This window comes from Micromonospora sp. WMMD998, assembly GCF_029581235.1.
In the GTDB taxonomy this organism is placed as follows: Bacteria; Actinomycetota; Actinomycetes; order Mycobacteriales; family Micromonosporaceae; genus Micromonospora.
Map to the genome: position 1 here is coordinate 4,403,702 of NZ_CP120740.1, position 114,620 is coordinate 4,518,321.

At 73.7% G+C, this 114,620-nt stretch carries 106 protein-coding genes and 1 riboswitch (1 of these 107 cut by a window edge); of the genes, 40 read left to right on the forward strand and 66 right to left on the reverse strand.

The window, feature by feature from the left end; genetic code table 11:
• The first annotated feature begins 538 nt into the window (after positions 1–538).
• The 10 genes from O7619_RS20175 to O7619_RS20220 are packed head-to-tail and all read left to right on the forward strand — an operon-like array spanning position 539 to position 9,547.
• Positions 539–928 (forward strand): hypothetical protein, encoded by a 390-nt coding sequence (locus O7619_RS20175; RefSeq protein WP_282282702.1) that lies wholly within the window; start codon positions 539–541, stop codon positions 926–928.
• Positions 928–1,677: a hypothetical protein gene (locus O7619_RS20180; RefSeq protein WP_282282703.1), complete on the forward strand. Its 750-nt coding sequence runs from the start codon at positions 928–930 to the stop codon at positions 1,675–1,677. Before O7619_RS20175 ends, O7619_RS20180 begins: the two co-directional genes overlap by 1 nt.
• Entirely contained in the window at positions 1,674–3,245 is a 1,572-nt protein-coding gene (locus O7619_RS20185; RefSeq protein WP_282282704.1) for a phage baseplate assembly protein V, read from the forward strand. Before O7619_RS20180 ends, O7619_RS20185 begins: the two co-directional genes overlap by 4 nt.
• Positions 3,245–3,583 (forward strand): hypothetical protein, encoded by a 339-nt coding sequence (locus O7619_RS20190; RefSeq protein ID WP_282282705.1) that lies wholly within the window; start codon positions 3,245–3,247, stop codon positions 3,581–3,583. The genes O7619_RS20185 and O7619_RS20190 overlap by 1 nt, the downstream gene beginning before the upstream one ends.
• On the forward strand, positions 3,580–4,041 hold the full coding sequence (locus O7619_RS20195; protein ID WP_282282706.1) for a GPW/gp25 family protein: 462 nt from the start codon (positions 3,580–3,582) through the stop codon (positions 4,039–4,041). The genes O7619_RS20190 and O7619_RS20195 overlap by 4 nt, the downstream gene beginning before the upstream one ends.
• Positions 4,038–6,710 (forward strand): putative baseplate assembly protein, encoded by a 2,673-nt coding sequence (locus O7619_RS20200; RefSeq protein ID WP_282282707.1) that lies wholly within the window; start codon positions 4,038–4,040, stop codon positions 6,708–6,710. The genes O7619_RS20195 and O7619_RS20200 overlap by 4 nt, the downstream gene beginning before the upstream one ends.
• Positions 6,691–7,365 (forward strand): phage tail protein, encoded by a 675-nt coding sequence (locus O7619_RS20205; RefSeq protein ID WP_282282708.1) that lies wholly within the window; start codon positions 6,691–6,693, stop codon positions 7,363–7,365. The genes O7619_RS20200 and O7619_RS20205 overlap by 20 nt, the downstream gene beginning before the upstream one ends.
• A complete protein-coding gene (locus O7619_RS20210) occupies positions 7,362–8,282 on the forward strand; it encodes a hypothetical protein (protein WP_282282710.1) in 921 nt (306 codons plus the stop codon). Before O7619_RS20205 ends, O7619_RS20210 begins: the two co-directional genes overlap by 4 nt.
• A complete protein-coding gene (locus O7619_RS20215) occupies positions 8,279–8,755 on the forward strand; it encodes a hypothetical protein (protein WP_282282712.1) in 477 nt (158 codons plus the stop codon). The genes O7619_RS20210 and O7619_RS20215 overlap by 4 nt, the downstream gene beginning before the upstream one ends.
• 27 nt (positions 8,756–8,782) lie before the next feature.
• On the forward strand, positions 8,783–9,547 hold the full coding sequence (locus O7619_RS20220) for a hypothetical protein (protein WP_282282713.1): 765 nt from the start codon (positions 8,783–8,785) through the stop codon (positions 9,545–9,547).
• Here O7619_RS20220 and O7619_RS20225 read toward each other — a convergent pair.
• The 8 genes from O7619_RS20225 to O7619_RS20260 form a co-directional block, all read right to left on the reverse strand.
• Complete coding sequence (locus O7619_RS20225) at positions 9,540–10,154, reverse strand: bifunctional 4-hydroxy-2-oxoglutarate aldolase/2-dehydro-3-deoxy-phosphogluconate aldolase (RefSeq protein WP_282282715.1); 615 nt, start codon at positions 10,152–10,154, stop codon at positions 9,540–9,542. The two genes, O7619_RS20220 and O7619_RS20225, sit on opposite strands and share 8 nt — an antisense overlap.
• Positions 10,151–11,134, reverse strand: coding sequence for a sugar kinase (locus tag O7619_RS20230; RefSeq protein WP_282282717.1), 984 nt, complete (start codon positions 11,132–11,134; stop codon positions 10,151–10,153). Before O7619_RS20230 ends, O7619_RS20225 begins: the two co-directional genes overlap by 4 nt.
• Positions 11,131–12,057: a PmoA family protein gene (locus O7619_RS20235; protein WP_282282719.1), complete on the reverse strand. Its 927-nt coding sequence runs from the start codon at positions 12,055–12,057 to the stop codon at positions 11,131–11,133. The genes O7619_RS20230 and O7619_RS20235 overlap by 4 nt, the downstream gene beginning before the upstream one ends.
• A complete protein-coding gene (locus O7619_RS20240) occupies positions 12,054–12,737 on the reverse strand; it encodes a hypothetical protein (RefSeq protein WP_282282721.1) in 684 nt (227 codons plus the stop codon). The genes O7619_RS20235 and O7619_RS20240 overlap by 4 nt, the downstream gene beginning before the upstream one ends.
• On the reverse strand, positions 12,734–13,606 hold the full coding sequence (locus O7619_RS20245) for a carbohydrate ABC transporter permease (protein WP_282282724.1): 873 nt from the start codon (positions 13,604–13,606) through the stop codon (positions 12,734–12,736). The genes O7619_RS20240 and O7619_RS20245 overlap by 4 nt, the downstream gene beginning before the upstream one ends.
• Positions 13,603–14,586, reverse strand: coding sequence for a sugar ABC transporter permease (locus O7619_RS20250; protein ID WP_282282727.1), 984 nt, complete (start codon positions 14,584–14,586; stop codon positions 13,603–13,605). Before O7619_RS20250 ends, O7619_RS20245 begins: the two co-directional genes overlap by 4 nt.
• A 25-nt stretch (positions 14,587–14,611) precedes the next feature.
• Positions 14,612–15,955: an extracellular solute-binding protein gene (locus O7619_RS20255; protein ID WP_282282729.1), complete on the reverse strand. Its 1,344-nt coding sequence runs from the start codon at positions 15,953–15,955 to the stop codon at positions 14,612–14,614.
• Positions 15,956–16,052: 97 nt separating this feature from the next.
• Positions 16,053–17,099 carry a LacI family DNA-binding transcriptional regulator gene (locus O7619_RS20260; protein ID WP_282282731.1) on the reverse strand — a complete coding sequence of 349 codons (1,047 nt, stop codon included), beginning with the start codon at positions 17,097–17,099 and terminating at the stop codon, positions 16,053–16,055.
• Between the two features lie 235 nt (positions 17,100–17,334).
• Here O7619_RS20260 and O7619_RS20265 point away from each other — a divergent pair, with 235 nt between their 5' ends.
• The 8 genes from O7619_RS20265 to O7619_RS20300 all read left to right on the forward strand — a co-directional run bounded on the left by O7619_RS20265 (position 17,335) and on the right by O7619_RS20300 (position 26,897).
• Positions 17,335–18,663, forward strand: a complete 1,329-nt coding sequence (locus tag O7619_RS20265; protein WP_282282733.1) for a Gfo/Idh/MocA family oxidoreductase — start codon at positions 17,335–17,337, stop codon at positions 18,661–18,663.
• A gap of 16 nt (positions 18,664–18,679) precedes the next feature.
• Positions 18,680–20,113, forward strand: coding sequence for a glucuronate isomerase (gene uxaC, locus O7619_RS20270; protein WP_282282735.1), 1,434 nt, complete (start codon positions 18,680–18,682; stop codon positions 20,111–20,113).
• Positions 20,110–21,411: an enolase C-terminal domain-like protein gene (locus tag O7619_RS20275; protein ID WP_282282738.1), complete on the forward strand. Its 1,302-nt coding sequence runs from the start codon at positions 20,110–20,112 to the stop codon at positions 21,409–21,411. Before uxaC ends, O7619_RS20275 begins: the two co-directional genes overlap by 4 nt.
• Entirely contained in the window at positions 21,402–22,892 is a 1,491-nt protein-coding gene (locus O7619_RS20280; protein ID WP_282282739.1) for a mannitol dehydrogenase family protein, read from the forward strand. The genes O7619_RS20275 and O7619_RS20280 overlap by 10 nt, the downstream gene beginning before the upstream one ends.
• Before the next feature lie 34 nt (positions 22,893–22,926).
• On the forward strand, positions 22,927–24,099 hold the full coding sequence (locus O7619_RS20285) for a Gfo/Idh/MocA family oxidoreductase (RefSeq protein WP_282282741.1): 1,173 nt from the start codon (positions 22,927–22,929) through the stop codon (positions 24,097–24,099).
• Between the two features lie 18 nt (positions 24,100–24,117).
• Positions 24,118–25,467: a polysaccharide lyase family 1 protein gene (locus tag O7619_RS20290; RefSeq protein WP_282282743.1), complete on the forward strand. Its 1,350-nt coding sequence runs from the start codon at positions 24,118–24,120 to the stop codon at positions 25,465–25,467.
• A gap of 247 nt (positions 25,468–25,714) precedes the next feature.
• Positions 25,715–26,164, forward strand: a complete 450-nt coding sequence (locus O7619_RS20295; RefSeq protein ID WP_282282745.1) for an ATP-binding protein — start codon at positions 25,715–25,717, stop codon at positions 26,162–26,164.
• 7 nt (positions 26,165–26,171) lie between these two features.
• Positions 26,172–26,897 (forward strand): HD domain-containing protein, encoded by a 726-nt coding sequence (locus O7619_RS20300; RefSeq protein WP_282282747.1) that lies wholly within the window; start codon positions 26,172–26,174, stop codon positions 26,895–26,897.
• Between the two features lie 147 nt (positions 26,898–27,044).
• Here O7619_RS20300 and O7619_RS20305 read toward each other — a convergent pair whose 3' ends face one another.
• The 6 genes from O7619_RS20305 to O7619_RS20330 all read right to left on the reverse strand — a co-directional run bounded on the left by O7619_RS20305 (position 27,045) and on the right by O7619_RS20330 (position 33,859).
• Complete coding sequence (locus O7619_RS20305; protein ID WP_282282749.1) at positions 27,045–27,482, reverse strand: barstar family protein; 438 nt, start codon at positions 27,480–27,482, stop codon at positions 27,045–27,047.
• A gap of 56 nt (positions 27,483–27,538) precedes the next feature.
• Positions 27,539–27,979 carry a ribonuclease domain-containing protein gene (locus tag O7619_RS20310; protein ID WP_282282751.1) on the reverse strand — a complete coding sequence of 147 codons (441 nt, stop codon included), beginning with the start codon at positions 27,977–27,979 and terminating at the stop codon, positions 27,539–27,541.
• 193 nt (positions 27,980–28,172) lie between these two features.
• Positions 28,173–28,577, reverse strand: coding sequence for a hypothetical protein (locus O7619_RS20315; RefSeq protein WP_282282753.1), 405 nt, complete (start codon positions 28,575–28,577; stop codon positions 28,173–28,175).
• The gene (fxsT, locus tag O7619_RS20320; protein WP_282282754.1) at positions 28,577–31,948 is read right to left on the reverse strand and encodes an FxSxx-COOH system tetratricopeptide repeat protein; all 3,372 of its coding nucleotides are present in this window, start codon (positions 31,946–31,948) and stop codon (positions 28,577–28,579) included. The genes O7619_RS20315 and fxsT overlap by 1 nt, the downstream gene beginning before the upstream one ends.
• A complete protein-coding gene (locus tag O7619_RS20325; protein ID WP_282282755.1) occupies positions 31,948–33,219 on the reverse strand; it encodes a TIR-like protein FxsC in 1,272 nt (423 codons plus the stop codon). Before O7619_RS20325 ends, fxsT begins: the two co-directional genes overlap by 1 nt.
• A gap of 97 nt (positions 33,220–33,316) precedes the next feature.
• Positions 33,317–33,859: a hypothetical protein gene (locus O7619_RS20330; protein ID WP_282282756.1), complete on the reverse strand. Its 543-nt coding sequence runs from the start codon at positions 33,857–33,859 to the stop codon at positions 33,317–33,319.
• A 187-nt stretch (positions 33,860–34,046) separates the two neighbouring features.
• On the opposite strand from O7619_RS20330, the gene O7619_RS20335 reads away from it, so the two are divergent.
• Entirely contained in the window at positions 34,047–34,817 is a 771-nt protein-coding gene (locus tag O7619_RS20335) for a phosphotransferase (protein ID WP_282282757.1), read from the forward strand.
• Between the two features lie 6 nt (positions 34,818–34,823).
• On the opposite strand, the gene O7619_RS20340 is transcribed toward O7619_RS20335, so the two are convergent.
• Entirely contained in the window at positions 34,824–35,063 is a 240-nt protein-coding gene (locus tag O7619_RS20340) for a winged helix-turn-helix domain-containing protein (RefSeq protein ID WP_282282758.1), read from the reverse strand.
• Between the two features lie 266 nt (positions 35,064–35,329).
• Between O7619_RS20340 and O7619_RS20345 the strand changes: the two genes are divergently transcribed.
• Both O7619_RS20345 and O7619_RS20350 read left to right on the forward strand, forming a co-directional pair.
• Complete coding sequence (locus tag O7619_RS20345) at positions 35,330–35,608, forward strand: cell division protein DivIVA (RefSeq protein WP_282282759.1); 279 nt, start codon at positions 35,330–35,332, stop codon at positions 35,606–35,608.
• Positions 35,605–35,925 carry a hypothetical protein gene (locus tag O7619_RS20350; protein ID WP_282282761.1) on the forward strand — a complete coding sequence of 107 codons (321 nt, stop codon included), beginning with the start codon at positions 35,605–35,607 and terminating at the stop codon, positions 35,923–35,925. Before O7619_RS20345 ends, O7619_RS20350 begins: the two co-directional genes overlap by 4 nt.
• On the opposite strand, the gene O7619_RS20355 is transcribed toward O7619_RS20350, so the two are convergent.
• The 4 genes from O7619_RS20355 to O7619_RS20370 form a co-directional block, all read right to left on the reverse strand.
• A complete protein-coding gene (locus O7619_RS20355) occupies positions 35,853–36,398 on the reverse strand; it encodes a hypothetical protein (protein WP_282282762.1) in 546 nt (181 codons plus the stop codon). The genes O7619_RS20350 and O7619_RS20355 overlap by 73 nt on opposite strands.
• 4 nt (positions 36,399–36,402) lie before the next feature.
• A complete protein-coding gene (locus tag O7619_RS20360) occupies positions 36,403–37,077 on the reverse strand; it encodes a hypothetical protein (protein WP_282282763.1) in 675 nt (224 codons plus the stop codon).
• Between the two features lie 610 nt (positions 37,078–37,687).
• Positions 37,688–38,833, reverse strand: a complete 1,146-nt coding sequence (locus tag O7619_RS20365) for an IS110 family transposase (RefSeq protein WP_282282765.1) — start codon at positions 38,831–38,833, stop codon at positions 37,688–37,690.
• 274 nt (positions 38,834–39,107) lie between these two features.
• A complete protein-coding gene (locus O7619_RS20370) occupies positions 39,108–40,898 on the reverse strand; it encodes an ABC transporter ATP-binding protein (RefSeq protein ID WP_282282766.1) in 1,791 nt (596 codons plus the stop codon).
• A 78-nt stretch (positions 40,899–40,976) separates the two neighbouring features.
• Here O7619_RS20370 and O7619_RS20375 point away from each other — a divergent pair, with 78 nt between their 5' ends.
• The gene (locus O7619_RS20375) at positions 40,977–41,396 is read left to right on the forward strand and encodes a MarR family transcriptional regulator (protein ID WP_282282768.1); all 420 of its coding nucleotides are present in this window, start codon (positions 40,977–40,979) and stop codon (positions 41,394–41,396) included.
• Positions 41,397–41,400: 4 nt separating this feature from the next.
• On the opposite strand, the gene O7619_RS20380 is transcribed toward O7619_RS20375, so the two are convergent.
• Genes O7619_RS20380 through O7619_RS20390 form a run of 3 tightly spaced genes read right to left on the reverse strand, consistent with a single transcriptional unit; the run spans position 41,401 to position 43,792 of the window.
• Positions 41,401–42,237 carry an SMP-30/gluconolactonase/LRE family protein gene (locus O7619_RS20380; protein WP_282282769.1) on the reverse strand — a complete coding sequence of 279 codons (837 nt, stop codon included), beginning with the start codon at positions 42,235–42,237 and terminating at the stop codon, positions 41,401–41,403.
• The gene (locus O7619_RS20385) at positions 42,234–43,445 is read right to left on the reverse strand and encodes a sigma-70 family RNA polymerase sigma factor (RefSeq protein ID WP_282282771.1); all 1,212 of its coding nucleotides are present in this window, start codon (positions 43,443–43,445) and stop codon (positions 42,234–42,236) included. The genes O7619_RS20380 and O7619_RS20385 overlap by 4 nt, the downstream gene beginning before the upstream one ends.
• Positions 43,442–43,792, reverse strand: coding sequence for a YciI family protein (locus O7619_RS20390; RefSeq protein ID WP_282282773.1), 351 nt, complete (start codon positions 43,790–43,792; stop codon positions 43,442–43,444). The genes O7619_RS20385 and O7619_RS20390 overlap by 4 nt, the downstream gene beginning before the upstream one ends.
• 261 nt (positions 43,793–44,053) lie before the next feature.
• Here O7619_RS20390 and O7619_RS20395 point away from each other — a divergent pair, with 261 nt between their 5' ends.
• Both O7619_RS20395 and O7619_RS20400 read left to right on the forward strand, forming a co-directional pair.
• Entirely contained in the window at positions 44,054–44,800 is a 747-nt protein-coding gene (locus tag O7619_RS20395; protein WP_282282774.1) for a lysozyme, read from the forward strand.
• A 68-nt stretch (positions 44,801–44,868) separates the two neighbouring features.
• Entirely contained in the window at positions 44,869–45,525 is a 657-nt protein-coding gene (locus O7619_RS20400; protein WP_282282776.1) for a peptidoglycan recognition family protein, read from the forward strand.
• Positions 45,526–45,621: 96 nt separating this feature from the next.
• Here the strand turns inward: O7619_RS20400 and O7619_RS20405 are convergent, their stop codons facing one another.
• From O7619_RS20405 to O7619_RS20420, 4 genes are read right to left on the reverse strand one after another with little or no spacing between them, the layout of a single operon-like run.
• Positions 45,622–47,913 carry an MMPL family transporter gene (locus tag O7619_RS20405; RefSeq protein WP_282282778.1) on the reverse strand — a complete coding sequence of 764 codons (2,292 nt, stop codon included), beginning with the start codon at positions 47,911–47,913 and terminating at the stop codon, positions 45,622–45,624.
• A complete protein-coding gene (locus tag O7619_RS20410; protein ID WP_282282779.1) occupies positions 47,913–48,626 on the reverse strand; it encodes a DUF2993 domain-containing protein in 714 nt (237 codons plus the stop codon). The genes O7619_RS20405 and O7619_RS20410 overlap by 1 nt, the downstream gene beginning before the upstream one ends.
• Before the next feature lie 55 nt (positions 48,627–48,681).
• A complete protein-coding gene (locus tag O7619_RS20415) occupies positions 48,682–50,040 on the reverse strand; it encodes a HAMP domain-containing sensor histidine kinase (protein WP_282282781.1) in 1,359 nt (452 codons plus the stop codon).
• On the reverse strand, positions 50,037–50,723 hold the full coding sequence (locus tag O7619_RS20420; RefSeq protein ID WP_282282783.1) for a response regulator transcription factor: 687 nt from the start codon (positions 50,721–50,723) through the stop codon (positions 50,037–50,039). Before O7619_RS20420 ends, O7619_RS20415 begins: the two co-directional genes overlap by 4 nt.
• A 240-nt stretch (positions 50,724–50,963) precedes the next feature.
• Here O7619_RS20420 and O7619_RS20425 point away from each other — a divergent pair, with 240 nt between their 5' ends.
• Together O7619_RS20425 and O7619_RS20430 are read left to right on the forward strand one after the other, a co-directional pair.
• Positions 50,964–51,524 carry an NADAR family protein gene (locus tag O7619_RS20425; protein ID WP_282282785.1) on the forward strand — a complete coding sequence of 187 codons (561 nt, stop codon included), beginning with the start codon at positions 50,964–50,966 and terminating at the stop codon, positions 51,522–51,524.
• 11 nt (positions 51,525–51,535) lie between these two features.
• Positions 51,536–52,045: an NUDIX domain-containing protein gene (locus tag O7619_RS20430; RefSeq protein WP_282282787.1), complete on the forward strand. Its 510-nt coding sequence runs from the start codon at positions 51,536–51,538 to the stop codon at positions 52,043–52,045.
• A gap of 130 nt (positions 52,046–52,175) precedes the next feature.
• Here O7619_RS20430 and O7619_RS20435 read toward each other — a convergent pair whose 3' ends face one another.
• From O7619_RS20435 to O7619_RS20445, 3 genes are all read right to left on the reverse strand, one after another.
• Positions 52,176–52,724 (reverse strand): RNA 2'-phosphotransferase, encoded by a 549-nt coding sequence (locus O7619_RS20435; RefSeq protein ID WP_282282789.1) that lies wholly within the window; start codon positions 52,722–52,724, stop codon positions 52,176–52,178.
• Positions 52,725–53,003: 279 nt separating this feature from the next.
• Positions 53,004–53,447, reverse strand: a complete 444-nt coding sequence (locus O7619_RS20440) for an ATP-binding cassette domain-containing protein (RefSeq protein ID WP_282282790.1) — start codon at positions 53,445–53,447, stop codon at positions 53,004–53,006.
• Complete coding sequence (locus O7619_RS20445) at positions 53,408–54,985, reverse strand: ABC transporter ATP-binding protein/permease (RefSeq protein ID WP_282282791.1); 1,578 nt, start codon at positions 54,983–54,985, stop codon at positions 53,408–53,410. Before O7619_RS20445 ends, O7619_RS20440 begins: the two co-directional genes overlap by 40 nt.
• 190 nt (positions 54,986–55,175) lie before the next feature.
• Between O7619_RS20445 and pgi the strand changes: the two genes are divergently transcribed.
• On the forward strand, positions 55,176–56,810 hold the full coding sequence (gene pgi, locus O7619_RS20450; RefSeq protein WP_282282792.1) for a glucose-6-phosphate isomerase: 1,635 nt from the start codon (positions 55,176–55,178) through the stop codon (positions 56,808–56,810).
• 46 nt (positions 56,811–56,856) lie between these two features.
• Here the strand turns inward: pgi and O7619_RS20455 are convergent, their stop codons facing one another.
• The 27 genes from O7619_RS20455 to O7619_RS20585 all read right to left on the reverse strand — a co-directional run bounded on the left by O7619_RS20455 (position 56,857) and on the right by O7619_RS20585 (position 85,142).
• A complete protein-coding gene (locus tag O7619_RS20455) occupies positions 56,857–57,267 on the reverse strand; it encodes a type II toxin-antitoxin system Phd/YefM family antitoxin (RefSeq protein WP_282282793.1) in 411 nt (136 codons plus the stop codon).
• 38 nt (positions 57,268–57,305) lie between these two features.
• The gene (locus O7619_RS20460) at positions 57,306–57,848 is read right to left on the reverse strand and encodes a GNAT family protein (RefSeq protein ID WP_282282794.1); all 543 of its coding nucleotides are present in this window, start codon (positions 57,846–57,848) and stop codon (positions 57,306–57,308) included.
• 56 nt (positions 57,849–57,904) lie between these two features.
• On the reverse strand, positions 57,905–58,825 hold the full coding sequence (locus O7619_RS20465; protein WP_282282795.1) for a carbohydrate ABC transporter permease: 921 nt from the start codon (positions 58,823–58,825) through the stop codon (positions 57,905–57,907).
• A complete protein-coding gene (locus O7619_RS20470) occupies positions 58,822–59,835 on the reverse strand; it encodes an ABC transporter permease subunit (RefSeq protein WP_282282797.1) in 1,014 nt (337 codons plus the stop codon). Before O7619_RS20470 ends, O7619_RS20465 begins: the two co-directional genes overlap by 4 nt.
• Positions 59,832–61,511 (reverse strand): extracellular solute-binding protein, encoded by a 1,680-nt coding sequence (locus tag O7619_RS20475; RefSeq protein WP_282282799.1) that lies wholly within the window; start codon positions 61,509–61,511, stop codon positions 59,832–59,834. Before O7619_RS20475 ends, O7619_RS20470 begins: the two co-directional genes overlap by 4 nt.
• A 104-nt stretch (positions 61,512–61,615) precedes the next feature.
• The gene (locus tag O7619_RS20480; protein WP_282282801.1) at positions 61,616–62,305 is read right to left on the reverse strand and encodes a RibD family protein; all 690 of its coding nucleotides are present in this window, start codon (positions 62,303–62,305) and stop codon (positions 61,616–61,618) included.
• Complete coding sequence (gene ribA, locus O7619_RS20485) at positions 62,302–62,931, reverse strand: GTP cyclohydrolase II (RefSeq protein WP_282282802.1); 630 nt, start codon at positions 62,929–62,931, stop codon at positions 62,302–62,304. Before ribA ends, O7619_RS20480 begins: the two co-directional genes overlap by 4 nt.
• Positions 62,932–62,999: 68 nt before the next feature.
• On the reverse strand, positions 63,000–63,887 hold the full coding sequence (locus tag O7619_RS20490) for a lysylphosphatidylglycerol synthase transmembrane domain-containing protein (RefSeq protein ID WP_282288884.1): 888 nt from the start codon (positions 63,885–63,887) through the stop codon (positions 63,000–63,002).
• Positions 63,888–64,055: 168 nt separating this feature from the next.
• Positions 64,056–64,862, reverse strand: a complete 807-nt coding sequence (locus O7619_RS20495; protein ID WP_282282803.1) for an SAM-dependent methyltransferase — start codon at positions 64,860–64,862, stop codon at positions 64,056–64,058.
• Positions 64,859–65,893, reverse strand: coding sequence for a glycosyltransferase family 4 protein (locus tag O7619_RS20500; RefSeq protein ID WP_282282804.1), 1,035 nt, complete (start codon positions 65,891–65,893; stop codon positions 64,859–64,861). The genes O7619_RS20495 and O7619_RS20500 overlap by 4 nt, the downstream gene beginning before the upstream one ends.
• Positions 65,894–65,897: 4 nt before the next feature.
• The gene (locus tag O7619_RS20505; RefSeq protein ID WP_282282805.1) at positions 65,898–66,296 is read right to left on the reverse strand and encodes a 6-carboxytetrahydropterin synthase; all 399 of its coding nucleotides are present in this window, start codon (positions 66,294–66,296) and stop codon (positions 65,898–65,900) included.
• Between the two features lie 2 nt (positions 66,297–66,298).
• A complete protein-coding gene (locus tag O7619_RS20510; RefSeq protein ID WP_282282807.1) occupies positions 66,299–67,276 on the reverse strand; it encodes a zinc-binding alcohol dehydrogenase in 978 nt (325 codons plus the stop codon).
• 94 nt (positions 67,277–67,370) lie between these two features.
• The gene (locus tag O7619_RS20515; protein ID WP_282282809.1) at positions 67,371–67,649 is read right to left on the reverse strand and encodes a hypothetical protein; all 279 of its coding nucleotides are present in this window, start codon (positions 67,647–67,649) and stop codon (positions 67,371–67,373) included.
• A 97-nt stretch (positions 67,650–67,746) separates the two neighbouring features.
• Entirely contained in the window at positions 67,747–68,124 is a 378-nt protein-coding gene (locus tag O7619_RS20520) for a DUF1622 domain-containing protein (protein ID WP_282282810.1), read from the reverse strand.
• A gap of 140 nt (positions 68,125–68,264) precedes the next feature.
• Complete coding sequence (locus tag O7619_RS20525; protein WP_282288885.1) at positions 68,265–69,617, reverse strand: pectinesterase family protein; 1,353 nt, start codon at positions 69,615–69,617, stop codon at positions 68,265–68,267.
• Positions 69,499–70,596, reverse strand: a complete 1,098-nt coding sequence (locus tag O7619_RS20530) for a sigma-70 family RNA polymerase sigma factor (protein WP_282282811.1) — start codon at positions 70,594–70,596, stop codon at positions 69,499–69,501. The genes O7619_RS20525 and O7619_RS20530 overlap by 119 nt, the downstream gene beginning before the upstream one ends.
• Before the next feature lie 104 nt (positions 70,597–70,700).
• The gene (locus tag O7619_RS20535) at positions 70,701–71,366 is read right to left on the reverse strand and encodes a TcmI family type II polyketide cyclase (protein ID WP_282282812.1); all 666 of its coding nucleotides are present in this window, start codon (positions 71,364–71,366) and stop codon (positions 70,701–70,703) included.
• Entirely contained in the window at positions 71,348–72,613 is a 1,266-nt protein-coding gene (locus O7619_RS20540; protein ID WP_282282813.1) for a cytochrome P450, read from the reverse strand. Before O7619_RS20540 ends, O7619_RS20535 begins: the two co-directional genes overlap by 19 nt.
• Complete coding sequence (locus O7619_RS20545; protein WP_282282814.1) at positions 72,610–72,906, reverse strand: antibiotic biosynthesis monooxygenase family protein; 297 nt, start codon at positions 72,904–72,906, stop codon at positions 72,610–72,612. Before O7619_RS20545 ends, O7619_RS20540 begins: the two co-directional genes overlap by 4 nt.
• 23 nt (positions 72,907–72,929) lie before the next feature.
• Positions 72,930–75,206: an FAD-dependent monooxygenase gene (locus O7619_RS20550; RefSeq protein ID WP_282282815.1), complete on the reverse strand. Its 2,277-nt coding sequence runs from the start codon at positions 75,204–75,206 to the stop codon at positions 72,930–72,932.
• A 122-nt stretch (positions 75,207–75,328) separates the two neighbouring features.
• The gene (locus tag O7619_RS20555) at positions 75,329–76,489 is read right to left on the reverse strand and encodes a glycosyl hydrolase (protein WP_282282816.1); all 1,161 of its coding nucleotides are present in this window, start codon (positions 76,487–76,489) and stop codon (positions 75,329–75,331) included.
• Entirely contained in the window at positions 76,483–78,351 is a 1,869-nt protein-coding gene (locus tag O7619_RS20560) for a glycosyltransferase family 2 protein (RefSeq protein WP_282282817.1), read from the reverse strand. The genes O7619_RS20555 and O7619_RS20560 overlap by 7 nt, the downstream gene beginning before the upstream one ends.
• A gap of 93 nt (positions 78,352–78,444) precedes the next feature.
• Positions 78,445–79,509 (reverse strand): glycosyltransferase family 39 protein, encoded by a 1,065-nt coding sequence (locus O7619_RS20565; protein ID WP_282282818.1) that lies wholly within the window; start codon positions 79,507–79,509, stop codon positions 78,445–78,447.
• A 143-nt stretch (positions 79,510–79,652) separates the two neighbouring features.
• On the reverse strand, positions 79,653–81,977 hold the full coding sequence (locus tag O7619_RS20570) for a glycoside hydrolase family 3 N-terminal domain-containing protein (protein WP_282282819.1): 2,325 nt from the start codon (positions 81,975–81,977) through the stop codon (positions 79,653–79,655).
• Positions 81,978–82,016: 39 nt separating this feature from the next.
• Positions 82,017–82,877, reverse strand: coding sequence for a carbohydrate ABC transporter permease (locus O7619_RS20575; protein ID WP_282282820.1), 861 nt, complete (start codon positions 82,875–82,877; stop codon positions 82,017–82,019).
• Between the two features lies 1 nt (position 82,878).
• Complete coding sequence (locus O7619_RS20580) at positions 82,879–83,877, reverse strand: sugar ABC transporter permease (RefSeq protein ID WP_282282821.1); 999 nt, start codon at positions 83,875–83,877, stop codon at positions 82,879–82,881.
• The gene (locus O7619_RS20585; RefSeq protein WP_282282822.1) at positions 83,874–85,142 is read right to left on the reverse strand and encodes an extracellular solute-binding protein; all 1,269 of its coding nucleotides are present in this window, start codon (positions 85,140–85,142) and stop codon (positions 83,874–83,876) included. The genes O7619_RS20580 and O7619_RS20585 overlap by 4 nt, the downstream gene beginning before the upstream one ends.
• A 177-nt stretch (positions 85,143–85,319) precedes the next feature.
• On the opposite strand from O7619_RS20585, the gene O7619_RS20590 reads away from it, so the two are divergent.
• Positions 85,320–86,324 carry a LacI family DNA-binding transcriptional regulator gene (locus tag O7619_RS20590; RefSeq protein WP_282282823.1) on the forward strand — a complete coding sequence of 335 codons (1,005 nt, stop codon included), beginning with the start codon at positions 85,320–85,322 and terminating at the stop codon, positions 86,322–86,324.
• Here the strand turns inward: O7619_RS20590 and O7619_RS20595 are convergent.
• Positions 86,321–87,805: an RICIN domain-containing protein gene (locus O7619_RS20595; RefSeq protein ID WP_282282824.1), complete on the reverse strand. Its 1,485-nt coding sequence runs from the start codon at positions 87,803–87,805 to the stop codon at positions 86,321–86,323. The two genes, O7619_RS20590 and O7619_RS20595, sit on opposite strands and share 4 nt — an antisense overlap.
• A gap of 178 nt (positions 87,806–87,983) precedes the next feature.
• Here O7619_RS20595 and O7619_RS20600 point away from each other — a divergent pair, with 178 nt between their 5' ends.
• Complete coding sequence (locus O7619_RS20600) at positions 87,984–89,177, forward strand: endo-1,4-beta-xylanase (protein WP_282282825.1); 1,194 nt, start codon at positions 87,984–87,986, stop codon at positions 89,175–89,177.
• A gap of 7 nt (positions 89,178–89,184) precedes the next feature.
• Here O7619_RS20600 and O7619_RS20605 read toward each other — a convergent pair whose 3' ends face one another.
• From O7619_RS20605 to O7619_RS20620, 4 genes are all read right to left on the reverse strand, one after another.
• Positions 89,185–89,745 carry a hypothetical protein gene (locus tag O7619_RS20605; RefSeq protein WP_282282826.1) on the reverse strand — a complete coding sequence of 187 codons (561 nt, stop codon included), beginning with the start codon at positions 89,743–89,745 and terminating at the stop codon, positions 89,185–89,187.
• A 40-nt stretch (positions 89,746–89,785) separates the two neighbouring features.
• Positions 89,786–90,313 carry a hypothetical protein gene (locus tag O7619_RS20610; protein WP_282282827.1) on the reverse strand — a complete coding sequence of 176 codons (528 nt, stop codon included), beginning with the start codon at positions 90,311–90,313 and terminating at the stop codon, positions 89,786–89,788.
• A gap of 69 nt (positions 90,314–90,382) precedes the next feature.
• Positions 90,383–91,108, reverse strand: coding sequence for a hypothetical protein (locus O7619_RS20615; protein WP_282282828.1), 726 nt, complete (start codon positions 91,106–91,108; stop codon positions 90,383–90,385).
• The gene (locus O7619_RS20620) at positions 91,101–91,682 is read right to left on the reverse strand and encodes an RNA polymerase sigma factor (RefSeq protein ID WP_282282829.1); all 582 of its coding nucleotides are present in this window, start codon (positions 91,680–91,682) and stop codon (positions 91,101–91,103) included. Before O7619_RS20620 ends, O7619_RS20615 begins: the two co-directional genes overlap by 8 nt.
• A gap of 62 nt (positions 91,683–91,744) precedes the next feature.
• Here O7619_RS20620 and O7619_RS20625 point away from each other — a divergent pair, with 62 nt between their 5' ends.
• Positions 91,745–93,319 carry an FMN-binding glutamate synthase family protein gene (locus O7619_RS20625; protein ID WP_282282830.1) on the forward strand — a complete coding sequence of 525 codons (1,575 nt, stop codon included), beginning with the start codon at positions 91,745–91,747 and terminating at the stop codon, positions 93,317–93,319.
• Positions 93,320–93,443: 124 nt separating this feature from the next.
• A complete protein-coding gene (locus O7619_RS20630) occupies positions 93,444–94,667 on the forward strand; it encodes a sugar efflux transporter (RefSeq protein WP_282282831.1) in 1,224 nt (407 codons plus the stop codon).
• 85 nt (positions 94,668–94,752) lie between these two features.
• Here O7619_RS20630 and O7619_RS20635 read toward each other — a convergent pair whose 3' ends face one another.
• A complete protein-coding gene (locus O7619_RS20635) occupies positions 94,753–95,403 on the reverse strand; it encodes a class I SAM-dependent methyltransferase (protein WP_282282832.1) in 651 nt (216 codons plus the stop codon).
• Between the two features lie 209 nt (positions 95,404–95,612).
• Positions 95,613–96,482, reverse strand: a complete 870-nt coding sequence (locus O7619_RS20640; RefSeq protein ID WP_282282833.1) for an LLM class F420-dependent oxidoreductase — start codon at positions 96,480–96,482, stop codon at positions 95,613–95,615.
• 94 nt (positions 96,483–96,576) lie between these two features.
• On the opposite strand from O7619_RS20640, the gene O7619_RS20645 reads away from it, so the two are divergent.
• From O7619_RS20645 to O7619_RS20685, 9 genes are all read left to right on the forward strand, one after another.
• On the forward strand, positions 96,577–96,807 hold the full coding sequence (locus O7619_RS20645) for a DUF2188 domain-containing protein (protein WP_282282834.1): 231 nt from the start codon (positions 96,577–96,579) through the stop codon (positions 96,805–96,807).
• A 218-nt stretch (positions 96,808–97,025) separates the two neighbouring features.
• Positions 97,026–102,491, forward strand: coding sequence for a carboxyl transferase domain-containing protein (locus tag O7619_RS20650; protein ID WP_282282835.1), 5,466 nt, complete (start codon positions 97,026–97,028; stop codon positions 102,489–102,491).
• Positions 102,492–102,635: 144 nt separating this feature from the next.
• On the forward strand, positions 102,636–103,028 hold the full coding sequence (locus O7619_RS20655; RefSeq protein WP_282282836.1) for an SCO5389 family protein: 393 nt from the start codon (positions 102,636–102,638) through the stop codon (positions 103,026–103,028).
• A gap of 173 nt (positions 103,029–103,201) precedes the next feature.
• Positions 103,202–103,780: a copper chaperone PCu(A)C gene (locus tag O7619_RS20660; protein ID WP_282282837.1), complete on the forward strand. Its 579-nt coding sequence runs from the start codon at positions 103,202–103,204 to the stop codon at positions 103,778–103,780.
• A complete protein-coding gene (locus tag O7619_RS20665) occupies positions 103,777–105,009 on the forward strand; it encodes a Dyp-type peroxidase (protein ID WP_282282838.1) in 1,233 nt (410 codons plus the stop codon). The genes O7619_RS20660 and O7619_RS20665 overlap by 4 nt, the downstream gene beginning before the upstream one ends.
• A 26-nt stretch (positions 105,010–105,035) precedes the next feature.
• Positions 105,036–105,662, forward strand: coding sequence for a copper resistance CopC family protein (locus O7619_RS20670; RefSeq protein ID WP_282288886.1), 627 nt, complete (start codon positions 105,036–105,038; stop codon positions 105,660–105,662).
• 346 nt (positions 105,663–106,008) lie between these two features.
• Positions 106,009–108,027, forward strand: coding sequence for a bifunctional copper resistance protein CopD/cytochrome c oxidase assembly protein (locus tag O7619_RS20675; RefSeq protein ID WP_282282840.1), 2,019 nt, complete (start codon positions 106,009–106,011; stop codon positions 108,025–108,027).
• Between the two features lie 216 nt (positions 108,028–108,243).
• Positions 108,244–108,456: riboswitch (cobalamin riboswitch) on the forward strand.
• A 122-nt stretch (positions 108,457–108,578) separates the two neighbouring features.
• The gene (locus O7619_RS20680) at positions 108,579–110,924 is read left to right on the forward strand and encodes a ribonucleoside-diphosphate reductase subunit alpha (protein ID WP_282282842.1); all 2,346 of its coding nucleotides are present in this window, start codon (positions 108,579–108,581) and stop codon (positions 110,922–110,924) included.
• Between the two features lie 20 nt (positions 110,925–110,944).
• A complete protein-coding gene (locus tag O7619_RS20685) occupies positions 110,945–111,940 on the forward strand; it encodes a ribonucleotide-diphosphate reductase subunit beta (RefSeq protein WP_282288887.1) in 996 nt (331 codons plus the stop codon).
• A gap of 59 nt (positions 111,941–111,999) precedes the next feature.
• Here the strand turns inward: O7619_RS20685 and O7619_RS20690 are convergent, their stop codons facing one another.
• The 3 genes from O7619_RS20690 to O7619_RS20700 form a co-directional block, all read right to left on the reverse strand.
• On the reverse strand, positions 112,000–113,034 hold the full coding sequence (locus tag O7619_RS20690; protein WP_282282844.1) for a hypothetical protein: 1,035 nt from the start codon (positions 113,032–113,034) through the stop codon (positions 112,000–112,002).
• Between the two features lie 260 nt (positions 113,035–113,294).
• On the reverse strand, positions 113,295–114,215 hold the full coding sequence (locus O7619_RS20695; RefSeq protein ID WP_282282845.1) for an ROK family protein: 921 nt from the start codon (positions 114,213–114,215) through the stop codon (positions 113,295–113,297).
• A protein-coding gene (locus O7619_RS20700; protein ID WP_282282846.1) for a lyase family protein crosses the window boundary here: on the reverse strand, positions 114,212–114,620 show its final stretch. The gene runs 1,043 nt beyond the window's last position; 409 of the gene's 1,452 nt are visible here — the last part of the coding sequence; the start codon falls outside the window, past its right edge; it ends in the stop codon at positions 114,212–114,214. Before O7619_RS20700 ends, O7619_RS20695 begins: the two co-directional genes overlap by 4 nt.

Consider the following 114,620-nt stretch of genomic DNA (forward strand, 5'->3'; position numbering starts at 1 on the left):
CGCCGGACAAACGGGCGCGGGCACGCCATGGCCCGCGCCAGGAACAGCCGGTTCCGGGGCGGCATGGCACGGCCCGGGACCGGCGGGCACGCCATGGCACGGCCCAGGACCAGCCGGTTCCGGGGCGGCATGGCACGGCCCAGGACCAGCCGGTTCCGGCGCGGCATGGCACGGCCCAGGACCAGCGGGCACGCCATGGCACAGCCCAGGGCCGGTGACGACCGGCGCGGCAACCCGACCGGGTGTCGCCGGGGCGTACTCCTCGCCCGCCACCGTCGCGGGAGCACACCCGGACGGTCGGGCCGGCGCACCGGATCCGACCGGCGCACGGTCCGGGACCGCGGGATCAACCGCTCCGTCGAACCCGACCGGGTCGGGCGCGAACGGGTTGAGCGCGAACGGGACGGGCACGACCGGGACGCACACGAACGCGACGAGGTCCGGACGGAGCGCGGCTGACGCGGGCCGAGCCGTCGACCGGGAGCGCGCCGGCCGAGGTCGGGGCGGGACCGGCGGCAGCGCTGGATCGGCGGCAGGCATGGCCGCCGGGACGTCGGCGGGCGGCGCGTACCCGGCGACGGATCCCGGGCCGCTGTGGTTCGCGCCCGATCATCCGCTCACCCCGGCGCACCGGGGCACGCGGGCCGCCCACACCGGGTCCGGGTCGGCCGACGCGCCGGGGCACGACCGGGTTTGGGTGCGTCTGTCGTCGTCAGGACGACAAGAAACGCACCCGAACCCGACGACGGGCGGTGGGGAGCGGGACGTACGCCCGGGGCCGTGGCCGGCGCTGCCGGACCAGTCCGTGGTGACGCCCGCCCGGGATCCGTGGCCGGCGCTGCCCGACGACCCGGCGGCGCGGGCGGCGGCGCGGTCGGCCCCGTGGGGTGACGCGGCCCGGCTGGACCGGGAACAGGCGGGTGGCTGATGGAGCGCGTCGCCTTCCTCGTGGACGAGTCCGGCACCCGGGTCGACTGCCTGCTCAACCCGGAGACCGTGCGGGTCACCCGGCTGGCCGGGGTACGCCCGCGGGGCGGCCCGGACGGGCCGCTGACCGGTGCCGGCCTGGCCGACGACCCGCTGGTGTTCACCGGCGGCGGGCGTACCGAGCTGGTGCTGGACCTGCTCTTCGACGTCGACTTCGTGGAGTCCCCGGCCCGCCCCGAGGACGTCCGCGCGCTGACCCGCCCGCTGTGGATGCTGGCCGAGAACTCGGCGGTCGAGCACGGCTGGCCCCGTCCGCCGCTGGTGCGGCTGGTGTGGGGCAAGACCTGGAACGTGCCGGGCGTGATCGCGGCGATCGCGGAGCGCTTCGACGCGTTCACGCTCACCGGCACGCCACGCCGCTCCTGGCTGCGCCTGCGGTTGGTCCGGGTGGCGGAGACCGCCGAGGCGGCCCGCGCCGGATTCGAGGAGGAGTTGGCCGCGGCGAGCACGCCCAGCGTGGCGCCCGGTTCCGCGGTGGTCGCCGCCGCGGACGGCGCGGCCGAGCCGGGCTGGTCCGGGGTGCGGTTCGACCTGCTCGCCCACGACGCGTTGGGTTCGCCGCTGCGCTGGCGGCTGCTGGCCGAGCACAACCGGATCACCGACCCGCTGGCGGTGCCGTCCGGCACCGCCCTCGCCGTCCCCCCGGCCGCGCCACCGCCGGACGCCACGATCACCGGAGGTACGCCGTGAACCGGGCCGCGACGGTGACCGTGGACGGTCGGCCGCCGGCCGACCCGGCCCGGCTGCGCGGGATCCGGGTGGCCGCCCGGCTGGACGTGCCGACGCAGTGCGAGGTGACCCTGGCCGCCGCGCCCGGCGCCGGCGCCCTGGACCCGCCGGTACGCCCCGGCGCCGCCCTCGACGTACGCCTGGACGGCGCAGCGGAGGCCCTGTTCACCGGCGAGGTGACCGCCGTGGAGGTGGAGTACGCGGGCGACGGCGCCGCGCTGCTGCGGATCCGGGCGTACGACCCGCTGCACCGGCTGCGCAAGCGTCAGGAGCTGCGGGTGTTCGAGTCGGTGACGGCCGCCGAGCTGGCCGGGGAGCTGTGCGCCGGGCTGGGTCTGCGGGTGGCCGCCGAGGCCGACGGGCCGCGCCTGGACCGGCTGCTCCAGCACCGGCACACCGATCTGGAGCTGCTGTGCGAGGTGGCCGGCCGGGCCGGGCTGCACCTGAGCGTGGACGGCGACCGGCTGCGGCTGCTCACCCTGGACGGTCACGGCGAGCCGGTGCCGTTGACGCTCGGTGAGACCGTGCACGCGCTGCGGGTCAGCGAGAACCTGGACCGGGCCGGCGGGGAGTGCGCCGCGCTGGGCTGGCATCCGCAGCGCGCCGAGCCGCTGGGCCAGCGGGCCGGCGAGGCGCGCAGCGGGCGACGGATCGCGTTGCGCCCGGCGCCGGGCGACGTCGGCGCGGACGGGGTGCGTACCGCCGTGGACCAGCCCGGGCGCAGCGACGACGAGCTGGCGGCGTTGGCCCAGGCCGGGTTGGACGCCCGGGTCGCGTCACTTGTCACCGTCGAGGGCACGGCCGAGGGCGATCCGGCGTTGCGGCCGGGCCGGCGGATCGCGCTGGCCGGGGTCCCGGATCCGGTGGCCGGCGTGTACGTGCTCACCGACGTGGTGCACACGGTGGACGCCGAGGGCCACCTGACCCGGTTCCGCACCGCCCCGCCGGAGCCGCCCCCGGTGGCCGCGCCCCCGGCGGCCACGGTCACCCTCGGCACGGTCACCGACGTCGACGACCCGGACGGGCTGGGCCGGGCCCGGGTGACGCTGCCCGCGTACGGCGATCTGGACGCCGGCTGGCTCGCCGTGGCCTGCCCGGGCGCGGGCCGGGGCAAGGGGATCGTCGCGTTGCCCGACCCGGACGACACCGTGCTGGTGGCGCTGCCCGGCGGCGAGCCGGCGTCGGGCGTGGTGCTCGGTTCGCTGTTCGGCGCGGTCGAGCCGTACGACGCGGGGATCGTCTCCGGGCGGTCCCGGCGGTGGTCGGTGCGGACCGGCACCGGCCAGTCGATCGTGATCGACGACGACGGGCGCACGCTGCGGCTGGCCACCGACGCGGGCAGTTTCGTCGAGCTGCGGCCCGAGCTGACCACCGTGCACGCGGCCGGTGACCTGGTGCTGTCCGCGCCGGGTCGGGCCGTGGTGGTGCGCGCGAAGACCGTCGACTTCCTGCACGCCCCGGCGGCCGAGGACACCGGGACCGCCGCCGCCCAGGCCCGTACCCTCGCCCGCTCCGCCGGAGGTGGCTGATGCGTTGGATCCATCGCGACTCGCTGATCACCTGCGGACACGACGGGCGGGTGGCGAACCGCCCGTCGCAGCGGTGGGTGCGCGTGCGGGGCGTACCGGTGCTGGTGCGGCCCGACCCGGAGGAGCGCGACATCACCGCCTGCCCGAACTACGGCCCGACGATCAAACCCTGCCTGCACACCAGGACCGTGACCGTCGGCTACAGCGCCTGGGTGCGGGTGGACCGGCAACCGGTGGTGCTGTCGCACCTGGACGGCCTGACCGACGGAACCCCGCCGGGAACGGTGCACCACCAGGTCCGCGACCCGCGGCAGAGCTTCCTGGGGGCGGACGGATGAGGGCCTTCCGGTTCGTGGGCGCCGGCTTCGACGCGGGCCGCGCCGGTGGTCTCGCGCTGACCGCCGCCGGCGGGCTCGCCATGACCGACGGGGACGAGACGGTACGCCAGGCGTTGTGCCTGCTGCTGTCCACCACCCCGGGCGAGCGGCTGATGCGTCCGGGGTACGGGTCGCGGCTGCACCGGCTGATCTTCGCGCCGAACGACGACACCACCGCCGGCCTGGCCATCCACTATGTCCGGCAGGCGATCCGGCGGTGGGAGCCGCGGGTCGAGGTGCTGGACGTGGACGCCGGGCCGGACCCGGACGACCCGTGGCGCCTGGTGATCCGGCTGGACTACCGGGTGCGGGCCAGCCTCTCCCCCGGCCAGTTGGTGTTCTCCGTCGACCTGCTGCCGCCCGACGCCGACCTCGACGACGACCCGGCCGACCGGACCGGAGAGGGGGCCATCTCATGACGCTGCCGGTGCCGCACCTGGACGACCGCGCCTTCCTCGACCTGGTCACCGAGGCCCGGGAGCGGATCCGCCGCTCCTGCCCGGACTGGACGGACCTGTCCGCGCACGACCCGGGAATGGCGTTGCTGGAGGCGTTCGCCTACCTGACCGAGGTGATGATCTACCGGCTGAACCAGTTGCCGGAGAAGGCGTACGTCGCGTTCCTGAACCTGCTCGGCGCGACCCGGCACCCGCCGGCGGCGGCCTGGGCGGACGTGCGCCTCACCCGCACCGGCGCCGATCGCGGCCCGGTCCGGGTGCCGGCCGGCACCCGGGTCGCCGCCGCCCGTGGCGCCGATCCCCGGCCGGTCGTCTTCGTGACCACCGAGCCGGCCCTGCTGCCCGCCGGCGAGACCGAGGTGACGGTACGGGTGCACCACTGCGAGCCGGTCGAGGCGGAGCTGCTGGGCACCGGCACCGGTCAGCCCGGGCAGACGTTCCGGGCCGCCCGCGCGCCGCTGACCCGCACCACCGAGGCGCTGGACCTGCTGCTCGGGGTGGAGGTGCCGACCGGTTCGGTGGAGTTGGGCGCCGCGGCCCGGGAGCACGAGGGCCGCACGTACGAGATCTGGCGGCCGGTGGACAGCTTCGCCGGTCTCGGCCCGCAGGCCAAGGTCTACCTGGTCGACCGGGCCTCCGGGGTGGTCACGTTCGCCCCGGCGCTGGACCTGCGCCCGGTCCCGCCCGCCCAGACCGGGCCGGACGCCGGGACCGGGACGGACGCCGGGACCGGGCCCGGGAGCGTCCCGGCCGCCGAGGGGACGGCCGGGGTGACGACGGTGGCGGCGGTCCCGCCGGCCGGGCGGCAGGTGCGGCTCTGGTACCGGTGCGGCGGCGGGCCGGCCGGGAACGTGGCCGCCGGGGTGCTGACCAGCCTGCGGGACCCGCTGCCGGGGCTGCGGGTGGACAACCCGGCGCCGGCCACCGGCGGGCGGGAACTGGAGTCGCTGGAGTCGGTGCTGGCCCGCGGGCCGTACGAGTTCTTCGCCCAGCAGCGCGCGGTGACCGCGCGGGACTTCGAGATCCTCGCCACCGGCTCCGGCGCGGTGGCGCGGGCCCGCGCGTTCACCCGGGCCGCCGTCTACAGCTTCGCCCGCCCCGGCGAGGTGGAGGTGGTGCTGGTGCCGTACGTGCCGGAGGCGGCCCGCCCCGGCGGCCGGCTGCCGGTGGCGGTGCTGCGCGAGCACGAGGTCGAGGAGGCCCGCCGCCGGGTCGAGGCCGACCTGGAGCGACGCCGGGCGCTCGGTACGGCGGTGCGCGCCGGCTGGGCACGCTACAAGGCGGTCTCGGTCCGGGCCCGGGTGGTGGTGCGTCGCGAGGAGGACGTCGACGCGGTCCGCCGCCGCATCCACGACCGGCTGCACCAGACGCTCAGCCCGCTGCCCACGCCGCTCAACCCGGCCGGCTGGGCGTTCGGCGAGCCGCTGCGGGCCTCGAACGTCTACCGGATGCTCGAGCACGCCGAGCCGGGCGTGCGCTACGTCGAGTCGGTGCGGTTCGTGGTGGACGAGGCGCCGGACGCGCAGGTCCGCACCGTCGCGGTGGACCAGTACCAGCCGGGCACCTGGTACGCCGGGCGGGGGCCGGTGCTGTTCCGGTCGACCGACGCGGGCGCGGGCTGGGAGCCGGCCGGCCGGTTCGACGACGAGACGGTGGTGCGGGTGGCCCCCGCGCCCGCCCCGGTCCGCCCCGGCGTGGTGCCCCGGGCCGGCTCGGTGGCGGTGGTGACCGCCCGCGACGCCGGCGGGTCCCGGGTGCGGCTGAGCACCGACCTGGGTGAGAGCTGGACGCTGCTGACCGACCTGGAGGCCGGGGTGCGCGACCTGGCCTGGATCGACCGGGACGGCAGCGGCGCGCTGCTGCTGGCCACCGACGCGGGTCTCTACGAGGTGCCGCTGCTGCCCGGCGCGGTGCCGTTGCAGATCCTGGTCGACCCGGCCGACGCCGACCGGGGCTTCTACGCGGTGCGGTCGTTCGTCTCCGAACGCGGCGCGCCCGGGGTGGCGGTCGCCGCGCAGGCCGGGTACGGGGTCTACCTGTCCACCGCCGCCGGCCGCCCCGGCACGTTCACCCACGTGGGCCTGGCCAACGTGGACAACCGGGTCCTCGCGGTGCAGTACGACGGCCCGGCCACGCTGCTGTGGTGCGGCGCAGGCGAGCCGGACCCGAAGAAACCCGGCCAGGGCGCCCACCGCACCCGGTTGTTCGAGTCCGACGTGCAGTGGCAGTCGATGTCCGCCGGTTGGATCGGCGGCACCTGCCGGGACCTCGCGTTCAGCGGCCCACTGGCGCTGGCCGCCACGCAGAGCGGCGGGGTGGTCCGGCTGGACACCCTCGCCGGGCAGCCGCAGTGGCGGTCGGTGATGGTCAACTGCGGTCTGCCGCTGCGGGACCGGACCCGGTTCTCCCCGGTGGACGCGATCGCCGCCACCGCGCCGGCCGGCGGCGTCGGGCGGCTGGTGCTGGCCGGCGGCGAACGCGGCGTGTACCGCAGCGGCGACGGCGAGGACTGGGCGGCCAGCGCCAACCAGGCCACCGCCGACGTGGTCACCGTGCCCGGCACCTGGCTGCTCTGCTCCGGCGAGCACGACATCGAGGTGGTGCGGCAGGATGCGTCGAGCGGCGATTGAGCGGCTGCTGCCGGCCGCGTACCAGCGGGCCACCGGCCCGGGCAGCGTGCTGGGCGCGCTGCTGGACGTGATGGAGGCGCTGCACGCCCCGGACGAGGCGGTGCTCGCCGACGTCGACGCGCTGTTCGGGCCGTACCGGACGGCGGACGGGTTCGTGGCGTACCTGAGCCGGTGGGTGGCGATGGACCACGTGGTCGCCGCGCCGCGCGCGGACGCGCCGCTGCCGCTGCCGGTGGGCCGGCTGCGCGACCTGGTGGCGCACGGCGCGCTGCTGGCCCGCTGGCGGGGCACCCCGTACGGGATGCGCACCGCGTTGGAGCTGGCCACCGGGGTGACCGGGTTCGTCCTGGACGAGCCGGCGGAGCGGCCGTTCCACCTGGTGGTGCGCGTGCCGCCGGCCGCCGCGGACCGGCTGGCGCTCGTCACCCGGATCGTCGAGGCGGAGAAGCCGGCCGCGGTCACCGTCGAGGTGGTCGCCGCGCCGGCCGACGCGGCCGGTCCGCCCGCCGGCCCGCCGTCGCCCGCGGCTCCGGCGCCGCCCGCGCATCCGGCCGGCCCGCCCGCCGGCCCACCCCCGCCCGACCCGGTACGCGCGGTCGGCCGGGCGCACGTGCCCTCCCCCCCGCCCCACGACCCGCCCGAGGAGTCGTCATGACCACCGAATGGACCGTCGCCGCCGCCGCCGAACAGTTCACCCTGGACGCCCGCAACGCCGGTGAGCTGACCTTCACCGTGTCGAACCCGGGGGCGGCGCCGGACACCGTGGTGTTCGACGTCGCCCCCGGGGAGGGCAGCCAGCGCGCCTGGTTCACGGTGACCGAGCCGCAGCGCGTGGTGCCCGGGCAGGGGTCGGTGTCGGTCCTGGTCCGGCTCGCCGTGCCGCCCGGCACCCCACCCCGGCGCTACGACATGGCCGGGTTCGCGTACTCGGCGAACACCGCGCCGGAGGAGAGTTCCCGGTCCAGCGGCCGGGTGACGTACGACGTGCGGGCGGTCGAGCGGCCGAAGCCCTCGCCGTGGCCGTGGGTGGCCGCCGCGGCGGCGCTGCTGCTGGTGGTGGCCGGCGTGGTGGGGTGGCTGGTGACCCGCGGCCCGGACACGCCCCCCGCGCCGGCGGTGCAGCCGGTGGCGGTGGAGGCGGAGACGCTCGTCGCCGGCGCCGAGGTGACGTCGAAGAGCGCCACGAAGGCGGCGGTGGTGGCGCAGGACAACTGCTGCGACGTGGTCTTCTCCGGTGACAAGCAGCTCTTCTTCCTGGGCCGGGCCGTCGGCGACCGGGTGACCGTGTCGGTGGACCTGCCGGCGGACGGCACCTGGCGGTTCTCCACCGTGCGCGTCACGTCGTACGACTACGCCAACACCATCTGGCTGGTGGACGGGCGGCAGGTCGGCGACACGTTCTTCGGCTTCACCCCGACCGTGGTGCGCACCGACGAGTTGGACGTGGACACGGTGGAGCTGGCCCGGGGGCCGCACACGCTGACGCTCGTGGCGGTGAGCAAGACCCAGGGCACCGACGGCTACTTCGCCGGGGTGGACCTGATCCGGTTCACCCCGGTCTCCCGGCCATGACCGGGCGGCAGAAGGTGCTGCTCGTCACGCTGGCCGGGCTGCTGGTGGCGCTCTGGCTGGTGGCGGTGGCCGGGCGGCGGGACGGTCCGGGCGACCCGGCCGCCGGGCCGGGCCCGCTGGGCCGGCTCGGGCGCGGCGCCGGCGCGGTGGACCCGGCGACGGTGACCGTGGCGTGTGTGCCGCCGGCCGCCGCGCCGACCACCACCGCCGACGGGGTGGTGGTCCGCTTCGACGCCGCCTGCCGGCTGCGGGTCGCCGATCCGGGTGGCCTGCGCACGCTCGTGCTGCGCGGCGGGCCGCCGTTCGAGGTGACGGCCCGCGCGCCCGGTGACGCGGACGTCACCGTCACCGACCAGGTCACGCTCGGGCCGGACGGCGTGCCGGTGGCGAAGGTGGCGGTGGACCGGGAAACCGAGGTGGTCCTGCGGTGCCCGGGAGGTGGCGGGTGCGCGGTCACGGTCGCCCGGTCCTGACCGGGCCCGCCCGGGAGGGGGCGCGACATGGGTGAGCTACGCAAGCCGTTCCTGCTGCTGGCGTTGCTGGCGGTGGCGCTCGTGGTCGGGGTGGAGTGGGGCGCGGCGGCGCTGACCGGCGGTGGGGACGCGGGTGCCGCGCTGCGGGACAGCGCCGGTCAGCTCGGCGTGGAGCTGGGCGACGTGGGCGGGGTCGCCGAGCCGTCCGGCCGGGGCACCGGTTATCTCGCGCTCATCGACGTGGTGGCGCTCTGGACCACCGGGCTGTTCGCGGTGAGCCTGGTGCTGCCGGACCGGGTCCAGGGTCGGGTGCAGGGCGTCGCCACGCTCGTCTTCTCGATCGTGCTGCTGCTGGTGTCGCTGGTCCTGCTGATCGTCGCGTTCGTGGAGCTGACGGTGATGGTCTCGCTGTTCCTGGCGCCTCCGTTCGGCACGCTCGCGTACCTGGCGGTGTGGGGGTTCTTCCCGGTCGGTGACGCGGCCGTGCTGCTCGGGCTGGTGCTGCTGCTCAAGCTGGTCTGGGCCGGGCTGCTGCTGGCCGCCCAGCCGCGTTTCCTGCGCAACAAGGGGCTGGTGCTGCTGGCGCTGACCACGCTGCTGTGCACGGTGGTGTTGCAGTTCCTGCACGGCCTGCTGCCGGTGATCCTGGTCAGCATCCTCGACGACCTGGGCGCGGTGGTGTTCGCCGTGGTGGCGCTGATCTGGGCGCTGGTGCTGCTGATCGGCTCGACCCCGGCGATCGTGAAGGCGATCCGCACCACCGCCACCACGTCCGGCCGCACGGTCAGGTGACCGGGTCGCCGGTGGCGAGCGCGGCGAGGCGCGGGAGTTGGGCCGGGTCGGTGAGCGCCGAGCCGACCGCCACCACGCGCACCCCGGCGGCCAGGAAGTCGCCCGCGTTGCCGGCGTCGATGCCGCCGGTGGCCACGAACCGGGCCTCCGGCAGCGGCCCGGCGACCGCCCGGAACCAGGCCGGGCCCAGGCTGACCGCCGGGAACGCCTTGAGCCAGAACAGGCCGTGGTCGAGCGCCCGCTGCGCCTCGGTGGGGGTGGCCACGCCGGGCAGGTGCGGGATGCCGTAGCCGCGGGCCGTGTCCGCGACGGTCAGGTCGAGGCCCGGGGCGACGGTGAACGCCGCCCCGGCGCTCATCGCCTGGCGGACCTGGGCAGGGCTGCGGACCGTGCCGGCGCCGACGATCCGGTCCCGGCGCCGCCCGGCGGTGACGGCGGCGCGCAGCGCGGGCACCGCCCCCGGGGTGCGGATCGGCACCTCCACCACGTCGATGCCGAGGTCCCAGGCCAGCTCGGCGAGGCGGACCGTCTCCTCCGGCGGCAGGTCGCGCAGGATCACCATCACCCGCGCGTCGCCGAACAGTGGTGCGAAGTCGTGTGCGCTCATGTGCCGCTCCCTCCGTCGCGTCGCCGTGCCGGCGTCGCCCAGTCCCGATCGGTCAGCGCCAGCGCCCGGGCGATCCGCGCCGGGTCCGGCGGTGGCGCGGTGTCGCCCGGCGCGGCCAGCACCGGCGCCGCGGTGAGGTGACCCAACCGCAGGCACGATCTCAGGTCAACCTCGCGCAGCAGTCCGGCGAGGAAACCGGCGGCGAAGGCGTCCCCGGCGCCGACCGGCTCCACCACGTCCACCTGCGGCGCCGGCACGAAGACCGCCGGCCCGGTACGCGGCAGCGCGGTCGCGCCGACCGGCCCGTCCTTGACCACCACCAGTTCGGGTCCGGGCAGCAGGTCGCGGACGGCGGCCGGGTCGGCGCTGCCCCAGAGCGTCGCCGCCTCGTCCAGCCCGACGAGCACCACGTCGGCGCGGTCGGCCAGGTCGCGCAGGATCGGGGCGGCCCGGTCGGCGGGCCAGAGCGCGGGCCGGTGGTTCACGTCGAAGACGACCCGGGCGTCGGGCAGCGCCCGCCCGGTCAGCGCGTGCGCGAGCAGCCCGTGGCAGGAGTCGGAGAGCGCGGCGGTGATCCCGGACAGGTGCAGCAGCCGGACGCCGGCCAGCCGGGGGTCGGTGAGGTCCGCCGCGCCGAGGCAGCTCGCCGCGGACCCGGCCCGGTGGTAGTGGACCCGGGTGCCGGCCGGGCCGGGGTCCTTGAGGTAGACGCCCGTCGGCGCGGCCGGGTCGACCGTGACCAGGGAGACATCCACCCCGGCCGCGGCGATCTCGGCGAGCACCCGGCGGCCGAACGGGTCGTCGCCGACCCGGCTGAGCCAGGCCGCGCGGTGGCCGAGCCGGGCCAGCCCCATCGCCACGTTGGACTCCGCGCCGCCCACGCCGACGGTGAGCCGGGCGGCGTGTTCCAGCGGACCGCCGTCGTCGGGGGTCAGCACCACCATGGTCTCGCCCACGCAGGCGACCTCCGGCCCGGTCACGGGGCGGGCTTCGCGGCGAGCCGGGCCGGGACGTCCACCGGATCGAGGTGACCGTCGACGACGAGCACGCGGTGCCGGTTGTGGCGGGGGCGGCCGGCGGCGACCACCGCCGGCCGGTCGAAGGCGTACGCGACGCAGACGCCCGGGTACATCGCGGTCCGCACGAACCACCTGTCGCCGGGCCCGAGGCCGGTGAACACGAGCGTGTACGCGCCGCCGGTCCCGCCGCCGTGCAGCGCCAGCCAGGGCGCGGCCGAGCCGTTGACCGCCTCCTCGCCGGCGGCGTCCACGGTGCGCACCCGGGGTTCCGGCCCGGCCGCGACCCGCCAGAAGAAGCCGCCGTAGCCGGCCCCGCCGGGTCGGCCGTTCGTGGCCGGGCTGCCCAGGTGGACGTCGCCGCCGGTGGCGGACGTGAGGGTGGCGCTCAGGTCGAGCCACCAGGCGTCGTCGCCGGCCGGGACGGCGGTCAGCCGGCGGTGCTCGCGCAGCAACGGCCGCCCGCCCGCGTCCCGCCATTGCAGGTCGTGGTCGAGGCGGTCGGCGGCCCGCTCCCGCCAGCCGGTGTGGGCGATGACGCCGTGGTCGTCGCGCCACGTGTAGCCGGTGCCGCGCACGTACGTCCGGCCGCCCCACAGGTTGGCGCCGGCCACGTCCTGCACGGCGAGGGACGCGCCGAGGTGCCACACGTGGTCGGCGGGGAGCGCGTCGGTGACCGGGACGCCGGCCCGGGTCCGCACCGGGTGCAGGTAGGGGCGGGGCCCGTGCCGGGGGTCCAGGTCGGGGTGGACCACGTAGCGGGCCACCTCCACCCCGGCCACGACCAGCCGCTCCGCACCACTCGCGGCGGCGTCCGGCACGCCGGCCCGGGCCGCGTCCGGAACGGCGGCGGGCGCGGCGGCGGCAGCGCGGGGATCGGCGGTCACGACGCCTCCGGTCGGACCGCCGGGTGGTGGGCCGCCGCCGGCTCCGGCGCGCCGGCCGGACGGCCGAGGGCACCGGCGGGGGTCGCTGGACGGTCGGCGAGGCGGGCGTCGATGGCGTGCAGCGCGGCGAGGGTGTAGCCGCCGAGGATCGGCACCGCTACCGGGGTGACGAGCGCGGCGAGCAGCGCGGCCAGGCCGCAGGTCCCGGCGGCGGCGGCCCACGCGCCGGGCCGCTGCGGGCAGGTGCGGGCCACGTGCCGGGCGGCGGCCCGCCAGCCCCGGCCGCCGGTGCGCCCGACCGCGACGGCGACCAGGCCGGCGTACCCGAGCAGGGCCGCGGCCACGACGGCGGTGACCGCCAGGGCGGGCCCGCCGCCGGGTGCCCGGCCGGTGGCGAGCGCGAGCAGGTCGGCGCCGAGCGCGACGGCGACGGTGAGCGCGACGGCGCTGGCGGCGAGGCCGGCGGGCAGCGCGCGGCCGAACCGGGTGAGGGTGGTCCGCGTCGCCGGCCAGTTCCCGGTGACGGCGCGGTCGTGCAGCGCGGCGGCGGCCGTGGCGACGGCCGGGGCGAGCGTGAGCACCGGCAGCGCGGCCACCGCCACGGCGAAGCCGAGCAGCGCCAGGTCGGTCGCCTCGGCGAGGGTGTCCCGCCAGTCCCGGCGGGGACGGTCGGCGCTCATCCCTTCAACCCGCTGGTGTTGATGCCCTCGACGAGCATCCGCTGGAACGCGAGGAAGAACAGGAACACCGGCAGCAGGGACAGCACGGACATGGCGAACATCGGGCCGACCGCGCTCTGGCTCGTCGAGTCGATGAACAGGGTCAGCGCCACCGGGACGGTGTAGTCCTCCAGGGTGGACAGGAAGACCAGTTGGCGGAAGAAGTCGTTCCAGGTCCAGATGAACGAGAAGATCGCGGTGGTGACCAGCGCGGGTCGGCTCAGCGGCAGGATCACGTGCCGGAACACGCCGTACGCCGTGGCGCCGTCGATCTTGGCGGCCTCGTCCAGCTCGCGCGGGATGCCGCGCATGAACTGCACCATGAGGAAGACGAAGAACGCCTCGGTGGCCAGGAAGTGCGGGATGAGCAGCGGCAGGTACGGCCAGTCGCCGCCGACCAGGCCGAGGCTGCGGAACAGGATGTACTGCGGGACGATCAGCACGTGCCCGGGCAGCAGCAGGGTGCCGATCATGACGGCGAACCACATCTTGCGCAGCCGGAACCGCAACCGCCCGAGGGCGTACGCGGCGAGCAGGCAGGACAGCGCGTTGCCGAGCACGGTGAGCAGGCTGACCATGGCGCTGTTGAGGAAGAACCGGCCGAAGCTGACGTCGAAGTTGGTCCAGCCGTCGACGTAGTTGCCGGGGGTGAACGTCTCCGGCAGCAGGCCGATGTTGTTGACGATCTCGGCCTGCGACTTGACCGAGGTGCCGAGCATCCAGATCAGCGGGTAGAGCACCACCGCCACGATCGCCACGAGCACCAGCAGGCGCAGCGCCTGCCGGTTGCGCGGGCGACGGCGGCCGGCGACGGCGGTCACCGCGGTCATGAGTCGTCCCCTCCGTCCGAGTAGTGCACCCAGAACCGGCCGGTGCTGAAGAACACGGCGGTGATGAGCGCGATGGCCAGCAGGAACACCCAGGCCATCGCCGAGGCGTAGCCCATCTCCAGGTCGGTGAAGCCGGAGATGTAGAGCTTCAGCGTGTACATCAGGGTGGAGTCGACCGGGCCGCCGGTGCCGTTGCTGAGCACGAACGCGGCGGTGAAGCCCTGGAAGCCGTGGATGGTCTCCAGCACCAGGTTGAAGAAGATCACCGGGGAGAGCATCGGCAGGGTGACCGCGCGGAAGCGCCGCCACACCCCGGCGCCGTCCACGGCCGCCGCCTCGTACAGCTCAGTGGGGACCTGCTTGAGCCCGGCCAGGAAGATCACCATGGGCGCGCCGAACTGCCAGATGGCCAGCACCATGAGCGTTTGCAGGGCCCAGTCCGGGTCGGCGACCCAGGGCAGCCCCTCGATGCCGAACAGCGCGAGGAACGAGTTGAACGCGCCGTCCCGGTTGAACATGTTGACCCAGACGATGGCGAGCGCCACGCTGCCGCCGAGCAGCGACGGCAGGTAGAACAGGCCGCGGAACAGCCCGACGCCGCGCCAGGCGCGGTTGAGCAGCAGCGCGACGCCGAGCGCGGCGGCGAGCTTCAGCGGCACGGCGACCAGCGCGAACGTCAGCGTGACCCGCACCGCGTGCCAGTACGACGGGTCGGCGGTGAACATCCGCTCGTAGTTGGCCAGCCCGACCCAGCGCACCTCGGACAGCGGGGTGAGGATGTCGTAGTCGGTGAAGCTCAGCCAGAGCGAGAGCAGCATCGGGATCGCCGTGATGCCCATCAGTCCGATGAGCCAGGGCGAGAGGAAGACGTACCCTGCCAGGCCCTCACCGAGCCGGGCCCGGCCGGCCCCGCGCCGTGGGGGGCGGGGGCCGGCCGGTCCGGTTCGTGGGGTCCGGCCGGGCGCCGTGGTGAGGGCCACGGGCCGGTTCCTTTCCGTCGAGGGGTCAGGCGATTGCGGCTGTGCAGGCGGTGACGAACTGCTCCGCCGCCTGGGCCGGGGTGGCCCGGCCGTACTGGGCGTTCTCGGCGGCCTTGGTCAGCTCGGACTTGACCTTGCTGTGTCCCTTGATCGGGACCTGCGGGGACGGGCCGAACTTCTGCGCCAGCTCGGACTCGACCTGGATGGACTGCTTCATGGCCGGGTCGGTGGCGGTCTCGCTGACCTTGGCCCGCAGGTCCATGTTGGACGGCAGGCCCCGGTCGGTGCCGAGCAGCGCGACCGCCTCCGGGTCGTTGGCCAGGAAGTTGATCACATCGACCGCGACGTCGCGGTGCTTGCTGCCCTTGAACACCGACCAGTACATCGAGGCCCGCGCCCACTGGCCGCTCGGGTCACCCGGGTACGCCACCACACCCAGCTCGTCCTTGGTGTTCTTCTTCAGGTCCGGCATCTGGTTGACCCAGGCCCAGGAGGTGGCCGCCTTGCCGGTCACCACGAGCTGCTTGGTGACGTCGCTGGCGTTGCCCTCGTGGATGACGTCCGCGGGCGGGGTGGCGCCGGCCTCCCGCGCGCCCTTCCACAGCTCGAACCACCTCGTCACGTCCTCGACCGTGAAGCCGAGTTCCTTGCCCTGGTAGAGGTCCTTGCCCTGCTGACGCAACCAGACCCAGAGCGCCTTGTAGTCGGCGCTGGGGTCCTGGGTGCCCGGGACCTTCGTCTTCTTGGTCACCTGCTCGGCCCAGGCGATGTGCTCCTCCCAGCTCATCCCGGTGGTCGGCTCCGGCAGCCCGTTCTTGGTCAGCAGCGTCTTGTTGTAGACCAGGCCCTGGGTGTTCTCCCCGGCGGCCACCCCGGCGAGCTTGCCGTCGACCACGCCGTACTCCAGCAGGCTCTTGGGGAACGTCGACACGTCGAGCTTGCCGGAGTCGCGGTAGCTGCCCAGGTCGAGCGTGGTGCTGCGGCCGGCGTACTCGGCCAGGTAGTTGTCGTCGATCTGGAACAGGTCGGGCGGGTTGCCGCCGGCGGTGAGCGTGGCGAGCTTGTCGAAGTAGCCCTGGTTGGCCTGCCAGGTCTTCTCGAAGGTCACCTCGGGGTGCTTCCTGGTGTAGAGGGCCAGGGCGTCCTCGGTGAGTTTGGCCCGGGCCTCGCCGCCCCACCAGAAGATGGAGAGCTTGACCTGGCCGCCGTCACCGCCGCCGGAGTCGTCGCCGCAGCCGGCCGCGCCCAGGGCGAGCGGCGCGGCCAACGCGACGGCGGCGAGGCCGCGGACGAATCGGCGTCGGGACAGGGGGGTACGGTGATTCCGCCCGGCGGACACGCCGGCGGTGGGGGACGTTGCGGGGTGCATCTGCGCTCACTCCTCGGCTGTGGGAGGCGACGACGTCACCGGTGGCCGTCCACGGGCCGCCCGGGTCCGCACCGCTATGCGGGCCCGGGCCACCCGGTCAGGTCCCGGCGCCGTCCCGACCGGGCTCGGGCACGGGCCCGGTCGAGTCGCGGACGACAAGTACGGTCTGGAGCATTACCTGTGCGGTGGTGCGACGGTCGCCGGCCGCCGCGCCCCGGCCCCGGGCGCCGCGCGGCGCGTCGGAGTCGAGTTGCAGCAGCATGTCGACGGCCGTCCGGCCGGCAGCCGCGGTCGGCGTGGCCACCGTCGTCAACTTGGGGCGGGTGAGTCGGCTCAGCGCGATGTCGTCGACGCCGACCACGCTGACGTCCTGCGGCACCCGCAGCCCCAGCGCGTCGAGCCCTTCGATCAGGCCGAGCGCCATCAGGTCGTTGTAGGCGAGCACGGCGGTGACGCCGCTGCGGCGCACCGGTTCGGCGAGCGCGCCGCCGCCGGTCTCGGTGGGTTGGTTGGGCCCGAGCAGGGTCAACTCGCCACCGCCGCTGCGGGCGGCGGCCGAGGCGGCCCGGCGCATCTCCCGCGCGGTCCACGAGCCGCGCGGGCCGCCGAGCAGCGCGATCCGCCGGTGGCCGAGGCCGAGCAGGTGCTCGATCGCGGACCGCGCGCCCTGCCCGACGTCCATCATCACGCAGGGCAGGCCGGCGACCTGGCGGTTGATCACCACCACCGGGACCTCGCGGCTGACCTGCTCGATCAGGCTGTTGCTCATCCGGGGGCTGCACAGCAGCACGCCGTCGACCTGCTTGGCCAGCGCGTGGACCAGGTCCTCCTCGGCGTTCACGTCCTCGTTGGTGTCGGCCACGAACACGTGGTAGTCGCGGTGCCGGGCCTGCCCCTCCGCCGCCTTGATCAGCGGCGGGAAGAACGGGTTGGCGATGTCGGCCACGATCAGGCCGATGTTGTGGGTCCGACCGGTGATCAGGGCCCGGGCGGCCCGGTTGGGGCGGTAGCCGAGGTCCTCCGCGCAGGCCAGCACCCGGCCCCGGGTCTCCGGGTTGACCAGGTGCGGGGCCGAGAACGTGCGGGAGACGGTGGAGATGTGCACACCGGAGGCCCGGGCGACGTCCCGGATGGTGGCTGGCACGGCGGCTCCCTGGTCCGATGTGGTGGGGGTCACGGTGCCGCCAATTAATGCAAACGGTTGCTCCGGTGTCAACGCCCCATTGTTACGGATCAATTTCAACCGGAGGCCCGGTGGGCGTATATAACCCCACCAATCCGGATTCATGGTACGGGAAATCCATCGACCATTGACGACGTGTCGCCCGGCATGGTTTCTTCGGCTGCAAACCTTTGCAGCACCGTGGGAGGCCGACGTCATGTCACCACCGGCCCGGAAACGGGTCCGCCACGCCCTGGTCGGCGCCGGAGCGCGCGCCGAGATGTTCGTCCGCGCGCTCGCGCTCGACCACGCCGACACCGCCGAACTGGTCGCCCTGGCCGACGTCAACCAGACCCGGATGGACGCGCACAACCGCTGGCTCACCGAACTCGGCCAGCCGCCGGTGCCCACGTACGCCGCCGCCGACTTCACCGCCATGCTGACGACCGAGCGCGTCGACGTGGTGCTCGTGACAAGCGTCGACGTCACCCACGACGAGTACGTGGTGGCGGCGCTGCGGGCCGGCTGCGACGTCGTCACCGAGAAGCCGATGACCGTCGACGCGCCCCGCTGCCGGCGCATCCTGGACGCGGTCGCGGAGACCGACCGGAAAGTCACCGTCGCGTTCAACTACCGCTACAACCCGTTGCACGAGCAACTCCGGCGGCTGCTCGCCGACGGCGCGGTGGGCGAGATCGGATCGGTGCACTTCGAGTGGCTGCTCGACGTGCGGCACGGCGCCGACTACTTCCGCCGCTGGCACCGCGACAAGGCCACCTCCGGCGGCCTGCTCGTGCACAAGGCCAGCCACCACTTCGACCTGGTCAACTGGTGGCTGGACGCCCGCCCGGTCGAGGTGCACGCGGCCGGGCGGCTGTTCTTCTACGGCGAGGACGGCCGCCGGCACGGCTACGCCCGCGACTACGACCGGGCGCACGACGCGCCCGCCGCCGCCGACGACCCGTTCGCGCTGAAGCTGGCCGAGCACCCCCGGCTGCGCGAGCTGTATCTCGACGCCGAGGCCGAGGACGGCTACCACCGCGACCGCAACGTCTTCGCCCCCGGCGTGACCATCGAGGACGACCTCGCCGTGCTGGCCCACTACTCCACCGGCGCCACCATGACCTACCACCTCACCGCGTACGCGCCCTGGGAGGGCTACCGGGTGATGGTCAACGGTAGCCGGGGCCGCCTCGAACTGGAGGTGACCGAGAGCGACCACGTCAGTCCCGGCGGCGCGTCCGCGCTCAAGGGCGCGGCGCTGCACGGCGACGAGGCCGCCGTGGAGCGCGGCGAGGCCCGGCTCACCCTGCGGCCGTTCTGGCAACCGCCGGTCCGGATCCCGGTGGACGGCTGGACCCGGCGCGGGCACGGCGGCGCGGACGCCCGGATGACCCGGGTGCTGCTCGGCGGCGAGGCCGACCCGCTCGGCCGGGCCGCCACCGCGTACGACGGCGCGCTCGCCCTGCTCACCGGCCTGGCCGCCAACCGCTCGCTGGAGACCGGCGCGCCCGTCCGGGTCGCCGACCTGCTCACCCTGCCCTGACCGAGGAGCCCCCGCTGTGTCGATCGTCTCCCCCAGCGATCTGCTGCTGCCCGCCGAGCCCGGCCAGCGCGCCCTGGCGCGCGAGCTGTACGCCCTGGCCGCCGCGCAGCCGATCATCTCCCCGCACGGGCACGTCGACCCGGCGCTGCTGGCCGAGGACCGCCCGTTCCCCGACCCGGCCCGGCTGCTGATCGTGCCCGACCACTACCTGACCCGGATGCTGCTCAGCCAGGGCGTGCCGCCGGGCGACCTGGGCGTGCCGAGCGTCGACGGCAGCCCGGTCGAGACCGACGGGCGCGCCATCTGGCGGCGCTTCGCCGCGCACTGGCACCTGTTCCGCGGCACCCCGTCGCGGCTGTGGCTGGAACAGACGTTCCGGAACGTGTTCGACGTGGACACCCCGCTGGGCCCGGCCACCGCCGACGCCGTCTACGACGCGCTCGCCGCCCGCCTGGCCGAGCCGGCGTTCCGGCCCCGGGAGCTGTTCACCCGCTTCGGCATCGAGGTGCTCGCCACCACCGAGTCGCCCCTGGACGACCTGGGCCGGCACGCCAAGCTCGCCGCCGACGGCTGGGGCGGGCCGGGCGGCCGGGTGGTCACCACGTTCCGCCCGGACGACGTGGTGGACATGGAGTTCGACGGCTGGGCGGCGAACGTGGACCGGCTCGCCGACGTCTCCGGCGAGGACACCGGCACGTACGCCGGCTACCTGGCCGCGCTGCGGCAGCGCCGGGCCGCGTTCGCCGCCGCCGGGGCCACCTCCTCCGACCACGGGCACCCCACCGCCCGTACCCTCGATCTCGACCCGGCGCAGGCCGCGGCGCTCTACGACAAGGGGCGGCGCGGCCTGGCCGACCCGGGCGACGCGGAGGCGTTCCGGGCGCACATGCTGCTGGAGTTCGCCCGGATGTCGCTCGACGACGGCCTGGTGATGCAACTGCACCCGGGCGCGGTGCGCAACCACAACCGCTGGCTGTACGCCCGGCACGGCCGCGACGTCGGCGGGGACGTGCCGCAGGCCACCGACTACGTGCACGGCCTGGCCCCGCTGCTGGACGCGCACGGCAACGACCCGCGGCTGACCGTGGTGCTCTACACGCTCGACGAGGACACCTTCACCCGGGAGCTGGCGCCCCTGGCCGGCGGCTACGCCGCGTTGCGCCTCGGCGCGCCCTGGTGGTTCCTCGACTCGCCGGAGGTGCTGCGCCGGTTCCGGGAGGCGGTCACCGAGACCGCCGGCTTCTACAACACCGCCGGGTTCGTCGACGACACCCGCGCGTTCTGCTCCATCCCGGTACGCCACGACGTGGCCCGCCGGGTCGACGCCGGTTTCCTGGCCCGCCTGGTCGCCGAGCACCGGCTCACCGGGGACGAGGCCGCCGAGACGATCGTCGACCTGGCCTACCGGCTGCCCAAGCAGGTCTTCAAGTTCGGAGGTGACCGCGCGTGACCAGGATCGTCGACGTCACGGTGCACGACGTGCGCTTCCCGACCGCCGCCAGCGGCGACGGCTCGGACGCCATCAACCGGGGCGACTACTCGGCCACCTACGTGGAGCTGACCACCGACGGCGGGCCGACCGGCGCCGGGTTCACCTTCACCAACGGCCGGGGCAACGAGATCACCTGCGCGGCGGTGCGGGCCCTCGCCCACCACGTGCGCGGACGCACCGTCGCCGAGATCGCCGGCGAGCCGGTGGCGTTCTGGCGCTCGCTCACCGCCGACGTGCAGCTCCGCTGGCTCGGCCCGGAGAAGGGCGTCATCCACATGGCCACCGGCGCGCTCGTCAACGCGGTCTGGGACCTGCGCGCCAAGCTCGCCGGCACGCCGATGTGGCGGTACCTCGCCGAGATGCCCACCGACGAGCTGGTGGCCACCGTCGACTTCCACCACATCACCGACGCGCTCACCCCGGACGAGGCCGCCGCGATCCTCGACAAGGGACGCGACGGCCTCACCGACCGGCTGGCCGGGCTGGACCGCGACGGCTTCCCCTCCTACACCACGTCGGTGGGCTGGCTCGGCTACCCGGACGAGCGGGTGCGGGCGCTGACCCGCGACGCGTACGCCCAGGGGTGGCGCGCGGTGAAGATGAAGGTCGGCGGGCGGCTCGACGACGACCTGCGACGGGCCCGGATCATCCGGGCCGAGATCGGCCCGGACGCGCTGCTGATGATGGACGCCAACCAGGTCTGGGACGTCGACGAGGCGATCGCCGCGATGGCGGTGCTGGTCGAGGTCGACCCGTACTGGATCGAGGAGCCCACGCACGCCGACGACGTGCTCGGCCACGCCCGGATCGCCCGCGCGGTGACCGAGCTGTCCGGCGGCCGGTGCCGGGTCGCCACCGGCGAGGTCGCCGCCAACCGGGTCGTCTTCAAACAGTTGCTCCAGGCCGAGGCGATCGGCGTGATGCAGGTCGACGCGTGCCGGGTCGGCGGCGTCGACGAGGTGCTCGCCGAGCTGCTGCTGGCGGCGAAGTTCGGGGTGCCGGTCTGCCCGCACGCCGGCGGCGTCGGGCTGTGCGAGTACGTGCAGCACCTCGCCGTCTTCGACCACCTGCGGGTGAGCACCGGCCTGGACGGTCGGATGGTCGAGTACGTGGACCACCTGCACGAACACTTCGTCGACCCGGTCCGCACCCGGGGCGGGCGCTACCTGCTGCCCACCGCGCCCGGCTACAGCGCCACCATGCGACCGGAGTCGATCGCGCAGTTCCGCTTTCCGGACGGCCCGGCATGGCGGTGACCGTGGGCACGGACCGGCTCGGCCTGGCCACGCTGCGCCGGCTGCCCGAGGCGAGCCGGCCGCTGGTGCGCCCCGGCACCGTGCCGGCCGGCATCGTGCACCTGGGGCTCGGCGCGTTCCACCGTGCCCACCAGGCCGTGCACACCGAGGCGGCGGTCGGCGCGGCCGGCGGCGACTGGGGCATCATCGGCGTCGCGCCGCGCAGCACCGACGTGGTGGAGGCGCTGGCCGCCCAGGACGCGCTGTTCAGCGTCACCACGCTCGCCCCCGAGGGCGCGTCGACCCGGGTGATCGGCGCGCTGGCCGGGGTACGCCACGCCGCCAGTGACCCGGACGCGGTGGTGCGGCTGCTCGCCGACCCGGCGATCCGGGTGGTCACGCTCACCGTGACGGAGAAGGCGTACCAGCTCGATCCGGTGACCGGCGCGCTCGCCGCCGACGCGGAGCTGACCGCCGACCTCACCACCGACCGGCCGCCGCGCACCGTGCCCGGGCTGCTGGTGCGCGGGCTGCTCGCCCGCGCCGCCGCCGACGCCGGCCCGATCGCGCTCGTCAGTTGCGACAACCTGCCCGCCAACGGCCGCCGGCTGCGCTCGCTCGTCGACCAGTGCCTGGCCCTGGCCCGGGTGCCCGACGCCACGCTCGACCGGGTGGCCGCGCAGCTCACCTGCCCCGGCACCATGGTCGACCGGATCGTGCCGGCCAGCACCGACGAGACCCGGGACACCGCGCGCCGGGCGCTCGGCGTGACCGACCTGGCGGCGGTGGCCGCCGAGCCGTGGTCGCAGTGGGTGATCGAGGACGACTTCCCCGGCGGCCGACCCGCCTGGGAACGGGCCGGCGCGGTCCTCACCGACGACGCCGGCCCGTGGGAACGGCTGAAGCTGCGCGCGCTCAACGGGGTGCACTCGGCCACCGCGTACCTCGGCGCGCTGGCCGGCGCGGAGACGGTGGTCGACGCGCTGGCGCTGCCGCACCTGGACGCGGTGCTGCGCCGGCTGGTCGCCGAGGAGATCGCGCCGAGCTTCACCCCGCCGCCCGGCGTCTCCGTGTCCGACTACGGGGAGCAGGTGCTCGCCCGGTTCGGCAACCCGGCGATCCGCTACCGCACCGCGCAGGTCGCCTCGGACGGCTCGCAGAAGCTGCCGCAGCGGGTGCTGCACACGGCGGCCGACCTGCGGGCCGCCGGCCGGTCCGCGCGGTGGAGCGCGCTCGTGGTCGCGGCCTGGCTGCGGTTCCTGCTCGGCCACACCGACGACGGCCGCCCGCTGCCGCTCGACGACCCGCTCGCCGACCGGTTGCGCGCGGCGCTCGCCGCCGGCCGGCACACCCCGGCCGGGGTGGTGGACGCGATCTTCGCGGTCCGCGAGGTCATCCCCGCCGACCTGGCCGCCGACGACGAGTTCCGCGCGGCCGTGACCGGCTGGCTGACCGCGCTGGAACGGCACGGCGTCCGCGCCACCCTGGCCGGTGCCCGGTGACCTGCGGTCTCCCGGGCGGCCCGGCCGGTGCGCGGTGAGCGGCGGCGGACCGCCGCGGGTGGCGCTCGTCGGGGTGAACGGGCACGGCCGCTGGCACCGGCGGGTGATCGCCGCGCGGCACGCCGCCGGCCGGCTGCGCCTGGTCGCCCTGGTCGACGTGCGACCGCCGGAGGACGAGCCGGACGCGCCGACGCCGCCCGGGACGCGGATCTTCACCGACCACCTGGCGATGCTCGCCGCGTCCCGCCCCGACGCGGTGGTGGTCTGCACGCCGCCGCACACCCACCTGCCGATCGCGCGGGACGTCCTCGCCGCCGGCGCGGACCTGTTGCTGGAGAAACCGCCGGTGCTCGACCTGGCCGAACACCGCGCGTTGCGGGCCGCGTCCGCCGCCGCCGGCCGGGCGGTGCAGGTCAACTTCCAGGCGCTCGGCTCGGCGGCGCTGACCGCGCTCACCGACGCGCTGACCGCCGGGCGGCTCGGCCCGGTCACCGGCATCGCGACGGTCGCCGCCTGGCAGCGCCCGGACGCCTACTACGCCCGCTCCCCCTGGGCCGGCCGCCGGTCGGTGGACGGCCGGCCGGCGGTCGACGGGGCGCTCGCCAACCCGCTCGCGCACGCCGTCATGCAGTGCCTGGCCGTGGCCGAGTCGGTGACCGGCGCGCCGGTGCGGCCGGCCCGGGTCGAGGTGGAGCGCTACCGGGTCCGCCCGATCGAGGTGGACGACACCACGATCCTGCGGCTCACCCCGCACGCCGGCCCGCCGGTGCTCGCCGCGCTGACCCTGGCCGCCGAGGAGCACGTCGCCGGCGACGTGCTGGTCACCGGCGAGCGGGGGCGGGCGGTGCTGGAATACCCGACCGACCGGCTGCGCCTGCCCGGCGACGCCCAGCCACGCACCGTGCCCGGCCGGCAGGGACTGCTGGCGAACCTGCTCGACCACCGCGCCACCGGCGTGCCGCTGATCGCGCCGCTGGCGCGTACCGAGCCGTTCACCGCGGTGCTCGACGCGCTGCGGGACGCGCCGGAACCGACGCTGCTCGACGGCGACCTGGTACGCCCGGTGGGCGACGGCCCGCAACGGGTGCGGGTGATCCGGGGCGTCAACGCGGTGCTGCGCGCGGCGGCGGAGACCGGCGTGCTGCCGTCCGAGGCCGGGGTGCCCTGGGCGGTCCGACCCCACGACGTGCACCTTCCCACCACCTGACAGGACGGAACTCCAGCCATGCGTACCCGGACAGTCGGCGTCGCGGTCCTCGCCGCCACGCTCACGCTCACCCTCGCCGCGCCCGCGCCGGCCGCGCCCGCCGGCGACCGCCCGTCGCGGGCGGCCGAGCTGATCGGCCGCCAGGCCCTTCCCGCCGACGACGGCTGGGCCGCCGAGGGCGCCGGCACCACCGGCGGCGGCGCGGCCACCGCCGACCGGACCCGCGTCGTGCGTACCCGGGCCGAGCTGGTCGCCGCGCTCGGCGGCGACAACGCCACGAACGCCACCGACGCCACCCCGAAGCTGGTGTACGTCGCCGGCACGATCGACGGCTTCGAAGGCCCCGACGGCACCCCGCTCGACTGCGCCGACCTGGCCGACCCGGAGTACACGCTGCCGGCCTACCTGGCCGCGTACGACCCGGCGGTCTGGGGGCGGGTGGACCCGAGCGGCCCGCTGGAGGCGGCCCGGGTCCGGTCGGTGGCCAACCAGACCCGGCAGACGCAGATCAACGTCGGGTCGAACACCACGATCGTCGGGCTGCGCGGGGCCCGGCTCACCGGGCTCACCCTGATGATCGACCGGGTGGCGAACGTGATCGTGCGCAACCTGACGTTCGACGACGCCCGGGACTGCTTCCCGGCCTGGTCCCCCGACGACGGCGACGCCGGCAACTGGAACTCCCAGTACGACCAGATCTCGGTACGCCGCAGCGAGCACGTGTGGGTCGACCACAACACGTTCACCGACGGCGACAACCCGGACAGCGGGCAGCCGATCTACTTCGGCCGGCCCTGGCAGGTGCACGACGGCTCGCTGGACGTGACCCACACCGCCAGCCTGGTCACCGCCGCCTGGAACCGGTTCACCGGCCGGGACAAGCTGATGCTGATCGGCTCCTCCAACACGGTCGGCCCGGACGTCGGCCGGCTCAAGGTCAGCGTGCACCACAACCTCTTCGACGGGGACCTCCAGCGGCTGCCCCGGGTGCGGTTCGGCCAGGTGGACGTGCACGAGAACCACTACCGGCTCGGCGGCGCCGGCTTCGAGTACGCCCTCGGCGTCGGCGTGCAGTCCGCCATCTACGCGCAGAACAACTTCTTCACCCTCACCGACGACGTCGACCCGGCGGACCTCATCCACGACTGGGGCGGCACCGCGCTGACCGAGCGCGGAAGCTGGGTGCAGCAGGGCCGCCACCTCCCCCGGCCGGTGGACCTGCGGGCCGCGTACAACGCCGCGCACGACCCGGACCTCGGCGGTGACGCCGGCTGGACGCCCACCCTGCGCGCCACCCCGCCGCTGCCGACGCCGCTGGTCCCGCCGGTCGTCGACGCCTGGGCCGGCGCGGGCCGGTTGCCGCTCTGACCGGTCGCGCCCACGCCGCCGGCGTCCCCCGCCCGGGACGCCGGCGGCACCCCACCCGTCGGGTTCGGCGGCGGCCCGTCGGGGGTGTCGGCTGACACGCGGGCCCCGATGCGCGATGATCACCTTTGACGATCCCGGTCGCCGATGGCATGAAACAGTGGCCATCGGGGACAGGAGGGTGAGAACAGTCGGTGACAGCGCGAGTGGCGCCCAGGCCCGGGGACGGGCACGGGACGGAGGACCGGACGTGACGGGTGGGACAACCGGCCGGGTCCTCACCATCGACCTGCCGGCCGACCCCGGCCTGCTGGCGCCCACCCGGGAGCGGCTGCGCGACTGGTTGCACGCGCACGGCGTCGACGAGTGGGACGTCGAGACCGTGCTCATCGCCACCGGGGAGGCATGCGCCAACGCCATCGAACACGGCTACCGCTTCGCCCCCGAGGGGATCACCACGGTCCAGGTCGAGCTGCGCGACGACCGGCTGGAGATCGAGGTACGCGACCAGGGCGGCTGGCGGCCGACCGACGGCGGCGACGGCAGCGACCGCGGTCGCGGGCGGCTGATCATGGCCCGGGTGATGGACGAGGCGACAATCGTCGGCACCCCGGACGGCACCTGCGTACGCCTGGCCAAGCGGCTCATCGGTCACGGCGTCGGCAAGCCGACGGCGGCGTCCAGCGAAGATCAGCTATAAGGGAGCCATGGAGTTCCCCGCGTACCTCGCCACCATGCCGATGCACGCGATCACCGAGATGCACGGCGAGCCCGGCCTGCTGGCCCGCTTCCGGCTGGAGATCGCCGCGTTCGACGACGCCGCGCGCGCCCGGCTGACCGAGGCGCTGGACCTCGCCGCCGACCTGCACCGCGACGACCGGCGGGTCCGCGAGCCGTACCTGAACCACCTGCTCCGGGTGGCGATCCGGATGATGCACCACTATCAGGTCCGGGACGTCGACGTGATCGTCGCGGGGCTGCTGCACGACGCGGTCGAGGATCATCCGGCCGAGCTGGCCGCCGCCGGTCCACGGGCGGATGACGACGTGGCCGTGGCGGCGCTGGCCGCGCTCGCCGCCCGCTTCGGGTCGCGGGTGGCGCGGCTGGTCGAGGCGGTCACCAATCCGGCGTACGACCCGGGTCGGGACCGGCACGCGCAGTACCGGGAGCACGTGGCGGCCAGCCTCGACCGGGAACCCTGGGCCCGGGTGATCAAGGTGTCGGACTTCACCGACAACGGCGTGGGCGTGATCCACACCGTCGGACCGAAGGTCGCCAGTTCGGCCGCCAAGTACCGCCCGCTGGTGCCGGTCTTCCGCGAGCTGGTCGCCCGCCCCGACACCCCCCTGTCGGCGCCGGTCAAACAGCACATCTTCGCCCAGCTCGACCTGGCCGAGGAGCGCTTCCACGCCATCCTCGACCCCCCGAACTGACCCACCCCCACCGGGGCGTCTCCTCGGCGCGATCAAGGGGTTTGTGTCGGGCCGCGACCGGCGCGATGACGCAAACTCCTTGATCACCTGCCCGTCCGTCTGGCACGCCACCTGCTGACGGACGGCGGGCGGGTGACGGGGGCGTGGTCAGGTGGTTTCGGGGGCGCCTACGTGACCGCCCAGGGCGGCGGTGAGGCGGTCGCGCAGGGCGGGCAGCCGCTCGGGGGCGTCGCGCAGCACCAGCCGCAGGGTGGCATGACCACCGGCGGCTGCCGCGCCGAGCACGTCGAGGAACGTGCCGAGCTGGGCGGGCGGCTCGTCGGCGAGCAGGTTCGCCGCGTCCCGCACGACGAGGGTCAGCGGGCCCGGCGCGGTCCGGTCGGCGAGGACGTCGGCCAGAACGTCGGCGAGGGCGTCCCAGTTGCGGCCGTACCAGTCGGGCAGGGCCATCGCCGCGGCGAGCGCGTCGTGCAGGGCCGCCCGGGTGCGGGTGGCCGCGCCGGGCACCGGCACGCCGGCCGGCTCTGACGCCGTCGCGGGGTCGAGCGTGAGCCAGGCCGGTGGCTGCGGGGACGCTGCGCCCATCGGTCCGTCCTTTCCGAAAGCCGGCGCCGGCCGGGGAAGGCCGGCGCCGACAAAACTCAGAGCCGGTAGAAGTTGGCGTAGTGGTCGGGCGAGAACCAGGTCGTCCCGGTGCTCCTGTTCACCACGATCCGGTACGCGTCCCGGGAGGCGTTGCAGGCGCGCGGGTAGACGTCGTACTCGTAGTAGGTGGCGTTGGCGGGGAGTTGGCCCTCGCGGTTGTAGAACTGCCCGCCGGCGAAGTTGCACGTGCCGCCGCTCCAGGAGTACCAGCCGCGGCTGGTCGGGAAACTCTTCGCCGACCAGCCGGAACGGGCGGTGCGGGCGTCCGCGCAGCGGGACAACGTGCAGGAGCTGTAGACGGCGGCCCGGGCGGGCTCGGCGAGTCGGGTGGAGACCGTGGCCGGAGCGACGAGCGCGACGGCAGCCAGGGCGGCGACCAGGGCGGACGCGGCCAGGGCGCGGCGTACGCGGGTGGCGGCGGCGCGGAACGGGGTCAAGGGATCCTCCTTGAGCGAACCGGACAGGGCATCGACCATCGTCGCTGGACGGCCGGCGCTCAGTCTGCCGAGGATCCTGCCCGGCGTACAGCCCTCACCCGGCGACCGCGCCCCGAACCCCCGGTGAACACGTGGTGGCGGGTGCGGACGGACCGGGCCGCCGGGGCGCCGGTTGGGCGGAACCCGTCGCGCCTCACGGCCAGATCATGCCGCCGCCGGTGTTGTGCGCGACGATCTGGCCGTGGCCGAGCAACGTCGCGCTGCCGACCCGGAACACCTGGCCCGGATCGGTTTCCGCCTCGGCGCTCGCCCCGACGACAACCTCGCGCAGCGGCTCGAGTTGATCCGGGTACACCTCCAACATGGCCTCGAACCGGCCCTGCCAGCGAGTGGCCACGATGTCAGGTGAGGAGTTCCCGCCCAGCACGGCCTGGCGGGAATCCTCCAGCGCGTCCGCGACCTCCGTGGCCCGGCCTTCGCTCGTCCGGGCGTAGAGCCGGGTCAGCCGGTCACGCAGGACCGGCCACATCTCGGAGGCCATGGCGGCCACGACCGCCTGACCGGCCTGCCGGGCCAGCGACATCACCACCGGATCCATCAGATGCCCGTCCGTTCCTGGTCGCTCATCGTCGCCTGTATCTCGTGCAACAGTTCTCTGGTCGCCGCGAGCTGTGGATGTTCTGCGGGCAGGACCCGCTGTTGCCGACTCAACGCCTCGCCGAGCAGGCGCCGTGCCGCCGTCACGTCGCCGAGTCGTTGTCTCGCCCGCCCCGTCAGGACCATCGCGCGTAAGGCGTTCGGATGGTCGGGGCCCAGCAGCGCGCCGTAGCGTTCGATCAACAACCCATAGGTCTCCGCGGCGGCGTGCTCCTCACCCAACTCGAGCCGGATCGCAGCGATGTTCTCCAGTGACGCCAGGGTGATCGCATGCTGCCCGCCGAGTCGCCTCAGCCGGCTGTCGTACACGATCCGCTCGCAGTCGAGCGCCTCCAGCAATCGGCCCACCCCGAACAGCATCGTCGCCCGGTTGCCCAGGGCCACAAGTGTGTCGGGATGGTCAGGCCCGAGCGTGTCCCGCCGCCGGGTCAAGAGTTCCTCGTTCTGGTGCAACGCCTCGTCGTGCCGGCCCTGGCTCCACAACATCACCGCGAAGTTGTTCAACGCGGCGAGGGTGTCGCCGTGTTCCGGGCCGAGCAGGTCTCCTCGCTGCGCCCAGACCCGACCGGCCAGATCCAGAGCCGTACCCCCGTCACCGGCCTGCCAGGTCACGGCGGCGAGGGTGTGCAGGGCCGCGACCGTGTCCCGGTGGTTCGCGCCGAGCAGCACGGTGAAGCGTTCCACCACCTCCGCGCTCAGGCTCCTCGCCCGGTCGATCTCACCGGCGGCGGAGAGGTAGCCGCACAGGAGCAGCACCAATGCCCGCAGCGACGGTCCCTGGGCCCAGTCCGCGGCTACCACATGCGGGAGCAACCGCCGGTAACGGGGCCAGCTGCGCGCGTCCACCGGGTCGCCGAGCCGGGCGGAGACGAGTAGCCGCTCACCCTGGCGTCGGTACGACTCCTGGGCGACGGCGGTCAACTCCTCCCGCACGGTCGCCTGCACCAGCGGATGCACACGGAACCAGTCCTCGTCCCGCTCCACCATGCTGTGGTCGTGCAGCCGGGCCAGCAACTCCTCGAAGTTCGAGCCCCGCGTCATCGCGTACCGCAGGCCCGGGTGGTCCGCCGCGGCCGGGGTGTCGACGAAAAGGCTGACCGGGATCGGCTCGGGCGCGAAGAACGCCACGATCCGCAGCAGTTCGACGGCGGCCGGCTCGTCGGTCGACAGCCGCTCCCGCGTCCACTTCCAGGCCGGCGCGAGGATGTTGCCGAACGACCGCTGCCGGGAGTCGTCCCGGAGCTGGGCCGCCAGGGTGGAATCGGTGGCCACCATCCGCAGCGCCAGCGGCAGGCCGCCCAGCAGGCCGGCGATCTCCCGCGCGGATCCCTCGCCCAGGTCGGGCTCGATGCGGCGGAGCAGTTCGACGGACTCCGCCGGGGACAGGACCGGCAGTTCGTGTCGGACGACGTCCGAGCCCCACGCCTGAAGCCGAGATGTGATGAGAACGTCCACTCCGGGCGGCGGAGCGACCCCGAACCGGTCGCGGACGTCCTCGACGTTGTCGAGGACCACCAGACACCGCCGGCCGTCGAGCAGGTACATCAGCTCCCGGACCGGCTCGTCCAGGCGGCTGCGCCGTTCCGTGCCGCCGAGGGCCACGGCAAGCTCCGAGACCTCGCGAACGAGGTCGTCGCGGGAACCGACGGAGATCCACCAGACGGCGTCGTACGTGGGCGCGAACCGGTAGACGAACTCGAGGGCGAGTGCCGTCTTGCCAACTCCGGCGGGCCCGCAGACCACCTGCGCCCCACTGCGGAGCCCCTCGAAACCGGACCACAGCTCGAATATCTCGTCCTCCCGCCCGACCAGGCCCTTCGGCCTCGGCGGCGCGTGGAATATCTTCGGCAACCGCCCGGGGAAGTCGCGGAACGTCGCAGGCTCGCGGCGGGGACGGTGGCCGCTGGACCGGGGCTGCACCAGCCGGATCGCCGAGAGCAGTCGCTGGTGCGCGGTCTTCTCGTCGATGCCGACCAGCCGGATGCCGTTCAGATCTCCGAGTCCGGCCGGCATCCTGCATTCGACGACCTGCACGGGGACCAGGCGTGCGGCCTCGCCGCCCGGATCGATGTCGTGGGCGAGCTGCCATTCCCTCGCGACGTCCGGCGATCGGAGCGCCGCGGGGGACAGCAGCGCGAGCGTCACGTCGCTGGAGAGGATGATCCTCTCGATCTCCTCCGACCAGCGGGCGCCGGGGCGAAGGTCGCGCGACCCGACCGAGACCCGATATCCCGCCTCTTCCAGTTCGGCGGCGATCCACTCGGCCCATTTCCGGTCCGCGGGATGATGGCTGAGGAAGAAGTCGTACAGGCTCACTCCGACGGTCTGCCGCCAGAAGCGTCGGACCAGCGCCTCCCGCTCCACCTCGTCCAGCGGCACGGCCTCGGTCACCCGGCCGTCCGTCACACGTGCGGTCAGCCGCTCGTAGGCGGCCAGCAACGTGCCCTCCTGGTGGGGGCGGTCGCCGACCGACGCGAGGATTTCCTCGTACGCGTAGAAAATCTTGTAGGGGATCTCGACGTCACCCCAGTAGCGGTCCCGGTCCTCCCGACTCTGATTGTCGAGGAAACGCCGGAAGCCGTGGCGCACATAGCTGCGGGCCGCCTCCAGCCGGGCCTTCTCGCCGTCCTCCACCCGCGACGGCACCGGAAGGATGCGCAGTTCGCGATCGGCGCGTTGCCGGCGGACCGAGTCCGCGACGGCAAGCGCTCCGGTGACGCTCTGGTTGTTGAGCGTGAAGCAGATGACGAGGATGTCGGGAAGTTGCACCGTGCAGATGCCCGAGGTGTCGTTCAACCCGGTTCGACTGTCGATCAGGACGTAGTCGTAGTGCCGGCGCATGCTGTCCCTCATCGCGTCGATGAAGGAGCCACCGTGCAGCCGGTCGTAGAAGTTGTCCCAGTCGAACGACATGGCACGGCTCGCGTAGGACCGGTCCTGCCGGCCGGCGGGCAGCAGGTCGATGAACCCGCCCAGGGCGAAACGATGGCGCAACGACACCGCGTATTCCAACACGTCGGCGTGCTTCTCCCGCCATTCCTCGCGGTTGTCGAGCGACGGATCGACCATGCCTGCCGCATAGTTCCAGAGCATGTCCATCAGGCCGGGCGTGGAGGTCAACTCCGTGTCCGGAAGGAACGGGTGGAAATACCGGTGCAGGCCGGGCGCTTCCAGGTCCCAGTCCACCACGAGCACACGGTGGCCGTTGCTGGCCAGGATCCAGGCCATGTTGGCCAGCGCCATCGAGCGGCCGGTCCCACCCTTGTACGAGTAGAAGGTGACGATGCGCCCCTCGGTCACGTCGGCACCCATCAGCCGGCACCCGGCCCGTCGAGAATCGGGCGGGCGACGACCGGGCCGGCATCCGCGAACTCCGGCACCGGGTGCTTCTCGAAGACGAACTTCTGGGTCCGGATGAGGACCTCCCGCAACGCGTCGGTGAACTCGTTCACAGTGCGCAGCGAATGGTGGAAGGTCGGGTGCGGCACGCGGATGTTCTTCGCGAACAAGTTCGTCACCGATTCCGTCAGCACCGCCACGTTGGACGTCGACTCCTCGTCCGCCGGGTTCCACGGCACCAGCACGGCGCAGTTGCCGTAGAAACCATTGTCGTAGGGCGCCAGCGCCTCCACGTAGGCGGGTATGAGCGTGGCCCATGCGTCCACCAGCAGGACGACCAACTCGTTCGCCGACTCCGCGGTGGCGAGCAGGTCGGGCAGTTTCTCGGCGGCGCCGACCGGGTGCGAGGTGAGGTCCTGCTCGTCGGCCACCGTCATCGCGTAGCGCACCACGGGTTTGACCGCCTCCGGCAGGTAGGGCATCCAGTCCTCCGAGCGCGTCCCGTAGCGGTGCACGTCGGTGCGCTTCTCCGCGGCTTCGGTCGCGGTTGGCGCCGCCACCACGAGGTGCACGTGGCGCGGACCGCTCGTGCCCGGTTCCCCCGTCCGCGGCCGGGGGACAAGGCACTCGTCGCCGTCGCCGTCGCCGGCAGGCCGGAAGACGTCCGCCGCGGTGTCGAAATCGATTGCCGCATCGTATGCCGGGAGCTCGTGTTCCGCTGCGACGGCGCGGATCCGCGCGACCAACTGATACACCACGTCGTGGTACTGGTCGCGGTATCTGGCCTTCTGCTGCACCAGCCTTCGCACGCCGGTCGGTCTCTGGGCGTCGCCGAGCGTCCCGCTTCGGGCCCAGATGTCCTCGGCGAGCCGCGGAATCTGGAGTTGCCCGTCGTCGAACACGTCTTCCCACAGCACCGGCACGATCAGCTCCGGGGTGGTCCCGTGCTCCTGCTCGTACGCCCGCAGCCGCTCGGCGAAGATTCCCCACTCCTGACCGCAGAAGCGCGCCTGGAAATATCGCGGCGAGTAGAGCGGCACGAACACGCGGCAGGTGGCGAGCGCCTTCGCGACGGTCGGGCGCCACTGTGTCCCGTCACGCATCCCCCCGTAGTTGAACCCGATGCGGCTTTCCTCCAGGTCGGTGCTACGCCGGATCTCCTCCTTCAGATCCTTGAAGAAGTCGGCGACGTAGACGCCGTGCCCGTCAACGCCGCTATAGCTGAGAAAGAAAAGAAATGACATCCCCTGCACACCCTCGCCGACGCCGAGGAGACAGTCTGAACCAAAGACTGAGGACGCGGCAATCGTCCGTTTGCCGACAGTTCGACGAAGCCGCTGCTCAGGCAAGTATCGCCACGGCGAACCCGGTCACGTAGACGACGGCGAACGACACCGGTATCCACTGTTCGAGGTGGGTCAACGGCCAGTACCGCGACGGATCACGGCCTTCGCCGAGCGCCTTCCACTCCGCCCGCCAGTACGGCGAGGCCGGCAGCCTCTCCTCCAGCGCACCGATCACGACATATTTGGCGGAGTTGAGCTGGCGGTAGGAACGCAGCAGCCAGAACCAGGACGCACACTGCAACAGCAGCGCCGCCACCGGAACGGCCAGGTAGCTGGGCTCGACACCGCCGCGACTGCGCCAGATCACCCCGGCGGCGGTGGCGATCAGCGTATTCAAACTCAGGAAGAACGTGTTGGTGAGACCGCGCCGGGCACTCACCCGGTCCGCCATTTCGACATATGTCTTGTACTGCTCCAGGATGACCTTACGGCGATCGCCCGCGTCCGTGTGGTCCTCCTCCTCGGCCGGGTCCCACAAGGTCGCGGTCACCTCGTCGAAGGGGGCCGTCGTCGTCCGGAGATACCTGCCCATGTTCACCGCTACAGTGTGGCGATCTCGTCTCCGGCCGCAAGGCCCGGAGCACCGCCGGACACGGGCCGTCGACCGGCATCCGCTACGTTCGCGCCATGACCGTGGCATCCGTGCAGGACAACGCCGGCCGGAGGGTGGCGAGGCTGGCCTGCCTCCCCTCGGTCCGGGTCGAGAGACTCCGGACCGTGGGCGGATGAGCGTCGAGGAGATCCCGCTCGCCGGTGGGAACGTGACGGCAGGCGTGGTGCAGGTCGGGGACACCGTACGCCGGCAGGCCGGTCCCTGGACCCCGGCGGTGCACGCGCTGCTCGACCACCTCTGGTCGGTCGGTTTCCGGGGCGCGCCCCGGCCGCTCGGTGTCGACGAGAAAGGGCGGGAGGTGCTCACCTACGCGGCGGGTGACGTGCCCTGGCCGCACCGCTTCGACCTGCTCGAACCGCTCGATCAGCTCGCCCGGGTGGGACGGCTGGCGCGGGAGCTGCACGACGCCCTCGCGACGTTCACGCCGCCGCCCGACGCGCGGTGGAACGCCCTGATCCCGGCCGACCGGGACGAGATGATCGTCCACCATGACCTCGCGCCGTGGAACCTGGTGATCGGGGACCACTGGGTCGTCATCGACTGGGACAACGCCGGGCCCGGGTCACGGCTGTGGGATCTCGCCTACGCGGCGCACGGCTTCGTCCCGCTGTCGGCGCATCATGGCTGGCAGCGCGCCGACGCGGGGCAGCGTCTGCGCGCCTTCGTGGACGCCTACGGGTTGGACGAGCGGCAGCGTCGCGAGCTGGTGCCGTTGCTGGCCGTGCGGACCCGGGCGATGCACGACTTCCTGCGGGAGCAGGCGGCGCTCGGGGTCGAGCCCTGGACGACGCACTGGCGGACCGGGCACGGCGACACGTGGCGCGCCGACGCCGACTACACCGAGCGCCACACCGACAGGTGGATGCAGGCCCTGTTGGACTGACGCCGGCTACGGCTCCCGCATCCACGTCCTCGGGTCGGTGACGAAGACGCCCTTGCCCTGGTGCCGCCGGATCACTCGCAGCGCTTCCAGCCGAACGTAGACCATTTGGATGGTCGAGGTGCCCACCTTGTACTCCGCCGCCAGCTGAGCGATCGACGGCAGCTTGTCGTCTGGCTTGAGTCGCTTGCCCCTGACACCAGCGATGATGTCGTCGGCGATGCGGATGTAGTCGGGTGTCGTAGGCATGGCGCTCCTTGCGTGGCACGCCAATTCGATCACGAAACGCCCATGAACGACAACAACCGGTGATTGACTTAAACGACTAAGCCGTTAGTGTTGTCCTCGGGCCGCTCCTCGCGTGGCAACGAGTTCGGCTCATTCCCCCGGTCGGGGCGGGTGCGCGTGCCCGTCCCGACCCACGAACCGCTCCCCCGGGTCTTTGGGTGCGTTTGTTGTCGCCAGGGCAACCACAAGTGCACCCAAAGGCGCGGACGCGACCGGGAAGGACCGACGTGACCGAGGTGTATCGCTCCGGCCAGCTCTACGGCACGGGCCTGCCGGCCCGGATGACCCCGCGCGAGGCGCGGACCCGCACGTTCGACCCGCGCCGCCGTGGCGTCGACCCCGGGCAGGTACGCGCGTTCCAGACCGAGGTCGCCGACGAGCTGACCGACCTGCACCGGCAGATCCGCCGGCTGACCGTGGAGAACGAGCGGCTGAAACGGGCCGTACGCGACTGGCAGGCCATGCACGCCCGCGAGTGCCGCCCACCGAACCAGGGTCACTGGTGACGGTGCTCCCACAACCGGGTGACCTGCTGCGGATCGACGGCCGCGCCTCGGTGCAGTTCGGCGGCGACCGCGCGCTGACGTTCCGGGTCGTGTCGGTCGGCCCCGAGCTGACCCACCTCGGCTGGCTCTGGCTGACCGGCTACGTCGTCGACCGTCGTGGCCTCGCCACCGCCAAGCGGGAGGTCTTCGTCCAACGTGCCGGACTGCGTCCCGCGGCGGCGCCGGCGCACCCCCGGCGGACGGCTCAGTGCCGGGCCCAGGCGAACAGCGTCGAGGCGTCCTCCTCGGTGGGGTCCAACCGCCGGGCCGGGAGATAGGCCGACAGGTCCCGGAAGTCGGCGATGGCGTTGTGGACGCACACCGTGAGCGCGCCGTCGAGCAGGTCGCGGGCGGTCTGCGCGCCGGGCGCCGTCACGTCCGCCAGCAGCGGGCTCCAGACGTCGAGCGCGAACACCAGGTGGCAGGCGCGCCGGTCAGGCGTGACGACGCAGTAGTAGCGCCCACCGTCGGCGAGCCGGTTCCTGATGTTCACCCATTCCATCGCCTCGGACGTGTCCGACACGTCCGCCCCGGGCGCGCAGGCCATCCGGAACAGCCAGCGGGTCGGGTCCCCCGGAGCCGCCCCGCTGTGGACGAGCACCAGCGCGCCGCCGTGAAAGATGACGAAGCCCTGCACGTCCGGGGTGTGGCGCAGGAAGTCCGGAGTCCACACCCGGTCGTACCGCCGCTCGGCGAGGGACCTCAGGAATTCGAGGGTCCGGTCGGCGGCCTGGCGAGCCTCCACGCCCATGTGTTCAGTTCCTTCCGGCGCCCGGCCCGGCGGGCGTCGGTGTGTCGGCGGCGTTCACCGGCACGGCGAGCCAGCGGAACCGCCCGTTGCGTCCGGGGAGTTCGGTGAAGTCCCGCCAGCCGAGCCGGTAGTCGCCGGTGAGGTGACGCCGGTTCGGTGGGAAGTAGCGTCCGTCGACGCCCCACCTGAGGATGCCGGCGAGGCGGCGGCCCTCGTGGAGCCGGAACTCGCGGTCCCGGGTCGGCCGGTCGACGGTGGGGGCCTGCCACAGCCCGTGGGCGTTCGTGAGCAGGAGGGCGAGGCCGTTCGTCCGCGCCGGGCCGGAGCGGACGAAGCGCTCCAGCCGTTCGATGTCGAAGACGAAGTTGCGCCGGGCCACGTCCGCGGCGGCGTGGCTGCGCAGGGCGTACTCCTCGTCGGTGTGCGGGTCGACGCCGTTGAACCTGGCGGTGAAGTACTTGAACTCGATAGCCGTCCGGCCGGCCGGGCCGTGGCAGAGCAGGTCCAGGTGTTCGTCCTGCTCCGGCCGCACCTCCAGGCGGACGCGGAGGCCCGCGTCGAGGCGGCGCACGGTCCAGGCGAAGGCGTGCTGGAAGTCGGCCTCGGAGTGGAACAGGGACCGCTCGGCGCGCAACTCCGCCATGACGCTCGTGACCGGTACGGCTCCGGCGATCAGCATGCACACCCCACAGTGACGACCGCGGCCGCTGGCGGCGCCCCACCAGCCGAGGGGTTGCGGAGCCTCACGCTACGAAGCGCGACCTAGCGGAATCAAGACATCACCCTCCGATGGTGTTCCGGTTTGGACGGTCGGTCCCGTGCACGGGACCGACCGCGTGGGAACGCTAACAGACCCGGCACCGAGTCCCGCCGATCGGACTACGCGACACGTCGTCCGATCGGTCGGCCGCACGGCCGCCCGCCGTAATGCACCCCTTCAGGACCCATTTCCCTGCACGTCACCTGGTCTCTTCAGGCAGTCACGCAAACGCAGGAACGGGCAAATATCCGCAAAACGGTCCGCTCTCTGGCCGAGTCTCGCACGCAGAGGGGCGGGCGCGGCGATCGTTTGGCCAGTGATCGACACCAGTTCGGTGACGTGATGGCATCGCCAATGGTCGGATACCGCCACTTCACCGCAGGTCTCAATACACATCAAATGAGCGCAAGATGGATCTACTTCCGGTCAAATCCGGGGGCCCCGTCGATCTTGGACTTGTGGTGCCAGGGTTTGCGGTTTACGCGCCTTTTGCGCGGTGCCACAAGTCCAAGATCTGTGAAGGTTTCTGTCAAGCGGTGGTTTCGAGAGTGCGCCAGATTTGGCGGGCTATGTAGCGTTTGAGGCTGCGGGTGATCTCGGCTGGGGTGCGGCCTTCGGTGGTGCGGCGGTTGATGTAGTCCTTGGTGGGTTGGTGGCATCGTTGCCGGGCTTTGGCGATGGTGTGTAGGGCGGCGTTGAGGGTCCGGTCGCCGCCTCGGTTGAGGCGGTGGCGGGTGATACGCCCGGAGCTGGCGGGGATGGGGCTGACGCCGGCGAGTGAGGCGAAGGCGGCTTCGTTGCGGAAACGGCCGGGGTGTGACCAGGCGGTCAGGGCGATCGCGGCGGTGACGGGGCCGATCCCGGGCTGGTCGAGCAGAGTCGGGCAGAGCTTGTCGACCATGGTGCGGATCTCGGTGAGATTGGCTTTCAGGAGCCGTTCGAGGATCAGGATCTGCTCGGCGAGGGCTGCCAGTTGAGTGCGACGCAGTCGGTCGAGGCCGCTGCCGCTGCCGCTGGTGGTGGTGGTGGTGAGGGTGGTGGCGTGGTGGACCTGTCGCAGGGTGCTCAGGCCACGCATCTGTGAGCGGAGGTCGTCGTCGGCGGTGAGGATCACCGATTTGAACAAGTTGATGGTGGCGGTGCGGGTGTCGCTGTAGTGGCGGCGGCAGACGAGCAGCAGGCGCAGGGCTTCCCGGTCGCCGTCGGCGCGGGGCGCGGCGACGTGGTCGGCGGCCAGCACGCCACGAGCGGCGTGCACAGCGTCCAACACGTCGGACTTGCCGCCTCGCCGGCGGCGACCGGCAGCGGGTTTGGGTGCTTCCAGGACGTCCTCGCCCGCGGCGCGCAGGACGCGCAGCAGGCCGACACCGTGACACCGGGCGCCGTCCAGGGCCCAGGCCCGCCGGCCCGTTCCCAACCCCGTCGTCTGCCGGCCGGCCCAGGCCAGCAGGACAGCGGCGCCGTCATCGGTGGCCGGCACGGTGATCTCGGTCAACACCGTCCCGACCGGGGTGAGCACCACAGCGGTGTGCGTATCGGTATGGGTATCCACACCGATGACCGCGTCGACACGCTCGGCCAGACGTTCTGCCAGGATAGGAAGCACGGACGGTTCTCCCTTGCACGGGACGACGTTCGGACGGCGTCGGCCCGGGAGACGATCACCCGGCGGCACATCTGTGATGAGTCACGCGACACGGGCTGCACACCCCTGTCACGGACAGGCTTCTGATCAGGCCAACAAGGTGGGCCGGGCCGACGCCGGCAACCCACGAGGACAAGTCGACTCCACGGCACACCATCTGACAGCGGCCAGATCTTGGATGAGTCACTCGTCGATCACCAACGTCGAACCCTACCGATACCAGCCTCCCGGAACCGGCCCACCTATAGAAGCGTCGACGCGCCGAGCCGGGCCGGGGCGGTGCGCCGGGCCGGGGTGCCGCCGGTCAGCCGACCAGGGTGGCGTAGCGGCCGTGGTGGTCGAGCAGGGTCTGGTGGGTGCCGGACTCGACGAGCCGGCCGTGGTCGAGCACGGCGATCCGGTCGGCGTCGCGGACCGTGGAGAGGCGGTGCGCGATGGTCACCACGGTGCGGCCCCGGGCCAGCTCGTCGAGCGCCCGCTGCACCGCGCGTTCGGTCTCGGTGTCGAGCGCGCTCGTCGCCTCGTCCAGCACCAGGATCCGCGGGTCGCGCAGCAGCGTCCGGGCGATGGCCAGGCGTTGCTGCTCGCCGCCGGAGAAGCGGTGGCCGCGGGAGCCGACCATGGTGTCGTACCCGTCGGGCAGCGCGGCGATCAGGTCGTGGATGCGGGCGGCGCGGGCGGCGGCCTCGATCTCGGCGTCGGTGGCGGCGGGGCGGGCGTACCGCAGGTTGTCGCGCACGGTGGCGTGCAGCAGGTAGGTCTCCTGGCTGACCACGCCCACGACGGCGGCCAGGTCGGCCAGGCGCATGTCGCGCAGGTCGACGCCGTCGACGGTGATCCGGCCGGCGTCCGGGTCGTGCAGCCGGCTGATCAGCGCGGCGAGCGTGCTCTTGCCGGAGCCGGTCTCCCCGACGAGGGCGAGGCTGGTGCCGGCGGGGACGTCCAGGCTGACGCCGGCCAGCGCGGCGGTGTCGCTGCCCGGGTAGCTGAAGGTGACGTCCTCGACGCGCAGGTGGCCGCGGACCGTGGCCGGGTCGAGCGCTGCCGGGCGGGCCGGTTCGGCGACCTCCACCGGCAGGTCGAGGTATTCGAAGATGCGGGCGAACAGCGCGAGCGAGGCGGTCAGCGTGACGCCCACGTTGAGCAGGCCCATCAGCGGGCGGAACAGGTTGGCCTGGAGCGCGGTGAAGGCGACGAGCGTGCCGATGGTGAGCGTGCCGGCGGTGCCGGGCAGGCCGGCGCCCAGGTAGATCACCGCGGGGATGGCGGCGAAGACGATCGTCATGGCGGCCATCCGCCAGCGGCCGGCCAGCTCGGAGCGCAGCTCCAGGTCGACCAGGCGGGCCGAGGAGGCGGTGAACCGGTCGACGAGCACCGTGCCGGTGCCGAGCGTCTTGGCCAGGCGTACGCCGCTCACCGACAGCCCCTCCTCGATGGTGACGGTGAGGTCGGCCAGCTCCCGCTGGCGGCGGGCGGTGATCTCCCGGCGGAGCCGGGCGACACGGCGGGTGAGCCAGAGCGCGGGCGGCAGCACGACCAGCGAGACGAGCGTGAGTCGCCAGCTCAGCGCCAGCATGGCGACGGTGGTGGCGACGACGGTGGTGAGGTTGGCGGCGATCGAGGTGGCGGTGGAGGTGACCACCGACTGCATGCCGCCGATGTCGTTGGTGATGCGCGACTGCACCTCGCCGGTGCGGGTGCGCACGAAGAAGCCGATCGACTGCCGCTGGAGGTGGGCGAAGACGTCGGTGCGCAGGCGGTGCATGACCTCCTGACCGACCCGGGTGGAGATCCAGGTCTGGGCGACGCCGAGCACGGCGGTCACGGCGGCCACCGCGATCATGGCCGCGACCAGCCAGGCCAGCAGCGTCAGGTCACGCTCGGGCAGAGCCCGGTCGATGACGGTACGCAGGAGGAACGGCGAGGCCATCGCGATGACCGAGGACGCCACGATGATCGCCACCACGGCGGCGAGGGAGCGCCGGTGGGCGGTGAAGAGGGCGCCGATGCGGCGCAGCGACACGTCGCGGGCCTGGGCCTTCTCGGCGGGGGACACGGTTCGGCCGCGACCGCGGCCGTCGGGGGTGTGATCCAAGGGGGTTCTCCTCTGTCGGGTAATGCTGAGGTTACCTCATCATGAGGGAACAACAGGACCTGCTGCTACCGTATTCCCGTGACCGGCAGCGACGAGGAGAGCCTGGCCGAGACGTTCTGGGCGGTGACCCGGCGGCTGCGCCACCAGGCCAAGCGCGCGCTGGAGCCGTGGGAGATCAGCCCCGGGCAGGCGCGGGCGCTCGGCGTGCTCATGCGGCACGGCGCGTTGCGGCCCGGCGCGCTCGCCGAGCACCTGCGCATCGCGCCCCGCTCGGCCACCGAGGTGGTCGACGGCCTCCAGGAACGCGGCCTGGTCGAGCGGCGGCCCGACCCCGGCGACCGGCGGGCCACGCTCGTCGCCCCCACCGCCGAGGGCGACCGGGTCGGCGCCGCCATCCAGGCCGCCCGGGCCACCGAGGCGGAGCGGTTCTTCGCCGCCCTCGACCCCGGTGACCAGGCGGAGCTGTCCCGGATCCTGCGCCGGCTGCGCGACGGCTAGGCGCTCAGGCGACGCCCGGGACCGGCACCCGGACGGTCAGCACGGTGCCGGTCCGCGGCCCGCCGGCCAGCGCGCCCGGATCCCACCGCATGGTGACCAGGTGCAGCGTGCGCCCGTCCGGGCCGCCGAGCGCGCAGGCGAAACAGCCCCGGTCCAGCTCGATCCGGTCGAGCACCCGCCCGCCCTCGGCCACCCGCACCGCGCACTGGTTCGGCACGTCGCCGTACCAGACCGCGCCGGCGGCGTCGAGACAGATGCCGTCCGGCGCGGAGTCGGCCACCGCCGCCCAGACCCGACGCGCGCCGAGCGTCCCGTCGGCGGCGACGTCGAACGCGGTGAGCTGCCCGGCGTACGACTCGGCGACGATCAGCGTCCGCCCGTCCGGGGTGAGCGCCATGCCGTTCGGGAAGGCCAGGTCACCGGCGACCAGCCGGGCCGTGCCGTCCGGCGTGACCAGGGCCACCGCGCCGGGCGCGAACGTCCCGCCCGGGAAGTCGAAGCCGATCGTGTTGACGTACGCGCTGCCCCGCGCGTCGGTCACCACCTCGTTCCACGGGTGCGGGACCAGCGCGGCCAGGTCGGCGTGGACGGTCAGGGCGCCGTCGGGCTCCCGGCGCAGCAACCGCCCGTCCCGGCCGGCGACCACCAGCAGCCGCCCGTCGGGCAGCCGGTCGAAGCAGATCGGCAGCCCGTCGACCCGGACGACCACCTCGGTCCGCCCCTCGGCGTCCACGGTCAGCACCTCGCCGGCGCCCCAGTCGGCCAGCCAGAGCCGGCCGTCGAGCCATCGGGGCGACTCCCCGAAGGCCAGGCCGTCGACGAGCAGGTCCGGTGTGTTCACGTGGTCTCCCTCGGTTGGTCGCGGCGGCGGCGGAAGAACTCCCGCTCCGCCTCGTTGCCGGTGCCGGCGATCGCCGCGTCGTACGCCGCCCGCGCCTCGACCGGCCGGTCCAGGCGGCGCAGCAGGTCGGCCCGGACGGCGTGCCACGGGTGGTATCCGCGCAGGTCCAGCCGGTCCACCTCGACCAGCGCGGCGGCCGGTCCGCCTACCTCGGCCAGCGCGACCGCCCGGTTCAACGCCACCACCGGCGACGGCGCGCAGACCAGCAGGTGGTCGTAGAGGGCGAGGATCTGGGCCCAGTCGGTGGCCCCGGCGGTGGCCGCGTCGACGTGCACCGCGTTGATCGCGGCCTGGATCTGGTACGGGCCGGGCCGGTTGCGCCGCAGGCAGCGCCGGACGAGGTCCTGCCCCTCGACGACGAGCGCCCGGTCCCACCGGGCGCGGTCCTGCTCGGACAGCGACACCGCCACCTGGTCCGGCCCGGTCCGGGCGGCCCGCCGCGCCTCGGTGAGGAGCATCAGCGCGAGCAGCCCGAGCGCCTCCGGCTCGTCCGGCATCAGCGCCACCAGCAGGCGGCCCAGCCGGATCGCCTCGGCGCCCAGCTCGACCCGGCCCAGCCGCTCCCCCGTGCTCGCCGTGTGCCCCTCGTTGAAGATCAGGTAGACCACGGCCAGCACCCCGCGCAGCCGGTCCGGCAGGTCGGCGTCGCGGGGCACCCGGTACGGGATCCCGGCGTCCCGGATCTTCGCCTTGGCCCGAACCAGGCGCTGCGCCATGGTCCGCTCCGGCACCAGGAACGCCCGGGCGATCTCGGCGGTGCTCAGGCCGCCGAGCAGGCGCAGCGTCAACGCCACCCGGGCGTTGGCCCCGAGCGCCGGGTGGCAGCAGGTGAAGATCAGGCGCAGCCGCTCGTCGGGCACGGGCCCCTCCTCGGCGGGTGGGTCGGCCGCGTACAGCCGGGCGGCCTCGGCGTGCCGCGCGGCCCGGGTGGACTCGCGGCGCAGCCGGTCGATCGCCCGGTTCCGGGCGGTGGTGACGATCCAGCCGGCCGGGCTGGGCGGCGGACCGTCGACGGCCCACCGCCGCGCCGCGACCGCGAACGCCTCCTGGACCGCCTCCTCGGCGAGGTCGATGTCGCCGAGGAGGCGGACCAGGGTGGCGACCACGCGGCCGTACTCGGCCCGGAAGACCCGCTCGACCTCGGTCATCCCTCGCCCTGGAACGGGCGCACCTCGATCGGCAGCGTGGTGGCGCGGGCGTAACGGCGCCCCCAGTCCAGCGCGGCGTCCAGGTCCGGGGCGCGGATGATGGTGACGCCGCCCAGGTATTCCTTGCCCTCGGCGAACGGCCCGTCGGTCACCAGCACGCCGTCGCCGGCCGGGCGCAGCACGGTGGCGGTGTCCGGCGCGTGCAGCCCGTCGCCGAACACCCAGCAGCCGGCCTCCCGCAGGTCCCGGCCGATGACTTCGACCTCGCGCATCACCCCGGCCAGGAACTCCGGGTCCGGCCGGTCCGCGCCGGCCGGCTGGTACATGCTGATCAGGTACTGCCGCACTTTTCCTCCTCGTCGCCGCGGACGGCCCCCTTCGCCGCCCTCCACCTTCACACGAACGGCGGACGCCGGTTTCGACACGCCGGGCGGACGGGATTCGCACCGAGATCGGCCGGCGAGCGCGCCGCGCCCGGCCGCGCCCCGAGATTCAATGAGAAACTTCGATACGTCTATTGAAAAGTTTCTCCATCCTGTGCCCTAATGACGACAGATCCTTTCGCCACACTCCCGCCGCCGGCAGGCGGCAACCCCCCGGGAGGAAAGATGCACCGTCTCCTGCGATCGGCGTGGCGCGCCACCGGCGCCGCCGTGCTCGCCACCGTCACCGCCGCCGCGGCGGCCCTGATCGGCGCGGCCCCCGCCCACGCCGCCCCGGCCGGACTGCCCGGCATGGACGTCTCCAGCTACCAGGGCAACGTGAACTGGTCCGCCGCGTGGGCCAACGGCGCCCGGTTCGCGTACGTCAAGGCGACCGAGGGCACGTACTACACCAACCCGTACTTCGCCCAGCAGTACAACGGCTCCTACAACGTCGGGATGATCCGCGGGTCCTACCACTTCGCCCGCCCGGACACCACCACCGGCGCCACCCAGGCCAACTACTTCGTCGACCACGGCGGGGGCTGGTCCAAGGACGGCAAGACGCTGCCCGGCGCGCTGGACATCGAGTACAACCCGTACGGCGCCACCTGCTACGGGCTGAGCCAGGCGTCCATGCGGAGCTGGATCGCCTCGTTCGTCAACCAGTACCACGCCCGCACCGGCCGGTGGGCCACCATCTACACCACCACCGACTGGTGGAGCACCTGCACCGGCAACACCTCGCAGTTCGCCGCCAACAACCCGCTGTGGATCGCCCGCTACGCCAGCGGCGTCGGCACGCTGCCGGCCGGCTGGGGCACGTACTCCTTCTGGCAGTGGTCCTCCTCCGGCACCTTCCCCGGCGACCAGAACGTCTGGAACGGCAGCCTGGACCGGCTCCGGGTGCTGGCCTGCAACGGCGCCTGCTGACCCACCCCGGCGGGGCGGGCCGGACCGGCCCGTCCCGCCACCGTGCCCGTACCCACGAGGAGGCCCCGATGTCCGTTCCACTCCCCCGGCGGTCCGTGCTGCGCGGCGCGGTCCTGCTCGGCGCCGGCGCGCTCGCCCAGGTCGGCGGCGCGGCGCGGGCCGCCGCGGCCCGGGTCGACCAGCCGACCATCGCCAACTGCGCGACCTGGGGCGCCCGCCCGCCGTCGTCGCCGGTGAGCGTGGTGTCCAGCCGCCCCAACAAGATCATCATTCACCACACGGCGTTCCCCAACACGACCGACTACAGCCTCGCCCAGGCATACCGGAACTCCCGCGACATCCAGAACCTGCACATGGACTCCAACGGCTGGCTCGACTCCGGCCAGCACTTCACCAACAGCCGGGGCGGCCACCTGACCGAGGGCCGGCACGGCAGCCTCTACGGGCTGCTGCACGGGCAGTCGATGGTGCAGGGCGCGCACTGCGTCGGGCAGAACAGCCAGGCCATCGGCATCGAGAACGACGGCATCTACCTCGACGTGCAGCCGCCGCAGGCGCTCTGGGACAGCCTGGTCTGGTTCTGCGCGTTCACCTGCCAGCAGTACGGCATCGCGCCGACCGAGATCTACGGCCATCGCGACTTCGCCTCGACCCAGTGCCCGGGCCTGCTGCACGACCGGCTGCCCGAGCTACGCCGGACGGTGGCCACCCGCCTCGGTGGCTGAGGGGTAAGGCGGGGCCCCCGCTTAACGCATTCGGTAGAGGAAGGGGCCCCGCTTAACACCACGCAACCGGCGCGCCGGGCGTCGGGCGTCGCGCCGTCAGCCCACCGGCACCGGCGGTGCCGACTCGGCGGGCCGGCGCCGCCGGGCGGGCCGCCACCAGTTGGCCCGGCCGAGCAGCGCCATGGTGGCCGGCACCAGCAGCCCGCGGACCACGGTGGCGTCGACCGCGACCGCGACCGCCATGCCGAGGCCGAACATCTTGATCACCGGATCGTCCTGGAGCACGAAGCCGGCGAAGACGGTCACCATGATCAGCGCGGCCGAGGTGATCACCTGGCCGGTGCCGGCCAGCCCCTCGCGGACCGCCACCCGGTTGTCGCCGGTGGCCCGCCAGGACTCCTGCACGGCGGTCAACAGGAACACCTCGTAGTCCATCGAGAGCCCGAAGAGCAACGCGAACAACATCATCGGCAGGTAGCTCTCCACCGGCACCGGGCCGGACAGTCCGGTCAGCCCGGCGCCCCAGCCCCAGGCGAAGACCGCGGTCAGCACGCCGTACGCGGCCCCTATCGACACCAGGTTCATCACCGCCGCCTTGACCGCGACGACCGGCGCGCGGAACGCCGCGTACAGCAGCACCGTGGCCAACCCGACCACCACCGCGATGACCCAGGGCATCCGCTCCCCCACCCGGTCGGCGAGGTCGACCCGGGTGGCGGTCGCGCCGCCCACGTGCACGGTCACCCCGGGCGGGCCGACGGTCCGCAGCGTCCGCACCAACGCGGCGGTCGCCGGGTCTCCCGGCGCGGTCCGGGGGTACGCGGTCAGCACCGCGACCCGCCCGCCGTCGGCGAGCCGGGCCGGGGCGACCCGGGCGACGCCGGCCGCGCCGGCCACCCGGGCGGACAGCTCGCTCACCCGGGCGTCGACGCCCGATGCGGCCGGCGGCTCCAGCTCGGCGACCACGGTCAACGGTCCGTTCACGCCCGGCCCGAACCCGGCCGCCAGCCGGTCGTAGCTGGTCCGACCGGCCGTGCCGACCGGTCCGTCCCCCGGGTCGACCTGACCCAGCCGCAGGTCGAGGGCGGGCGCGGCGAGCACGCCGAGCAACAGCAGCGCGAGGATCGCCCAGCGCCACGGCCGGCGGGTGACCCGGTCCGCCTGCCGGGCCCAGCCGGTCATCCGCCGCTCCCCGGTCCCGCCGCCACTCGCGGTGGCGGTCCCACCGCCGCTCGCCGGACCGGTCGCGGTGGCGGTCGCGGTGGCGGTCCCGCTGCGGGCGGCGAGGCCGGCGTCGGTCGCCGTGGCGGGGCCGGGCGCGGCGGGTGACGCCGGGACCGGGCGCCGGCGGCGGATCCGCAGCCGGTCGAGCCGGTGCCCGAGCAGGGCCAGCAACGCCGGCAACAGGGTCACCGCGCCGGCCACCGCGACCACCACCACCAGGCCGGTGGTCCAGCCGAGCGTGCCCAGGATCGGTACGCCGGCCACGGCCAGCCCGCCGAGGGCGACCACCACGGTCCCGCCGGCGAACACGACCGCGCTGCCCGAGCCGGCGACGCTGCGGGCCACCGCCTCGGGCACCGGCACCCCCTCGGCCAGCAACCGGCGGTGCCGGGTGACCAGGAACAGCGCGTAGTCGATGCCGACGCCGAGACCGACCATGGTGGCGAGCGTGCCGGCCACCGACGGCACCGCCACCAGGTGTCCGGCCAACCCCACCGCGCTGACCGCGCACGCGAGCGTGACGAGCGCGGTGACAAGTGGCACCGCCGCCGCGACCAGACCACCGAAGGCGAGCAGCAGCACCAGCGCGGCGACCGCCAGGCCGAGCAGTTCGCTGTCGCGGGAGCCGCCGCGTTCGGCCGCCGAGGCGAGCACCCCGCCGGGGGTGACCTCGATGCCGGCCGTCCCGGCGGGCGCCGCCGCGTCCGTGACGGCGCGGGCGAGCGCCTTGTCCACCTGCCGTGGCGACACGTCGAGCCGTACGGTCAGCCAGCCGGTGCGCCCGTCCGGGCTGAGCGTGCCCGCGGCAGCGTCCACCCCCTCGACGCCTGTCACGTGGGGCACCCCGGCGACCGCCCGGATCGCCCGCGCCAGCGCGTCCTGCCGGGCCGGGTCGTCGAGCCGGCCGCCGTCGGCGTACAGCACGAGCTGGCCGTCCGTGCCGTCGCCCGACCCGGCCCGGCCGAGCAGGTCCCGGGCCTGCTGGGCGTCGCTGCCGGGCAGCGCCACGTCGTTGTCGACCGGCCGGCCGAGCACCGCCGCGGCGCCGACGAGCGCGACCGCGAGGAGCAGCCATCCCGCCAGCACCGTGCGGGGGCGGCGGGCGCAGAACCGGCCCAGCCCGCCCAGGGCGCGGTGCACCAGGCTTCCGTCGTCGACCCGCATCATGCTCCTCCGCAGCGCGCGCCGGACCGACCACCGGCCGCCGGCAGGGTGAGATCGTGCCCCTCGACCCGGACGAGGAGCCCGTCGGCGGTGGCCGTCACCGACCGGTAGGCCAGGCCGGTTGGCAGGGCCGGCAGGTCACGCCCCAGGTCGGGGCCCCCGCCGAGCCGGTCGAGCAGCTTGCCGGCCGGACGTCGGATCCCGAACACCTCCACCTCGCTCGGGGTGAGGGTGAGCCGCCCGCCGGTCAGCGTCGGGCGGACCAGCAGGGTGACCGGCACGGTCGACATCTGCGTCTCGACGCCGAGCAGCCCGTCGGCGTAGCGGTAGCGCAGCGTCCGTCCGGCCGCCTCGGTGGGCAGCGCCTCGTAGCCGACGAGCACCGCCACCGCCGCGGAACCGATCCGCGCCGGCCCGTCGCCGGACCGGACGTTGCGCAGGTCGGCGTCGGCGCGGGCGACCCGCAGCCCACCGGCCCGGGCGTCGGTCACGCCGACCCGGAGCCGGTCCAGCCGGCCGCCGAGCACCTGCGGCAGCACCGGGAAACCGGACAGCTCCACCGAGGGCCGGGGCACCCCGGCCGCACAGGCGAGCCGGTCGGCGAGTCGCCCGGCGACCAGCCGGGCCGCCACCCGGTCGGCGACCACCGCCGCCACGACGAGGATCAGGACCGCCATCCCGGCCAACAGCCGGCGGCGGGTGAATGTCCGCATGTCCCGAGCAGACCAGCGCCGGCTGGGCGTCCGACCGGAGCCGGATGAGAGAACGTCAAGAGTCGGCCCCGGGCAGGCGGACCCGGACCGCCGTGCCGGTCCCCTCGACGGTGTCCAGGCCCAGTTCGCCGCCGTGTGCGGCGACGATCTCGGCGACGATGGCCAGCCCCAGCCCGCTACCGCCGGCGCCGCCGTGGCTGAACCTGTCGAACGCCCGCGCGGCCAGTTCGGGCGGCATCCCGGGGCCGGTGTCGCGGACCGTCATCTCGACCCGGTCGCCGCGACGGCGCACCTCGACGACGGTCGGGGTGCCCGCCGGGGTGTGCGCGCGGACGTTGGCGAGCAGGTTCGCCAACACTTGGCGCAGCGCGTCGGCGTCTCCGCGTACCGGGGCCGCGTCGGGCGCGTCGACCCGCAACGGGCGGCCCGGCTGCACGGCGAGCGCGTCGGCCACGGACTCCCGGGCCACCTCGGCCAGGTCGACGTCGCTGCGGTCGAGCCGGGGCTCGGCGTCGAGGCGGGCCAGGTAGAGCAGGTCGTCGAGGATCCGGCTCATCCGGGTCGCCTCCTCGTCGCCCCGGCGCAGCACCTCCGGCCGGCGCGCGGGCTCGACCATGTCCCGGCGCAGCAGGTGGAGATAGCCGCGGATGGAGGTCAGCGGCGTACGCAGCTCGTGCGAGGCGTCGGCCACGAAGGTGCGCAGCCGTTCCTCGGAGCGGACCCGGGCGGCGATCGCCGACTGGAGCCGGGCGAGCATGCCGTCGACCGCGCGGGTCAACCGCCCCACCTCGGTCCGGTCGCCGCCCTCGACCGGCACCCGGCGGTCCAGGTCGCCCCCGGCGATCGCGGTCGCCGTGTCGGTGATCCGGTCCAGCGGGCGCAGCCCGCGCACCAGCAGCACCCGGGCGAACGCGGCGAGCAGCACCAGCACGGTCACGCCGCCGGCGACCTGCACCAGAACCAGGCGGCGCACCGTCTCGCGTACCGGGGCCAGCGGAAGCGCGATGAGCACGACCGCCGCGCCGGCCCGCACGGTGACCGCCCGCCAGTCCCCGTCGCCGAGCGTCGTCGCCGGGCCCGGAGCGCCGCCGGCGGGCGGCGCGGGGGCGCGGTCCAGCAACGGTACGGCCGGCGGTGACCCGCCGAGCCGGGTCAGCGTGCCGTCCGGGTGCCGGATCTCCACCAGGTAGTCCGACGGCGCGACGATCGCCCGGGCCACCCCGCCGGGCTCGTTCTGCAACGCGCCGACCCGCTGGGTGGCGAGCGTCGCACCGGCGCGGAGCTGGTCGTCGGTCCGGTCCAGCAGGTACGACCGCAGCGCCGCGACGCTGACCACACCGGCCACCAGCAGCGCCACGGCGGTGAGCACCACCATCCCGGTGAGCAGGCTGCGCCGCAGCGGGAGCCGGCTCACCCGTCGGCCCGGAGCGCGTATCCGAACCCGCGCTGGGTGACGATCAGGGGTGGCCCGAGCGGGTCGAGCTTGCGACGCAGATAGCCGATGTAGGTGTCGACCACGTTCGACGCGCCGCCGAAGTCGTAGCTCCACACCGCTTCCAGGATCTGGGTGCGGCTGAGCACCCGCCCGGGATTGAGCATCAAATAGCGCAGCAGTTTGAACTCCGTGGGCGAGAGCGCGAGCAGCTGCCCGGCGCGGCGGGCCTGGCAGGTCTCCTCGTCCAGCTCGAGGTCGGCGTAGCGGAGCAGGCCGGCGCCGGTGTCGGCGTCCGGGCCGATCCGGCGCAGCACGGCCCGCACCCGGGCGACCAGCTCGTCGACCGAGAACGGCTTGGTCACGTAGTCGTCGCCGCCCCAGGTGAGCCCGGCGATCTTGTCGCGCGGCGCGTCCCGCGCGGTGAGGAAGACGATGCCGAACCGGTGGCCCGCGGCGCGCAGGCGGCGGCAGAGCGCGAACCCGTCGCCGTCGGGCAGCAGCACGTCCAGCACCACCAGGTGCGGTGGCTTCTCGCCGGACAGCCGCTCCGCGTCGCGCGCGGTGCCGGCGGTGACCACCTCGAAGTCGTGGAACCGCAGCACCGTCGCCACCATGTCGACGATGTTCGGCTCGTCGTCGACCACCAGGACCGTCGTACGCATCAGGGCCAGCAGAGCACAGTTCGATGAGAATTCGATGAGATTGCAGCCATCACATACAAAAAGGCCGTGCACGCTGTCGACGTACTCGGTGCCGCCCCCACTGGTTGAGGTGTAAGGCGGGGGCCCTTCTTAACGCATTCGGTAGAGGAAGGTGCCCCGCTTAACACGACGGACCCGTCAGGCGCTCGCCGGTGTGCCGGGTGGGGCGGGAATGTCGGTGGGGGTGGGCAGAATGCGGGTGTGCTGATTCGATCCGTCGCCGAGCTGACCGTCGCGCTCGATTCCGGCGCGCCGGTCACGTTCCTGCACTTCTGGGGGCACCGGCCGCAACGCGACGGCAGCGTCGGCGCCGGCTGCCTGAGCCAGTGGTGGCCGGCGGCGTTCACCGTGGACGGCCGGGAGTTCGCCACCGCCGAGCACTGGATGATGTGGCACAAGGCCACCCTCTTCGGCGACCACGAGATCGCCGAAAAGGTGCTCGCCGCCACGCATCCACACCGGGCCAAGGCGCTCGGCCGCCAGGTGCGCAGCTTCGACGAGGCTGTCTGGACGGCCCGCCGCTGGGAGATCGTGGTGGCCGGCAGCCTCGCCAAGTTCGGCCAGCACGACCCGTTGCGGCGGTTCCTGCTCGGCACCGGGGAGCGGGTTCTGGTGGAGGCGAGCCCGACGGACCGGGTCTGGGGCATCGGCCTGGCCGCCGATGACCCGCGCGCCGCCGACCCGGCGACCTGGCGGGGCGCGAACCTGCTCGGCTTCGCCCTGATGGAGGCGCGCGCCACGCTCGCCCGGCGGGGCGGGTAACGTGCTGCGGCGTGACCGCGTACTCGCACTGCTCGTTCTGCGGCGCGGCCTATCCGGCGGACGCCGGGTGGCCGCGTGTCTGCCCGGCCTGCGGGGAGACGGTGTGGCGCAACCCGTTGCCGGTCGCGGTGGCGGTGCTGCCGGTCCGCACGCCCACCGGCCTCGGCGTGGTGGCCGTACGCCGCGACATCGAGCCGGCACGCGGCGAGCTGGCGCTGCCCGGCGGCTTCGTCGAGTACGGCGAGGAGTGGTCCGAGGCGCTGGTCCGCGAGCTGCGCGAGGAGACCGGGCTGCGGGCCGAGGCCGGCGAGGCGCGGCTGTTCGCGGTGTACGGCGCGCCGGCCGGTGGCACGATGATGCTCTTCGGTGTGCTGCCCGAGCGGCCGGTGGGTGACCTGCCGCCGTCCGCGCCCACCGAGGAGGCGACCGAGTGGGTGGTGCTCACCGAGCCGGTCGAGCTGGCGTTCTCCACGCACACCCGGGTGCTCGCCGACTTCCTGGCCGGCCGGCGCCCGGCCTGAACCGACCCACGCCGGCCTCAGCCGGGACGCCCTCGAACCCGGAGCCGCTCAAAATACGTCGGCAGTGGGAAGCACCGGGCCCGGCGAACCGACTCGCCTGCCTCTTCGACGCCGTGGTGGCCCGGCCCGGTCACGGCGTGCCGACCGTCAGGTAGGCCGGCGGGACGGTGTCGGTCAGCCACACCCCGTTCGCGGACCGGTAGAAGAGGTGGCCGTGCTCGGTCATGGCGCCGGCGTCGACCGACAACACCACCACCGCGCCCTCGCGCCGCGCGCCGACCCGCCGGGCCGTCGCCACATCCGGCGACAGGTGTACGTGGTGTCGACGGCCCCGGCGCAGCCCCTGCGCCCGGATGGCGGTCAGCACGGCCTCGCCGGTGCCGTGGAAGAGCCGGCCCGGCGGCACGGCCGGGGTCAGACCGAGGTCGACCGGAACGGAATGCCCCTGGTTGGCGCGAACCCGGTCGATCCCGTCCGGGCCGGGCTCGACGGCGAAACGCTGCTTGTCGTTGCCGGCGACCACGGCGTCGAGGTCGGCGCGGCTGATCCGCAGCGCGGCGAGCAGGTCGGCGACCGGCGCCCAGCCGGCCCGGTCGAGGGTCAGGCCGAACCGGTCGGGGCGGTGGCGCAGCGCCAGTGACATCCGCCGGCTCACCCGGACCAGCTCACGGTGTTCCATCCGGACAGTGTGGGCGTTCGGCCGTCCGGCGTCGACCGGGTTCCGCGAGGGTCAGCCAATGATCGGCACCATTCCGGTGAAGTGGAGGCATCGCCGGTGGTCGGATATAGCCACTTCACCGAACTGGCGTCCGGCAGCCCCCGGCCACCGTCGTCACTCGGCGCCTCCCGGGCAGCGCGGGTGGCAAGGACGGCCGAATAGGCGCAAGGTGGGTCTGTTTACCGGTCAGATCTCTGAGCGACGGCCGGCGAACCTGCCGACCGCGCCGGGCGCTGGAGGTCAACGGTCGGCGGCCGGGCCGCCGGCGCCGGCCAGGTAGCCGGCCGCCTGCAACTCGAACAGCTCCCGGTAGGGACCGCCCTGCGCCATCAGGGTGTCGTGGTCACCGGACTGCACCAGCCGACCGTGGTCCAGCACGAAGATCCGGTCGGCGTGCCGCACGTTGGCCAGCCGGTGGGTGATCAGCACGACGGCCCGGTCCGGGTGCCGGCGCAGGTGCTGGAAGAGGGCGTGCTCGGCGCGCGCGTCCAGCGCGGCGGAGGGCTCGTCGCAGACCAGCAGCCGGGCGTCGCGGTAGAGGCCGCGCGCGGCCACCAGCCGCTGCCACTGCCCGCCGGACAGGTCCTGCTCGTCCTTGAACTCCCGGTCCAGTAGCGTGTCGTACCCGAACGGCAGCTCGCTGATCATGTCGTGCGCGGCGGCGTCCCGGGCGGCGGCCTCCACGCTGGGGCCGGGCCGGGCCGGCCGGCCCGGTCGTGGCGGCCGACGCGGATGTTCTGGCGGGCGGTGAACGGGAACTTCCACCAGTCCTGGCTCATCACCGCGACCTGGGCGGCGACCTGGCGCGGGTCCAGCTCGGCGGCGTCCACCCCGTCCCAGCGGATCGTGCCGCCGGTGGGCCGGTAGAGGCCGGCGATCAGCTTCGCGAGCGTGGTCTTGCCGGAGCCGTTCTCGCCCACCAGCGCGACCACCTCGCCGCGCCGGATCGTGAGGCTGACCTCGTCGACGGCGGCGCCCTCGGTGTCCGGGTAGCGCAGGCTGACCCGGTCGAGGTCCATCCGGTCGAACCCGTCGACCGGCCGGTCGCCGCCGGACGGAATCCGTCGCCCGGCCCGGTCGAGGAAGTCGCGGTAGTCCTGGTAGTAGAGGGCGTCCTCGTAGAGCGAGTTGGTGGCGAAGATCGCGGTGCGCAGGTTGCCGCGCGCGGACTGTAGGGCGAGCAGCGCGGTGGCCGCGGCGGCGAGGGCGACCACGCCGCCGGTCAGCAGCGCGCCCAGCACCAGGTAGAGCCCGAACGTGGCGATCCCGGTGACGGACAGCCCGATCCCCCGGGTGATCGTCTGCGCGCGGGCCAGGCGCAGCTCGGCCCGCGTCTCCAGGCGCGTCATCAGGCGGTATTCCGAGAGTAAAAAGTCGCGCATCTGGTAGGCGCGGATCTCGGCCGCGGTGTGCCGGTTGGCCATCAGGTCGCCGAGCATCCACTTGCGGCGGCGTCGGGTGATCCGGGCCAGCCAGTCGACGTGCTGGCGGCGGGCCATCCGCACCGCCGTCACCGCCTCCGGCGCGGCGGCGACCAGCAGGCAGGGCAGCAGCAACGGGTGGATGATGGTCACCGCGGCGGCGGTGGCGACGACGCCCACCACGCCGGTGACCAGGTTGACCGTGTCGTTGACCAGGGCCCCGGCCTCGACCAGCCCGCGGTCGCGGGCACGGTCCATCTCCTCGGCGAAGCCGGCGTCGTCGAAGGCCGCCAGCTCGACCTCGGAGGTGGTCTCGAACAGTCGCCGCTCCACCGCGAAGTTGATCTGCGGGATGAGTCGGGCCTGCGCCCACCCGGCGGCGACGGTGAGCGCGCCGCGCCCGGTCACGGCCGCCGCGGCCACCGCCAGGGCGGGCAGCGCCGCCCGGATCCGCTCCGGGGTCGGTCCGGCCGCGAAGAGCTGCTGGAGTACGCCGGTGGTGGCGAGCAGGCCGAGCGTGGTGAGCACCCCGGCGGCGATGTTGAGGCCGAGCGACGCCGCGGTGTCCCGCCGGCTGGTCGACCAGGCCAGGCTGGTCGCCTCGCGGACCAGCGTGGGCAACCGCCGCGCCACCGACCAGAAGCCGGTGTGGGCCAGCTCGGTGGCCCGGTGCATCCAGTGCGGATCGACGAGCTCCGGCAGGGCCGACTCGCCGGCCAGCTCGGGCGGATCCGCCGGGCCGGGCGGGTCGGACGGATCGGACGGATCGGACGGGGGACGAGGGTGGGCGACCCCGGCCATGGCACCTCCCGCAACTGGTCGGGCAGCAGGATCTTACTGTCGGCAATCGTGGACTGTCAGCCAGTAGTCGGCGTGTCGAACGGGTGTCCGAAGCGCGGGTCGCGTCGCGGCGGCCGGCCCCGGGTGGCAGGCTTGTGGGGTCGTGGGCGGATGCCCGCCGACCGCCCGTGTGAAGGAGAAGATCGACCCGATGGCTGTGGACGTCACCACCACCGACGAATGGCAGGCGCTGCGCAAGCACGCCGAGGCGATGCGCGGCACCCACCTGCGTGAGCTCTTCGCCGCCGACGGGCAGCGGGGCGAACGGCTCACCGGCGAGGTCGCCGACCTGCACGTGGACTACAGCAAGAACCTGGTCACCGACGAGACGGTCGCGCTGCTCGTCGCGCTCGCCGAACGGGTCGGCCTGACCGGGAAGATCGCGGCCATGTTCGCCGGGCGGCACATCAACGTCACCGAGGACCGGGCCGTGCTGCACACCGCGCTGCGCCTGCCCCGGGACGCCTCACTCACCGTGGACGGCCAGGATGTCGTCGCCGACGTGCACGCCGTGCTGGACCGGATGTCGGCCTTCGCCGACCGGGTGCGCTCCGGCGCGTGGCGCGGCCACACCGGCGAACGGATCACCACCGTGGTCAACATCGGCATCGGCGGTTCCGACCTCGGCCCGGTGATGGCGTACGAGGCGTTGAAGGCCTACCGGGACGCCGGGATCAACTGCCGGTTCGTGTCCAACATCGACCCGACCGACATCCACGACAAGACCGCCGACCTGGACCCGGCGACCACCCTGTTCGTGGTGGTCTCGAAGACCTTCTCCACGCAGGAGACGCTCGCCAACGCCGACCAGGCGCGGCGCTGGCTGCTCGCCGGGCTGGACGCCGACGACGACGCGGTCGCCCGGCACTTCGTCGCGGTCAGCACCAACGAGCAGCGGGTCCGTGACTTCGGCATCGACCCGGAGAACATGTTCGGCTTCTGGGACTGGGTGGGCGGGCGTTACTCGCTGCCGTCGGCGGTCGGGCTGTCGGTGATGCTGGCGGTCGGCCCGGACCGGTTCCGCGAGATGCTTGCCGGCTACCACGCCGTCGACGAGCACTTCCGCGCCAGCCCGGTCGAGCGCAACGTGCCGGCGCTGCTCGGCCTGCTCAACGTCTGGTACACGGACTTCCTCGGCGCGGAGACCCACGCCGTGCTCCCGTACGCGCAGTATCTGCACCGGTTCCCGGCGTACCTCCAGCAGTTGACCATGGAGAGCAACGGCAAGTCGGTGCGCGTCGACGGCTCGCCCGTGTCGTGCCCGACCGGGGAGATCTTCTGGGGTGAGCCCGGCACCAACGGTCAGCACGCCTTCTACCAGCTCATCCACCAGGGCACGCGGCTGATCCCGGCGGACTTCATCGCGTTCAGCCACCCCAACCACGACCTGGGCGACATGCACGACCTGTTCATGTCGAACTTCTTCGCCCAGACCGCCGCGTTGGCCTTCGGGCGGACCCGGGAGCAGGTGGAGGCCGAGGGCACCGCGGCCGACGTGGTGCCGCACCGGGTGATGGCGGGCAACCACCCGACCACCTCGATCCTGGCGCCGAAGCTCACCCCGGCGACGCTGGGCCAGCTCATCGCGCTCTACGAGCACATCGTGTTCACCGAGGCCGCGGTCTGGGACATCAACGCGTTCGACCAGTGGGGCGTGGAGTTGGGCAAGGTGATGGCCAACCAGCTCGCGCCGAAGCTCACCGGGCCGGACCCGGACCTCGCCGAGGTGGACACCTCCACCGCCGAGCTGATCCGCCGCTACCGCGCCGAGCGCGGCCGGAGCTGAGCCCGCGTCCGTCGTCTCCGGCCGCGTCCCGGTCGGAGACGGCGGGTCAGGGGCGCAGCAGGTCGGCGTGGGCGGCGCGGAGCCGGGTGAGCGCCGGATCGCCGGCCGGCGCGCGTCGCTCCAGCTCGGCCCACGCCTCGGCGAGCGCGTCGGTGAGCGCCCGCAGCTCGGCGGCGTGCCGCCGGCTGGACTGCCGGTGCAGCTCCTCCAGGCGACGGGCCCAGCCGGCGCTGACCGCGGCGACCCGGTCGGCGTCGGCCCGGGCCTGCACTCCGGTGCGGGCGGCCGGGGCGGGCACGATCGCGGCGATCGGGCGGGGGTCGCCGTCGCGGGTGACGAGGGTGACCGTGTCGGTCAGCTCGGCCAGGGAGACGAGTTGGGTGAGCCGGGTGCGGACCTCGCGCAGCGGCAGGGCGCGCGGCTGCGGGGACCGGTCGGCCAGTGCGGGGACAGCCATGGACACATGTTGACGTCCGGGTGTGACAAGAATTCGCCTCAGGCCGTCCACTCCGGCGCCAGCACCGACCAGACCTCCATGTCGGCCCGGCCCTCCGGGGTCGGCGCGACCCCCCGGAGCACGCCGTCGCGGCGCATGCCGAGCCGCCGGGCGACCGCGATGCTGCGCTCGTTGCCGGCCCGGACCACCCACTCGACGCGGTGGATGCCGCGCTCGCGGACCGCCCAGTCGACGACCACCCGGGCGGCGCGGGTTACCAGGCCCTGGCCCTCGGCGTCCGCCTCCAGCCAGCAGCCGGCCTCGCACACCCCGCGCGCGGTGCTCAGCGACACCAGCAGCACTCCCCCGACGAGCGTTCCGCCCTGCCAGATGCCCCAGATGCCGCCGTCGTCGCGGGCCCAGCGGTCGGCGTAGTTCTGGAGCACCCGGCGGGCCGAGTCGGCGTCGGTGGCCACGAAGGACGCGCCGACCCAGGGGGCGATGTGCTCCCGGCAGCGGTCCAGGTTGGCCAGGAACTCGTCGGCGTGCCACGGCTGGAGCGGGCGCAGCTCGGCGTCGTCGGTAAGCGCGATCGCGAACATGCGTGCAACCTACCGGCCGGGCGGCCGGGATACCGCCCGCCCGGCGCGCGGACGGCTCAGCCCTTGACCGCGCCGATCAGCACGCCCTTGATGAAGTGCCGCTGGACGAACGGGTAGACCGCGACGATCGGCGCGACGGTCAGCACCACCACCGCCATCTTGACCGCCTCGGTCGGCGGCATGTTCACCCCGGTGGTGCCGCCGGCGGTGTGCGGCGCCTGCCCGGCCAGCAGGTAGCTCTGGAGCACCCGCTGGATCGGGTACATGTCGTTGCGGTCCATGAACAGCAGCGCGTCGAACCAGACGTTCCAGTAGCTGACCGCGTAGAAGAGGCCGACCACGGCGATGACCGCGCGGGACAGCGGCAGCACGATCCGGGCCAGGGTACGGAAGTCGCTCGCCCCGTCGATGCGGGCGCTGTCCAGCAGCTCCTGCGGGATGCCCTGGAAGAAGCCGCGCACCACGACGAGGTTGAACACGCTGATGGCCGGCGGCAGGACCAGCGCCCAGATGGTGTCCTTGAGCCCCAGCCCGGTGACCACCAGGTAGCGGGGCACCAGCGGGGGGTACACCAGGAACGGGATGAGGAAGTAGGCGAGCAGCCAGCGGTGCCCGAACGACCCCGGCCGGGACAGCCCGTACGCGGCCAGCACGGTGACGGTGAGCGCGACCGCCGTGCCGCAGACCGTGACGAGCGTGCTGATCCACAGCGCCCGGGTGACCGCGCCGCCGGCGAGGATGGTCTCGTAGGCCGAGGTGTCGATGCCTCTCGGCACGACCACCAGGCCGCCGGCGTCGGCGATGGTCTGCCGGGAGGAGAGGCTTGTCACCAGCACCACCCAGAGCGGGAAGAGCACCCCGAGCACCAGCAGTGTGAGCACGACGGCCTTGAGCCCCTGACCGACCGGGGTCGGGGGCTCCTCCCAGATCGGGCGGCGGGCGCGGACGCCGGGCGGCCGGCGGGTGAGCACGGTCATGACTTCGAGTAGACCCCTCGCTCGCCGAGCATGTGCGCCACCCGGTTCGCGGCCAGGATCAGCACGAGGCCGATGACGGCTTTGAACAGCCCGGCCGCCGCGCCGTAGCCGTAGTTTCCGGTGGCGATGGAGAAGTGGTAGACGAAGGTGTCGAGCACCTCGGCGGCCTGCCGGCCGACGGCGTCGCGTTGCAGCAGGAACTGCTCGAAGCCGACCGAGAGCGCGTCGCCCAGGCGCAGGATGAGCAGCAGGACGATCACCGGGCGCAGGCCGGGCAGCGTGATGTGCCACAGCCGCCGCCACCGTCCGGCGCCGTCCGCGGCGGCTGCCTCGTAGAGGTTCTGGTCGATGGTGGACAGCGCGGCCAGGAAGACGATGGTGCCCCAGCCGACGTCCTTCCACACCGCTTCGGCGGTGACCAGGACGATGAACGTGTCCGGGTTGGTCATCACGTGCCACGGCTGCATGCCGGCTTCGCGCATGGTCTGCGCGAGCAGCCCGGCGCCGCCGAGCATGGCGACGAAGAAGGTGACCACCAGCACCCAGCTGAAGAAGTGCGGCAGGTAGACGACGGTCTGGACGAAGCCACGCAACCGGCTGGAGAGCAGGTTGTGCAGCATGACCGCGAGCAGGATCGGCAACGGGAAGAAGAACACGAGCTGGAAGGCGGTGATGGCGAGCGTGTTGCGGAAGGCGTCCCAGAACGCCGGGTCCTCGAAGAGGAGCTGGAACTGGCCGAAGCCGATCCAGTTGCTGTGCGTGAACGCCTGCCACGGGTTGTCGCCCAGGTAGGGGTTGTAGTCCTGGAACGCGATGACGTTGCCGGCGATCGGCAGGTAGCTGAAGACCAGCAGGATCCCGAACCCGGGCGCCACCATGGCCAGCAGTTGCCAGTCGCGGCGCAGCCGGCTGCCCAGCGGCACCCGACGACGGCGGGGCGCGCGTACCGGTGGGGCCGGGTCGTCGGGTCGGGCCCGCTCGGGCCCGACCACGACGGCCGGCTCGCTCACTTGGCCGCCTTGGGCAGCGAGTCGGCGAGCAGCTTGCGGGCTTCCTCCCCGCCGTTCGACTTCCACTCGGCGACGATGGCGTCCACGTCGCTGAGCGGGCGCCGGCCGCGCAGGACGTCGGTGAACTTGTCCTCCGTGGGCACCTGGTTGGCCTTGAAGGCGGCCGGCATCTCCAGCTTGACCCCGGCCCAGGGGTTCTTCTCCAGGAACTTGACCATCTGGTTGGAGTAGTTGAGCACGTCCGGCACGTAGTGGGGGGTCTCCGGGAACGGCCCGATGGTGGGGTTACGGCCGCTGATGAAGAAGTACTGGTTCGCGATCTCCTTGAACGCCAGGTCGGTCTTCACCGGCCCGTTCGGCGACGTGGTGTGGTGCTTGCCCTCGACGCCGAAGTCGCGGAGCTGTGCCTCCTGGCTGCCGAGCGGCGCGGAGCACCAGTTGATGATCCGCAGCAGCTCCTGGACCCGGTCCTTGCCGAGGCCCTTCTTGACGAAGGTGTAGGAGATCGGCTTGTCCTCGCCCCAGACCAGCGGGTCGCCGCCGGTCGCGGAGAACACCGGCACCGGCTGGATGTTCAACTTTGGGTTGGTCTTCTGGTGCTCGGCCTGGGCGCCCTGCCAGAAGCCGACGCCGTCCTGCTTGAACACGATCGCGCCGCTCTTGGCGAACAGTTGCTTGGCGTCGGCGCCCCGGCTGGCCAGGATGTCCGGGTGGACGAGACCGTCCTTGTAGATCTTGGCCATCACCTCGAGCGCCTGGCGGAACTCCGGGGTCTCGTACTTGAACTCGGGCGTGCCGTCGGAGCGCAGCCGCCATCCCTGGTTGGCGCCGGGTACGCGGTGGAACATCTGGATCATGGCGAAGACGTCGTCGAACGCCCACACCTTGCGGGCCGGGTCGGTGACCTGCTTGGCAATGGTGAGCAGGTCGTCCAGGTCGGCCGGCAGCGCCAGGCCGCGCGCGTCGAGCAGGTCCTTGCGGGCGAACAGCGCCCACGGGAAGGGCCCGTCGGTGGGGTTCGGCACCGACACCAGCCGCTCGTTCCACACCGCCTGGCGCCAGGCCCCGGTCGGGAAGCTCGCCAGCATCGGGTACGCGGCCACGGCGTCGCCCTTGAGGTGGTCGGTGAGATCCTCGAAGAGCGCCTGGATCGCCTCGGCGAAGCGCGGGATCTTCTCCACCTCCCAGCTCGGCACGCAGAGCAGCTCCGGCACGTCACGGGCGCCGAGCATCGCGTTGAGCTTGTCGGCGTAGGTGTTGCCGTCCTGGATGGTGAAGTTGACGGGCGTGCCCAGCTCGGCGTTGACGGCCTGGAGGTAGGCGCTCTGCGCGATGCCGGTCGGCGCCGGGCCCCAGGCGGGCGTCATCGCGGTGACCTGCTTGCCGCTGGTGCCCGGCTTCTCGGTGATGGCGTCGACCAGGGTGGTCGGGTAGCTGGTGTAGCCGTCCGGCACCGGGCGGGTGCCGATGATGTCGGGCTTGACGGCGCCGGTCAGGTCCTTGTGCGTCGGCAGCAGGCCGGAGACGGCGTCGAGCTGCTGGGCGCCGCCGGAGCCGGCCGGCTTCTCGGAGCAGCCGGCGAGCAACGGGCCGGCGGTGGTGGCGGCCACGCCGAGGCCGACCAGGCCGAGGAAGCGGCGGCGGGAGGAGCCCGGATCGGGGTGGTGCTCGCTCATCGGTCCCCCTTCGGGAGGGATGCACGGTGGAGTGTTCGTATGGATGGTCAACAAACTAACTTCGACCGTGAGCTTGCACAAGAGCGAACCGGTAGCGGCGTCGGTCAGGCCGGGCAGCGGTCGGACAGCGCGTAGCGGGTGAGCACCACGTCGCCGATCTGGCGTACCTCGATCACTCGGGCGCGGCGGCCCGGGTGCCACGGGAAGCGGCCCTCCCCGACGAACCGGGGCGCCCGGCCGTCCCCCACGAAGAACGGCGCGACCACCAGGTGCAACTCGTCGGCGAGGCCAGCGGTGAGGAACTGGCGGTGCATCATGCCGCCGCCCTCGACCATCAACCTGCCGACCCCCCGCCCGGCCAGGTCGGCGACCACCGCCTCCGGGGTCGCCGGCGCGCCGGCGTCGACCACGGTGGCCACGGCGCCCACCTGCTCCCGGGCCTTCTCCACCACCCCGCTCGGGCAGTAGACCAGCTTGAGCCCGTCGCCGGCGGTGAAGAACCGGGCCCCCGGGTCAAGGTCGCCGCTGCCGGTGACCGTCACCTTCACCGGCGACGGCGGCAGGCCCCGGGCCACCCGGACGGCCCGCCGCCGCTCGCTGCGCACCAGCAGCCGAGGATCGTCGCGGCGGACCGTGGCCGCGCCCACCATGATCGCGTCGCACCCGGCCCGCGTCGCGTCGACCCGGTCCAGGTCGTCGTCGTTGGACAGCAGCAGCCGCTCGGTGCTCGCGTCGTCGATGTAGCCGTCGATCGACATCGCGCAACTGAGCAGCACGTACGGGCGGGTGGTCACGGCACGAACGGCAGGTCGAGGGCGTGGTCGGCGCGGGTGACCTTGGCGGCCAGATAGTCGGCGTTGGCCGGGGACAGGTGCACGCCGGTGGTGACCCGGTCGACCACGGCGATGCCCAGCCGCTCGATCTGGTCGGCCTTGTCGGGATTGTTGCTGAGCAGGGACACCCGGTCCACGCCCAGCGCGGCGAGCATCTGCGCGGCCACGGTGTAGTCCCGCTCGTCCGCGCCCCGCCCCAGGGCCAGGTTGGCCTCGTACGTGTCGAGGCCGTCGTCCTGGAGGGCGTACGCGTCGAGCTTGGCGTACAGGCCGATCCCCCGCCCCTCCTGGCGCAGGTAGAGCAGGTAGCCGCCGGCCCCGGCGATCCGCTCGACCGCCTCGCGCAACTGCGGACCGCAGTCGCAGCGCTGGCTGCCGAACACGTCACCGGTGAGGCACTCACTGTGCGGGCGGACCAGCGGCGGGGCGGCCCCACCGGGCTCACCCAGCCCGAACGCCAGGTGCTCCCGGCCGTCCACCAGGCCGTGGAAGGTGTGCACCCGCGCGGTCGTCACATATCCGTCGGGGAACCGTAGCGGGACAGTGACCCGGGTTCGGATCGTCGCGCTGGGCAGGGGCTCGTCCATGGTTCTCCTCCGTTCGGTCGCCGGGCGGACCCGACGACGCACACCTCGCACCCTCACCGTATGCGGGATCACCGACAGTCGCCGGGCTCCCGGCTCGGCAGCCGGCGGGCCAGCAGCACCACGGCGCCGGGCAGGCTGGCCACCAGGACCAGCGCCCCGTAGACCGTGCCGGTGGCGACGCCCTGCGCGGCGGTCAGACCGGCCGCCGCGAACGCCCACGCCGCCACGCCCTCCCGCGGCCCGAAGCCGCCCACGTTCAGCGGCACCGCCATGGCCAGCAGGGCGAGCAGGGTCAGCGGCAGCAGGCGGGACAGCGGCGCGTCGACCCCGGCGGTGCGGGCCGCGACCAGGAAGGTGACCAGGTGGCCGGCGAACACCACGGTCGAGGCGAGCACCACACCGGCCCAGGTGCGCCGGGCCAACAGCCCGGAGCGGACGTCGGCGAGCGCGGCGCGGGCCACCCGGGCAGACCGGGACTCCCCCGACCGGGGCACCGCGCGAGCGGCCAGCACCAGCGCCACGGCGGCCACCGCCAGGACCGCCACCAGCGCCGGCAGGTAGGGGCGGACCGGCGACGGGAACGCGGCCAGCACGGTCACCGCGATGACCACCTGCACCACCTGACCCGCGGTGCGCTCCCACACCACGGCGCGGACCCCCCGGGCCACGTCACCGGCGTCCCGGCCGTGCCGCACCGCCCGGTGCACGTCGCCGAGCACACCGCCGGGCAGGGTGGAGTTGAGGAAGATCGCCCGGTAGCAGTGCGCCACGGCGGCCCGCATCGGCAGCCGTACGCCCAGCCCGCCGGCGACGAGCGACCAGCGCCAGGCGCAGCAGACGGTGGTGACCACGCCGATGCCGAGCGCGGCGGCGAGCGCCGGGGCGTCGATCAGCCGCAGTCCGGCCAGGAACGGGCCGGTGCCCACGTACCCGACGAGCACGGCGAGCACGGCCAGCCCGGCGGCCGGACGGACCCAGGCCCGGCGTACCCGGGCCGTGCGGTTCCAGGCCGTGCCGGCCCGGACCCGGTGGGGCCGGGCCGGCACGGGCGCGGCGATGGCGACATGTGACAAACGGTCCTCCCTCGTTCCCACCGGATGTCACGTGTCGGCGGGCCGTACGGTTCACCCGGCGAGCAGGTCCGCGTGGTGCAGCACCACCTCGACCCGGCCGGCGGCGGCCTCGGCGAGCCGCCACTTCCTATACGTCGCGGCGGGGCCGGCCAGATGCGGGCGTTCCTCGACGGCCGCCTCGACCCAGCCGGCCAGCCACTCGGCGGTGAGCGCGGCCCGCTCCGGGCCGAGCCGCCACGGGGTGGACCGCACCGCCACCCCGACGCCGTGGCGGCCGAACGCGGCCACGGTGGCGTCCACCGCGTCCGGCCCGAGCAGGGCCCGTCCGTCGACGGTGCGCCGCTGGTGGGCGTTGAACGCGGCGGTCAGGTCGGCGTCGAGCGGGTCGGCCGGGGTGAACTCGGCCCGGCCGGACACGCTGAGCGCGACCAGCGTCGGGTGGCCGGCGCAGGCCGTCACCACCCGGTCGACCTCGTCGGCGGTGAGCATGTCCAGCAACGCCGACGCGGTGACCAGGTGGGCGTCGGCCAGGTCGGCGGCGGTCAGCCGGGTGATGTCCGAGCCCCGGGTGGTCACCGTCACCGGGGCGCCGTCGGCGGCGGTGAGCCCGCCGCCGGCAAGCGCCAGCAGGTCGCGGTCGCGTTCGTGCAGCACCCAGTGCTGCGGGCCGGGCAGCCGGGGGGCCAGCCAGCGGGCCATCGAGCCGGTGCCGCTGCCCAGGTCGTGCACGACGAGCGGCCGGTCGGCGGGCAGCCGGTCGCGGACCGCGTCGACCAACTCGACCGAGCGGGCGTCGGCGTCGGCCGGCTCGCGCAGCCGCAGCCAGTCCGCGAAGTCGGGTGGGAGTGAGGTGGTCATGCGGTCGTCTCCTTCAACGCCGTCGCCAGCCGGTCCACGGTGACCGGCCAGCCGGTGAGGGTGTCCCGCCGCCGCCGGGCCGCGCGACGCAGCCGGTCCCGCAGGCCGGGGTCGGTGAGCCAGCGGCGCAGCGCGCCGGCGGCGGCGCCGGCGTCGTCCGGTGGCACCAGCAGGCCGGGCCGGTCGCCGCCGGGGGCGCGCCCGAGGGTGGCCGGCAGGCCGCCGGTGTCGCTGGCCAGCACCGGTACGCCCCGGGCCAGGGCCTCGGTCACCACCATGCCGTAGGTCTCCCGCCGGGACGGCAGGACCAGCAGATCGGCGGCGGCGTACGCGCCGGCCAGGTCCGCTCCGGTACGCGGGCCGGCCAGCCGGACCCGACCGGCCAGCCCGGTGGCGGTGAGCCGCCGGCGCAGCCGGTCCACGAACGCCGGGTCCCGGTCGAGCGGGCCGATCCAGTCGCAGGTCCACTCCAGGTCCGCGACCTCGGCGAGCGCGGCGGCCAGCAGGTCGTGCCCCTTGATCGGGGTGACCGCCGCGACGCAGAGCAGCCGGCCGCCACCGGGCGTGCCGGGGGCGAGCGGCGCCGGCTCGACCCCGGGCGGGGCGACGGTCACCCGGTCGGGGGCGAGCGGATAGCGCCCCAGCAGCCGGCGGCGGGTCCACTCGCTGGTGGCGACCACCGCGGTCGCCGCCGCCAGGGCCCGCCGCTCCGCCTCGTCCTCGATCGGCAGGTGCACGAGCACCGCCAGGCGCAGCCGGGCGGCGTGCGGGGCGAGCACGTCCGGCACGGTCGAGGCGACCAGGCCGTCGAGCAGCACCGTCGCGCCGTCGGGCAGCGCGCCGAGCAGCCCGGCCAGCACGGTCCGTTCCCGCTCGCCCGGGTGCGGCCAGCCGCCCGGCACCTGGTGCTCGCGCACGGTCCAGCCGAGCGCGGCCAGCCCGCGGCAGGCGTGCCGGTCGTAGGCGTTGCCGCCGCTGGGGCTCGCCGGGTCGTCGATGTCGCCCGGCAGCACCACGTGGACGGCGGTCATCCGGTCACAGCGACCGCTCGTAGCTCGCCCACGCGACGTGCGACTCGTGCAGGGTGACGGTGATCCCGGCCAGGCCCCGCGCCCCCTCCCCCAGCTTGCCGGCGTGCGTCGCGTCGGCGAGCCGGTCGGCGACGGTGCGGGCCAGCACCTCGGTGGTGGTGTTCACCCCGGCGAAGGCCGGCTCGTCGTCCAGGTTGCGGTAGGTCAGCTCGCCGAGCACCGCCTTGAGCTGCGCGGTGGCCAGCCCGATGTCGACCACCACCCCGTCGGCGTCCAGCTCCGGCCGGCGGAACGTGGCGTCGACGACGAAGGTGGCGCCGTGCAGCTTCTGGGCCGGGCCGAAGACCTCGCCGCGGAAACTGTGGGCCACCATCATGTGGTCCCGGACGGTCACGCTGAACACGATCACTCCTCGCCGTAGGTGATGAGATGACAGAGCGCCGGCAGCTCGCCGGAGGCGAGCCGGCCCAGCACGTCGGGCAGGTCGGTGAAGCGGGACCGGCCGGTGAGCAGCGCGTCGAACGCCGGGTCGGCCAGCAGGTCCAGGGCGAGGGCGAGCCGGTCGGCGTAGCTGCGGTCGGCGCGCCGGGGTGACACCGTGCCGACCTGGCTGCTGCGGATGCCGAGCCGCCGGGAGTGGAACGCGCCGCCGAGCGCGAGGGTGACCGGACGGTCGCCGTACCAGCTCAACTCCAGCACGGTGCCCTCCGGGCGGAGCAGTTCCAGGCCGCGTTGCAGCCCCGCGGCGCTGGCGCTGGCGTGCACCACCAGGTCGCGGTCGCCGGTCGCGTCGGCGGGCGAGGCGAAGTCGACCCCGAGCGCCTCGGCCACCGCGGCCCGGGCCGGGTCGGCGTCGACAAGCTCGACCCGCACGCCCGGGAACCGGGCCAGCAGGGCGGCCACCCCGCACCCGACCATCCCGCCGCCGATCACGGTGACCCGGTCGCCGACCAGCGGCGCGGCGTCCCAGAGCGCGTTCACCGCGGTCTCCACGGTGCCGGCCAGCACGGCGCGCTCCGCCGGCACGCCGTCCGGCACGACCACCACGGCGTCGGCCGGAACCACGTACGCGCTCTGGTGCGGGTGCAGGCAGAAGACGGTACGGCCGAGCAGCCGCTCGTCGCCGGCCTCGACCGTGCCGACGCTGAGGTAGCCGTACTTCACCGGCGCCGGGAAGTCACCCTCCTGGAACGGGGCACGCATGGCGGCGTGCTGGTCGGCCGGGACCCGGCCGGTGAAGACGAGCGTCTCGGTGCCCCGGCTGACCCCGGAGAACCGGGTGCGGACCAGCACCTCACCGGGGCCGGGCGGGGCGAGCCGGACCGGCCGGATCTCGCCCTCGCCGGGGGCGCGGAGCCAGAAGGCGTGGGCGTCGACAGTCACGAACCCTCCTCATGTCCCGCATTCCGGTCGAGTTGTCGATCATAAACACGGGAGCGGGACGTCCAGGGTTCAGACCGCCCGGCGGTCCGGTCGTTCAGGCGGCCCGCCGCCGCTGTCCGGCCCCGCGGCCGGTCGCCTCGTCGTGGCCGGCGCGGCGGCCGGTGTCCCCGGCCAGTCGCATGGCCCGCCGGGCCGAGTCCAGCGGCTCGCAGGGCGCCGGCCGGCCGGCGCAGAGCAGGCTGGAGCACCGGCCGGCGGCGTCGGGCCGGTGGTGGGCGGCCACGTCGTACGCGGCCCGCCACAGCAGCGGGTCGGTGACGCCGTACGGCAGCGCGGCGTCCTGACTGGACCTGGTCCGGATCGTGTCGGGCACCGGTGTTCCCCTCTCCGTCGTCACTCCCGGTCTCAGTGACCCGGTGAGTGGGGATCAAACCTCTCACCTGCGCGGTTGTGCCCGCCAGCAAGCAATGTCACGTCCGGCCCGCCCCCGGGACGTTTCCCATCGGGGGCTTGCCCTGCCAGGGCCAGCGACCGTCCAACTCCACCTCCAGGGAGAAGCTGAGGAACGTCCGGACCAGCACGATCAGCGCCAGCACGCCGACGCTGGTGAAGGTGGGCGAGACCGCGACGGTGCGGATGATGTCGCCGCCGACCAGGAACTCCAGGCCGAGCAGGATGGCCCGCCCCACCCCCTGCCGGTACGCCCGGTAGTGCGTCACCACCTCCCGGGACCGGCCGCAGCGCACCGCGTACACCACCGTGGCGACCGCGACACCGACCCCGATGACCAGCACCCCGGCCAGGTCCAGCAGTGCCCCGATGTGCTGGATGATCTGCTTCGTCGGCACCCGACACCCCCGTACGCCCCCCGGCCCCAGCCTCGCGCATCCGGTGCCGTCGGCGGGCCGGTTTGCCGGTGGCGGACGATCGGCCGGGACGGCGGGGAGTTGACCCGCCCGCCGTCCCGGCCGTCGACCTCACGCGGCGGTCACATCGGGTTCCAGCCGTCGCTGCCGGCCAGGTACCTCTGCGGGGTGTAGTTGGCGGCCTGGGCGTCGCTCATCTGGGGGCGGTTGCCGTTGACGGTCGCGCCGGGGCCGGTGTTGCGGTATTCGGAGAAGCGGGCGTTCTGCCAGGTGTTGCCGCTCATGTCGGTCCACGGCTGGCCGGTCTTGATGGTGTTGCTGAGGGTGGACTCGCGGTAGAGGACCTGGGCGCCCTGACCCCAGGGCCGGCCCAGCGTGGTGTTGTCGCTGCCGGTGCCGGTGATGGTGGACCGGTAGATCAGGAAGCCGTAGGGCTTGGCGGGGTCGGTCCGGGCGGCGGTGATGGGGGCGCCGCTGGAACGCTTCTCGTGGATGGTGGAGGCGTGGATGACGACGGTGCCGTCGCCGAAGATGAAGTCGACGGTGCCCTCGATGTAGGAGTCGACCACGTACGCCCGGGTGAGCTTGTTGACCAGGAAGGTGTCCTGGTCGCCGAGGAGCCGCACGTTGCGCAGCACGGCCCGGTCGGCGTTGAGGTGCAGCGCGACGGCCTGCTGGTTGACGGTCGTGGAGTTCTCGACGTAGTCGTTGGCGATGGTCAGGTTCTCCGCGACGAAGTTCGCGCCGTCGACGAACATGCTGGCGCTGGCGAAGGTGCCGTTGCTGCCCGCGGAGTTGTTGAACACGAGCACCGTGTTCGACGGGGACGAGCCGAGGCCCTGGAAGGTGATGTTCGGCTTGTTCGCCGGCACGCGCACCACCTGCCGGTAGGTGCCGGGCTTGATGGTGATGACCCGTCGGGTGGTGTTGTTCGCCGGCACCGCGTCCACCGCCTCCTGCACGGTGCGGTAGCTGCCGCTGCCGTCCGCGGCCACCGTCGGCCTGCCGGCCGGCGGGGTGGTCGGCGGCGGTGTCGTCGGCGGTGGCGTGGTCGGCGGCGGCGTGGTCGGCCCGGACGTCGGGGTGGCGGTGGGCGTGGGGGTGGGGGTGGACGAGCCGCCGCAGGCCACGCCGTTGAGCGTGAACGCGGTCGGGCTCGGGTTGTCGGTGCCGCTCGACGTGCCGTTGAAGCCGACGTCGACACTCGCGCCGGCGGCGATGGTCGCGTTCCAGTCGACGTTGGTGGCGACCACGGCCGCGCCGGACGACGTGGCGGTGAAACCCCACGACTGCGCAACGGTCTGCCCGGCCGGGAACGTCCAGCCGAGACGCCAGCCGGTGAGCGTGTCACCGAGGTTACGGATGGTGATGGCGGCGCTGAAACCGCCGGGCCACTGCGCGGTGACCCGGTAGTCGACCTGGCAGCCCGCGGCGGCCTGGGACGGGCGGGCGGTGGCGACGCCCACGGCGGCGATGGCGGTGGTGACGAGGACGGCGAGCACGGCCGCCGGCTGTCGTCGGACGAGATGTCTCACGGTTCTCCCGGGTTCGGTGCGGATGCGGTGTGGTCGCCCCCACCGTCACCGCCATCGCTGGCGGCGGCCCTCGCGGCGGGAAGCGGTGCCCGGAACGGGTGCTGCCCGGCGACCCGTCAGCACACAGACGGGCCACCGCCACCGCGACAACGGTTTTCCGCGAATTTCCCCGGAGGCGGTCAGGTCGGCACCGGTCCCGGCGGTCGGGCCCGGCCCGACGTCGGCCGGCCGCCAGGCAGCGCGGGCAGGCGAGCACGTGCCGGCCCAGCCGCTTGCGCCAGATCGGGGCGAGCGCACCGTCCCAGCCCCGCGCGGCGAGCGCCAACGCCGGGCAGCGCGGCGTGGCCCGCCACGCGCCCAGCACGGTGTACGCCTGTGCCAGGCGGGCGCGCATCCGCTGGATCCGCACCGCCGCGTGGGCCGGACCGACCGCCAGCGTCTCGGCCAGGTCGACGCGGTTCAACTCGCCGTTGAGTTCCCGCCACCACAGGGCGAGCACCTCGCGGTCGGCGGGCTCGAGCCACTCGACGGCGCAGCGCACGTCCCGCCGCTCGGCGTCCCGACCCACCCCGGCCAGCGCAGCGCCGGCCACGTCCGCGGCCGGGTCCGGCGGCTCCACGGCCGGGTCCAGCGGCACCTGTCGGGACGCGGCCCGCCGGCGGGCGTGTTCCCGCACCTGACTGATGGCGATGGTGACCAGCCAGGCCCGGAAGCGTTCCGGGTCGCGCAGCGTGGGCAGCCGTTCGACCACCCGCAGCATGACCTCCTGCGCCACGTCGTCGACGTCCGCGTGCCCGGCGAGCGCGCGTCCGACCACGCGGTACACGAGCGACAGGTGCGCGGCGAGCAGCGCGGCGAGCGCGCCCCGGTCGCCCCGGCGCGCGGCCGTCACCAACTCGACGTCCACCGGCGCCGTCACGGCGCACCGCCCTCCGGCCCCCGGGGGATGCCGACCACCGGCGATCGTGGGAGCGTGCCCAGAGGCTGACACACCGTCACCGGCGTGTAAACCTCGGGCGTCGCTCAGTCCTGGGCACGCCAGCGGTAGAAGACGGTCGCCACCTGGTCCCGCGGGCCGCGGCAGAGATCCGGCCGGTACGGCTCGACGTACGGGCCGAGGTCCTGCATCACCTTGGCGAACGCCGGCTTGTCGGCGTGCTGGTCGCGGGTGGCCCGGGCGGCCGACGACTCCTGTTCGAGCAGGTGCACGTAGACGTCGTCGATCGAGTAGAGCCAGCGGCCGGTGACACCGAGGTCGGTCGGGAGCGACCCGGCGTCGGACTCGCCGAACACCCGGGCCACGTCCGGTTCGGCGCCCGGCTTGATCCGCCCGACGATCACGGTCAGCGTGGTGTCCGCCGGCGGCTCGCCGTCGGGCGCCCAGTGGTAGAACTCCTTGGCCACCGAGTCCGACGGGTTCTTCCAGTACCGCGGGTACGGCGTCACGTACGGGCCGATCTCCTCGGCGATCTTCTGGAACGCGGGCAGCCCGCGGGTCTGCCCGGAGATCCGCGGGTCCTGCTCCCGCTCGATCACGTGCAGGTAGAGGTCGTGGTGTGACAGCAGGTAGCGCCCGACGACCCCGAGGTCCTGCGGGCGGGTGACCTGGTCGTAGTGGCCGAAGACGTTGCCGACGACCTCGTCGCTGCCGGGGACCATGTGGCAGACGATCACGTTCCGAAAGACCATGGGTGCTCCTTGGGTGAGTGCTGGACGGAGAAGGTGACGGGCAGTTCCAGCAGGCCGCGGAACGGCGAGGCGGCGGGCAGCCGCCGCACCTCGGCGGGCGGGACGGCGAGCCGCAGCCCGGGCAGCCGGCGCAGCAGCGCGGAGAGCGCGAGCAGCGCCTCCATCCGGGCCAGCGAGACGCCGAGGCAGTAGTGCACGCCGTGGCCGAAGCCCAGGTGCGGTCCCCGGGCCCGGCGCAGGTCGAGCCGGTCGGGGTCGGTGAAGTGGTCCGGGTCGTGGTTGGCCGCGTTGATCGCCACCCCGACGATGGCGCCGCGCGGGATGCGTACCCCGTGGTAGTCGACGTCCTCGGTGGCGATGCGCGGGCTGGCCACCGGCAGCGGGCCGTCGAACCGCAGCAGCTCCTCGATCGCGGTGGGCAGCAGGCGCGGCGTGGTGCGCAGCAGGTCGAGTTGTTCCGGGTGGGTGAGCAGCGCCAGCACCGCGTTGCCGAGGAAGTCGGCGGTGGTCTGGTGCCCGGCGAACAGCAGCAGGAACGTGGTGGTGACCAGCTCCGCCTCGGACAGCGTCCGGTCCCGGTCGACGGCGTCCACGAGCGCGCCGATGATGTCGTCGGCCGGGTCGTCGCGCTTGGCCCGGACCAGGTCGGCCAGGTAGTGGTGCAGCCGTAGCTGGGCCTCCTGCACCGCGGCGCGTTCCTCGGCGGGCGGCCGGCTGGCCGAGCCGGAGGTGCGGATGACCTGGGTCCAGTCGAGCACCCGGTCGTGGTCGGCCGGTGGCACGCCGAGCAGCTCGCAGATGACCGTCATCGGCAGCGGGATGGCGAACTCGCGCATCAGGTCCGCCTCACCCCGCGGGATCATCTTGTCGATCAGGTGGTCCACGATCGTGGCGACCCGGGGGCGCAGCGCCTCGATCCGCCGCGGCGCGAACGCCTGCGACACCACCCGGCGCAGCCGGGTGTGCTCGGGCGGGTCGGAGTTGAGCATGTTGCGGTTCAACCCCTCCGAGTTCGGGCCGAAGATCCGCAGGTAGTGCTGGTCGGGCCCGTAGAGGTCCTTGGACAGGCGCGGGTCGGTGAGCGCCGCCCGCGCGTCGTCGAACCGGGTGATCAGCCAGGAGTCGAAGCGCGGCGAGCCGACCGGGCAGACCGGCCGCTGCGTGCGCAGCCGGGCGAAGGTCGGGTAGGGGTCGGCCGCGAAGGCGTCCGTGTACAGCTCGGCGGCCGGCACCACGTCCTCGGTCATCGGGCCCCCTCCCCCGACGCGCCGGACACGCTGTGCAGCACCTGGTAGGTGTGCCGCTGCGCGGACTCGCGCAGCTCGCGGACCACCCGCAGCAGCCGGTCCCGGTGCGCGCTGCGGCCGAAGGCGTCCAACCGTTCCCGGTCCGCCCAGTCGCTGATGATCAGATAACTGCGCGGGTCGTCGGCGTCGCGGACCAGGTCCTGGTGCAGGCAGCCGTCCAGGGTGCGGATCTCCTCGGCGGCGCTGCGCCACTCCGCCTCGAAACGCTCCGCGCAGCCCTCCCGGGTCCGCATCGCCAGGACCGTGCGGACCCGGCTCACCGGACGCCGCCGAACACGAGGCCGAGGTGTTTGCGGAGCGCGCCGGCGTCGACCGGGGCGCCCCGGAAACCGACGTGCCCGTCCGGGCGGATCAGGTAGAGCCCGGTGCCGGCCAGGCCGTACCCGGCCCGGAACCGGCGGTCGCCGTCGCGCAGCACCGGCGGGTCGGCCAGGCGCGGCTCGTCGACGTCCGGGTCGAGCAGCAGGTACGCGTCGAGTTCCCCGCCGGCCTGCCGCCGCGCGTCGGCGCAGAGGTCGGCGAGACCGGCCAGCTCCGCCGCGCCGGCCGTGGCGTCGGCGTAGAGCAGCAGGGTGTGCCGGGTGCCCCGGGTCAGGTCCCGTAGCCGCAGCGGGTGGCCGACGCCGCGCCGGCGCAGGCCCTCGACGTCCGGCGCGCGGTCGCCGGGTCGGGGCGCGTCACCGAGCGCGGCCGGGTCGGCGACGGTCTCCCCGACCAGCGGGCTGCCGGCGTAGCTGAGCAGCAGCGACATCTCCTGGCGGAACTGCCGTTCCAGGTCGGCGCGGTCCAGTTCCTCGGTGCCCGCCAGCCGCACCGCCCGGCCGACGATCTCCTCGCCCTCCGGGCGCCGCTCGGCCTCGTAGCTGTCCAGCAGCCCCGGCGCGGCGAGCCCGCGCACCGCCAGGGCCAGCTTCCAGGCCAGGTTCCAGGCGTCCTGGATGCCGGTGTTCATGCCCTGCCCACCGGCCGGCGGGTGCAGGTGGGCGGCGTCGCCGGCGACGAAGATCCGGCCGTGGCGGTAGCGGTCGACGATGCCGTGGCTGATCCGGAACACCGACGACCAGCGCAGGTTCGACGCCCGGGTGCCGGGCGGCGCGAGACGGTCGAGGGCGGCCTGCACGTCGTCGAGGGTCGGGGCGTCGAGTTCCTCGCTGAACCCGGGCGGCGCGTCCTGCCCGCCGGTCTGGGCGAAGAACCGGGGCGGGGCCAGGGTGGCGATGCGGTAGCGGTGCTCGCCGCGCAGCGGCACGCAGACGAGCATCCCGTCCATCTGCCCGTCGGTGGTGTGCAGGAACCGCAGCAGGTGCCCGTCCGGCATGTCCCAGTCCACGTCGACGTCGACGAGCATGAACAGTTGCGGGAAGCGGCCCAGCCCGCCGGTGAAGGTGAGCCCGAGCCGCTCGCGCACCCGGCTGTGCGCGCCGTCGCAGCCGACGAGGTACGCCGCCCGTACCGTCTCGATGGCGCCGTCGGCGGTGCGGACGGCGGCGGTCACGCCGTCGGCGTCCTGGGTGACGTCGACGAGTTCGGCGCCGCGTCGCGGGCGCACGCCCAGCGTGGCGAGCCGGGCGGTGAGGATCCGCTCGGTCTCGTACTGCGGCAGGCCGAGGTGGGCGTAGGGCAGGCCGGGCAGCTCCCAGCTCATCCGGTGGGTCTGCACGCCGTTGACGAAGACCATGTTGCCGGTGAGCCAGATGCCGGCGTCCATCGCCTCCCGGACGACGCCCTGCTCCTCCCAGATCTCCATGGTGCGGCAGTGCACGCCGATCGCCTTGTCGGCCTGGCCGGGCGGGGTCGCCAGCCGGTCGATCACCTGGCAGCCGACGCCCCGGCGGGCCAGCTCGACGGCGGCGGTCAGCCCGGTGGGGCCCGCCCCGACGACGAGTACGTCAGTTGTCCTCTGCACGTCGGCCTCCCTGACCGTGGTGTGGTGCCGGCCGCCGCCGTCGGGCACGACGTGGAAGAGGCGGCGCCGGATGTCCAGCAGGAACGGTGCGATCGGCCCGGCCTGCGCCGAGGCGTGGGCCGGGTCGGCGATCCAGTCGAGGAACTCGGCCGCGCCGTCCCACTCGGCGACGATGTGGTGCGTGTCCGAGCCGGGTTCGCGGAGCAGTTGCTCGCGCCGGTAGCCGGGCACGGCCGCCATCCGCCGCACCACCTCCGGGTAGCCGCGGTGGAACTCGGCGAGACGGGCGCACGGCACGGTCAGCTCCACGTCCACGTAGACCGGGCCGGTGCCCTCCTCCGTCTCGGCCAGCAGCGGGTAGTCGGGCGGCCCGGCCGGCTCGGTCAGCGGCCGGAGCAGGTCGGCCAGGCGGGCCGCCACCGGCCCGTCCCGGTACGCGCGCAGCGCCGCCTCGTCGGTCCACTCGGTGACCACGACGAAGCCGTCCGGGTCCAGGGCGTCGCGGAGCAGCTCGTGGCGGAGTCCGCCGGTGAGGCCGCGGAGCTGCTCGACCACGTCCGCCCAGGCCGGGCCCACCGCGGGCGCGCATCCGGGACGCGCCCGCAGCCGGCGCATCGTCCTGATCATGCCGCCCCCTCGCGCCGTGCCGTCCTCGTGCCGCGACCCTGCCGCAGGGCGCGTCAACGGGTCGTCACCGGCGCGTCCGGAAGCGTCGCGGAGCGGTGACGCCACCGAAACGACCGCGCCTGTCAGTCCGCCCCGGTTTGTGGCCGCATCGCCGGCGACCAGGTCACGTCGTAGCGGTCGGCGGCGACCGACTCGGCGAACGCCGCCGCCGCGTCCGGCGAGCCGGCGACGCGCCAGTCCTGCTCCTTGTCCACCTCGAACCAGATCAACCCGATCAGGTACGGATAGCGGGGCAGCGCGTCGAAGGTGTCCCGGATCCACCGGGCCTTGCGGCCGCCGGTGTCCGAGGCGCCGGTCTCGGTGACGACGAGCGGCCGGCGCGTCACCGCGCGGATCTCGGCGATGGTCGGCCCGAAGATCTGGTCGAAGGTCGAGTACGACGTGGTGAACGCGCCCATGCCGTAGTAGCCGGTGACGCCGACCCAGTCGACGTAGTCGTCGCCCGGGTAGAGCCCGGTCAGCCCGGCGGTGGTCTTGTCCCACCGCGCGTTCGGGCTCCACACCCAGGTCACGTTCGTGGCCCCGGCCGCGGTGAAGACGTCGTGCACGTGCCGCCAGGCGCGCACGTAGTCACCCGGGTGGTTGCCGTTGGCCCGCTCGCACCACGGGTACCAGTCGCCGTTCATCTCGTGCGCGAAGCGGATCGCCACCGGATAGCCGAGCGACCGCACGCCCTCGGCCCAGGACCGCAGGTAGTCGTCGAAGTCACCGGCGGCGATGCGGGCCAGCCGGTAGTGCGGCTGGGTGGACCGGAGCCGGTCGACCTGGCGGGCCGGCAGGCCGGTGTCCCGGGCCGCGACGTCCACCGCGTGGTCCCAGGGCTCCCAGCCCAGCATCGGCATCATGTGCCGCTCGGCGATCCGGTCGAACAGGCTGCGGTCGAAGGCGGCGGACGCCCAGCCGGCGCTGAAGAGCATCACCTGCGGCGCCCGCCCGGCGGCGTCGGCGAACCGGTCCACGGCGGTCAGGTCGTACGGCCCCTTGTCGGTCATCACCCCGAGGAACGCCCGGCCGGCCGGCGGGAACACGCCGGTCGGACCGGCCGTGGCCGCCGCCGGGGCGTCGGCCGTCGCCACCGCCTCCGGCACGGCTGTCCCGGCGCGCCGGTCCGGGGCGTCCGCGCCCGGCCCGCGCCACACGCCGGGCGCCACCACGAAGGCGTACGCCAGCAGCAGCACGCCGGCCAGCGCCAGGCCCACCCGGGGCACGCTCGGCCTCAGCACGGCACACCCCCGCCGGTCGGCGCGGGCGCCGGCGGGTCGTCCCGCCGGGAGCGGACGTTCTCCACCCACGCGATCAGCGGTGGGGCGAGACCGGTGACGAGCGTCAGCGCCGGCCACACCCGCAGCAGCGGGTGGCCGTGGTCGAACGCGAAGCTCGCCGCGAGCAGACCGGCGGACGCCCCCGCCCAGCACAGGTGCAGCCGGAAGGTGCGCAGCGACTCCGCGGTGCGCAGCGATCCCTTGGCGGTGACCACGAACCCGAGCCGGCGACGCAGCACCGCGCCGGCCGCGGCGGCCAGGTAGACCGGCCCGGCGAACAGCGCCAGCGCCATGCCGACCATGCCGACCTCCTCCCGTTCGTGCGGCGCGATGTTGAAGCGGCGCAACCACAGCCAGAGCAGGAACCAGGTGCCGATCGTCGCCCCCCACAGCGTCGCCCACATCCGCGGATCGAGCCGGCCCGCCTCGACGCCGGTGAGCAGGTACAGCGCGGTGGCGGCGTTGCCCAGCAGCAGGCTGACCGCCACGCTCGGGTAGTAGAACTGGAGCAGGCGGTACTGCCAGCGGCGGCGTGCCGGCAGCTCGCGCGGGGCGCGCAGGTGCCGCCGGAGCAGGATCTCGCAGATGCCGGCCGCCCAGCGCCGCTGCTGGTTGAAGTAGTCGGCCCAGGAGGTCGGCCCCTCCCCCAGCGCCACCACGTCCGGGGTGTAGACGCCCTTCCACCGGCGGCCGGTGGCCGGGTTGACGGCCGCGTGGATCCGGATGCTCGTCAGGTGGTCCTCGATGATCGAGTCCTGGTAGCCGCCGATGGTCCGCCACGCCGCCGGGCGGTAGAGGTGGCCGGTGCCGGTGAGCAGCGGCGCGTCCAGCCCGTTGCCGCCCCGGGCGATCAGGCCGTTGTAGAGGTACTGCTGCACCGAGGCGCCGTGGGCGACGAAGTTCTGGTGCATGTTGCCGTACACCTGGGGGGTCACCACGAACGCCACGTCGGGGTCGCGGAAGTAGCCGAGCGTCCGTTCCAGGAAGTGGGGCAGCGGCACGTGGTCCGGGTCGACGTTGGCGACCACGTCGTAGCCGTGCTCGTGCTCGGCCCGCCAGGCGTTGTGGTTGCCGGACTTGGTCCGGGCCCGGAACTCCCCGCGCGGCTGGTTGTACTCGGGCCGTCCCCGGCGGCTGAAGTGGCGCACGCCCAGCCGCGCCGCCATCGCCCGCACCGCCGGGTCGTCACCCTCGTCGAGGATCCACACGTCGACCTGTCCGCAGTAGACGATCTCCCGGAGCCGGCGCAGCGTGCGCTCCGCGACGGCGAGCGGCTCCCGGCTCGGCACGATCGTGGTGAGCAGGGCCACCCGCAGGCCGACCGGCGGGTCGACGGGCACCGGATCCTTGGCGTGGAACGCGAACACCCACACCACCAGGTTCTGCGCCAGCCGGATCAGCTCGACGCCGACGACCACGCAGAACGCGAGCCGGGCGGCGACCGTCGACCAGCCGCCGAGCCCGATCACCCCCGGGCCGGGCACGTGCCGCGGCAGCAGCAGCCAGCCGACGAGGAGCAGGCCGGCGGCGCTGTTGACGAGCACCAGCAGGGTCAGCACCAGCCGCGCGGCGACCGAGGCGGCCGGGCGCAGTTCGACCGCCGCGTCGGGGCGGCGGGGTGGGCGCAGCGGCCCGGCGACGGCGCCGCAGCGCGCGTACGCGAGGCGGGCCCGGATGTTGCGCTGCCGGCGCTCGGGCACCGGCCGGCCGGTCGGTCCGGGCGGCGCGGCCAGCGGCGGACGGGCCGGCGGCGTCCCCGGCGCCCTCGGCGTCGCGGCGCGGGACAGGCGTCTATCGGCGGCGACGGCCAACGTTTCCCCCATGGTCTGCATCGGGCTCGCCCGGAACCCCGACCGATGCTAAGCCGGCAATCACCACCAAAGTGGGCGATCAGGCGCATCCGGGCCGTTCGTCCATCAGGACGACGCGCGGCCGGGGCGCACCCGGGACAGGGCGACCGCGCCGAGCACCGCCCAGGCCGGCACCGTGAACAGCAGGGCGTCCGGCGACCAGACCGGGGCGGCCCCGGCGACGACGAGCAGGCCGAGCGCCGGCACCAGCGCCCACGCGGTGCAGATCGCGGCGGGGCGCCGGAGGGGAAGGCTGAACAGGGCCAGGCCGGCAAGCGTCGCGCCGAGCGCGGCGGCGCCGAACAGCTCCCGGGGCGTCGCCGCCAGCGCGGCCGGATCGATCCGCGCCCCCGGCGGGAACAGCCCGTCCGCGCGTACCCCGGATCCGACCAGCGCGGCGACCGCGAGCGCCCCCGGCGCCGCGGCGGCCAGCCACCGACCGGCGACGCGGCGACGGAAGGCGAGCACCACCCAACCGTGGCCGGCGAGCAGCAGCAACGCCCCGACCTGGCACAGGCCGAGCAGGACCACCGCGGCGGCGTAGGCGGCGAGCCGGCGCGCGCGCGGCCGGTCCAGGACCGGCAGCAGCAGCCAGGTGGCGAGCACGGCGGCGAACACCGCCAGGGCGTACGGCTGGGCCTCGCGCGCGCACCGGGTCGAGACGGGCAGCGCCGCGAGGAGCAGGCCGGCGAGCACGCCGGTGCCGGGCGCGAACATCCGGGCGGCGAGCGCGCCGACGAGCGCGGCGGCCCCGACCATCGCCAGCAGCGAGGGTACGCGCAGGGTGGCGGGGTCGGCGCCGAACAGCGCCGCCCAACCGCGCATCAGCACGTGGTACGGCACGAGCGGCACCGGGCCATCGTCCAGCGCGTCGGGCCACCCAGACGTGGCGGCGCGCCAGGTGGTCCCCTCCCCGGCCCGCGGCCCCGCGGTGCCGAGCCCGGCGCCGCCGAGGCCGCCCATCAGCAGCGCCGGCAGCAGCCACGCGGCGACCCGCCACCGGGCGGCGCGGGCCGCGGCGCGGGCGGTGGACCGGCGCGGACGGGGCGGGTCGTCCTCGCCCCACGGGTCCTCGACGCCGACCTCGGCCGACCCGAGCCGGGGCAGGACCATGGTGTCCGCGTCGTTCACGGTGACTCACGCATCCCTTGAGGGCCGGCGTCGGCTGACACTCAGGAGCCTACGGAGACAAAAGGTGCGTTATGGCCGATATACGGCTAAATAGCCGGGAGCATGGGTCCGCCGGCCGCCCCGAGACGGCCGGCGGACGGACGTCAGCCCAGCGTCGTGGTCGTCCAGCGCGGCGAGGCGTTGGTGACCTCGACGACGTCGCCGACGAGCGTGGTCGACGCCTGCGTGTCCCGCTGGACGCTCGTGCCCACCCACACCTCGACGTCGCCGGGCTCCACCACGCGGGTGAGCGTGCGGTCGGAGAAGGCCAGGCGGGTGGTGGGCACCGTCAGCTCGACGGTCACCGACCGCCCCGGCTCCAGGCGCACCCGCCGGTAGCCCAGCAACTGCGCCACCGGCCGGGTCACCGAGGCCACCACGTCGCGGCCGTAGAGCTGGACCACGTCGTCGCCGGCGACCGACCCGGTGTTCGTCACCCGCACCGTCACGCGCAACGCCCCGTCGGTCGGCACGGTGGCCGGCACGGTGAGGTCGGAGTGCGCGAACGTCGTGTACGACAGGCCGTGGCCGAACGGCGCCACCGGCGTCGCCGGCAGGTTGGTGCCGTTGCCGCCCTCGCCGAGCGTCGGGTGCAGATACGAGTACGGCTGCGCGCCGGCCGAGCCGGGCAGGCTCACCGGCAACCGGCCCGACGGGTTGACCCGCCCCGACAGCACCCCGGCGATCGCGCCGGCGCCCTCCTCGCCGGGGAAGAACGTCTGCACCACGGCCGCGCACCGGGACAGCGCCCAGCCGACCGCGTACGGCCGGCCGGTGAGCAGCACCAGGACCACCGGAGTGCCCGTGGCCAGGACCGCCTCGACCAGCTCCCGCTGGACGCCGGGCAGCTCCAGGTCGTCCCGGTCGCAGCCCTCCCCGACCGTGCCGCGCCCGAAGAGGCCGGCGTGGTCGCCGACGACCAGGACGGCGACGTCGGCGGCGGACGCCGCGGCGACCGCCTCGTCGAAACCGGACCGGTCGTCGCTGTCCACGTCGCAGCCCCCGGCCCAGGTGACGTGGTCGGCGCCGAACTCGCTGCGCACCGCGTCGAGGACGGTCGGCACCTCGATGCCGGTCTCCACGCCGGGGTGCTGGACGAGCACGTGGTTGAGGAAGGAGTAGCAGCCGAACAGCGCACCCTGCCGGTCCGCGTTCGGACCGACGACCGCCACCCGCCGACCCGCGGGCAGCGGGAGGACGCCGTCGTTGCCGACCAGGACGACCGACTCCTCGGCGAGGCGGCGGGCGATCGCCCGGTGCTCCGGCGGGTCGAGGTCGATCGCGCCGGGCGGCTCGTCGGTGAACGTGGCGTCGAGCAGCCCGAGATCCCGCTTCTGACGCAGGATCCGCAGCACCGCCCGGTCGACGAGCGCCTCGTCGACCACCCCGGCCCGCACCGACGCCGGCAGCGTCAGGAAGGCGTCGCCGGTCGGCAGCTCGATGTCCAGGCCGGCGGCGAGCGCCTGCGCCGCCGCGTCCGCGTTGTCGGCCGCGACGTGGTGCAGCAGGTTCAGGAAGGCCACCCCGAAGTAGTCGGCCACCACCGTGCCGTCGAAGCCCCACCGGTCCCGCAGCACGCCGGTCAGCATCGCCGGGTCGGCGGCCACCGGCACGCCGTCGACCTCGGCGTACGAGTGCATGACGCTGCGCGCGTCGCCGTCGAGGATCGCCATCTCGAACGGCGGCAGCAGCACGTCGGCCATCTCGCGGGGGCCGGCGTGGACCGGGGCGAAGTTACGCCCGGCCCGGGAGGCGGAATAGCCGGCGAAGTGCTTCAACGTCGCGTGCACCCCCTGCGACTGGAGGCCCCGCACGTACGACGTGCCGATGGTGCCGACCAGGTAGGGGTCCTCGGCGATGCACTCGTCGACCCGGCCCCAACGCGGATCCCGGATCACGTCCAGCACCGGGGACAGGCCCTGGTGGATGCCGAGCGCCCGCATCGAGGCCCCGATCGCCGCCGCCATCTCGGTGACCAGCTCGGGGTCGAACGCGGCGCCCCAGGCCAGCGGCGTGGGAAACGTGGCCGCCTTCCACGCCGACAGGCCGGTCAGGCACTCCTCGTGGACGAGCGCCGGGATGCCCAGCCGGGTGCCGGTCACCAGGTCCCGCTGGAACTTCCACAGCCAGGCCGCACGGGCCGCGGCGTCCACCGGGCGGGTGCCGTAGGCCCGGGTGAGGTGCCCCAGACCGTGGCGGGAGAAGTCCTCGAGCCGGCCGCTGTCGGCGAACTCGCCCTGCAGGGGCGCGACCGCCTCACCGTCCTCCTTCTCCCAGAACCCGACGATCTGCGCGAGCTTCTCCTCGATCGTCATCCGGCCGAGCAGTTCCCGGACCCGGGCCTCGCCGGCCTGCGCGTCCTGCCGGTCGTGATCCGGACCTGCCTGGGCCGGCGCCGGCCCGCCCACCACCGCGTGGACCTCTGTCATGGTGTGCCTTTCCCTGTGTTGTGCGCTGACCGCTGCCGCTCAGCCCTTGACCGCGCCCTGGAGACCGCCGACGATCTGCTTCTCGGCGAGCGTGAAGAAGAGCAACGCCGGCAGCATCGCCAGCGAGGTGAAGGCGAGGACGCCGGCGGTGTCGGTGGTGTACTGGCTGGAGAAGTTCTGCACGCCCAGCGGCAGGGTGTGCAGGCTGACGTCGCCGAGGACGAGCAGCGGCAGCAGGAACGCGTTCCAGCTCGCCACGAACGCGAGGATGCCGACGGTGACGAGCGCCGGCCGGGACAGCGGCAGCACGATCCGCCAGAGGAACCCGAGCCGGTCCGCGCCGTCGATCGCCGCGGCGTCCTCCAACTCCCGCGGGATGGCGGACAGGAACGGCCGCAGGATGACGATCGTGATCGGCAGCGAGAACGCGACCTGCGGCAGGATCACCGCGTAGTAGGAGTTGATCAGGTTCAGGTCCCGCAGCATCAGGTAGAGCGGCAGGATGGCCGCGCCGGCCGGGAAGAGCAGGCCGAGCGTGAAGAAGGTGTGCAACGCCTCCCGCCCGCGGAAGGTGTAGCGGGCGATCACGAACGCGGCGCAGAGGCCCAGCACCACGACACCGAGTGTGGTGCCGAGCGCGATCACCGCGCTGTTGAACGCCTGCCGCCAGAAGTCGCTCTGGGTGAGCACCCGGGAGTAGTTGTCCCAGACCCACGGGTCGGGCAGGCCGGCCGGGTCCGCGACGATCTGCGGCGTGGTGCGGAAACCGCCGATGATGACGTAGACGATCGGCGCGATCGACACGGCCGCGACCGCGAGCGCGAGCGCGTACGTCAGCGGCGTGCCCCAGGACAGCGGACGACGGCCGGCGGGCCGGGAGAGGACGGTGTTAGCGTTCACGTCAGTTCGCCCTTCTCGTGATGGCGCCCTCGATGTCCCGACGGAGCAGGAAACGCTGGAACAGCAACGCCGCGACGAAGGAGATGACGAACAGGATCACGGCGATCGCGTTGCCGTAGCCCCAGAGCCGGGCGAAGAACCCGTTGTCCACCATGTACGTCGCCATCGTGGCCGACGCGCCGAGGGACCGCACCGCGGGCACGGAGGTCACCCAGACCACGTCGAAGACCTGCAACGAGCCGATCATGGATAGGAACATCCAGATCCGGATCGTCGGGCCGAGCAGCGGCAGGGTGATGTGGCGCTGGGTCTGCCACCAGCTCGCGCCGTCGATCGCGGCGGCCTCGGTCAGCTCGTCCGGCACGTTGGACAGGCCGGCGAGCAGAAGGATGATGGCGAAGCCGACGTACTTCCAGGTGAGGATGGCGAGCAGCGTCCAGATCACCACGTCGAGGTCGGCGAGCCACGCCTGCACCAGGCCACCCAGACCGACCGACCGCAGCAGCACGTCGACGGTGCCGTCGCCGGTGAGGATCAGCTTCCACATGATGCCGACGGTGACCTCGGCGAGCACGTAGGGCACGAAGGCCAGCAGGCGGAACGCGGAGCGCCCGCGGAAACGGCGGTTGAGCAGCAGCGCGACGCCGAGCGCGACCGGCCCCTGGATCAGCAGCGAGCCGAACACCACGATGGCGTTGTTGCGCAGCGCGTCGAGGAAGATCGGGTCCTGGAAGGCCAGGGTGTAGTTCTTGAAACCGATGTACTCGGTGGGCGGGCCCACCCCGCGCCACCGGAAGAGGCTGTAGTAGAACGCGAAGCCGATCGGGACCAGCACGAACATCACGTAGATGATCAGCGCCGGCGTGGTCAGCCCGATGATCTCGTACCACTTGCGTCGGGTCTGCGCCCGGCGGTTGGACGGACGTGCGGCGGACCGGAGGCCCGCCGGCGGCGTGGAGACGCCGCCGGCGGGGAACCGGGTCTGGTCGGTGGAGGTCACTTGCTCGCGGCCGCCTTCATGGCGTCGACGACCTTCTCCGGCGTGCCGTTGCCGGCGAAGATGGCGACGATGGCGTCGTTCATCGCGCTGCCGACCGTGCTGCCGAAGGCGGTGTCCAGCCAGAGCTGCACGTAGGTGGCCTCGGACGTGGCGGTCAGGATCGACTTCAGCGCCGGGTCGGTCACGCCGTCCGCCGCGCCCTTGACCACCGGCAGGCCGGTGCCGGTCGCCGCGTACCCCTTCTGCACCTCGTCGCTGACCAGGTACTTGAGGAACTCGACGCACTCCGGCGGGGCGTTCTTGGCGCAGGAGAACCCGTCGCCGCCGCCGAGGGCCGCCTTGGGGTCACCGGCCGAACCGGCGATCGCCGGCACCGGGAACCAGCCCAGGAACTTGGCCAGCTTGGCCTTGTCCGTGGCGACGGTGTCCAGCGTGCCCCGGTTCCAGTCGCCCATCAGCTCCATCGCGGCCTTGCCGTTGGCGAGCAGGCCGTTGGCGCTGGTCGGGTCGTTCTGGCCCGGCGTGGCGATGAAGTTGTCCTGGAACGGCTTGGTGGCGATGAAGGCCTTCAGGTCCTGGCCGGCCTTCACGAAGCACGGGTCGTCGAACTTCTGCTCCGTGGACGCCTTCTTCAGCGTCTCGACCGAGCAGTCGCGCAGCGCGAAGTTGTACCACCAGTGGGCGGCCGGCCACTTGTCGCCCGCGCCGAGGGCGATCGGGATGACGTTGATGGCCTTGAGCTTGGCGACCGCGTCGTTGAGCTCGTCGAAGGTGGCCGGCGGCGCGCTGATGCCCGCCTGGGCGAACATGTCCTTGTTGTACCAGATGCCCTCGATGCCCATCCGGAACGGCAGGCCGTACTGCTTGCCGTCCACCTGCCAGATCTCCGCCGCGCTGCCGATGTCGGCGACCTCGGACTTGGTCTGGTCGGTGACGTCCTTGAGGTAACCGGCCTCGACCTGCTCCCGCATCTCCCCGCCGCCCCACGCCTGGAAGATGTCCGGCGGGTCGTTGCTGAGCAGCGCGGCGGGGAGCCGGGTGCGCTGGAGCTGGTTGGTCTCGATCGCCTCGATCTCGATCGTGACGGTCGGGTGGGCGGTGGAGAAGTCCTTGGCGACCTTCTCCCAGTAGGTCTTGCCGGGGCCGTCCTGGGAGGCGTTGTGCCACCAGGTCAGCGTCACCGGGTCCTTGTAGAGCTCGCCACCCTTGTCCGCGTCGTCCTCGCCACCGCCGCCGCATCCGGCGGCGACGAGAGCGGTGGTCATAAACAGTGCCAGGAGCGCGCCGGCACGTCGTTTCATCACCATAGATGTTGTCTCCTCGACCACAGTCGGGTTACCTGACGGGGAGTGTTACAGCCACGTAACTCGAAGTCAATCGGTATCGATAACGTTTTCGACACCGTCGGCACACGCCTCCTGACGCCCTCTATCATCGTCGGCGTGGCCTACCCGCAGCGCGTCAAGATGTCCGACGTGGCACGTACCGCCGGCGTCTCGGTGGCGACCGTATCAAAGGTTGTTAATGGCCGGTACGGCGTCGCCCAGGCCACCGTCGAGCGCGTGCAGCAGGTCATCCGCGAGCTCGGGTACGAGGCCGACCTGGGGGCGCAGAGCCTGCGCAGCCACCGCACGCACGTCCTGGGCATCCTGGTCGCGGAGTTCGAGCCGTTCTCCACCGAGTTGCTGAAGGGCGCCTCCCGGGAGGTCGCCGGCAGCGGCTACCAACTTCTCGCCTACTCCAGCGGCGACGGCGAGGCCGCCGCCGTCGGCTGGGAACGGCGGTCCCTGGCCCGCCTGTCCGGGACGCTCATCGACGGCGCCGTGATCGTCACGCCGACCGTGGTCGAGACCAAGCACGGCTTCAACGTGGTGGCCGTCGACCCGCACACCGGCCCCTCCGGCCTGCCCACCGTCGACTCGGACAACTTCGCCGGCGCCGTGCTCGCGACCAACTACCTGCTCTCCCTCGGCCACCGCCGGATCGGGCACATCAGCGGTCGGCCCGACCTGGAGTCGGCCCGCCTGCGGGAGGCGGGCTACCGGCAGGCCATGGCGGACGCGGGCGTCGCGGTCGACGAGCGGCTCGTGCGCGTCGGCGGCTTCCGGATCGAGGGCGCCGCCGGCACGGCGGCCGAACTGCTCGCGCTCCCCGACCGCCCGACCGCCATCTTCGCCGGGAACGACCTGTCGGCGATCTCCACGCTCGACGTCGCCCGCACCATGGGCATCCCGGTCCCGGACGAGCTGTCGGTGATCGGCTTCGACAACGTCCCGGAGTCGGCGCTCGTCAACCCGCCGCTGACCACGATCCGGCAACCGCTGCAACGCATGGGCGCCGAGGCGCTGCGCCTGCTGATCGACCTGATCGCCGGCGTCGACCGCGACGCGCACATCCGGCTGCCCACCGAGCTGGTGGTGCGGGCCTCCTGCCGAGCGCTCGACTAGACCGCCGCGCGTGACCACTGCTGGTTGCCGCCGGCGTTGCACGTGTACTGCTTGAGCACCACGCCGTCCGCGGTCGACAGGGCCGGCACGTCCACGCACTTGCCGCTGTGTCGCGCCCGGAGCTGGAACCAACCGCCGTTGGCGACCATCTGGAACTGCTGGTTGGCCCCGCCGCCGCAGGTGTACTGGATCAGCTCGGCGCCGTCGGCGGTGGACGCGCCCACCACGTCGAGGCACTTCCCGCTGTTGCGGCTGATCAGACGCCAGTAGCCGCTGCCGGCGTCGGCGAACTGCCACTGCTGCCACGGGTTGCCGTTGTACGTGTACTGGCCGACGCGGGCGCCGTTGTCGGTGTTCGGCGACTGGACGTCCATCGCCTTGCCGCTGTGGCGCACGGTGACCCGGTAGAACGTTCCGGTGGTCGGTGGCGGCGTCGTGGTGCCGCCGCCGACGGTGTCGCCCCAGCCGTAGCGGATCCGGTCGGCGCCGGAGGGGTTGCGCACGGTCAGGTTCAGGTCGGTGCCGCTGCCGCTGAGCGCGTACATGGAGTACCAGTCGTAGCCGATGCTGCCGGGCTTGCCGCCGAGCGCGGGCCAGTAGGTGCCACCCATCCGGTTGTCCCGCATGACCTGGGCCATGGCGCGGATGTACCGCACGAAGTTGTCGGTGCTGCCCGCGTCGGCGTAGTTGCGGCCGTCGTTCATCGGCGCGCCGAACTCGGTGGCGACCGCGCGGGAGGCGCAGTTGCCCAGGCGGGTCTGGATGTGGCTGCGGAAGGCGTCGTAGGTCATCTCGCCGTAGAAGAAGGCGTAGTAGTGGAACGAGAGCAACGTCGCGTTGAAGCGGCTGTCGTTGCAGATGTCCCGCAGGTCCTGGCTGAAGCCGGTGCCGCCGATGAGCACCCGGCCGGGCACCGCCGAGTAGTGGTAGCTGAGCCAGTCGGCCGCGACGTTGCGCCACTCCGCCGAGCTGTAGCCGTGCGGCTCGTTCATCGGCTCGAAGTAGACGTTGGGGTTCGCCCCGTACGTGTTGGTCACCGTGGACCACATCGCGTTCCACGCGGCGAGGTTGGTGATCCGGCCGCCGGAGGCGGCGCCGTCCTCCCAGTAGGCCAGGATGACCTTGAACCCGCGGGCGGTGGCGGCGTCGATGGCGCCCCGGTACGCCTCCCACCACGCCGTTCCCACGGTGTGGGTGTTGATGGGCAGTCGGACGGTGTTGACCCCCATGGTGGCGGCCATGTCGTCGTAGAGGGCGTTGGCCTTGGCCCGCACCGTCGCGTTGCTGTCGGACGAGCTGAGGCCCTGCACGACGAGGGGGCCGGTGCTGAAGTTGTCACCGAGCACGGCCCAGTTCATGCCCCGGAACCCGTCGGTGGCGGCGGCGGCCGGCGACGAGGCGACGACGACACCGCCCACCAGCGCGGTCACCGCGGCCACCAGCGCGACCAGCAACCGGTGTGACGGCCTGCTACGCCCCATCTCGTCCACGCGAACGACCTCCCTAGACAGATGGATATCGATGTTCGCGTTAACAATGTGGCATGTCAAGGTTTCGTGCCGACGAATTGATTGACGTGAGCGCTTCACCCGTCGTAACGTGCCGGTCGAGTTTCGGAAATTTTCCCGGAAGTTTCGCCACGCTTACCGGAAGGAACCCATGAAGCCGAGCCGCTGGATCGCCGCCGGCCTCGTCGCCGTCGCGACCGCCGCCGCCCTGAACGTCGCCCCCGCCACCGCCGGCAAACCGTACGACCCGACCGCGCAGAGCCTGCGCGACCTCGCCAAACGCCATGGCCTGTACGTGGGCACCGCCGTCGACATGGACACCCTGGACAACGCCGCCGAGCCGCGCTACCGCGAGCTGGCCGGCTCCGAGTTCTCCACGGTCACCGCGGAGAACGTGATGAAGTGGGAGAGCCTGGAGCCCACCCGGGGCACCTACAACTGGGGGCCGGCCGACGAGCTGGTCGCCTTCGCCCGCCAGCACCACCAGCGGGTCCGCGGCCACGTGCTGGTCTGGCACAACCAGCTACCGACGTGGCTGACCAGCGGCGTCGCGGACGGCTCGATCGACGCCGCCGAGCTGCGCCGGATCCTGCGCGACCACATCACCGCCGTGGTCCGCCACTTCAAGGGCCAGATCTGGCAGTGGGACGTGGTGAACGAGGCGGTCAGCGACCCCTGGGACACCCCGTCCACCCTGCACTACAAGGGTTTCTGGGCCGAACACCTCGGCCCCGGCTACGTCGCGGACGCGTTCCGCTGGGCCCGCGCCGCCGACCCGAAGGCGCTGCTGTTCTACAACGACTACAACATCGAGGCCTTCGGCTCCGGCAACCCGGCCGACGACAAGACGCAGTTCGTCTACGAGATGGCCCGGGACCTGCGGGCCCGGGGCGTGCCGATCGACGGCGTCGGCAGCCAGGGCCACCTGGGCACCCAGTACGGCAACTACGACACCCTCCAGGTCGTCGCCGCGCTGCGGAAGTTCGCCGGCCTGGGGCTGGCGACCGCGTTCACCGAGGTCGACGTGCGCAGCCAGATGACCGACGGCGTCCAGGCCGGTGACTCCGCCGAGATCAACCCACGTCTACAGGCGTCCGCGGCCAACTTCAGCACGCTGCTGCGGGCCTGCCTGGCCGAGCGGCACTGCCTGTCGTTCACGCTCTGGGGCTTCACCGACAAGCACTCCTGGGTGCCGGGCGCGTTCTCCGACCCGCCGGAGGGCCTGGCCACCGTGTACGACGAGAACTACCAGCCGAAGCGGTCGTACCAGGAGTTGAAGGCCGACCTGATCTACTCCGGGCCGCCGTTCGTGCTGCCCCGCGTGCCGCAGCGACCGCACCGGTAGGCCGGGCTTACGCTGACCGGCGGCGACCGAGTTCCGACTCCAGCCGCCGGATCAGCGTGCGGCGGGACCTACCGCCACGTTCCCGGCGCAGCGCCGCGTCGAGCTGGCGCGTGTCGAGGCCCCGCACCAGCTTGACCGCCTCGGCCACCGGCAGCTCGTTCACCCGCTCGGCGGCGGTCGCGTCCCGGCGCGCCCGCTTCGCCGGGCCGGTGTTCGACACGTACTGCCGGCCGGAGCGCGAGGCGCGCCGCTTGCGGGTGTCGGTGGCGCGCCGCTCGGACTCCGACATCTCCTCCCATGCCTGTTTGGGCAGGTAACGCTCGGTTTCGCCGTCGTGTCGCGCGCGCGTCCCGCCCGAGCGGGTCTGCCACCGCTCGCCGCCCCACCGTTGCAACGAGCGCTGCCGCGCGTCCTTCGGTCCCTCGAAGCCCCCGCCCTGCTTCTTGTACTCGTTCGTCAGCAGTTGCGACTTACGGGCCGACCACTGCCCGGGCCGCCCGCCCTTGTCGGCGGCCCTGATCTCCTCCTTGAGCCGTTCCCGCAGCTCCGGCTTCGTGTACTTCGCCATGACCCGGCGTTACCCGCACCGGGCGCGGCCATGCCCCGGCTCAGCCCGCGGCCCGGTAGGTCAGATCCATCGTGTCGGACCGGCCGGACCAGTCCAGCCGCAGGTGCCAGCAGCCGGCCGCCGGCAGGTCGACGATGGACGGCCCGGGACCGCCGGCGACCTCCCGGACCACCCGGCTGCCGTCGGCGTCCCGCGTCGCGGTGATCACCAGCGTGGTCGGCGCGTCCGGGTCGGGCGAGGCGGACACCGGGCGACCCACCCAGAGGATCTTGTTGGTCGGTCCCTCGCCCCGACCGACGGTCAGCGGGTGCCCGAACAGGATCGCGACGATCCCGCCCCGGTCGCCGAGGACGTGCGGCATCCGGGTGTCGCCGCTGAACCCGGTGTCCGCCCAGTCCGGCAGCCGGCCGGTCGCCACCGCCGAGTGGCATCCGGTCGGCGGGGCCGGCGTCGACGGTGCGGGCGCGGCGCGGGTCGTCCCGGCCGGCGGCGGCGCCGACCGGCCTCCACTCCCACAGCCGGCCAGCACCAGCACCGACACCAGCAGGAACCGGCCCGAACGCGACATCACGCCACCCCCGATCGACGACGAACCCCTCAGCACCAGGACACCGGCCGGGCCGCGTGGGTTCCCACCTCACTCCAGGGAGCCCGCGATGTCGAGCGCCTCGTCCCGGGTGAGGTCGCCCTCCAGCCGGTAGCTCACCCCGGCGTCCTGCCAGATCAGCGTCGCGGCGGACAGGCGGGCGGTGGCCAGCCGCACCGTCCCGCCGCGATCGACGTACGCGAGCGTGTGCGGGCCACCGACCCAGATCGCGAAGTCGCCGTGCACCGACGTGAACGTCACGTCCGTGCCGGCCGCCTGCTTGTGGAACGCGATGTCGAGCGAGCCGTCGAAGGCGTCCAGGCGCACCGCGCCGCCCCGCCAGAGCAGGCTGGCGACCCGGTGCGCGCCGGCGCCGTCCGGGTCGGCGACCAGCACCCGCTCGGGAACGCCGAGGCGGGCCGGCACCCGGATCGGGAACCGGACCTGCCGCTGCGCCTGGACCAGGGCGACCGGACGCTGCCCCGGCAGCGGCGACGGGGCACCGGTGGGCGGCGGCGGGGTGGCCGAGGTGTCGATGACGACCCCGGAGAACCGCAGCAGGCCGGCGACCGCGTCGGCGAGGGCGGCGCGGCCCGGCGGCAGCGCCGCCACCAGCAGCGCGGCGAGCGCGGCGGCCAGCCAGTATCGCCACCGCCGTCGCGGCGAGCGCGGCGGCGGCGCGGCGAGGCGGGCGCGCACCGCGGCGGTCACGTCCGGCGGCGCGGCCGGCTCCAGCCAGGCCGGCAGGTCACGCAGCTCCCGTTCCAGCTCATCCACGGTGGGCCACCTCACGGTCGAGCAGGCCGCGCAACTTCGCCAGGGCGCGGTGGGTCCGCGACTTCACCGTGCCCCGGGGCAGCCCCAGCACGGTCACGGTCTCCTCCTCGGTGAGGTCGAGCAGGTAGCGGCAGGCGATCACCTCGCGGTCCCGCGCCGGCAGCCGGCGCAACGCCGCCACCAGCGCGGCCCGGCGTTCGGCGGCCAGGACCGCGTCGAGCCCGTCGTCGCCGGCGGCCTCCGGGACCGCGGTCGCGGCCCGCAGGGCCAACCCGTCCCGCCGGCCGCGCGACCGGTGCAGGTTCCGGGTCTCGTTGGCCACGATCGCGAGCAGCCAGGACCGGAACGTCGCGTCGCCCCGGTAGCGGGACAACTTCCGGTACGCCTTGACGAACGCCTCCTGGATGACGTCCTCCGCGTCCGGCCCGGCGCCGAGCAGCACCGCCGTCCGGTGGGCGGGCGCGGTGTGCCGGGCGACCAGGAGGTCGTACGCCTCCCGGTCACCGGCGCGTACGCGGGTGACGATCTCCTCGTCGTCCAGGGCAACCTCCGCCTCGGTCCACTTTCCTGACACCGCTCGCGCCGGCCGGGTTCCCGCCGAGTTTGACCGGCGACCGGCGCGGAAAGAGAGGCGGGATGAGCTGGGCAAGAAGAGCCGTACCCACCGCCGTCGCCGCCGTCGCCGCGCTCGCCGCACGGGACCTGCTGCAACGTGACCACGCGCTGCGGCGCAACTTCCCCGTCCTGGGCCGCGCCCGCTACCTGCTCGAGTCGATCGGGCCCGAGCTGCGGCAGTACATCGTCGCCGGCAACGACGAGGAACGGCCGTTCACCCGCGACCAGCGGCGCTGGGTGTACGCCTCGGCGAAGCAGGAGAACAACTACTTCGGGTTCGGCACCGACAACGACATCGAGCACACCCGCGGCTACCCGATCGTCAAGCACCGCACGTTCGGCCGGGCCGTGCCGCCGTCGACGCCGGCCGCCGGGCACGACGTGGCGCTGCCCTGCGCCAAGGTGCTGGGCGCGGCCCGCGGGCGGGCCGGGGCGTTCCGGCCGGAGTCGGTGGTCAACATCTCCGGGATGAGTTTCGGTTCGCTGTCCGGCAACGCGGTCGAGGCGTTGAACCGGGGCGCCGCGCTCGCCGGCTGCCTGCACAACACCGGCGAGGGCGGGCTGTCGCCGTACCACCGCCACGGCGGTGAGCTGGTCCTCCAGCTCGGCACCGCCTACTTCGGCTGCCGGGACGAACACGGCCGGTTCAGCCTGGACCGGCTCCGGGACCTGGTGGCGGGCGCGCCGGTGCGGGCGCTGGAGATCAAGCTCAGCCAGGGCGCCAAGCCCAGCCTGGGCGGCCTGCTGCCGGCGGCGAAGGTCTCCGCCGAGATCGCCGCCACCCGGGGCGTCCCGGTGGGGCGGGACTGCGTCAGCCCGTCGCGGCACGCCGAGTTCTCCGACTGCTACAGCCTGCTGGACTGGGTGGAGCTGCTCGCCGCCGAGACCGGCCTGCCGGTCGGCATCAAGTCCGCGGTCGGCGACCTGGGCTTCTGGGCGGAGCTGACCACGCTGATGCGCGACACCGGCCGCGGCGTGGACTTCGTGACCGTGGACGGCGGCGAGGGCGGCACCGGCGCCGCCCCGCTGATCTTCAGCGACTCGGTCTCGCTGCCGTTCCAGCAGGGCTTCTCCCGTGTCTACCGGACATTCGCCGAGCGTGGCCTGCACGAGCAGGTGGTGTTCGTCGGCGCCGGCAAGCTCGGCCTGCCGGACAACGCGGTGGTCGCGTTCGCGCTCGGCGCCGACATGGTCAACGTCGGCCGGGAGGCGATGCTGGCGATCGGCTGCATCCAGGCGCAGAAGTGCCACACCGACACCTGCCCGACCGGTGTCGCGACCCAGAACGCCTGGCTGGCCCGGGGCCTCGACCCGGCCCGCAAGTCGGTGCGGGCGGCCAACTACGTCCGCACGCTGCGCCGCGACCTGGTCAAGGTGGCCGAGGCGTGCGGTGTCGAACACCCCGGCCTGATCGGCACCGACTCCGTCGAGATCGTCGACGGCCGGACCTCCTCCACCCCGCTGGACCAGGTGTACGGCTACCGCCCGGAGTGGGGCCTGCCCTCCCCCGCCGACCAACGGGAGATCGTCGCGCTGATGACCCCCGCTTCACCGCGCGGCAGCAGCGCACCCCCCTCCCCCACCGCCGTCGGCTGAGGCCGAAGGCGGGGCCCCCGGTTAACGCCTCAGGTATAGGCGGGGCCCCCGCTTAACACCCGGCCCGTGCGGCGGCTGGGAAATGCGGTTCGGCGTGTCGGGGGCAGGGCGTAGCGTGCGCCGCATGGCTGTGGACACCCAGCCGGCGGTGCGCGCCGGCCCCTTCCGGCTGCTGCCGCTGGCCCTGCTGTTCCTCACCGTCGGCCTGTCCGTCGCCGTGGTCATGCCGTTCCTGTCGCTGTTCCTCAACACCGAGGTCCAGGCCGATCCGGTGCGGGTCACCGTGATCCTGGTCGTCGCGCCGCTGTCCGGGGTGGTGGTCGCCTCGCTCGTCGGCCGCCTGTCCGACCGGTGGCCGATCCGCCGCAGGCTGCTCATCGGGGCGGCGCTGGCCGGGGTGGTGGGCACCGGCCTGATCGCGTTCGTCCGCGACTACTGGATCCTGCTGGCGCTGACCATGACCGCCATGGCGCTCGCCAACTCGGCGTTCCCGCAGTCGTTCGCCTACGCCCGCCAGCTCCTCGACCGGGACAGTCCCGGGCGGGCCGCGCTGGGCATCAGCGCGATGCGTACCGTCTTCTCACTGGCCTGGGTCGCCGGGCCGCCGCTCGCCGCGGCGCTGCTCTCGACCGGCGGCTTCCGGCTGCTCTACGCCACCGCCGCCGCGATGTACGCGCTGGCCGCGCTCGTGGTCGTGGCCCGGCTGAAGGAGCTGCCCCTGCCGCCGCGGCCGGCCGCCGACGAGGAGGGCGTCCACCCGCCGGGCGCGTCGCGGTGGCGGCTGGCGCTGACCGTGGTCACCTTCACCATGTTGCAGTGCCCGATGACGCTCGGCGTGCAGGTGCTGCCGCTGTTCATCGGCCGGGAGCTGCGCGGCGACCCGGCGGACGCGGGTCTGGTGCTGGGCCTCTGCGCGGCGCTGGAGATCCCGCTGATGCTGGGGCTGGGCGCGCTCACCGCGCGGTTCCGGCTGCGCGCGCTGATCCTGGTCGGCGCCGGCTGCGGCGTGGTCTACTACCTGATCGCCGCCGGAGCGTCGAGCGTCGGGGTCCTGCTGCTCGCGCAGCCGGTCAACGCGCTGTTCATCGCCGCCGTCTCCGGCGTCGCCATCGCCTACGTGCAGGACCTGCTGCCGGGGCAGCCCGGCCGGGCCACCACGCTGTTCACCAACTCGTTCCCGATCGGCGCCATGCTCGCCGGCCCGCTGCTCGGGCTCTCCGCGCAGGTCGGCTTCCGGTGGGCGTACGGCATGAGCGCGGCGTTGTGCGCGGGCGGCCTGCTGGCCCTGGCGCTGACCCGGCCCCGGCCGCCCGCGCCGGCCCAGCAGCCCGTGCCGGTGCCGGCCTGACCGCCTGCGCCGACCCGACCGCCCGTGTTCGGGTGCGTCGGTGGTCGCCGGGGCGACCGCCGACGCGCCCGGACGGCGTACGCGGTCAGCGGCGGCGGGCCAGCACCACGTGGTCGACGAGTTCCCCGGTGTGGCCGTCGTGGGTGGCGATGCGACGGAACTCGCCCAGCCGCTCGGTCTCCCAGCCCGCCCGGTCGAGGGCCATCGCGGCGAGGATCTCCTCCGGGCTGGCGAACCGCGGGTCGTCGGGGTCGAGCCCGGACCACGGCGGCGGCGCGCCGTGCTCGACGACGAGCAGCCGCCCGCCTGGAGCGACCGCCCCGGCCGCCCGGGGCAGCACCCTCTCCCGGGGCAGGATCAGCGGGGACTGGAAGAACTGGGCCGACACCAGGTCGAAGCGGCCGGCCGGGAAGTCGTGCAGCACGTCGTGCCGGGCGGTGGTGATCCGGTCCGCCACGCCCGCCCGCGCGGCCTCGACCGCGAGCCGCTCCAGCGCGACGGTCGAGATGTCCACGGCGGTGACCCGCCAGCCGCGGGCGGCCAGCCAGATCGCGTCGCCACCCTCACCGCAGCCCAGGTCGAGCACGGTGCCGGGCGGCAGTTCGGCGGCCACCTCGGCGAGCACCGGGTTCACCTGGCCGCTCCAGATCCGGTCCGACTGCCCGTAGCGCTCGTCCCAGAACCGGGTCGGGTCGGTGTCCGCCGGCGGGTCCTGCTGGTGGTGGTGCCCGGTCATGCCTTGCCTCCTTCGCCCCCGGGCCTCCAGGTGGCCCGGCCCCGCCATCGTGCGCCAGGGTCCAAACGAACGGCAAGCTTCCTTGCCACCCCAGCAAATCCCCACCCCACCAGGTGCGCCAGATTCACGGAAAGTGTGGCTATCCGACGTCGGATAGCCACAGTTTCCGTGAATCTGCGCGGCGCGGGCGAGAGGCGAGGGGTGAGGGGTCAGGGGAGGGTGGCTAGTTTGGGGAGGATCTCGTCGGCCAGGCGGCGGGTGAACTCCACCGGATCGCGGTCCGGCACCGTCTGCACCTCGGTCACGCCCAACTCCGCGTACTCGGCCACCTCGGCGAGGAACGCGGCCCGGTCATCCAGCGGTGAGCGGCTGACCAGGACCGTCTTCTCGATCTCGTGATAGTCGCGCCCCTCGTCGGCGCAGTGCCGGCGCAGCACGTCGAGCTTGTGCGCCACCTCGTCGCGGCCGGCGCCGAACAGGTTGCAGGCGTCGGCGTAGCGGGCCACCAGCAGCAGCGTCTTCTGCTCGCCGCCACCGCCCACCATGATCGGCGGGTGCGGGCGGGTCAGCGGCTGGGGCGAGTTGAGCGTCTCGGCGAGCCGGTGGTGACGGCCCTCGAACGGACCGTCGTCGTCGCTCCACATCTGCTTGCAGATGCGCAGCGTCTCCTCCAGGCGCTCGAACCGCTCCGCCATCGGCACCACCGGCACGCCCAGGCCGCGCTGCTCGCGCTCGTACCAGGACGCGCCGATGCCGAGCCGGGCCCGGCCGCCGGAGAGCACGTCGAGCGTCGAGACGATCTTGGCGAGCAGGCCCGGGTAGCGGTACATCACGCCGGTGACCAGCACGCCCAGTGTCATCCGCCGGGTCAGCGCCGCCACGTACCCGAGCGTGGTGTACGCCTCAAGCATCGGCTCGCTCGCCGGCGCCATCGCCTCCATCTGGAAGTAGTGGTCCATCACCGTGAACGAGGCGACCCCGGCCTGCTCGGCGAGGGCGGCGGTCTCGGCAAGCGTCGGCGCGATCGCTGCCGGGTCGGCCGGCGTGGAGTAGGTCCAGTAGTGCAGTCCGAGCTTCATCATCGGCACCTCCGGATCGAGCCTAGGCAGGATTAACGCACCGCGCGCGGGGGCAGACACTTCCCATCGGCCACGGATCGAGGGAGTTGACGGCATGGCGAAGGGTGACATCGACACCTACCAGCAGGACGGGCAGTGGAAGAACCGCCCGGAGGGCAACGAGCGGGCGAGCAGCCGGCACGACACGAAGGCCGAGGCCGAGGCGGCCGGCCGGGAGATGGCGGCCGACCGCGGCACCGAGCACGTGATCAAGAAGCAGGACGGCACGATCGGGGAGAAGAACACGTACCCCCGCAGCCGCGACCCTCGGGAGATCCCGGGCTGAACCGGTACGTCGCTTACCGCCGCACGACGCCGGACCTGCGGGGACCCGGCGTCGTCCGCGTTTCGGCTAAAAAGTTTTGTTCGGTTCCCACAACGCTCTCCGCTCCGGTTCGGCGGTTACGGCATGGCGCCGCCCGCTCGCAGACGGAAAGGTGAGGCAGGCCGGAGCATCGCCGCCACCCGGCGTTCCACCGTGGGTCTACCGAAGGGGACGGTCACGTGTTCACCCGTGTCGCCATCGTCAACCGTGGTGAGGCCGCCATGCGGCTCATCCACGCGGTCCGTGAGCTGGCCGCGGAGACCGGCAGCCGGATCGAGACCGTCGCGCTCCACACCGACGTCGACCGCACCGCCACCTTCGTCCGCGAGGCGGACGTCGCCTACGACCTGGGGCCCGCGTCCGCCCGCCCGTACCTCGACCTGAAGGCGCTGGAGCGCGCGTTGGTGGAGACCGGCGCGGACGCCGCGTGGGTCGGTTGGGGGTTCGTGGCCGAGGATCCGGCCTTCGCCGAGCTGTGCGAGAAGGTCGGCGTCACGTTCGTCGGGCCGAGCCCGGAGGCGATGCGCAAGCTCGGCGACAAGATCGGCTCCAAGCTGATCGCCGAGGAGGTCGGCGTGCCGGTCGCGCCGTGGAGCCGCGGCGCGGTGGAGAGCCTGGAGGCGGCGCTGGCCGCGGCGGCGCAGATCGGCTACCCGCTGATGCTGAAGGCGACCGCGGGCGGCGGCGGGCGCGGCATCCGGGTGATCCGCAGCGACGCCGAGCTGGCCGACGCCTACGAGCGCACCAGCCAGGAGGCGGCGCGGGCGTTCGGCAGCGGCGTGGTGTTCCTGGAGCGCCTGGTCAGCGGCGCCCGGCACGTCGAGGTGCAGGTGATCGCGGACGGGCAGGGCACCGCGTGGGCGCTCGGCGTCCGGGACTGCTCGGTGCAGCGGCGCAACCAGAAGGTGATCGAGGAGTCGGCGTCGCCGGTGCTCGCCCCGGAGCAGGCCGCCGAGCTGAAGGCGTCGGCGGAGCGACTGGCGGTGGCGGTCGGCTACCGCGGCGCGGCGACGGTGGAGTTCCTCTACCACCCCGGCGACCGGATCTTCGCCTTCCTGGAGGTCAACACCCGGCTCCAGGTGGAGCATCCGATCACCGAGGCGACCACCGGGTTCGACCTGGTCAAGGCGCAGCTCCACGTGGCCGGCGGCGGGCGGCTCACCGGCGGGCCGCCGGCCGAGCGCGGGCACGCCATCGAGGCGCGGCTCAACGCCGAGGACCCGGACCGGGACTTCGCCCCCTCCCCCGGCCGGATCACCCGGCTGGACCTGCCCGCCGGGCCGGGCATCCGGGTGGACACCGGGGTCAGCGAGGGCGACACCATCCCGGCCGACTTCGACTCCATGATCGCCAAGATCATCGCGTACGGCCGGGACCGGGACGAGGCGCTCGGCCGGCTGCGCCGGGCGATGGCGAACACCACCGTGGTGATCGCCGGCGGCGCGACGAACAAGAGCTTCGTGCTCGACCTGCTCGACCAGCCCGAGGTGATCGACGCCAGCGCGGACACCGGCTGGATCGACCGGGTCCGCGGTGAGGGCCGGCTCGTCGCGCACCGGCACTCCGCGGTGGCGCTGGCCGCCGCCGCCATCGAGGCGTACGAGGAGGACGAGGCCGCCGAACGGCAGCGGCTGCTCTCCACCGCGGCCGGTGGTCGGCCCCAGGTGCAGCACCGCAGTGGCCGGCCGCTCGACCTCAAGCTGCGCGGCGCGACCTACCGGATGCGGGTCGCCCGGGTCGGCGCGCACCGGTTCCGGGTCGGCGTCGAGGCCGGCGGCGACACGGTCACCGCCGACGTCGAGCTGGAGCGTTTCGACAGGCACACCGGCCAGATCGTCGTCAACGGTGTCCGCTACCGCCTGCTCACGGGCACCCACGGCCCGATCCACCTGGTCGAGGTGGACGGCGTCACGCACCGGATCAGCCGGGACGAGGGCGGCGTGCTGCGTTCCCCGATGCCGGCGCTCGTCGTCGCCACCCCGCTGGAGATCGGCGCCGAGGTCGAGGCCGGCGCGCCGGTGCTGGTGCTGGAGGCGATGAAGATGGAGACGGTGCTGCGGGCGCCGTTCCGGGCCCGCCTCAAGGAGTGCGCCGTCGCGGTGGGCACCCAGGTGGAGGCCGGCGCGCCGCTGCTGCGCCTGGAGCCGGTCGCCGAGGAGGAGGCCGGGGCCGTCGCCGCGGTCGAGCCGGCGGCCGAGCTGGACCTGCCCGCCGCCGCCGGGGACGTGCCGGCGCGCAGCCGGGCCGAACGCGGCCGGGAGGACCTGCGCGCCCTGCTGCTGGGCTTCGACGTCGACCCGCACGACGAGCGCCGGGTGCTCGACGACTACCTCGACGCGCGGCGGGCGGCCACCGACGCCGGGCACCGGCCGCTGGCCGAGGAACTGGAGCTGGTCGAGGTCTTCGCCGACCTGGCCGAGCTGAGCCGCAACCGGCCCGGCGGCGAGGACACCCCGAGCGGCCACCTGCACAGCGCCCGCGAACACTTCCACACCTACCTGCAGAGCCTCGACGTGGAGCGGGCCGGGTCGCCGGAGTCGTTCCGGACCCGCCTGGCCCAGGCGCTGGGCCACTACGGCGTCACCGAGCTGGACCGTACCCCCGCGCTCGAGGCCGCGGTGTTCCGGATCTTCCTGGCCCAGCAGCGGGCCGCCGTCGACGCCGCCGCGATCGCCGCGCTGCTGCGGTCGTGGCTGCGGGAGCCACCACCGGACGAGGCGCTGCGCGAGCCCGCCGGCCTCGCGCTGGAACGGCTGGTCTCGGCCACCCAGGTCCGCTTCCCGGTCGTCGCCGACCTGGCCCGGGGCGTGGTGTTCGCCTGGTTCGCCCAGCCGCTGCTGCGCCGCAACCGGGCCAAGGTCTACGCGCGGGTCCGGACCCACCTGCGGCACCTCGACGACCAGCCCGACGCGCCGGACCGGGCCGAGCGGATCGCCGAGATGGTCCGCAGCACCGAGCCGCTGGTCCGGCTGCTCGGCCAGCGGCTGGTGCGGGACAACCTGGACAACGTGCCCATGCTTGAGGTGCTGACCCGCCGCTACTACGGCAACCGGGCGCTCACCGGTGTGCGCACCCACACCGCCGGGGACTGCGTGTTCGTGGTCGCCGGCCGGGCCGCGTCGACGGTGGTCTCCACGGCGGTACGGTTCGACGCGCTCGGCGACGCGCTGCGGGGGCTGGCCGAGGTGGCCCGGGACGCCGAGGCGGTCGACGCCGACGTCTACCTGGCCTGGGAGAGCCAGCCGGAGGACCTGGCCGCCATCGCCGCCGCGCTGCTCGACGTGGTCAACGCGCACCCGCTGCCGGACCGGGTCCGCCGGCTCACCATCACCGTCGCCGGCCGCAGCGGCGCGGTGATGCACCACCACTTCACCTTCCGCCCGGACGTGGCCGGGACCCGGATGGTCGAGGAACGACTGATCCGCGGCCTGCACCCGTACATCGCGCAGCGCATGCAGATGGAACGGCTGCACGGGTTCGACCTGACCCGGCTGCCGTCGCTGGACGAGGAGGTCTACCTCTTCCAGGCGGTCGCCCGGGAGAACCCGTCCGATCAGCGGCTGGTGGCGTTCGCGCAGGTGCGGGACCTGACCGGGCTGCGGGAGCAGGACGGGCGACTGGTCGCGCTGCCGACCGCCGAGGACACGGTCGCCGCCTGCATCGACTCGATCCGCCGCGCGCAGTCCCGGCGGCCGTCGAAGGTCCGCTTCCCCACCAACCGGATCGTCATCTACGTGTGGCCGCCGAGCGAGCTGACCCGCGAGGAGATGGAGCTGATCGCCGGGCGGATGCGCCCCACGACGATCGGCGCCGACCTGGAGGAGGTCCTGTTCATCGCCCGGCAGCGCGACCGGCGCACCGGCGAGCTGACCAAGGTCGGCGTGCGGATCACCTTCGACGTCGCCGGACGCGCCGAACTCACCATCGGCGAGCCGCCGACCGGGCCGGTCGAGCCGCTCGACGACTACCGGCTCAAGGTGCTGCGGGCGGCCAGCCGCAACACGGTCTACCCGTACGAGCTGACCGGCCTGCTCGGCGACTTCGCCGAGCACGACCTGGACGCCGACCACGTGCTGGTGCCGGTGGACCGCCCGAAGGGGCGCAACACCGCGGCGATCGTGGCCGGCGTGGTCACCACGCCGACGCCCCGGCATCCGCAGGGGGTGACCCGGGTGGTGCTGCTCGGCGACCCGACGAAGTCGCTCGGCGCGCTCTCCGAGCCGGAGTGCCGGCGGGTCATCGCCGCGCTCGACCTGGCGGAGCGGCTGGGGGTGCCGCTGGAGTGGTACGCGCTCTCCGCCGGCGCCCGCATCTCGATGACCTCGGGCACCGAGAACATGGACTGGGTGGCCGCCGCGCTCAAGCGGATCGTCGAGTTCACCCAGGCCGGCGGTGAGATCAACATCGTGGTGGCGGGCATCACCGTGGGCGCCCAGCCCTACTGGAACGCCGAGGCGACGATGCTCATGCACACCAAGGGCGTGCTGGTCATGACGCCGGACTCGGCCATGGTGCTCACCGGCAAGCAGTCGCTCGACTTCTCCGGCGGCGTGTCCGCCGAGGACAACTTCGGCATCGGCGGCTACGACCGGGTGATGGGCCCGAACGGGCAGGCCCAGTACTGGGCGCCGGACCTGCCGGCGGCGCGCGACGTGCTGATGGCGCACTACGACCACACGTACGTCGCGCCGGGCGAGGACGCCCCGCGCCGGGCCACCACCACCGACCCGCTGGACCGGGACGTCTCCACCTTCCCGCACACGGTGGCCGGGAGCGACTTCGCCACCGTCGGCGAGATCTTCTCCGCCACCGCGAACCCGGACCGGAAGAAGCCGTTCGACATCCGTACGGTGATGCGGGCCCTGGCCGACCAGGACCACCCGGTGCTGGAGCGGTGGGCCGGCATGGCCGACGCGGAGACCGCGGTGGTGCAGGACGTGCACCTCGGCGGCATCCCGGTGTGCCTGCTGGGCATCGAGTCGCGGTCGGTGCCCCGGCACGGCTTCCCGCCCACCGACGGCCCGGACACCTACACCGCGGGCACGCTGTTCCCCCGCTCGTCGAAGAAGGCGGCGCGGGCGATCAACGCGGCCAGCGGCAACCGGCCGCTCGTGGTGCTGGCCAACCTGTCCGGCTTCGACGGCTCGCCGGAGTCGATGCGCAAGCTGCAACTGGAGTACGGCGCCGAGATCGGCCGGGCGATCGTGAACTTCCGCGGCCCGATCGTCTTCTGCGTCATCTCCCGCTACCACGGCGGCGCGTTCGTGGTGTTCTCCAAGGCGCTCAACCCGGCCATGACGGTGCTGGCGATCGAGGGCTCGTACGCCTCGGTGCTCGGCGGCGCGCCGGCCGCCGCCGTGGTGTTCGCCGGCGAGGTCGCCGCGCGCACCGCGGCCGATCCCCGGGTACGCGACCTGGAGGGCCGGGTCGCGTCCGCCGCCGGTACCGAACGCGCGACGCTCACCGCGGAACTCGACGAACTCCGCGCGTCGGTGCGCGCCGAGAAGCTGGGCGAGGTGGCCACCGAGTTCGACCGGGTGCACAGCATCCAGCGCGCGGTCGAGGTCGGCTCGGTGGACGCGGTGATCCGCGCCGCCGAGCTGCGTCCCCGGGTCATCGCGGCGATCGAGGCACGCCTGGGCTGACCGCTGTTCCACCGCGACGGCGGACGGGCCATCCGGCCCGTCCGCCGTTTCGCGCGCGGTGGTGCTTGACCGGGTCGCGATCCCCGTGGTCTGCTCTCCGTATCGCTTAATGGAAACGGTTGTCGTTTCCGATCGGAGGAGATCATGTCGCTCACCGTTCCACCCGCCCTGCTGCACGCCGCCGAGACCGGGCCCGTCGAGGAGGAGGCGTTCGTCGCCTGCGTCCGCGACTCCCTGCCGTACGCCTGGGAGACCGTCAGCCGGGTGGTCGCCGACCTGGAGACGTCCGACGCCGACTTCACCGACAACGTCGTCCCGCCGCCGGGCGAGACCGAACGCGGTCAACTGCTGCGCGCGCTCGCCAGCGACGCGATCCGCGCCGGCCTGGAACGCCACTTCGGCGTGAAGCTGGCGTTCCAGAACTGCCACCGGGTGGCCGCGTTCCGACCGTCCGCCACCGACTCCGAGGCGTACCGCCGCTTCACCTCCAGCCGCGGCCAACTGCTCAACCAGTCCCCGACGCTGCGCAACTGCTGACCGACGGCTCTGGGTGCGTTTGTTGTCGCCTGAGCGACCACAAACGCACCCGGACCTCGACCGGGCTGCACCCGGGGAAGTCGGCGCGTGACGTGACCGACCGCACCGGGTGGAACTAACCGCCCCTCGACCTCGACCAACGGTACGAACACTCATCGTCGAGGGGAAACGTCATGCCCAGCACCACCAGCGGCCGGATCCGGCGCCCGGCGGCCCTGATCGGCGCCGCCCTGCTGGCCGCGTCCGTCGCCGCCTGCGGCTCCGCCGACGGCTCGTCCACGGCCGCGACGCTCCCGTCGGCGTCGGCGAGCGCGACGGCCGGGGTGCTCGGCATCAGTGACCCGTGGGTGAAGGCCGCCGACAAGGGCATGACCGCGGCGTTCGGCACCCTGGTCAACGACGGCGACGCCGACGTGACGATCACCGGGGCGGCCAGCGAGGTCTCCCCGATGGAGCTGCACGAGATGACCATGAAGGACGGCACGATGGTCATGCAGCCCAAGGAGGGCGGCATCGTGGTCAAGGCGCACTCCCGGGCCACGCTGGAGCCCGGCGGCGACCACCTGATGCTGATGAACATCGCCAAGCCGGTGCGGGCCGGTGACGAGCTGACCTTCACGCTCACCTTCGCCGACGGCCGCACCCAGACGTTCACCGCACTGGCGAAGCCGTTCACCGGCGCCCAGGAGTCCTACGCCCCCGGCCACGGCGACTCCCCGATGCCGGAGATGAACATGAGCCCGGCCGCATGACCGGGAGTTCCTCCACGGACCGTGCGGTGAGCCGGCGCGGCCTGCTCACCGGCGGCGCGCTCACCGTCGGGGGCGCGCTGGCCGGCGCGGGCGCGGTCGCCGCCGCCGGTCCCGCCGATCCCGGGGTACGCCCCACCGAGCCGGTTCCCGTCGCCCGGGTCGGCGACGCGGTCGAGCCGTTCCACGGCACCCGGCAGTCCGGGGTGACCACCGAACCGCAGGCGCACGCCGCGTTCGTGGCGTTCACCCTGAAGCCCGGCGTCGACCGCGCCGTGCTCGGGCGGATGCTGCGGCTGCTCTCCGACGACGCGGCCCGGCTCACCCAGGGCCGGCCGGCGCTCGCCGACACCGAACCGGAACTCGGCCTCCTGCCGGCCCGGCTCACCGTCACGTTCGGCTTCGGCCCCGGCCTCTACGCCGCCGCCGGGCGCGACGACCGCCGGCCGCCGTCCGTGGCCGAGCTGCCGGCGTTCCGCGTCGACCGGCTGCAACCGCGCTGGTCGGGTGGGGACCTGCTGCTCCAGATCTGCGCCGACGACCCGCTCACCGTCGCCCACGCCCAGCGCGTTTTGGTCAAGGACAGCCGCCCGTTCGCCGGCGTGCGCTGGGTGCAGCAGGGCTTCCGGCGGGCCGCCGGGGCCGAGCCGGGACGCACCCAACGGAACCTGTTCGGCCAGCTCGACGGCACCGCCAACCCGAAACCCGGTGCCCCCGTCGACACCGCCGTCTGGGTGATCGACGGACCGGAGTGGCTACGCGACTCCACCACCCTCGTGGTGCGGCGGATCAGCATGAACCTGGAGACCTGGGACCTGCTGGGCCGCGCCGACCGGGAGGTCGCGGTCGGCCGGCGGCTGGACACCGGCGCGCCGCTCACCGGTGCCGCCGAACACGACGAGCCGGACTTCGCCGCGCTCGGCGAGGACGGGCTCACCGTCATCCCGGACTTCTCGCACCTGACCCGGGCGCGGGTCACCGACGACCGGCAGAAGATCCTGCGCCGGCCCTACAACTACGACGGCGTGCCCACGGCCGAGGGACACGCGGACAGCGGCCTCGTCTTCGCCGCGTACCAGGCCGACATCGCCCGCCAGTATCTGCCCATCCAGCGCCGGCTGGCCGAACGGGACCTGCTCAACGAGTGGACCACCCCGATCGGCTCGGCCGTGTTCGCCGTACCGCCCGGCTGCCCCGACGGCGGCTGGATCGGCCAGCAGGCGCTCGGATGACGACGACCCGGAAGGCCCGGCCCGACATGCGTACCCGTATCGTCGCCACCCTCGCGGTGGTGCTCACCGCGCTGCTGCTGGCGCCGGCCGCGCCCGCCGCGGCGCACAACTCGTTACAGGCGGCCACACCCGCCCAGGACGCCCGGCTGACCACCGCGCCGACCACTGTCACGCTGCGGTTCGCGCAACGGTTGAATCCGGAGTTCACCACCATCGTGCTCAGCGACGCCGACCGGCGGAAGGTGCCCACCGGCGCGCCCACCGTGGACGGTACGGCGGGCCGCGTCACCATCGACGGGCCGCTGCCCAACGGCGCCTACACGGTGGCCTACCGGGTGGTCTCCGCCGACGGCCACCCGGTGCAGGGGTCGTACCGCTTCACGGTCGCCGACCCGGCCGCGTCTGCCACTCCGGCGGTACCCGCCGCGTCCGGGGCTTCCGGAGCGTCGGGCGCGCCCGGGCCCAACGGGGAGCCGGGCGGGTCCGGCGGGGAGCCGGGCGAGTCCGGGGCGCGCGCGGGCGCCGGCGCGGCGGGAAGCCCCGAGTCCGCCGGGGACGGCCCGCCGGTGGCCCTGCTGGCCGGCGGGGTGATCGTCGCCCTGGCCCTGGCCGGTGCGGTCGTGCTGCTGCTCCGGCGTCGCCGCGCCTCCTGAACACCGAGGCCGGAGCCGCCCCCGGCCGACCGATCCGAAACCAGGTTTCCGCATCGTGCACCAGCCCACGCCATCGTCCCCGCAGTCCCCCGAGCGGCCCGACCGGTCCGAGACGGTCCCTGCCGAGGCGCTTCCCGCCGAACCGGCGACCGCCAAACCGGGACCGGCCAAACGAGGACCGGCCGAACGAGCGACCGCCGAACCAGTACCGGCCGAACCGGCGACCGCCGAACCAGGACCGACCGAACCAGAGCCGACCGAACCAGGAACGGCCGAACCGGGACCGGCCGAACGAGGACCGGCCGAACGAGCGACCGCCGAACCAGGACCGGCCGGACCAGGAACGGTGGGAAGGTCGACCGGCCGACCGGGTGCCGGTGGCGGGGCGGGGCCGGTCGGCGGCTGGCTCGTCGGGCTGGTGGCGGTCGGCTCGGCGGTGGCCGTACTGCTGCTCGCGCTGCGGGCCGGCGGCGCGCTCGCCGCCGCGATCCCCGGTCTGCCCGACCCCGGGCCGGTCACCACCTGGGCGCTGCCGCCGGTCCGGCTGCTCGTCGACGGGCTGGCCACGCTCACCGTCGGATTCGCGGTGACCGCCGCGTTCCTGCTGCCGGGCGACGGTACGAGCGTGTCCGCGCACGGCTGGCTGCTGCTGCGCCGCGCCGGGCTGGCGGCGGCCGGCTGGGCGGTGGCCGCGCTGGCGCTGCTGGTGCTGACCGTTTCCGATCTGCTCGGCGTACCCCTGGACCGGCTCGGCACGGCGAGCGTGGTCAGTTTCGGCACGGACATCTCGCAGGGGCAGTCGTTGCTGGCGCAGGCGGGGCTGGCCGCGGTGGTGGCGGTGGCGGCCCGGGTCGGCGTGTCCCGCCGGACGGCCGCGCTGGTGTCGGCGCTCGCGCTGGTCGGGCTGCTGCCGCCGGCGTTGACCGGGCACGCCGCCGGGGCGGGCAACCACCAGATCGCGGTGTCCAGCCTGGCCCTGCACGTGCTCGCCGCCGCGCTGTGGGCCGGCGGCCTGGCCGCGCTGCTGATCATCAGGCGGAGCCGGCACCTGCCCGGGGCCGCCGCGCGCTACAGCCGGCTCGCGCTCGCCTGCTTCGGGACCGTCGCGGTCAGCGGGGTGGCGAACGCGGCGGTGCGCCTCGGCGCCGTCGACCAGCTCTGGCGGTCCGGCTACGGCGCGCTGGTGCTCGGCAAGTTGGGCGCGCTCGTGCTGCTCGGCCTGCTCGGCGCGGCGCACCGGCGGCGTACCCTGCCGGACCTGGCCGCCGGGCGGCGCGGCGCGTTCACCCGCCTGGCCGCCGGGGAACTTGTCGTCTTCGCCACCACGATCGGGCTCGCGGTGGCGTTGTCCCGCAGCCCGACGCCGGTGGTCGAGCCGGCGGACGCCGACCCGGTGACCGCGGTGCTCGGGTTCCCGATGCCGGCCGCGCCCACCGCGGCGCACCTGCTCGGGCAACCGCTGCCCGACCTGTTCTTCCTGACCGTGACCGTGGTCGGCGTCGGCGGCTACCTGGCCGGGGTGCGCCGGCTGCGCCGGGGCGGGCACCACTGGCCGGTGGCGCGCACCGCGAGCTGGATCGGTGGCCTGCTGGTGCTGGCCGCCGCCACCGGCCTCGGCTTCGCCCGCTACGCCTACGTGCTGTTCAGCGCGCACATGGCCCAGCACATGGTGCTGTCCATGGTGGTGCCGGTCCTGCTGGTCGGCGGCGCACCGGTCACCCTCGCCCTGCGGGCGCTGCGCCGCCCGACCGAGCCGGAGGTACGCGGGACCCGGGAGTGGTTGCTGCGCGCCCTGCACAGCCGGGTGACCCGGCTGCTCACCCACCCGCTGGTGGCGCTCGGCGTCTACGTGGCCGGGCTGTTCGGCCTCTACTTCAGCGACCTGCTCGGCACGCTGATGCGGTCCCACCTCGGCCACCTGGCCATGCTGGGGCACTTCGTGCTCTCCGGCTACCTGCTGTTCTGGGTGCTCATCGGCATCGATCCGGGGCGGCCCCGGCTCCCCCACCCGATCCTGGTGCTCCTGCACCTGGCCGCGATGATGGCGCACGGCTTCTTCGGCCTGGCGCTCATGCAGACCACCACCGTCATCGCCCCGGACTGGTATCTCGGCGTCCACCCGGACTGGGCGTCGTCGCTGCTGACGGACCAGAAGCTGGGCGCGGGCATCGCCTGGGCGTTCGGTGAGATTCCCGCCGCCGTCGTGATGGTCCTGCTGGTCCGGCAGTGGATCCGGGCCGACCAGCGCGAGCAGCGCCGGGTCGACCGGGCCGCCGACCGGGCCGAGGCGACCGGCGAGGACGACGACCTGGCCCGGTACAACGCGTTCCTGGCCGCCACCGCCCGCGGCGGCGACCGGAACTGATCGGGACGTCGGCGGGAACTTCCGCCCGGCGCGGGCCGACCATTCCAGCGGGAGACGGCAACCGCGCAGCGCCGCCCCACCCGCACCGACCGCCGCGTGCCGGAGTGTTAAGCGGGGGCCCCGCCTCTACCGAATGCGTTAAGCGGGGCCCCTTCCTTCGGGTCGACACGCGCGGGGGGCGAGATGTGGTGTTGCGTGGACACGGGCACCGCCATATATGGTGGTGCCGCAGCTGGTTCGGCCGCGCCCCGCGGGTGTGGTCGAGGCAAGAGGGAACCCGGTGCGAGTCCGGGACTGCCCCGCAGCGGTGAGTGGGAACGACCGCCGTCATCAGCACTGGGCCACCGGCCTGGGAAGCGACGGCCAGTAGGCGACCGAACCCGGTCCGGCCCGCGAGTCCGAAGACCTGCCAGCGCGCCGCGCGCCACCGCGCGCGGCGGTCGAAGGTCGCGCGGGACGACCGACGCCAGCAGCCGGGCCGGCCGTCGTGCCGCGCCCGTTGGCGTTCTCCCGCCGTCCGAGGCCATCGCCAGTGACAGCGAGGAGAGGTCATGACGGTCGTGCGGGAGAGCCCCCCGGAGCAGCGCCGGTCGGCGATGCGGGTCCGCAAGCGGGACGGCGACACCGAGCCGGTCGACGTCAACCGGATCGTCCGGGCGGTCGAGCGTTGGGTCGCCGACCTGGACCAGGTGGACCCGCTGCGGGTGGCCACCAAGACGATCAGCGGGTTGTACGACGGGGCGAGCACCGCCGAGCTGGACCGGTTGTCGATCCAGACCGCGGCGGAGCTGATCGGTGAGGAGCCGCAGTACTCGAAACTGGCGGCCCGGCTGCTGGCCGCGTACGTGCACGAGGAGGTCCGCGGGCAGCAGGTGGAGAGCTTCAGCCAGTCGATCGCGTACGGGCACGGTCTCGGGCTGGTCGGCGACGACACCGCCGCGTTCGTGGCCCGGCACGCCGGCGCGCTGGACGACGCCGTGGACCCCTCCGGCGACCTGCGGTTCGAATACTTCGGGCTGCGCACGGTGGCGGACCGCTACCTGCTGCGGCACCCGCAGTCGCGGCTGGTGGTGGAGACGCCGCAGTACTGGCTGCTGCGGGTGGCGTGCGGGCTGTCGCAGACGCCGGCCGAGGCGGTCGGCTTCTACCGGCTGATGTCCACCCTGGCCTACCTGCCCAGCTCCCCCACCCTGTTCAACTCCGGCACCCGGCACACCCAGATGTCGTCGTGCTTCCTGGTCGACTCGCCGCGCGACGAGTTGGACTCGATCTACGAGCGCTACCACCAGGTGGCGAAGCTGTCGAAGTTCTCCGGCGGCATCGGCATCTCCTGGTCGCGGGTGCGCGGCCGGGGCGCGTTGATCCGGGGCACGAACGGGCGCTCCAACGGCATCGTGCCGTTCCTCAAGACGCTCGACGCCGGGGTCGCGGCCGTCAACCAGGGCGGGCGGCGCAAGGGCGCGGCCTGCGTCTACCTGGAACCGTGGCACCCGGACGTGGAGGAGTTCCTGGAGCTGCGGGACAACACCGGCGAGGAGTCCCGGCGGACGCACAACCTCAACCTGGCCAACTGGATCCCGGACGAGTTCATGCGCCGGGTCGAGGCCGACGCCGACTGGTCGCTCATCGACCCGTCCGACGCGCCGGAGCTGCCCGACCTGTACGGGGAGGCGTTCGACGAGGCGTACCGGGCGGCGGAGAAGAAGGCCGTCCGGACGGTGAAGGCCCGGGACCTGTACGGGCGGATGATGCGCACGCTCGCGCAGACCGGCAACGGCTGGATGACGTTCAAGGACGCCGCGAACCGGCTGTCCAACCAGACCGGCGAGCCGGGGAACGTCATCCACCTGTCCAACCTGTGCACCGAGATCCTGGAGGTCAACGACGACGCCGAGACGGCGGTGTGCAACCTCGGCTCGGTGAACCTCGGCGCGCACGTCAGCGCCGGGGGCGTCGACTGGGAGAAGCTGCGGGCCACGGTGCGCACGGCGGTGGTCTTCCTCGACCGGGTGATCGACATCAACTACTACCCGGCCGCGCAGGCGGCGGCGTCGAACCCGCGCTGGCGGCCGGTCGGACTGGGGTTGATGGGCCTTCAGGACGCGCTCTTCACGCTGCGCCTGCCGTTCGACTCGGCGCAGGCGCGGGAGCTGTCCACCCGGGTGCAGGAGGAGATCTTCCTGACCGCGCTGGAGACGTCCGCCGGGCTGGCCGAACGGTTCGGCCCGCACCCGGCGTACGACCGGACCCGGGCCGCGAAGGGCGACCTGCACCCGGACCTGTGGGGCGCGGAGCCGTCGCAGACCGCCCGCTGGACGGCGCTGCGCGAGCGGATCGCCGCGCACGGGCTGCGCAACTCGCTGCTGGTGGCGATCGCGCCGACCGCCACCATCGCCTCGATCGCCGGCTGCTACGAGTGCATCGAGCCGCAGGTGTCCAACCTGTTCAAACGCGAGACCATGTCCGGCGAGTTCCTCCAGGTCAACACATATCTGGTGCGGGAGCTGAAGGCGCGCGGGCTGTGGACGCCGGCGATCCGGGACCGGATCAAGCGCGCGGAGGGCTCGGTGCAGGGCATCGACGAGTTGCCCGCCGAGGTGCGGGAGCTGTTCCGCACCGCGTGGGAGCTGCCGCAGCGGGCGCTCATCGACCTGGCCGCCGCCCGCGCGCCGTTCGTCGACCAGTCCCAGTCGCTGAACCTGTTCCTGAGCGCGCCGACGATCGGCAAGCTCTCCTCGATGTACCGGTACGCCTGGCAGGCCGGGCTGAAGACCACGTACTACCTGCGGTCGCGTCCCGCGACCCGGATCCAGCAGGCCACGGTGCCGGCCCCGGTCGTGGACGCGGCGGCGGCCTGTTCCCTGGAGAACCCCGAGAGCTGCGAGGCCTGCCAGTGACGCACACCGAGACCCGGCCCATGCTGCTCGACCCGGGCATGAACCTCACCCTGCGGCCGATGCGCTACCCGCACTTCTTCGACCGCTACCGGGACGCCATCCGCAACACCTGGACCGTCGAGGAGGTGGACCTGCACGCCGACCTGGCCGACCTGGACCGGCTCTCGCCGGCCGAACGGCACCTGGTGTCCCGGCTGGTGGCGTTCTTCGCCACCGGCGACACCATCGTCGCCAACAACCTGGTGCTCAACCTCTATCAGCACGTCAACTCCCCGGAGGGCCGGCTGTACCTGTCCCGGCAACTGTTCGAGGAGGCGGTGCACGTCCAGTTCTACCTGAACCTGCTGGATACCTACGTACCCGACGAGACCGAACGGTTCGCCGCGTTCGCGGCGGTGGAGAACATCCCGTCGATCGCCCGCAAGGCCGAGTTCTGCTTCCGGTGGATCGACTCGATCTTCGAGCTGCGGGAGCTGCGCACCCGGGCGGACCGGCGGGCGTTCCTGCTCAACCTGATCTGCTTCGCCGCGTGCATCGAGGGGCTGTTCTTCTACGGCGCGTTCGCCTACGTCTACTTCCTGCGCTCCCGGGGGCTGCTCAACGGGCTGGCGTCGGGCACCAACTGGGTGTTCCGCGACGAGTCGATGCACATGGCGTTCGCCTTCGACGTGGTGGACACGGTGCGCGCCGAGGAGCCGGACCTGTTCGACGCCGAGATGGAGCGGCAGGTGCGGGACATGCTCGCCGAGGCGGTGGAGTGCGAGGCGCAGTTCGCCGAGGACCTCCTCGGCCGGGGCGTGTCCGGGATGTCGCCGACGGACATGCGCGCGTACCTGCAACACGTCGCCGACCGTCGGCTGGCCGCGCTGGGCATCGCGCCGATGTACGGCAGCGCCAACCCGTTCGCGTTCATGGAGTTGCAGGACGTGCAGGAGCTGTCGAACTTCTTCGAGCGGCGGGTGTCGGCGTACCAGGTCGGGGTGACCGGCAGCGTCACCTTCGACGACGACTTCTGATAAGGAAGGGGCCCCGCTTAACGCATAGCGTATAGGCGGGGCCCCCGGTTAACACTCGGCTACTTCAGGAAGCGGTCGAGCGCCGCCTCGATGGTGCCGCTGTCCGGCGCCGCGTACGACTTCATCGTCGTCTTGTTGTAGGAGATGAAGCTGGGGCAGCGGGCGGTGGGCGCGGTCACCGTGCCGCCGTCGCCGATCTTCTCGCCGGTCTTGGCGGCGTGGAACGTCAGCGTGTAACGGGAGGAGATGTAGTCGACCGTGACGATCTTGCCGTCGGTGGCCTTGTACTGGCACTTCTTCGGCGCGCCCTCGCTGCCGTCGACCACCTTCAGGCAGCCGATCACCGACGCGCTGGCGAAGTCCGCCGACTTGACGTAGTAGCGCTTGTCCGAGCTGAACGACTTCTGCGACCAGTACGTCGGCCGGTCCGGGGCGTTGGAGAAGACGTACGCCTTGGCGTTCGACGGCCCGGTGTACGGAGCGGCGTTGAGGATCGAGCCGCCCTCGCAGACGGCGGACATCTCGCTCGAGTAGCGGGCGGTCAGCGCGTCGTTGCTGGGCGGCTCCTCCGGCCCGGTCGACTCCGGCGCCGACCCGGTGGGGGCCGGTGTCGACGTGTCCGGCCCGGGGGTGGTGCTGCCGGACGCGACAGGCGTCGGGTCGTCCTTGTCGTCCCCGCCGAACGCGACGTAGGCGAGCCCACCGCCGCAGCAGAGCAGCGTCAACGTCACCGCGCCGGCGGCGAGGCCGACGATCAGACCCTTCTTCGACCGGCCGGGCGGCGGGGCCGGCGCGAACGGCGCCGGCTGCCCCGGGTAGCCGGGCTGGCCCGGGTACGGCGCGCCGGCCGGCGCGCCGTAGGGAGCACCGGACCCCGGCTGCGCGCCGTAGGGAGCACCGGACGCGGGCGGCGTGCCGTAGGGCGCTCCCGACGCCGGCTGCTGGCCGTACGGCGCGCCCGAGGCGGGCGGCGTGCCGTAGGGCGCGCCGGAGGCGGGCTGCTGGCCGTACGGGGCGTTGGGGTCGGGCTGGTTGCCCCACGCTCCGGCGTTCGGGTCCGGATAACCTCCGTAGGGAGGGTGATTGTCACTCATCTGAGGTTCTTCCACCTGTCGTCCGTGGTTCCGGCGATCAACCACCCGCAGCGTAATGACGGCTGCAAACCCGTGCTCGCCGAAGTTCGATCACTCTTCACCGGTGGTGCCGGCGTCGTTCCGGTGCGTGCCCGACCGGCCTCCGCGCCAGCCCCACACCCGGGTGCCACCTGGTGGGATCCGTTGTCCCGCAACGGATCCCGGGCCTGACACCGGTCGTTCCGTGTGTCAGAAATGTGACGCACTTGACACCGGGACGGTCAGCGCGGCACCGGCACCGTGTCCCGCGCGAGGGCGAGCGCGCCGTACAACGCGGCGTCGTCGGCGAAGCGGGACCGCACCACGTCGGGCGGGTGCGGCAGGGCCTCGGTCAGCCGGTCGACGAGCATCCGCCGGATCAACCCGCTGCGCGTCACGCCGCCGACCAGCACGATCCGCTGCGGATCGAGCAGCAGACAGCAGGTCACCAGCGCGCGGGCCGCCTCGTCGACCCGGGCGGCGAGCGCGTCGCGGGCCGCGCCCGGCCGCTCGGCGGCGGCGGTGAGCCCGGCCGCGCCGTCCGGCACGCCGAGGTCGGCGGCGAGGCGGTCCAACGCCCGGCCGGAGAAGTCCAGCTCCAGCATCGTCCCCGGCCAGGGTGCGCCGGCCACCGCGTACCCGATCTCGCCGGCCGCGCCCCGGTGGCCGGGCAGCACCGCGCCGCCCACCGTGACGGCCGCCGCGATGCCGGTGCCGATCCCGACCACCAGGCCGGGGTCGACGCCGCGCAGGTCGCCCAGCCGCAGCTCGGCCAGAGCGGCGGCGTTCAGGTCGTTGTCCACCGCGACCCGGGGCACGTCCAGCGCCTCGCGGACCGCGTCGGCCAGGCGCAGCCGCTCCCAGCCGGGCACGTTCGGCGCCAGGTCGATGCCGTCCGGGCGGACCACGCCGGGCGAGGCCACCCCGGCGGCGGCGAGCGGGCCGCCGACCTCGCCGACCAGGTCACCGGCGAGCGACAGCGCCCGGGCCAGCGCCTGCGGCGCGCCCTGCTCGGCGTGCGTCGGCACCCGGCGGTGGGTCAGCAGCCGGCCGTCGGCGTCGGCCACCCCGACCGCCATCTTCGTGCCGCCGAAGTCGATGCCGAGGAGCAGCCCCGCGCCGCGCGTGCCGGCGGCCGGCGGACCGGACACCCGCACGCTCACGGGACCGAAATCTCGGCGGCGACGGCGTCCAGCTCCTCGTCCGCCCGGCGCAGCAGGTCGCGCACGCCGGCCAGCCGGTCCGCGACCGGGTCCAGCGCGGCCCGCAGCACGCCCACCTGGGCGCGGACCGCGGCGGCGCCCGGCCCGTCGGCCTGCGCCCGCCGGAGCACCAGCTCCGGCCGGACGGCGGCGGCGATCAGGTCGGCCACCGCCGCGTCGTCCAGCTCACCGGCGGTGTCGGCGGCGGCGGCGCGTACGCCCTCGGCGGTCCAGGTGTCCGGCCCGCCGGCCCGGACCAGCCGCCCGACGAGCGAGTGCGCGGCCCGGAACGGTACGCCGTGGCGGGTCAGCGCGTCCGCGGCGGCCGTGGTGGTGGCGCCGGAGGCGACGATCTCCTCCCGGCTG

Excerpts from the sequence above, each read along its gene's own strand:
- O7619_RS20175 (WP_282282702.1), top strand. The coding sequence starts at position 539 with ATGGCCGCCGGGACGTCGGCGGGCGGCGCGTACCCGGCGACGGATCCC.
- O7619_RS20180 (WP_282282703.1), top strand. The coding sequence starts at position 928 with ATGGAGCGCGTCGCCTTCCTCGTGGACGAGTCCGGCACCCGGGTCGAC.
- O7619_RS20190 (WP_282282705.1), top strand. The coding sequence starts at position 3,245 with ATGCGTTGGATCCATCGCGACTCGCTGATCACCTGCGGACACGACGGG.
- O7619_RS20195 (WP_282282706.1), top strand. The coding sequence starts at position 3,580 with ATGAGGGCCTTCCGGTTCGTGGGCGCCGGCTTCGACGCGGGCCGCGCC.
- O7619_RS20200 (WP_282282707.1), top strand. The coding sequence starts at position 4,038 with ATGACGCTGCCGGTGCCGCACCTGGACGACCGCGCCTTCCTCGACCTG.
- O7619_RS20205 (WP_282282708.1), top strand. The coding sequence starts at position 6,691 with ATGCGTCGAGCGGCGATTGAGCGGCTGCTGCCGGCCGCGTACCAGCGG.
- O7619_RS20210 (WP_282282710.1), top strand. The coding sequence starts at position 7,362 with ATGACCACCGAATGGACCGTCGCCGCCGCCGCCGAACAGTTCACCCTG.
- O7619_RS20215 (WP_282282712.1), top strand. The coding sequence starts at position 8,279 with ATGACCGGGCGGCAGAAGGTGCTGCTCGTCACGCTGGCCGGGCTGCTG.
- O7619_RS20220 (WP_282282713.1), top strand. The coding sequence starts at position 8,783 with ATGGGTGAGCTACGCAAGCCGTTCCTGCTGCTGGCGTTGCTGGCGGTG.
- O7619_RS20225 (WP_282282715.1), bottom strand. The coding sequence starts at position 10,154 with ATGAGCGCACACGACTTCGCACCACTGTTCGGCGACGCGCGGGTGATG.
- O7619_RS20240 (WP_282282721.1), bottom strand. The coding sequence starts at position 12,737 with ATGAGCGCCGACCGTCCCCGCCGGGACTGGCGGGACACCCTCGCCGAG.
- O7619_RS20245 (WP_282282724.1), bottom strand. The coding sequence starts at position 13,606 with ATGACCGCGGTGACCGCCGTCGCCGGCCGCCGTCGCCCGCGCAACCGG.
- O7619_RS20255 (WP_282282729.1), bottom strand. The coding sequence starts at position 15,955 with ATGCACCCCGCAACGTCCCCCACCGCCGGCGTGTCCGCCGGGCGGAAT.
- O7619_RS20265 (WP_282282733.1), top strand. The coding sequence starts at position 17,335 with ATGTCACCACCGGCCCGGAAACGGGTCCGCCACGCCCTGGTCGGCGCC.
- O7619_RS20280 (WP_282282739.1), top strand. The coding sequence starts at position 21,402 with ATGGCGGTGACCGTGGGCACGGACCGGCTCGGCCTGGCCACGCTGCGC.
- O7619_RS20290 (WP_282282743.1), top strand. The coding sequence starts at position 24,118 with ATGCGTACCCGGACAGTCGGCGTCGCGGTCCTCGCCGCCACGCTCACG.
- O7619_RS20300 (WP_282282747.1), top strand. The coding sequence starts at position 26,172 with ATGGAGTTCCCCGCGTACCTCGCCACCATGCCGATGCACGCGATCACC.
- O7619_RS20305 (WP_282282749.1), bottom strand. The coding sequence starts at position 27,482 with ATGGGCGCAGCGTCCCCGCAGCCACCGGCCTGGCTCACGCTCGACCCC.
- O7619_RS20315 (WP_282282753.1), bottom strand. The coding sequence starts at position 28,577 with ATGGATCCGGTGGTGATGTCGCTGGCCCGGCAGGCCGGTCAGGCGGTC.
- fxsT (WP_282282754.1), bottom strand. The coding sequence starts at position 31,948 with ATGGGTGCCGACGTGACCGAGGGGCGCATCGTCACCTTCTACTCGTAC.
- O7619_RS20325 (WP_282282755.1), bottom strand. The coding sequence starts at position 33,219 with ATGTCATTTCTTTTCTTTCTCAGCTATAGCGGCGTTGACGGGCACGGC.
- O7619_RS20335 (WP_282282757.1), top strand. The coding sequence starts at position 34,047 with ATGAGCGTCGAGGAGATCCCGCTCGCCGGTGGGAACGTGACGGCAGGC.
- O7619_RS20340 (WP_282282758.1), bottom strand. The coding sequence starts at position 35,063 with ATGCCTACGACACCCGACTACATCCGCATCGCCGACGACATCATCGCT.
- O7619_RS20355 (WP_282282762.1), bottom strand. The coding sequence starts at position 36,398 with ATGGGCGTGGAGGCTCGCCAGGCCGCCGACCGGACCCTCGAATTCCTG.
- O7619_RS20360 (WP_282282763.1), bottom strand. The coding sequence starts at position 37,077 with ATGCTGATCGCCGGAGCCGTACCGGTCACGAGCGTCATGGCGGAGTTG.
- O7619_RS20385 (WP_282282771.1), bottom strand. The coding sequence starts at position 43,445 with ATGACCGAGGTCGAGCGGGTCTTCCGGGCCGAGTACGGCCGCGTGGTC.
- O7619_RS20395 (WP_282282774.1), top strand. The coding sequence starts at position 44,054 with ATGCACCGTCTCCTGCGATCGGCGTGGCGCGCCACCGGCGCCGCCGTG.
- O7619_RS20400 (WP_282282776.1), top strand. The coding sequence starts at position 44,869 with ATGTCCGTTCCACTCCCCCGGCGGTCCGTGCTGCGCGGCGCGGTCCTG.
- O7619_RS20405 (WP_282282778.1), bottom strand. The coding sequence starts at position 47,913 with ATGCGGGTCGACGACGGAAGCCTGGTGCACCGCGCCCTGGGCGGGCTG.
- O7619_RS20410 (WP_282282779.1), bottom strand. The coding sequence starts at position 48,626 with ATGCGGACATTCACCCGCCGCCGGCTGTTGGCCGGGATGGCGGTCCTG.
- O7619_RS20420 (WP_282282783.1), bottom strand. The coding sequence starts at position 50,723 with ATGCGTACGACGGTCCTGGTGGTCGACGACGAGCCGAACATCGTCGAC.
- O7619_RS20435 (WP_282282789.1), bottom strand. The coding sequence starts at position 52,724 with ATGGAACACCGTGAGCTGGTCCGGGTGAGCCGGCGGATGTCACTGGCG.
- O7619_RS20445 (WP_282282791.1), bottom strand. The coding sequence starts at position 54,985 with ATGGCCGGGGTCGCCCACCCTCGTCCCCCGTCCGATCCGTCCGATCCG.
- pgi (WP_282282792.1), top strand. The coding sequence starts at position 55,176 with ATGGCTGTGGACGTCACCACCACCGACGAATGGCAGGCGCTGCGCAAG.
- O7619_RS20455 (WP_282282793.1), bottom strand. The coding sequence starts at position 57,267 with ATGGCTGTCCCCGCACTGGCCGACCGGTCCCCGCAGCCGCGCGCCCTG.
- O7619_RS20460 (WP_282282794.1), bottom strand. The coding sequence starts at position 57,848 with ATGTTCGCGATCGCGCTTACCGACGACGCCGAGCTGCGCCCGCTCCAG.
- O7619_RS20465 (WP_282282795.1), bottom strand. The coding sequence starts at position 58,825 with ATGACCGTGCTCACCCGCCGGCCGCCCGGCGTCCGCGCCCGCCGCCCG.
- O7619_RS20475 (WP_282282799.1), bottom strand. The coding sequence starts at position 61,511 with ATGAGCGAGCACCACCCCGATCCGGGCTCCTCCCGCCGCCGCTTCCTC.
- ribA (WP_282282802.1), bottom strand. The coding sequence starts at position 62,931 with ATGGACGAGCCCCTGCCCAGCGCGACGATCCGAACCCGGGTCACTGTC.
- O7619_RS20495 (WP_282282803.1), bottom strand. The coding sequence starts at position 64,862 with ATGACCACCTCACTCCCACCCGACTTCGCGGACTGGCTGCGGCTGCGC.
- O7619_RS20500 (WP_282282804.1), bottom strand. The coding sequence starts at position 65,893 with ATGACCGCCGTCCACGTGGTGCTGCCGGGCGACATCGACGACCCGGCG.
- O7619_RS20535 (WP_282282812.1), bottom strand. The coding sequence starts at position 71,366 with ATGGTCTTTCGGAACGTGATCGTCTGCCACATGGTCCCCGGCAGCGAC.
- O7619_RS20540 (WP_282282813.1), bottom strand. The coding sequence starts at position 72,613 with ATGACCGAGGACGTGGTGCCGGCCGCCGAGCTGTACACGGACGCCTTC.
- O7619_RS20545 (WP_282282814.1), bottom strand. The coding sequence starts at position 72,906 with ATGCGGACCCGGGAGGGCTGCGCGGAGCGTTTCGAGGCGGAGTGGCGC.
- O7619_RS20550 (WP_282282815.1), bottom strand. The coding sequence starts at position 75,206 with ATGATCAGGACGATGCGCCGGCTGCGGGCGCGTCCCGGATGCGCGCCC.
- O7619_RS20560 (WP_282282817.1), bottom strand. The coding sequence starts at position 78,351 with ATGGGGGAAACGTTGGCCGTCGCCGCCGATAGACGCCTGTCCCGCGCC.
- O7619_RS20570 (WP_282282819.1), bottom strand. The coding sequence starts at position 81,977 with ATGACAGAGGTCCACGCGGTGGTGGGCGGGCCGGCGCCGGCCCAGGCA.
- O7619_RS20585 (WP_282282822.1), bottom strand. The coding sequence starts at position 85,142 with ATGACCACCGCTCTCGTCGCCGCCGGATGCGGCGGCGGTGGCGAGGAC.
- O7619_RS20595 (WP_282282824.1), bottom strand. The coding sequence starts at position 87,805 with ATGGGGCGTAGCAGGCCGTCACACCGGTTGCTGGTCGCGCTGGTGGCC.
- O7619_RS20600 (WP_282282825.1), top strand. The coding sequence starts at position 87,984 with ATGAAGCCGAGCCGCTGGATCGCCGCCGGCCTCGTCGCCGTCGCGACC.
- O7619_RS20605 (WP_282282826.1), bottom strand. The coding sequence starts at position 89,745 with ATGGCGAAGTACACGAAGCCGGAGCTGCGGGAACGGCTCAAGGAGGAG.
- O7619_RS20610 (WP_282282827.1), bottom strand. The coding sequence starts at position 90,313 with ATGTCGCGTTCGGGCCGGTTCCTGCTGGTGTCGGTGCTGGTGCTGGCC.
- O7619_RS20625 (WP_282282830.1), top strand. The coding sequence starts at position 91,745 with ATGAGCTGGGCAAGAAGAGCCGTACCCACCGCCGTCGCCGCCGTCGCC.
- O7619_RS20630 (WP_282282831.1), top strand. The coding sequence starts at position 93,444 with ATGGCTGTGGACACCCAGCCGGCGGTGCGCGCCGGCCCCTTCCGGCTG.
- O7619_RS20635 (WP_282282832.1), bottom strand. The coding sequence starts at position 95,403 with ATGACCGGGCACCACCACCAGCAGGACCCGCCGGCGGACACCGACCCG.
- O7619_RS20640 (WP_282282833.1), bottom strand. The coding sequence starts at position 96,482 with ATGAAGCTCGGACTGCACTACTGGACCTACTCCACGCCGGCCGACCCG.
- O7619_RS20645 (WP_282282834.1), top strand. The coding sequence starts at position 96,577 with ATGGCGAAGGGTGACATCGACACCTACCAGCAGGACGGGCAGTGGAAG.
- O7619_RS20655 (WP_282282836.1), top strand. The coding sequence starts at position 102,636 with ATGTCGCTCACCGTTCCACCCGCCCTGCTGCACGCCGCCGAGACCGGG.
- O7619_RS20660 (WP_282282837.1), top strand. The coding sequence starts at position 103,202 with ATGCCCAGCACCACCAGCGGCCGGATCCGGCGCCCGGCGGCCCTGATC.
- O7619_RS20665 (WP_282282838.1), top strand. The coding sequence starts at position 103,777 with ATGACCGGGAGTTCCTCCACGGACCGTGCGGTGAGCCGGCGCGGCCTG.
- O7619_RS20670 (WP_282288886.1), top strand. The coding sequence starts at position 105,036 with ATGCGTACCCGTATCGTCGCCACCCTCGCGGTGGTGCTCACCGCGCTG.
- O7619_RS20680 (WP_282282842.1), top strand. The coding sequence starts at position 108,579 with ATGACGGTCGTGCGGGAGAGCCCCCCGGAGCAGCGCCGGTCGGCGATG.
- O7619_RS20685 (WP_282288887.1), top strand. The coding sequence starts at position 110,945 with ATGCTGCTCGACCCGGGCATGAACCTCACCCTGCGGCCGATGCGCTAC.
- O7619_RS20690 (WP_282282844.1), bottom strand. The coding sequence starts at position 113,034 with ATGAGTGACAATCACCCTCCCTACGGAGGTTATCCGGACCCGAACGCC.